Source organism: Pseudoalteromonas sp. P1-13-1a (genome assembly GCF_001401875.1).
Classification (GTDB): domain Bacteria; phylum Pseudomonadota; class Gammaproteobacteria; order Enterobacterales; family Alteromonadaceae; genus Pseudoalteromonas.
This window is the reverse complement of record NZ_LKDV01000012.1, coordinates 1-113505: the sequence shown is the minus strand read 5'-3', so window position 1 is coordinate 113505 and position 113505 is coordinate 1. Positions and strand designations below refer to the sequence as shown.

94 protein-coding genes, 1 pseudogene and 2 riboswitches are annotated in these 113505 nt (G+C 40.2%); of the genes and pseudogenes, 54 read left to right on the top strand and 41 right to left on the bottom strand.

Translation table 11 applies throughout. The features are described from left to right. Positions 1–239 precede the first annotated feature (239 nt). From AN391_RS09800 to adk, 10 genes are all read left to right on the top strand, one after another. Positions 240–1067 carry a DUF692 domain-containing protein gene (locus AN391_RS09800; protein WP_146258078.1) on the top strand — a complete coding sequence of 276 codons (828 nt, stop codon included), beginning with the start codon at positions 240–242 and terminating at the stop codon, positions 1065–1067. 10 nt (positions 1068–1077) lie between these two features. Then, positions 1078–1830: a DUF2063 domain-containing protein gene (locus AN391_RS09795; RefSeq protein WP_055015245.1), complete on the top strand. Its 753-nt coding sequence runs from the start codon at positions 1078–1080 to the stop codon at positions 1828–1830. A 71-nt stretch (positions 1831–1901) separates the two neighbouring features. Continuing rightward, positions 1902–2024: a hypothetical protein gene (locus AN391_RS20885; protein ID WP_004588125.1), complete on the top strand. Its 123-nt coding sequence runs from the start codon at positions 1902–1904 to the stop codon at positions 2022–2024. A 172-nt stretch (positions 2025–2196) separates the two neighbouring features. Next, positions 2197–2742, top strand: coding sequence for an adenine phosphoribosyltransferase (gene apt, locus AN391_RS09790; protein ID WP_055015244.1), 546 nt, complete (start codon positions 2197–2199; stop codon positions 2740–2742). Positions 2743–2745: 3 nt separating this feature from the next. Beyond that, positions 2746–5208 carry a DNA polymerase III subunit gamma/tau gene (gene dnaX, locus AN391_RS09785; protein WP_055015243.1) on the top strand — a complete coding sequence of 821 codons (2463 nt, stop codon included), beginning with the start codon at positions 2746–2748 and terminating at the stop codon, positions 5206–5208. A gap of 59 nt (positions 5209–5267) precedes the next feature. After that, the gene (locus AN391_RS09780; RefSeq protein ID WP_055015242.1) at positions 5268–5594 is read left to right on the top strand and encodes a YbaB/EbfC family nucleoid-associated protein; all 327 of its coding nucleotides are present in this window, start codon (positions 5268–5270) and stop codon (positions 5592–5594) included. 5 nt (positions 5595–5599) lie between these two features. Next, complete coding sequence (recR, locus tag AN391_RS09775) at positions 5600–6208, top strand: recombination mediator RecR (protein WP_055015241.1); 609 nt, start codon at positions 5600–5602, stop codon at positions 6206–6208. Positions 6209–6482: 274 nt separating this feature from the next. Next, positions 6483–8387: an MFS transporter gene (locus AN391_RS09770; RefSeq protein ID WP_055015240.1), complete on the top strand. Its 1905-nt coding sequence runs from the start codon at positions 6483–6485 to the stop codon at positions 8385–8387. A gap of 145 nt (positions 8388–8532) precedes the next feature. Then, positions 8533–10446, top strand: a complete 1914-nt coding sequence (gene htpG, locus AN391_RS09765) for a molecular chaperone HtpG (RefSeq protein WP_055015239.1) — start codon at positions 8533–8535, stop codon at positions 10444–10446. 183 nt (positions 10447–10629) lie between these two features. Then, the gene (gene adk / locus AN391_RS09760; protein ID WP_055015238.1) at positions 10630–11274 is read left to right on the top strand and encodes an adenylate kinase; all 645 of its coding nucleotides are present in this window, start codon (positions 10630–10632) and stop codon (positions 11272–11274) included. Between the two features lie 107 nt (positions 11275–11381). Here the strand turns inward: adk and tpx are convergent, their stop codons facing one another. Beyond that, positions 11382–11969, bottom strand: coding sequence for a thiol peroxidase (gene tpx / locus AN391_RS09755; RefSeq protein ID WP_055015237.1), 588 nt, complete (start codon positions 11967–11969; stop codon positions 11382–11384). Between the two features lie 216 nt (positions 11970–12185). Here tpx and AN391_RS09750 point away from each other — a divergent pair, with 216 nt between their 5' ends. Beyond that, positions 12186–13190 (top strand): response regulator, encoded by a 1005-nt coding sequence (locus AN391_RS09750; RefSeq protein WP_055015236.1) that lies wholly within the window; start codon positions 12186–12188, stop codon positions 13188–13190. 3 nt (positions 13191–13193) lie between these two features. Continuing rightward, the gene (locus AN391_RS09745) at positions 13194–14165 is read left to right on the top strand and encodes a diguanylate cyclase (RefSeq protein ID WP_055015235.1); all 972 of its coding nucleotides are present in this window, start codon (positions 13194–13196) and stop codon (positions 14163–14165) included. Positions 14166–14280: 115 nt separating this feature from the next. Here AN391_RS09745 and AN391_RS09740 read toward each other — a convergent pair whose 3' ends face one another. From AN391_RS09740 to AN391_RS09725, 4 genes are all read right to left on the bottom strand, one after another. Continuing rightward, positions 14281–15795 carry a SpoVR family protein gene (locus tag AN391_RS09740; protein WP_055015234.1) on the bottom strand — a complete coding sequence of 505 codons (1515 nt, stop codon included), beginning with the start codon at positions 15793–15795 and terminating at the stop codon, positions 14281–14283. 17 nt (positions 15796–15812) lie between these two features. Continuing rightward, entirely contained in the window at positions 15813–17096 is a 1284-nt protein-coding gene (locus AN391_RS09735; protein WP_055015233.1) for a YeaH/YhbH family protein, read from the bottom strand. Positions 17097–17122: 26 nt separating this feature from the next. Then, positions 17123–19045, bottom strand: coding sequence for a PrkA family serine protein kinase (locus AN391_RS09730; protein ID WP_055015232.1), 1923 nt, complete (start codon positions 19043–19045; stop codon positions 17123–17125). Positions 19046–19254: 209 nt separating this feature from the next. Next, a complete protein-coding gene (locus AN391_RS09725) occupies positions 19255–19836 on the bottom strand; it encodes a Fe-Mn family superoxide dismutase (protein ID WP_055015231.1) in 582 nt (193 codons plus the stop codon). A gap of 266 nt (positions 19837–20102) precedes the next feature. Between AN391_RS09725 and AN391_RS09720 the strand changes: the two genes are divergently transcribed. The 4 genes from AN391_RS09720 (at position 20103) to AN391_RS09700 (ending at position 28826) form a co-directional block, all read left to right on the top strand. After that, positions 20103–20441 (top strand): Grx4 family monothiol glutaredoxin, encoded by a 339-nt coding sequence (locus AN391_RS09720; RefSeq protein WP_016709200.1) that lies wholly within the window; start codon positions 20103–20105, stop codon positions 20439–20441. 843 nt (positions 20442–21284) lie between these two features. Then, positions 21285–25742 (top strand): glutamate synthase large subunit, encoded by a 4458-nt coding sequence (gene gltB, locus AN391_RS09710; RefSeq protein WP_055015229.1) that lies wholly within the window; start codon positions 21285–21287, stop codon positions 25740–25742. 9 nt (positions 25743–25751) lie between these two features. Then, the gene (locus tag AN391_RS09705) at positions 25752–27167 is read left to right on the top strand and encodes an FAD-dependent oxidoreductase (protein ID WP_055015228.1); all 1416 of its coding nucleotides are present in this window, start codon (positions 25752–25754) and stop codon (positions 27165–27167) included. A gap of 639 nt (positions 27168–27806) precedes the next feature. Beyond that, positions 27807–28826 carry a GGDEF domain-containing protein gene (locus AN391_RS09700; protein WP_235576482.1) on the top strand — a complete coding sequence of 340 codons (1020 nt, stop codon included), beginning with the start codon at positions 27807–27809 and terminating at the stop codon, positions 28824–28826. Positions 28827–29190: 364 nt separating this feature from the next. On the opposite strand, the gene recN is transcribed toward AN391_RS09700, so the two are convergent. The 3 genes from recN to nadK form a co-directional block, all read right to left on the bottom strand. Then, positions 29191–30864, bottom strand: coding sequence for a DNA repair protein RecN (recN, locus tag AN391_RS09690; RefSeq protein ID WP_055015225.1), 1674 nt, complete (start codon positions 30862–30864; stop codon positions 29191–29193). Positions 30865–30939: 75 nt separating this feature from the next. Beyond that, the gene (locus AN391_RS09685) at positions 30940–31506 is read right to left on the bottom strand and encodes a hypothetical protein (protein WP_055015224.1); all 567 of its coding nucleotides are present in this window, start codon (positions 31504–31506) and stop codon (positions 30940–30942) included. 75 nt (positions 31507–31581) lie between these two features. Beyond that, entirely contained in the window at positions 31582–32466 is an 885-nt protein-coding gene (gene nadK, locus AN391_RS09680; RefSeq protein WP_055015249.1) for an NAD(+) kinase, read from the bottom strand. A gap of 280 nt (positions 32467–32746) precedes the next feature. Between nadK and AN391_RS09675 the strand changes: the two genes are divergently transcribed. Both AN391_RS09675 and grpE read left to right on the top strand, forming a co-directional pair. Next, entirely contained in the window at positions 32747–33712 is a 966-nt protein-coding gene (locus tag AN391_RS09675; RefSeq protein ID WP_055015223.1) for an HrcA family transcriptional regulator, read from the top strand. Between the two features lie 58 nt (positions 33713–33770). Further along, positions 33771–34385: a nucleotide exchange factor GrpE gene (gene grpE / locus AN391_RS09670; RefSeq protein WP_055015222.1), complete on the top strand. Its 615-nt coding sequence runs from the start codon at positions 33771–33773 to the stop codon at positions 34383–34385. 28 nt (positions 34386–34413) lie between these two features. Here the strand turns inward: grpE and AN391_RS09665 are convergent, their stop codons facing one another. Then, the gene (locus AN391_RS09665; protein ID WP_055015221.1) at positions 34414–35616 is read right to left on the bottom strand and encodes a Bcr/CflA family multidrug efflux MFS transporter; all 1203 of its coding nucleotides are present in this window, start codon (positions 35614–35616) and stop codon (positions 34414–34416) included. Positions 35617–35811: 195 nt separating this feature from the next. Between AN391_RS09665 and AN391_RS09660 the strand changes: the two genes are divergently transcribed. Further along, a complete protein-coding gene (locus AN391_RS09660) occupies positions 35812–36609 on the top strand; it encodes a M48 family metallopeptidase (protein ID WP_055015220.1) in 798 nt (265 codons plus the stop codon). Positions 36610–36832: 223 nt separating this feature from the next. On the opposite strand, the gene AN391_RS09655 is transcribed toward AN391_RS09660, so the two are convergent. From AN391_RS09655 to AN391_RS09645, 3 genes are all read right to left on the bottom strand, one after another. Next, entirely contained in the window at positions 36833–37858 is a 1026-nt protein-coding gene (locus AN391_RS09655; RefSeq protein WP_055015219.1) for an alpha/beta fold hydrolase, read from the bottom strand. Between the two features lie 153 nt (positions 37859–38011). After that, positions 38012–38800, bottom strand: coding sequence for a hypothetical protein (locus AN391_RS09650; RefSeq protein ID WP_055015218.1), 789 nt, complete (start codon positions 38798–38800; stop codon positions 38012–38014). 134 nt (positions 38801–38934) lie between these two features. Next, complete coding sequence (locus AN391_RS09645) at positions 38935–40248, bottom strand: Na+/H+ antiporter NhaC family protein (RefSeq protein ID WP_055015217.1); 1314 nt, start codon at positions 40246–40248, stop codon at positions 38935–38937. Positions 40249–40587: 339 nt separating this feature from the next. Here AN391_RS09645 and dapB point away from each other — a divergent pair, with 339 nt between their 5' ends. The 4 genes from dapB to greA all read left to right on the top strand — a co-directional run bounded on the left by dapB (position 40588) and on the right by greA (position 46644). Continuing rightward, positions 40588–41385, top strand: a complete 798-nt coding sequence (gene dapB, locus AN391_RS09640; protein ID WP_055015216.1) for a 4-hydroxy-tetrahydrodipicolinate reductase — start codon at positions 40588–40590, stop codon at positions 41383–41385. A 364-nt stretch (positions 41386–41749) separates the two neighbouring features. Further along, positions 41750–42886, top strand: a complete 1137-nt coding sequence (gene carA, locus AN391_RS09635) for a glutamine-hydrolyzing carbamoyl-phosphate synthase small subunit (RefSeq protein WP_055015215.1) — start codon at positions 41750–41752, stop codon at positions 42884–42886. A 16-nt stretch (positions 42887–42902) separates the two neighbouring features. Beyond that, positions 42903–46121 carry a carbamoyl-phosphate synthase large subunit gene (gene carB / locus AN391_RS09630; RefSeq protein ID WP_055015214.1) on the top strand — a complete coding sequence of 1073 codons (3219 nt, stop codon included), beginning with the start codon at positions 42903–42905 and terminating at the stop codon, positions 46119–46121. 46 nt (positions 46122–46167) lie between these two features. Then, the gene (greA, locus tag AN391_RS09625; protein ID WP_055015248.1) at positions 46168–46644 is read left to right on the top strand and encodes a transcription elongation factor GreA; all 477 of its coding nucleotides are present in this window, start codon (positions 46168–46170) and stop codon (positions 46642–46644) included. A 183-nt stretch (positions 46645–46827) separates the two neighbouring features. Here greA and AN391_RS09620 read toward each other — a convergent pair whose 3' ends face one another. From AN391_RS09620 to AN391_RS09610, 3 genes are all read right to left on the bottom strand, one after another. Further along, on the bottom strand, positions 46828–47703 hold the full coding sequence (locus AN391_RS09620) for a DUF4198 domain-containing protein (RefSeq protein WP_055015213.1): 876 nt from the start codon (positions 47701–47703) through the stop codon (positions 46828–46830). Between the two features lie 4 nt (positions 47704–47707). Continuing rightward, complete coding sequence (locus AN391_RS09615; protein WP_055015212.1) at positions 47708–48199, bottom strand: DUF2271 domain-containing protein; 492 nt, start codon at positions 48197–48199, stop codon at positions 47708–47710. Between the two features lie 236 nt (positions 48200–48435). Beyond that, positions 48436–50550 (bottom strand): TonB-dependent receptor domain-containing protein, encoded by a 2115-nt coding sequence (locus AN391_RS09610; protein WP_055015211.1) that lies wholly within the window; start codon positions 50548–50550, stop codon positions 48436–48438. Between the two features lie 157 nt (positions 50551–50707). On the opposite strand from AN391_RS09610, the gene AN391_RS09605 reads away from it, so the two are divergent. The 7 genes from AN391_RS09605 (at position 50708) to AN391_RS09575 (ending at position 57555) form a co-directional block, all read left to right on the top strand. Further along, entirely contained in the window at positions 50708–51700 is a 993-nt protein-coding gene (locus AN391_RS09605; RefSeq protein WP_055015210.1) for an AraC family transcriptional regulator, read from the top strand. A 160-nt stretch (positions 51701–51860) separates the two neighbouring features. Then, positions 51861–52919, top strand: a complete 1059-nt coding sequence (locus AN391_RS09600; RefSeq protein WP_055015209.1) for a S66 peptidase family protein — start codon at positions 51861–51863, stop codon at positions 52917–52919. 67 nt (positions 52920–52986) lie between these two features. After that, a riboswitch (FMN riboswitch) is annotated at positions 52987–53167 on the top strand. A gap of 241 nt (positions 53168–53408) precedes the next feature. After that, positions 53409–54062, top strand: a complete 654-nt coding sequence (gene ribB, locus AN391_RS09595) for a 3,4-dihydroxy-2-butanone-4-phosphate synthase (protein ID WP_055015208.1) — start codon at positions 53409–53411, stop codon at positions 54060–54062. 189 nt (positions 54063–54251) lie between these two features. After that, positions 54252–54743, top strand: coding sequence for a cupin domain-containing protein (locus AN391_RS09590; RefSeq protein ID WP_055015207.1), 492 nt, complete (start codon positions 54252–54254; stop codon positions 54741–54743). A gap of 8 nt (positions 54744–54751) precedes the next feature. Beyond that, positions 54752–55885: an L-dopachrome tautomerase-related protein gene (locus tag AN391_RS09585; RefSeq protein ID WP_055015206.1), complete on the top strand. Its 1134-nt coding sequence runs from the start codon at positions 54752–54754 to the stop codon at positions 55883–55885. A 188-nt stretch (positions 55886–56073) separates the two neighbouring features. After that, positions 56074–56706: a glutaredoxin 2 gene (grxB, locus tag AN391_RS09580; RefSeq protein ID WP_055015205.1), complete on the top strand. Its 633-nt coding sequence runs from the start codon at positions 56074–56076 to the stop codon at positions 56704–56706. Positions 56707–56970: 264 nt separating this feature from the next. After that, on the top strand, positions 56971–57555 hold the full coding sequence (locus tag AN391_RS09575) for a class I SAM-dependent methyltransferase (protein WP_055015204.1): 585 nt from the start codon (positions 56971–56973) through the stop codon (positions 57553–57555). Positions 57556–57606: 51 nt separating this feature from the next. Here the strand turns inward: AN391_RS09575 and AN391_RS09570 are convergent, their stop codons facing one another. From AN391_RS09570 to AN391_RS09560, 3 genes are all read right to left on the bottom strand, one after another. Beyond that, positions 57607–58260 (bottom strand): nitroreductase family protein, encoded by a 654-nt coding sequence (locus tag AN391_RS09570; RefSeq protein ID WP_055015203.1) that lies wholly within the window; start codon positions 58258–58260, stop codon positions 57607–57609. Positions 58261–58338: 78 nt separating this feature from the next. Then, a complete protein-coding gene (locus tag AN391_RS09565; RefSeq protein ID WP_055015202.1) occupies positions 58339–59127 on the bottom strand; it encodes a glycine betaine ABC transporter substrate-binding protein in 789 nt (262 codons plus the stop codon). A gap of 118 nt (positions 59128–59245) precedes the next feature. Continuing rightward, positions 59246–60349: an L-dopachrome tautomerase-related protein gene (locus AN391_RS09560; protein WP_055015201.1), complete on the bottom strand. Its 1104-nt coding sequence runs from the start codon at positions 60347–60349 to the stop codon at positions 59246–59248. A gap of 503 nt (positions 60350–60852) precedes the next feature. On the opposite strand from AN391_RS09560, the gene AN391_RS09555 reads away from it, so the two are divergent. The 3 genes from AN391_RS09555 (at position 60853) to AN391_RS09545 (ending at position 62307) form a co-directional block, all read left to right on the top strand. Next, positions 60853–61788, top strand: coding sequence for a LysR family transcriptional regulator (locus AN391_RS09555; protein WP_055015200.1), 936 nt, complete (start codon positions 60853–60855; stop codon positions 61786–61788). A 13-nt stretch (positions 61789–61801) separates the two neighbouring features. After that, positions 61802–61987 carry a hypothetical protein gene (locus tag AN391_RS09550; protein ID WP_235575964.1) on the top strand — a complete coding sequence of 62 codons (186 nt, stop codon included), beginning with the start codon at positions 61802–61804 and terminating at the stop codon, positions 61985–61987. Between the two features lie 155 nt (positions 61988–62142). After that, on the top strand, positions 62143–62307 hold the full coding sequence (locus tag AN391_RS09545) for a hypothetical protein (RefSeq protein WP_235576481.1): 165 nt from the start codon (positions 62143–62145) through the stop codon (positions 62305–62307). Between the two features lie 80 nt (positions 62308–62387). Here AN391_RS09545 and AN391_RS09540 read toward each other — a convergent pair whose 3' ends face one another. The 5 genes from AN391_RS09540 to AN391_RS09520 form a co-directional block, all read right to left on the bottom strand. Further along, positions 62388–63278, bottom strand: coding sequence for a dienelactone hydrolase family protein (locus tag AN391_RS09540; RefSeq protein WP_055015199.1), 891 nt, complete (start codon positions 63276–63278; stop codon positions 62388–62390). A 108-nt stretch (positions 63279–63386) separates the two neighbouring features. Then, positions 63387–64343, bottom strand: a complete 957-nt coding sequence (locus tag AN391_RS09535; protein WP_235576480.1) for an alpha/beta hydrolase — start codon at positions 64341–64343, stop codon at positions 63387–63389. A 333-nt stretch (positions 64344–64676) separates the two neighbouring features. Continuing rightward, positions 64677–66473, bottom strand: coding sequence for a SulP family inorganic anion transporter (locus tag AN391_RS09530; RefSeq protein WP_055015197.1), 1797 nt, complete (start codon positions 66471–66473; stop codon positions 64677–64679). A 702-nt stretch (positions 66474–67175) separates the two neighbouring features. Continuing rightward, complete coding sequence (locus AN391_RS09525; RefSeq protein WP_055015196.1) at positions 67176–70325, bottom strand: efflux RND transporter permease subunit; 3150 nt, start codon at positions 70323–70325, stop codon at positions 67176–67178. Continuing rightward, positions 70322–71503 (bottom strand): efflux RND transporter periplasmic adaptor subunit, encoded by a 1182-nt coding sequence (locus tag AN391_RS09520; protein WP_055015195.1) that lies wholly within the window; start codon positions 71501–71503, stop codon positions 70322–70324. Before AN391_RS09520 ends, AN391_RS09525 begins: the two co-directional genes overlap by 4 nt. A 169-nt stretch (positions 71504–71672) precedes the next feature. Here AN391_RS09520 and AN391_RS09515 point away from each other — a divergent pair, with 169 nt between their 5' ends. Next, a complete protein-coding gene (locus AN391_RS09515) occupies positions 71673–71936 on the top strand; it encodes a YkgJ family cysteine cluster protein (RefSeq protein ID WP_055015194.1) in 264 nt (87 codons plus the stop codon). Between the two features lie 378 nt (positions 71937–72314). On the opposite strand, the gene AN391_RS09510 is transcribed toward AN391_RS09515, so the two are convergent. Beyond that, complete coding sequence (locus AN391_RS09510) at positions 72315–74165, bottom strand: TonB-dependent siderophore receptor (RefSeq protein ID WP_055015193.1); 1851 nt, start codon at positions 74163–74165, stop codon at positions 72315–72317. A gap of 176 nt (positions 74166–74341) precedes the next feature. On the opposite strand from AN391_RS09510, the gene AN391_RS09505 reads away from it, so the two are divergent. Continuing rightward, positions 74342–74830 (top strand): peptide-methionine (S)-S-oxide reductase, encoded by a 489-nt coding sequence (locus AN391_RS09505; protein WP_055015192.1) that lies wholly within the window; start codon positions 74342–74344, stop codon positions 74828–74830. A 148-nt stretch (positions 74831–74978) separates the two neighbouring features. Here the strand turns inward: AN391_RS09505 and AN391_RS09500 are convergent, their stop codons facing one another. The 4 genes from AN391_RS09500 to AN391_RS09485 form a co-directional block, all read right to left on the bottom strand. Continuing rightward, complete coding sequence (locus AN391_RS09500) at positions 74979–75530, bottom strand: DUF4136 domain-containing protein (protein ID WP_055015191.1); 552 nt, start codon at positions 75528–75530, stop codon at positions 74979–74981. Positions 75531–75638: 108 nt separating this feature from the next. Next, positions 75639–78416, bottom strand: coding sequence for a hypothetical protein (locus tag AN391_RS09495; RefSeq protein ID WP_055015190.1), 2778 nt, complete (start codon positions 78414–78416; stop codon positions 75639–75641). Next, the gene (locus AN391_RS09490) at positions 78413–78961 is read right to left on the bottom strand and encodes a condensin complex protein MksE (protein ID WP_055015189.1); all 549 of its coding nucleotides are present in this window, start codon (positions 78959–78961) and stop codon (positions 78413–78415) included. Before AN391_RS09490 ends, AN391_RS09495 begins: the two co-directional genes overlap by 4 nt. A gap of 3 nt (positions 78962–78964) precedes the next feature. Continuing rightward, positions 78965–80236, bottom strand: a complete 1272-nt coding sequence (locus tag AN391_RS09485) for a hypothetical protein (RefSeq protein WP_055015188.1) — start codon at positions 80234–80236, stop codon at positions 78965–78967. A 211-nt stretch (positions 80237–80447) separates the two neighbouring features. Between AN391_RS09485 and nhaD the strand changes: the two genes are divergently transcribed. Beyond that, positions 80448–81695 (top strand): sodium:proton antiporter NhaD, encoded by a 1248-nt coding sequence (gene nhaD / locus AN391_RS09480; RefSeq protein ID WP_055015187.1) that lies wholly within the window; start codon positions 80448–80450, stop codon positions 81693–81695. Between the two features lie 98 nt (positions 81696–81793). After that, a riboswitch (Lysine riboswitch) is annotated at positions 81794–81966 on the top strand. 74 nt (positions 81967–82040) lie between these two features. Further along, positions 82041–83426 (top strand): lysine-sensitive aspartokinase 3, encoded by a 1386-nt coding sequence (lysC, locus tag AN391_RS09475; protein WP_055015186.1) that lies wholly within the window; start codon positions 82041–82043, stop codon positions 83424–83426. Positions 83427–83444: 18 nt separating this feature from the next. Here the strand turns inward: lysC and AN391_RS09470 are convergent, their stop codons facing one another. Then, positions 83445–84188 (bottom strand): 4'-phosphopantetheinyl transferase superfamily protein, encoded by a 744-nt coding sequence (locus tag AN391_RS09470; RefSeq protein WP_055015185.1) that lies wholly within the window; start codon positions 84186–84188, stop codon positions 83445–83447. 138 nt (positions 84189–84326) lie between these two features. Here AN391_RS09470 and AN391_RS09465 point away from each other — a divergent pair, with 138 nt between their 5' ends. Next, complete coding sequence (locus AN391_RS09465) at positions 84327–85649, top strand: sodium-dependent transporter (protein WP_055015184.1); 1323 nt, start codon at positions 84327–84329, stop codon at positions 85647–85649. 101 nt (positions 85650–85750) lie between these two features. On the opposite strand, the gene AN391_RS09460 is transcribed toward AN391_RS09465, so the two are convergent. Both AN391_RS09460 and AN391_RS09455 read right to left on the bottom strand, forming a co-directional pair. Continuing rightward, positions 85751–86731, bottom strand: coding sequence for a 2-hydroxyacid dehydrogenase (locus AN391_RS09460; RefSeq protein WP_055015183.1), 981 nt, complete (start codon positions 86729–86731; stop codon positions 85751–85753). A 301-nt stretch (positions 86732–87032) separates the two neighbouring features. Next, positions 87033–87584 (bottom strand): glutathione peroxidase, encoded by a 552-nt coding sequence (locus AN391_RS09455; RefSeq protein ID WP_055015182.1) that lies wholly within the window; start codon positions 87582–87584, stop codon positions 87033–87035. Between the two features lie 121 nt (positions 87585–87705). On the opposite strand from AN391_RS09455, the gene AN391_RS09450 reads away from it, so the two are divergent. Then, entirely contained in the window at positions 87706–88587 is an 882-nt protein-coding gene (locus AN391_RS09450) for an NAD(P)-dependent oxidoreductase (RefSeq protein ID WP_055015181.1), read from the top strand. Between the two features lie 575 nt (positions 88588–89162). Here AN391_RS09450 and sbcB read toward each other — a convergent pair. From sbcB to AN391_RS09435, 3 genes are all read right to left on the bottom strand, one after another. Continuing rightward, positions 89163–90608, bottom strand: coding sequence for an exodeoxyribonuclease I (gene sbcB / locus AN391_RS09445; protein ID WP_055015180.1), 1446 nt, complete (start codon positions 90606–90608; stop codon positions 89163–89165). 163 nt (positions 90609–90771) lie between these two features. After that, positions 90772–91815, bottom strand: a complete 1044-nt coding sequence (locus AN391_RS09440) for a putative phage abortive infection protein (protein WP_055015179.1) — start codon at positions 91813–91815, stop codon at positions 90772–90774. A 4-nt stretch (positions 91816–91819) separates the two neighbouring features. Further along, on the bottom strand, positions 91820–93001 hold the full coding sequence (locus tag AN391_RS09435; RefSeq protein ID WP_055015178.1) for a hypothetical protein: 1182 nt from the start codon (positions 92999–93001) through the stop codon (positions 91820–91822). A 363-nt stretch (positions 93002–93364) separates the two neighbouring features. Here AN391_RS09435 and AN391_RS09430 point away from each other — a divergent pair, with 363 nt between their 5' ends. The 14 genes and pseudogenes from AN391_RS09430 to AN391_RS09365 all read left to right on the top strand — a co-directional run bounded on the left by AN391_RS09430 (position 93365) and on the right by AN391_RS09365 (position 106745). Next, positions 93365–94177, top strand: a complete 813-nt coding sequence (locus tag AN391_RS09430) for an alpha/beta fold hydrolase (protein WP_055015247.1) — start codon at positions 93365–93367, stop codon at positions 94175–94177. A gap of 188 nt (positions 94178–94365) precedes the next feature. Then, a complete protein-coding gene (locus tag AN391_RS09425) occupies positions 94366–94773 on the top strand; it encodes a hypothetical protein (protein WP_055015177.1) in 408 nt (135 codons plus the stop codon). 148 nt (positions 94774–94921) lie between these two features. After that, positions 94922–96178: a sodium:proton antiporter gene (locus tag AN391_RS09420; protein WP_055015176.1), complete on the top strand. Its 1257-nt coding sequence runs from the start codon at positions 94922–94924 to the stop codon at positions 96176–96178. A gap of 269 nt (positions 96179–96447) precedes the next feature. After that, the gene (locus AN391_RS09415; RefSeq protein ID WP_055015175.1) at positions 96448–96855 is read left to right on the top strand and encodes a hypothetical protein; all 408 of its coding nucleotides are present in this window, start codon (positions 96448–96450) and stop codon (positions 96853–96855) included. 335 nt (positions 96856–97190) lie between these two features. Beyond that, positions 97191–97460 (top strand): YrhK family protein, encoded by a 270-nt coding sequence (locus AN391_RS09410; RefSeq protein WP_055015174.1) that lies wholly within the window; start codon positions 97191–97193, stop codon positions 97458–97460. A 55-nt stretch (positions 97461–97515) separates the two neighbouring features. Continuing rightward, positions 97516–98032 (top strand): annotated as a pseudogene (locus AN391_RS09405) (M23 family metallopeptidase). 237 nt (positions 98033–98269) lie between these two features. Next, positions 98270–98680 (top strand): hypothetical protein, encoded by a 411-nt coding sequence (locus AN391_RS09400; protein WP_055015172.1) that lies wholly within the window; start codon positions 98270–98272, stop codon positions 98678–98680. Positions 98681–99204: 524 nt separating this feature from the next. Next, complete coding sequence (locus tag AN391_RS09395) at positions 99205–102369, top strand: PilC/PilY family type IV pilus protein (protein WP_055015171.1); 3165 nt, start codon at positions 99205–99207, stop codon at positions 102367–102369. Between the two features lie 473 nt (positions 102370–102842). After that, positions 102843–103499 (top strand): hypothetical protein, encoded by a 657-nt coding sequence (locus AN391_RS09390; RefSeq protein ID WP_055015170.1) that lies wholly within the window; start codon positions 102843–102845, stop codon positions 103497–103499. Continuing rightward, positions 103496–104182: a Crp/Fnr family transcriptional regulator gene (locus AN391_RS09385; RefSeq protein ID WP_055015169.1), complete on the top strand. Its 687-nt coding sequence runs from the start codon at positions 103496–103498 to the stop codon at positions 104180–104182. Before AN391_RS09390 ends, AN391_RS09385 begins: the two co-directional genes overlap by 4 nt. A gap of 73 nt (positions 104183–104255) precedes the next feature. After that, positions 104256–104759 carry a DUF962 domain-containing protein gene (locus AN391_RS09380; protein ID WP_055015168.1) on the top strand — a complete coding sequence of 168 codons (504 nt, stop codon included), beginning with the start codon at positions 104256–104258 and terminating at the stop codon, positions 104757–104759. A 58-nt stretch (positions 104760–104817) separates the two neighbouring features. Further along, positions 104818–105609, top strand: coding sequence for an SDR family oxidoreductase (locus AN391_RS09375; RefSeq protein ID WP_055015167.1), 792 nt, complete (start codon positions 104818–104820; stop codon positions 105607–105609). A 61-nt stretch (positions 105610–105670) separates the two neighbouring features. After that, the gene (locus AN391_RS09370) at positions 105671–106261 is read left to right on the top strand and encodes a DUF2238 domain-containing protein (RefSeq protein WP_055015166.1); all 591 of its coding nucleotides are present in this window, start codon (positions 105671–105673) and stop codon (positions 106259–106261) included. Between the two features lie 31 nt (positions 106262–106292). Beyond that, positions 106293–106745 carry a GNAT family N-acetyltransferase gene (locus AN391_RS09365; protein WP_055015165.1) on the top strand — a complete coding sequence of 151 codons (453 nt, stop codon included), beginning with the start codon at positions 106293–106295 and terminating at the stop codon, positions 106743–106745. A gap of 38 nt (positions 106746–106783) precedes the next feature. Here the strand turns inward: AN391_RS09365 and AN391_RS09360 are convergent, their stop codons facing one another. From AN391_RS09360 to AN391_RS09350, 3 genes are all read right to left on the bottom strand, one after another. Then, complete coding sequence (locus AN391_RS09360; protein ID WP_055015164.1) at positions 106784–107539, bottom strand: restriction endonuclease; 756 nt, start codon at positions 107537–107539, stop codon at positions 106784–106786. Positions 107540–107659: 120 nt separating this feature from the next. Further along, entirely contained in the window at positions 107660–108112 is a 453-nt protein-coding gene (locus tag AN391_RS09355) for a PH domain-containing protein (protein ID WP_055015163.1), read from the bottom strand. A 43-nt stretch (positions 108113–108155) separates the two neighbouring features. Further along, entirely contained in the window at positions 108156–108596 is a 441-nt protein-coding gene (locus AN391_RS09350; RefSeq protein WP_055015162.1) for a hypothetical protein, read from the bottom strand. A gap of 184 nt (positions 108597–108780) precedes the next feature. On the opposite strand from AN391_RS09350, the gene AN391_RS09345 reads away from it, so the two are divergent. Then, the gene (locus AN391_RS09345; RefSeq protein WP_055015161.1) at positions 108781–109824 is read left to right on the top strand and encodes an IS110 family transposase; all 1044 of its coding nucleotides are present in this window, start codon (positions 108781–108783) and stop codon (positions 109822–109824) included. Positions 109825–110337: 513 nt separating this feature from the next. On the opposite strand, the gene AN391_RS09340 is transcribed toward AN391_RS09345, so the two are convergent. The 4 genes from AN391_RS09340 to AN391_RS09325 form a co-directional block, all read right to left on the bottom strand. Further along, positions 110338–111240 carry a restriction endonuclease gene (locus AN391_RS09340; protein WP_055015160.1) on the bottom strand — a complete coding sequence of 301 codons (903 nt, stop codon included), beginning with the start codon at positions 111238–111240 and terminating at the stop codon, positions 110338–110340. A gap of 129 nt (positions 111241–111369) precedes the next feature. Further along, on the bottom strand, positions 111370–111912 hold the full coding sequence (locus AN391_RS09335; protein WP_055015159.1) for a hypothetical protein: 543 nt from the start codon (positions 111910–111912) through the stop codon (positions 111370–111372). A 124-nt stretch (positions 111913–112036) separates the two neighbouring features. Beyond that, on the bottom strand, positions 112037–112564 hold the full coding sequence (locus AN391_RS09330) for an adenylate kinase (protein ID WP_082429320.1): 528 nt from the start codon (positions 112562–112564) through the stop codon (positions 112037–112039). Between the two features lie 588 nt (positions 112565–113152). Beyond that, the gene (locus tag AN391_RS09325; protein WP_024033426.1) at positions 113153–113350 is read right to left on the bottom strand and encodes a DUF6435 family protein; all 198 of its coding nucleotides are present in this window, start codon (positions 113348–113350) and stop codon (positions 113153–113155) included. Between the last annotated feature and the right edge of the window lie 155 nt (positions 113351–113505).

Sequence of the window (113505 nt, the reverse complement as noted above, 5' to 3'; positions counted from 1 at the left end):
AAGTGCGGCGAAGGCAAATGTGGCGGCGACGCAAAAGGTAAAAAAGAAGGTAAGTGCGGCGAAGGCAAATGTGGTGGCGACGCAAAAGGCAAAAAAGAAGGTAAGTGCGGTGAAGGTAAGTGTGGTGGCCAATAACAGGCTGATTTAAGTACCTTACTTACGTTTATGCTAAAAGGGCCAAAAGGCCCTTTTGGTTTTAGGAGATAATGATGAGAGCAACACAAAACTCAGCATTTGGGATGGTGGGCTTAGGTCTTCGTCGAGAGATGCTCGATGAACTACTTGCGCATACACCAAAGCAAATTGATTTTATGGAAGTCGCGCCTGAAAACTGGCTTAAGCTGGGAGGGCGCTTTAAAAAGCAATTTAAAACCTTAACAGACGCCAATAATTTTGTTTGCCATGGTTTATCGCTTTCTATCGGGTCGCCTGAACCTCTTGATATTGAATTTGTTAAATCGCTAAAAACGTTTTTTGATCAGTACAACATTAAACTTTTCAGTGAACACCTAAGCTACTGCTCTGGAAAAGGGCATATGTACGATTTAATGCCAATCCCTTTTACTGAAGAGGCTATTGCGCACGTTGTACCTCGCATCAAACAAGTGCAAGATATTTTAGAGCGACAAATAGCCATTGAAAATGTCTCTTATTACGCGGCACCTGGCCAGCAGTTATCTGAGCTTGAATTTACCAATACGATTTTAGAGCAAGCAGATTGTAAACTACTGCTAGATGTGAACAATATTTATGTTAATTCAATTAATCATGGTTACAATGCTGAGACGTTTTTATTAGGGTTGCCTTCAAAACGTATTGCCTATGGCCACGTAGCTGGGCACTACAATGAAGCCGATGATTTAATTGTTGATACCCACGGCGCTGATGTTATTGACCCCGTATGGGATCTGCTTGATAAAGCGTACCAAGCGCATGGGGTGTTTCCTACCTTATTGGAGCGTGATTTTAATATCCCAAGTATAAATACACTTACAAAAGAGCTTGATATTATTCACGATTTACAAAATAAGCAGTTATGCGCATCGTCTTCTCAGCAATTAGCATAAAGGAAAAAACATGAGCTTTATTGACAGTCAAAATGAGTTTATGGCGCACATACGAGAGCCTGAGCATAACCCAAAGCCTAAAGGTATTGAAGATAGACGTATGGCGATTTACCGCGACCTATTCTTTAATAATATTGCAGGGTTTATCTCATCTGGGTTTCCGGTGCTTAAAACGTTATACACACAACAGCAATGGCAAAAATTAGTAAGAGCATTTTTTAGTGAGCATGACTGCAAGTCACCTTATTTTTTAGACATAGCAGGAGAGTTTATTAATTACTTATCGAGCAGTTATACCCTGCAAGAATACGATTATGCATTTATGCTGGAGTTGGCACATTACGAGTGGATAGAGCTTGATGTTTCCGTGGCTAATGAAGATACCAGCGAGCAACGCTTAAAAAGTACTGAACTGACCAGTTCTGCACTTTACTTATCGAGTGTTGCACGTAATTTAAGCTACCAGTATGCGGTTCAACATATCAGCACAGAGTATATACCCAGCACGCCATCTGAGCAGCCTAATTACTTTGTTGTATACCGCGATGATAACGATGACGTGCAGTTTTTAGCTACGAATGCAATGACCGCTTTGCTACTTTCAATAATAGAATCAAATGCGGGCATTGAGTTTGAGAGTGTATGCCAGCAGGTTTTAGTTCATGCGCCTAATTTTAGTGAACAACAAATTGCGCAAGGTGCGTTAAGTACGCTTAATGCAATGTCCGAGCGCGGTATTATCGTGACAAAAAATCAACATTAAGGTCTTTATAGATTATTTTACTTCGTCTATCATGGCAGCCTTATTTGTCGTGCTTAAAAAAGGTTATACCAATGTCAGATGATAAAGACTTTAAAGATCCGTTTAACGCTACTTACTTTATTGCTTTTTTAGCAGTTTTTGTGGGTATTGGCTGTTTAAATGCGATTTTAGGCTGGATCACAAGCCTAACTTAAAGCTCCTAGCTCTATTAAGGCTGTTGTTTTTATCAGCCTTACGCTTCTTTTCTTCCTCCACTCGTATAATTTTCAAACCACCTCGGTATTAATAACAGCAAACTCGCATTTTAACGTCAGTTAAGGTTATAATCAGCTGCTTTGAAATATAAACTATTGAGCAATTAAACTTATGACTCAAGTAACACCCGCTATTATTAAAAACAGTATCGCAACCATTGCCGACTATCCTAAACCAGGCATTATGTTTCGTGATGTAACAACACTAATGGCAAATCCAGAAGCCTTTAAAGCAACAATCGATGCTTTTATAAACGAATATAAAAACCAAGGCTTTACAAAAATTATTGGAACAGAATCTCGCGGCTTTATTTTTGGTGCGCCGCTATCATACGCGTTAGGGATCCCTTTTATTCCTGTTCGTAAGCCAGGCAAGCTACCACGCGAAGTGATTCGCCAAGATTACCTACTTGAATACGGCGAAGACACATTAGAGCTTCATGTTGATGCGATTGTCCCAGGCGACAAAGTATTATTAGTGGATGATTTATTAGCTACCGGTGGCACAATTGAAGCCACAGCAAAGCTAGTTGCAAAATTAGGTGGCAAGGCCACTGATGCTGCGTTTGTTGTTTCATTACCAGAGCTTGGTGGTGAGCAGCGTGTAGAAAAAATGGGTATTAAAATCTTAAAACTTGTTGAGTTTGAAGGCGAGTAATTGATGAGTTATCAGGTTCTAGCTAGAAAATGGCGTCCGCAAACCTTTCATGAATTGGTTGGCCAGTCTCATGTAAAGCAAGCGCTTGTTAATGCGCTTACGCAAAATAGACTGCATCACGCTTATTTATTCACTGGAACCCGTGGAGTGGGTAAAACAACCATTGCACGCATTTTTGCTAAAAGCTTAAATTGTGACGAAGGTATATCGGCATCTCCATGTGGGCAATGTAGTAGTTGTACTGATATAGAAGCAGGGCGCTACATTGACTTACTTGAAATTGATGCCGCTTCTCGCACCAAAGTAGAAGATATTCGTGAAATTCTTGATAATGTTCAATATGCCCCCACGCGTGGACGTTATAAAGTATACCTAATAGATGAAGTACACATGCTCTCAAAGCATAGCTTTAACGCGTTATTAAAAACGTTAGAAGAGCCGCCAGAGCATGTGAAATTTTTACTGGCAACCACCGATCCGCAAAAGTTACCTGTTACCATTTTATCGCGCTGTTTACAGTTTAACTTAAATGCACTTTCGCAAAGCGAAATTAAAACTCAGCTTGAGCATGTACTTACTCAAGAGCAACTAAACTTTGATAAAGATGCGCTAAGTATTATTGCAAAAGCCGCCGATGGCAGTATGCGAGACGCCTTAAGCTTAACAGATCAAGCTATTGCGCAAACCAACGGCGACATAAACAACCAAGCCGTGCAAGCCATGCTTGGTTTAATGGACACACATTACAGCCAAAGTTTACTGGCTGCTTTGTTAGCACAAGACGGTGGCGCACTAATGGATGAAATAGCCCAAGTAGCGAGCCGAAACCCTAACTATATTGCACTACTTGATGATTTAATTGCATTAACTCACCTTATTCAGTTAACTCAACTGGTCCCGCAAGCAGCGCAACTTGATGATAAAAACGCCGATTATATTAGCCATGTTGCACAGCACACTCAGGCTCAACAAATACAGGTGTATTATCAGTTACTATTAAATGGTAAAAAAGACTTACAATGGGCACCAGAGCCTCGTTTAGGCTTTGAAATGATAATGCTACGTTTATTAGCATTTGAGTCCGCAGGTACAACACCTGCTCAATCGCTTCCTGGGGCAAGCAACACACAAAATGCAGCAACGCCTGCGCCTACCAATAGTAAAGGCCGTGCCGATGCGCTGCGTGATATATTAAATAAAAATAAAACGCCATCGCAAAACGAAACCCCAGCTGCGCAACCAATGGTTGAGCACAGCCAAAGCACAGCACAAAGTCAAACAACTGATGAACCAGTAGCGCACCCGCCCACAGAGCAGCTAACACGCTCGCCAAGTGAGCAACACAGCAACAGCGTAACACCTGCGGCTCAAAGTCCCCAAAACGATATGCCGAGCCCTGTGCAGCAAAATGAACACATTGCTAAGAATGACGAGGCCGCTGAGCGTCAAAGTGAAGACGATGCATATTTGCAACACAGTAATATGGAGCAAAGCTTAGCTGCACAATTTGATGATGTTATGAGCAGTGCTGTAGATCAAGGTTATAACCCGGCACCTGTAGCGCCACATACACAATCCGCCGCTGAAAACGCCAATACTAAAGATAGCAGTGTGCGTGAACAAGAAGCTCAAGCACAATCAGCTATTGCGCGAATTTTACGTGATAGAAATATATCGGGGGCAGGCAGGCTTTCAGGGGAAAGTGTAAATACCACTGAGCATGCGCAAACACCAAAAGCGTCTGATCAAGCAGCGCCATTCATTGAAGAAACGCCACACAATACACGCTCGCAAGCGAGTGAGTCACAAAATGATTCACCGCCATGGCATGACCACGCGCAAGGTGACAGCGAAAAAAAGCCAGCGCTCCCAGTAACAGGGAGCCTAACGCCGGCTGAGCCAGTAACGCAAAGCCAGCCAGTGCGTAAGGTTGATTTTAAAGAAAAGCATCAAACAATTACTGAAAACTTAGCCCCTGAGCTGCTTGAGCAAATTAATCCACAAAAAAAGCCAGAGGTAATAGAGCAAGAGCCTGCTATACCGGTTCCAGATGATTTTCAAAGTCCAATTAGCGAGATTAAATTTGCGCATCAGCAAGATGAGTGGGCTTATTTAATTAAGCGTATGGGGCTAGGTGGGCGAATGCGTCAATTTGCATTACACTCGATTTTTACCAAGCAAGGCGACAGTTTGCATATTGACGTGGATGAATCTCAAAAACACTTAGATACGCCCATGCTTAGGCAAAAGCTCGATGCAGCGTTATCAAGCATTTACGGACATAACGTATCGCTAAGTATTAACTTTGCCAAAGGGGTGATTGACTCGCCTTATTTAATTCAGCAAAAAATTGATGCTGGGCGGCATCAGCAAGCTATTGATGTGATCACATCAGATGAAAACATAGTACAATTTCAGCAGCTATTTAGCGCCGAAATTGACGAAAACAGTATTCAGGCATTGTAATTAAATACAATCGCCCTTATCTTCATGACAACTAGAGTTTAAAAGAAAGAGAGAAAATTATGTTTAAAGGTGGAATGGGTAACATGATGAAGCAAGCGCAGCAAATGCAAGAGCGCATGCAAAAAGCCCAAGACGAAATCGCAACAATGGAAGTTGTTGGCGAAGCCGGCGCAGGCCTTGTAAAAGTAACCATGCTTGGTAATCATAACGTGCGTCGTGTTGAGCTTGATGATAGCCTGATGGAAGATGACAAAGACATGATTGAAGATTTACTTGCAGCAGCATGTAATGATGCTGTTCGTCGCGTTGCTGACGAAACGCAAGAGCGTATGAGTAAAGTTACTGGCGGTATGCAATTACCACCAGGTATGAAAATGCCGTTCTAATAAATATGCAACTTTCAGATAGTTTAACACAGCTTATAGAAGCGCTACGTTGCCAACCGGGTATAGGCCCTAAGTCTGCTCAGCGCATTGCATTTCATTTACTGGAACGCGACCGTAAAGGCGGGACCCAGCTTGGTAACGCATTAACCAAAGCCATGTCTGCGGTTGGGCATTGTCAGTCGTGTCGCACCTTTACTGAGCAAGCTCAGTGTGATATTTGCTTAAGCACAAAACGCCAAGACAGTGGCGTGCTCTGCGTTGTTGAGTCGCCTACCGATGTGTTGGCTATAGAGCAAACAGGCCAATATCTTGGTTTGTACTTTGTATTGATGGGGCATTTATCGCCGATTGACGGGATTGGCCCCAAAGAAATTGGCTTAGATATACTTGAACAAAAGCTCTCGCATGGTGCAATTAACGAAGTGATTTTAGCTACCAACCCCACCGTTGAGGGCGAAACCACTGCACATTATATTGCCCAACTTTGCCATAAATATAAAGTTGGCGCTTCGCGTATAGCGCATGGTATCCCTGTGGGTGGCGAACTTGATTTAGTGGATGGCACAACGTTAATGCACGCATTTAGCGGCCGACGAGCGGTTGTGCAGGACTAGCATCACTATCTGAAATTGTTTTAAAAGCCTACATAGTAAAATATGTAGGCTTTTTTGTGTTTGCTCTTTTAATACCGTATAACGTGTGTGAGCTTAGCAGTAATCATATTTATTAATAAATGAGTTAAACTTGGCGTTGTTATGTTATAAATTATTGACTAACAACAACTAAATAGCGTGATTGTTGCACGGCACTTGCGCCCTAAAAGGCCACTCAAGTGGGCGAGTTGATATAAGCAAACATCAGGAATTTATCTGATTAGTAAGGAGTACTATGCAAAATAATAAACACGGGAATAAAGACGGTTTGCTCAGCAGTAAGCGTTTTTTACCGCTATTTGTAACGCAGTTTTTATCGGCTATGAATGATAATGTGTATAAGCAATCTGTGCTTATATTATTGGTGTTTCAAGCTACAACCCTAGGCGATGGTGCGCTATATTCAAACCTTGCAGCGGGCTTATTTATATTACCGTTCTTTTTATTTTCTGGGATGGCGGGGCAACTGGCCGAAAAAACAGAAAAATCAAAGCTCATACGGCTTGTTAAATTTTGCGAAATACCAATTATGGTTATTGGCGCGGCTTCTATTTTTACGCAATATGTGTGGCTAATGCTTACAACCGTGTTTTTTATGGGGCTGCAAAGTACCTTTTTTGGCCCACTCAAGTATTCTATTTTACCGCAGCACGTTGCACCCAACGAACTAACAAAAGCCAATGGCTTAGTTGAGTCTGCCACGTTTGTAGCCATTTTATTGGGCACTATTTTTGGCACCTATTTTATTACCCAAACAACAGGCCCAACGGTAATCAGCATCGCGGTATTAGTATTAGCTGTACTTGGCTTTTTAAGTAGCCGGTTTATTCCTATTAGTGAAGCGAACGATGCAAACTTGCGCTTTACCTATAATATTTTTACTTCCACTAAAGATGTATTTAAAGCGCTTAATGCTCAAACAGAATCGGTTGGTAAATCGGTGTTGGGTATAAGCTGGTTTTGGCTAATAGGTGCGGTTATTTTAACGGCATTACCTAATTACGTTAAGCATGTAATGGGTGGCGATGAGCTCGTTGTAACCAGTGCGCTGGTGGTGTTTTCGCTAAGCATTGCCGTGGGGTCTTTGTTGTGTGAAAAGCTCTCACGCTCACGTATTGAGCTGGGAATTGTACCTTTTGGCGCTATTTTAATAACGTTATTTTTGTATTTTTTAAGCCAAGAGCCGGCTATTAGTGAATATATCGCGCCCTCTGAAAATTTATTAACACTAAAGCAAGTGCTCAATACGGGCGATATGATATGGCATTTTGTTTGGATGGCAGGTATTGGTATTGCATCTGGTTTTTATACTGTGCCGCTGTATGCGCTTATTCAGCAGCGTACCGAGGAGGCAAGTCGTTCGCGAGTGATTGCTGCTAATAATGTGCTTAATGCGCTCTTTATGGTTGGCAGTGCCATATTAAGTATTGTAACGCTCTCTGTTTTACAGTGGCATATTTCGTCGTTACTATTACTTTTAGCGGGGCTTAATTTACTTATTTCTATTTATATTTACACTAAGGTGCCGGAATTTTTCTTGCGCTTTGTGATCTATATTTTAGCCATATGCATGTATCGTGTGCGCACAAAAGGACATGAAAATATTCCAAACGAAGGCGCAGCCGTTATTGTCGCTAACCATGTTAGCTTTGTAGATTGGATGTTTATTTTAGCCACTTCGCCTAGGCCTATACGCTTTATGGTGTTTGCGCCCATTTATCATTCAAAAGCATTGCATTGGTTATTTAAAATGGCAAAAGCTATTCCAATTGATAGCGAAAAAGCTAACCCAAAGGCGTTTACCAAAGCATTTGATGAGGTTGCCGCAGCGCTTGAACGCGGTGAGTTAGTTGGTATTTTCCCTGAGGGAAAACTAACAAGTAATGGTGAAATGGACATGTTTAGACGTGGCATTGAGCGCATTATAGCGCGCACACCAGTGCCTGTTGTGCCCGTCCACTTAGGTGGTTTATGGGGCAGCATGTTTAGCCGTAAAGCAAAATGGCAACTACCTCGCCTAAAATGGTCATTAGTATCGGTGAGTGTAGGAGAGCCAATTGACGCAGAGCAGGTAAGCGCTAATTATTTACACGAACAAGTCAGCGCTTTAAAAGCCCGGTACGCTAAAAACACACCGTAATTTAACCCCAGCAGCCACATTTATATGTGGCTTTTTATTTATATAAGTGCAAATGCTGCTTTTTTAAATTTTTCCCTTGAAGTTACTCCACCTCACCCCATATTAAGTGCATAACGCAGACACTTTGCTAATTGGAGATACATAAATGACTGCAGCACAAAAAGAAACATTAGGCTTTCAAACAGAAGTAAAACAACTATTAAACTTAATGATTCATTCGTTATATTCGAATAAAGAAATATTTTTACGTGAACTTGTATCAAATGCATCAGACGCTGCCGATAAGCTACGCTTTTTAGCGCTTTCTAATGGTGACCTTTACCAAGGTGATGCCGATTTACATGTACGTATTAGCGCAGATAAAGAAGCGAACACAATTACCATTTCTGATAATGGTATTGGTATGACGCGTGAAGAAGTGATTAGCTCTTTAGGCACTATTGCTAAGTCGGGTACTGCTGAGTTTTTCAAAAACTTAACCGGTGACCAAAGCAAAGACTCTCAATTAATTGGTCAATTTGGTGTTGGTTTTTATTCAGCCTTTATTGTGGCTGATGAAGTGACAGTACGCACGCGTAAAGCAGGTGAAACACAAGCGTACGAGTGGCAGTCACAAGGTGAAGGTGAGTACACGTTACAAGAAATTGAAAAAGAAGGGCGTGGTACGGATATTATTTTACACCTGCGTGAAGAAGAAAAAGAATACGCGGATGAATACCGACTGCGTAGCATCGTTACTAAATACTCAGATCACATCTCTACACCTGTACAAATGTATAAAGCAGAAGTGCCTGAGTCTGAAGGCGAAGATGGCGAAAAAATCCCAGCCGTTCCAGGTGAGTGGGAAAGCATTAACCGTGCAACCGCTTTATGGACACGTGATAAGTCAGAGGTTTCTGATGAAGAATACAAAGAGTTTTACAAGCATGTAAGCCATGATTGGGAAGAGCCGTTAAACTGGGCGCACAATAAAGTTGAAGGTAAAACTGAGTACACAAGCTTATTGTACATCCCTAAAAAAGCGCCGTTCGATTTATGGAACCGTGAGCGCCAAAGTGGCTTAAAACTGTATGTTCAACGTGTTTTCATTATGGATGACGCTGAGCAGTTTATGCCAAGTTACCTGCGCTTTGTAAAAGGCTTACTTGATTCAAACGATTTACCGCTAAATGTATCGCGCGAAATTTTACAAGATAACAAAGTAACGCAAGCTATACGCAAAGGGTGTACGTCTCGTATTTTAAAAATGCTAGAGCGCATGGCTAAAAACAAAGCCGAAGACTATCAAACATTTTGGAACGAGTTTGGCCAAGTAATCAAAGAAGGCCCAGCAGAAGATACAGCAAATAAAGAAGCCATTGCTAAATTACTACGCTTCTCATCTACGCATACCGACTCAGAAACACAAGATGTATCGCTTGAGCAATACATTGAGCGCATGAACGATGAGCAAGATAAAATTTACTACGTAGTTGCTGATTCGTTTACTGCGGCTAAAAACTCTCCGCACTTAGAAATCTTCCGCAAAAAAGGCATCGAAGTATTATTACTAAGTGACCGTGTTGATGAGTGGATGATGAGCCACTTAACTGAATTTAACGAAAAATCGTTCCAGTCAATCACCCGTGGCGACCTTGATTTGGGTAAGCTTGACGACGAAGAAACGAAGAAAGCGCAAGAAGAGTCTGAAAAAGAAGTAGAAGGCTTAATTGAGCGCATTAAAACAGCGCTAGGCGAAGAAGTTAAGGAAGTACGCTTTACGCATCGTTTAACAGATTCTCCTGCCTGTGTTGTGAGCGATGAGAACGACATGAGCTCGCAAATGCAAAAGCTTATGGAGTCAGTAGGCCAACCTGTACCAGAGGCCAAGCCAGTGTTTGAGCTTAACCCTGAGCACCAGTTAGTTAAGCACTTAAACGATGAGCAAGACGAAGATAAGTTTGCACAGTGGTCTCATGTATTACTAGACCAAGCTTTACTTGCTGAACGTGGCACATTAAAAGACCCTACCGGTTTTGTAACACGTTTAAACAAATTAATGCTTGATTTGAATAAGTAAGGCTAACAGGCTCTTTTAAATGCTAAAATAGCTTAAAAGATAACCATAATTATAAAGGAAGCGTATGCTTCCTTTTTTTATGCGATCTAAAGTAGGCAATTAGTATAAGTTGCTTGAGTATCTGCAGCGCTTGTGGAAGAATTCAGGCTTTAAAAATAACTATCCATACTAGGGGACAATGATATGCGCATTATTCTTTTGGGCGCGCCAGGTGCTGGTAAAGGTACGCAAGCTCAGTTTTTAATGGACAAATACGGTATTCCACAAATTTCTACCGGTGACATGCTTCGTGCAGCCATTAAAGAAGGTACACCACTTGGTTTAGAAGCTAAAAAAGTAATGGATGCAGGTCAGTTAATTTCTGACGATATCATCATTGGTTTAGTTAAAGAGCGTATTGCTAAACCAGATTGTGAACAAGGCTTTTTACTTGATGGCTTCCCACGTACCATTCCACAAGCAGATGCAATGAAAGAAAATGGCGTTGTGGTTGATCACGTTATTGAGTTTGACGTTGCTGATGAAGTAATTGTTGAGCGTATGGGTGGCCGCCGTGTGCATCCTGGTTCTGGCCGTGTTTATCACGTTGTTTACAACCCACCAAAAGTGGAAGGTAAAGATGATGAAACAGGCGAAGAACTAATTATCCGTGCAGATGACACGGAAGAAACAGTTCGCAAACGTTTAGGTATTTACCATGAGCAAACTATGCCATTGGTTGATTATTACCAAGCTGAAGCAAAAGCGGGCAACACGCAGTACCATAAACTTGATGGTACGCAAGCTGTTGAAACAGTAAGCCAGCAACTAGCAGAGCTTTTAGGTTAATATAATCTAAACACAGCTTAGGTATTAAAAAACCGCCCTCAGGCGGTTTTTTTGTATTTATTAGCTTTTAACAATTTTAAATTAAACCATTTGGTAAAACTTAGTACCTACAACGCTTTTAACTTTTCTATTACTGGGTCGTAGCTTGGCTCGGTTGATAAATTAGGCACGAGTTGTTTGTATATCACTGTGTGGCTCTTATCTAAAATAAATACGGCGCGGGTAAGCAGGCCCATATCTTTTATAATTAAGCCATATTTTTGGCCAAAGTCTCGCCATACAGAGTCAGAAAGGGTTGTTACTTTGTCGATGTTTTCAGCATTACAAAAGCGTTTTTGAGCAAAAGGTAAATCGGCGCTAATTGTCAGCATCGCAACAGCAGGAAATTGCGTTGCCACTTTTTCGTTGAAATGCTTTGTTTGTAAGCTACAAATACCTGTATCTAAACTTGGTACCACGCTAATCAATACTGCTTGCCCTTTATAATCATCAAGATTTACAGGAGCAAAACCACCATCAACTACTTTAAAATTTGGCGCATTATCACCTACACTTACACCTTTACCTAACAAGGTGACAGGTTTACCCTGAGCAGAGACCTTACCTGCATCAAGCGTGTTTTCGGGGTACTGTGATGCGTGCCCAACTGAGCTTAAAGCAAGCGTGCTTAGTGCAAAAATAAGAGAGCGTACCATAGGTTATTTCCTTTTAAATTAACGCAATAGGTTTGAGTGTATTATACTGAATATCACTAACCAAGCGATTAAATATCACGGTAAAAGTAATAATAAGTTCTGTGATATATAAATTGTAAACTCGAAGAACTTTTATTAACATGTAGTTACAAAATGTATCTTTAATAAAGTCATAAGGCCTATTGACAACATTGGGTTAAATAATAGAGAGATAGTATGTCAACATCCGTATTAATATGTGACGACTCAAAATTAGCGAGGCGCCAGCTAGCTCGCTCTTTACCAGATGACTGGGATATTAAAGTAGAGTTTGCTCAAGATGGTGTTGATTGCATCACAAAACTAAAAATAATCGAGCCCGAAATACTTTTTCTTGATTTAAATATGCCTGAAATGGACGGGTACGAAGTCCTTATGGCCATGAAAGAGCAAGGTCTTAATATCCTAACCGTAGTGGTATCTGGCGATATTCAGCCAAATGCGCACCAACGTGTTTTAGAGTTAGGGGCTATTGATTTTATCCAAAAGCCTTGCTCAGCTGAAAAGCTCGCAGATATTATTGAGCACCACGGTATTAAAGATAAAGCCATGCGCGAACGACTCGCCCACTCTTTGGGTGAGCAAGTAGACCCAGATGTGCGCGATATATACCAAGAGCTTACAAATGTTGCTATGGGTCAAGCGGGGGATTTGCTTGCACGGCTTTTAAACGTGTTTGTAGAGCTGCCGATTCCGAATGTGAATGTGCTTGAAGTTAATGAGCTAGACATGGCGTTGCAGTCTATTGACAACAACGCAGCTACCTCGGGCGTTTGCCAAGGCTTTATTGGCGGTGGCGTATCTGGCGAGGCGTTGCTTTTACTAAATGACTCAAGCTTTAAAGAAATTGCGTCATTAATGAATTACGATGGTGAGCTTAACGACAAGGTTGAACTTGAGCTGCTTATGGATATTAGTAATATTCTAATAGGCTCAATTTTAACGGGGCTCTCTAAACAGCTTGATATGTCTTTTAGTCAAGGCCACCCCATTGTACTTGGCCAGCATCGCGATGTATCAGAGTTGGTTAAATCGAATAAATCTCGTTGGCAAAGAACTTTAGCAATAGAGATAAGCTACGGCATCGAAAACCACGATATTAACTGTGACCTTATGCTGTTATTTACCGAAGATTCACTGAAGACTTTGAAATACAAAGTTGCTTACCTATTAGAAGACTAAGTTATGGCCGCTGATTTAGAAATGAATGAAATCCATTGGTTAATGGATATGTTTAACACAGTCGATGTGGGCCTGGTTGTACTGGATAGAGACTATAAAGTGTGCGTATGGAATGGCTTTATGGAAAACCATTCGGGGCTATTGCCCAGCGCTGTAAAGGACAAAGATTTATTTGATTTATTCCCCTCAATTGACGAAAAATGGTTTAGAAGTAAATCAGAGTCTGTATTTGTACTTAAAAACCGCTCGTTTACTATTTGGGAGCAGCAACCTTACATTTTCCGTTTTAAAAATTATCGGCCAATTACTGGTAAAGCGGATTACATGTACCAAAACGCGACTTTTATTCCACTTACCAACACATTGGGCGAAGTAAGCCATATTTGTATTATTATTTACGATGTTACCGATGTGGCAGTAAATAAAAAAGAATTGGAAGATTTAAACAAGCGTTTAGAACAAGTCAGCCAAACTGATAGCCTAACGCAACTGTATAATCGCGGGCATTGGGAAAGCACGCTGCACCAAGAGTTTTTGCGCGTTAAGCGCAGTGGTGGTAGCAGCACACTGTTAATGTTCGATATCGACCATTTTAAAAAAATTAATGATGAGCATGGTCATAGCTGTGGTGATGAGGCGCTTCGCCACCTTTCAGATTTGCTTCGAACGACGCTTCGCGAAACCGACATAGCAGGACGATATGGTGGGGAGGAGTTTGTTGTTACTTTACTTGATACCGACAAACAAGGCGCAGCAACATTTGCTGAGCGCTTAAGAGCACTGATAGAGGCCAACCCTTTTGTTTATAAGCATACAAAAATAGAGATGACAGTGAGTGTTGGCTTTGCAGGCAATAGCCCAGAGTTTGCAAAGCATGAACGTTGGATTGAAGCTGCGGATAAAGCGTTGTATTACTCAAAAGAGCATGGTCGTAATAGAGTAACTGATTTTGAGGATATAAAAAATGACGCATAAGCGTCATTTTTATTATGTGCTATTAAAATAATGCTACGTGAGTAATACTTAGCTCTGCGAGCTTACGCTGTTTTTATGCCCACAAATGCTAATGACTTTTGCTTTTCCACCTTACTTACTCTGAAATATGGCGTGTGTCATCAGCAGGGCATTGGCCAAGCGTAGAGACATCGCCGCTACTTGTCTCTTGCTGTAGTTGCACCTTAAATCCCCATAACCTGTAAAGGTGTTTTAGCACCTCTTTGTGGGAGTTCGCGAGGGGGATATTATTGTGGGGGACATAGCGCAACGTTAAAGAGCGATCGCCTCTAATATCAACATTATACACTTGAATGTTAGGTTCGTGATTACTCAAATTATACTGCGCTGAAAGCGCTTCGCGTACAGCCCGATAGCCGCTATCGTCATGAATTGCGCCTATTTCAAGATGTGGGTTACGGCTATGATCGACAATAGTAAATAACTTAAAGTCACGTATTAGCTTAGGTGATAAAAATTGGCTTATGAAGCTTTCATCTTTAAAATTTTCCATCGCAAAATGCAGAGTGTCAAGCCAATCAGTCCCTGCATACTCAGGAAACCAGCGTCTGTCCTCATCTGTTGGGTTTTCGCAAATACGGCGAATATCCACCATCATATTAAAGCCTAGGGCATAGGGGTTTATACCTGAATAGTAATTGCTGTTATAAGGTGGCTGATAAACCACGTTGGTATGACTTTGCAAAAACTCCATCATGAATGAGTCGGTTAACTTACCCTCATCATATAAGTGATTTAAAATAGTGTAATGCCAAAAGGTTGCCCACCCTTCGTTCATTACTTGGGTTTGTTTTTGTGGATAAAAATATTGCGATATTTTTCGAACAATACGTATTACTTCTCGCTGCCAAGACTCTAATAGTGGCGCATTTTTCTCGATGAAATATAAGATATTTTCTTGCGGCTCTTGGGGAAAGTGTCTTTCTTGCTTTTTAGCTTCCTGTTGTTGCTTAGGGATAGTACGCCATAGCTCGTTTACTTGTGATTGCATGTAATCTTCACGCTCTTTTTGACGCTTTTGCTCTTCAAAAAGGGATATTTGCTGCGGGCGTTTGTATCTATCTACACCATAATTCATCAATGCGTGACACGAATCAATCAAGTTTTCTACTTGAGTAATGCCATATTTTTCCTCACAACGGCTAATGTAATTTTTAGCAAACACTAAGTAATCTATGATGGAATCGGCGTCAGTCCATGTTTTAAATAAGTAGTTCCCTTTAAAAAATGAATTATGGCCATAACAGGCATGCGCCATAACCAAAGCCTGCATGGGAAGTGTGTTTTCTTCCATTAAATAAGCAATACAGGGATTTGAATTAATAACAATTTCGTAAGCCAGCCCCATTTGCCCACGTTTATAATTTTGTTCTGTTTGAATAAATTTTTTACCATATGACCAATGGCTGTATCCTATTGGCATGCCAACGCTTGAATACGCATCCATCATTTGTTCTGCTGTAATGACTTCGATTTGATTAGGGTAAGTGTCTAATCGGTAATGGGTGGCAACGCGGGCTATTTCAGTTTGGTATTGCTCAAGCAATTCAAAGGTCCAGTCTGGACCATCACTAATTCGTTCATTACTCATCGTAAACCTCGTTTAGGCTAAGCAGCGCCTTGTTGTTGACGATTTTTTTTAAAGAGCTCCCTAAATATAGGGTAAATATCTTCAACACTTTGTATATGTTGTATAGCAAAGTTGCTATGAGTGTGGGTTATGTTTTGGTATTCGCGCCATAAGCTTTGATGCGCACGCGTGGTAATTTCTATATAAGCAAAGTAACGAACGGCGCTAAGTAGCTTATTGCGTAATATTTCTGCGCAGTGGGGGGTATCGTCTGCCCAGTTATCGCCATCGGATGCTTGCGCCGCGTATATGTTCCACTGCTCTGAATCATAACGCTCTTTTATTATATCGTTCATTAGTTTAAGGGCACTGGAGACAATAGTGCCACCTGTTTCCTGAGAATAAAAGAACTCTTGTTCGTCGACCTCTTTAGCTTGTGTATGGTGACGTATATACACGACCTCAATGTCTTTATAACTACGGGTCAAAAATTGATACAGCAAAATGTAAAAACGCTTTGCCATGTCTTTTGTGGCCTGATCCATCGAGCCTGATACATCCATAATACAAAACATAACGGCTTTGCTGGTGGGGTGGGGGCGTTTTTCATAATTACGAAAACGTAAGTCGTAGTTATCGATAAAAGGTACGTATTTTATTTGCTGTTTGAGTTGATCAATTTCCTCTTGCAATAATGCTACGATAGCTTGGTCGCTGGCGGCTTGCTCAAGTTCCATCGCGAGTTGACCTTCAAGCTCAGCTAAGCGCCTTTTTTTACCCGCACTCATGGCGACTCTCCTGGCGAGTGAGCCCTGTAATGAGCGTACTATATCAATATTACTGGGCATACCATCGCTACAAAAACCAGCCCGATGAGTTTTCATTTGTACAAGCTTATCTAGCTGGTTTTCTTGTAAGTTGGGCAGCGCTAAGTCTTCAAAGAGCAAATCAAGGTATTCATCTTTAGAAATAGAAAACACAAAGTCATCTTGGCCTTCGCCTGAATCACTCGCATCGCCATCGCCTGCACCACCACCTTGGCCGCCTTTGGGGCGCTCAATTTTGTCACCTGTAGAGAATTGATCGTTGCCAGGGTGAATTTGTTCTCTGTCGCCCCCTTTACCTTGGTGAAAAATGGGCTCGCTAATATCTCGTTGCGGGATAGATATACTCTCCCCTGAACTAGAGTCGGTAACGCTACGTTTATTAACCGCATCAGATACGGCTTCTTTTATTTGCTTTTTATAGCGCCTAATAAAGCGCTGGCGGTTAAGCGTGCTTTTATTTTTACCATTTAAACGTCTATCTATAAAATGCGCCATACTGTTCCCCCTAAACTACATGAAGGTTACTGCGATTTTCTAACCCGTAAATACCACTCAGAAAGTAAACGCACTTGTTTTTGCGTGTAGCCTTTTTCAACCATGCGGTTAACAAAGTCCTCGTGCTTTTGCTGATCCTCTGCTGAGGTTTTAGTATTAAAGGAGATAACAGGGAGAAGATCCTCAGTGTTTGAGAACATTTTTTTCTCAATAACCGTGCGCAGTTTTTCGTAGCTTGTCCATAGTGGGTTTTTACCATTATTGTGAGCGCGTGCACGTAATACAAAGTTAACTATCTCATTCCTAAAATCTTTGGGGTTAGAAATGCCGGCGGGTTTTTCTATTTTTTCAAGTTCTGCATTTAACGATGCGCGGTCAAATAGTTGTCCTGTATCAGGGTCTCTATATTCTTGATCTTGTATCCAAAAATCTGCATAAATTACATAGCGGTCAAAAATATTTTGCCCATACTCAGAGTAAGACTCTAAATAAGCGGTTTGGAGTTCTTTGCCAATAAACTCAACATATTGTGGAATTAAATAGCCTTTTAAAAAGCTTAAATAACGCTCTTCCACTTCAGCGCTAAATTGTTCACGCTCTATTTGTTGTTCCAATACATAAAATAAATGCACTGGATTGGCGGCCACTTCAGTGGTATCAAAATTAAATACGCGTGACAAAATTTTAAAAGCAAAACGGGTCGAAAGACCAGTCATACCTTCGTCAACTCCTGCGTAATCACGGTACTCTTGATAAGATTTCGCTTTAGGGTCAGTATCTTTTAGGGTTTCTCCATCGTATACGCGCATTTTTGAATAAATGCTTGAGTTCTCAGGCTCTTTTAAACGAGAAAGCGTAGTAAATTGTGCCAGTGTTTTTAACGTACCTGGTGCACAGGGGGCGCTTGCCAGTTCACTGTGCTGAATGAGTTTGTCGTATATTTTAATTTCCTCGGTAACACGCAAGCAGTAAGGAACTTTTACAATATATACCCTATCCAAAAACGCTTCGTTGTTTTTGTTATTTTTAAACGTTTGCCATTCTGACTCATTTGAGTGAGCTAAAATCATGCCGTTAAAGGGCAGGGCGCTTATGCCCTCTGTACCGTTGTAATTCCCCTCTTGCGTTGCAGTAAGGAGTGGATGCAGCACTTTAATAGGTGCTTTAAACATTTCTACAAACTCCATTAAGCCTTGGTTTGCTAAACATAATGAGCCTGAATAAGCGTAAGCGTCTGGGTCGTTTTGAGCAAAGTGCTCAAGCTGACGAATATCTACTTTGCCTACCAATGCTGAAATATCTTGGTTGTTTTCATCACCAGGCTCGGTTTTGGCTATACCAATTTGATTTAAAATAGAAGGGTAGCGCTTTACAACTCTGAATTGGCTGATGTCACCATTAAATTCTTTTAGTCGTTTTGCAGCCCATGGCGACATAATGGTTTTTAAATAACGGGGCTTAATACCGTATTCTTTTTCAAGCACATTTGCATCTTCGACGGGGTCAAACAAACAAAGCGGGTGGTCGTTTACCGGCGAGCCTTTAATTGAGTATATAGGCACTTGTTGCATTAAGTATTTTAGTTTTTCAGCGATTGAAGATTTACCTCCCCCTACGGGGCCGAGTAAATAAAGGACTTGTTTGCATTCTTCTAGTCCTTGAGCCGCATGTTTTAAATAAGAGACAATTTGCTCTATGGCATCTTCCATGCCGTAAAAGTCTTCAAATGCAGGGTAGCGTGCAACAACTCGATTAGAAAACAACCGGCTTAAACGTGCGTCGGTTGCAGTATCAACCATTTGTGGTTCACCTATTGCCATAAGTAAGCGCTCGGGTGCGCTGGCATAAGCTGATTTATCGTTTTTACAAATTTCTAAAAATTCGCTGATGCTGTATTCTTCTTCTTGTGCTGCTTCGTATCGTGCTTGGTAGTGCTCAAAAATAGTCATAATAACCTCCGAAACCCACTTTAAAAAGGTGCTTACTTTTTAAAGTCTAGTCTCAGTTTGAAATTTTTGTGCAATAAAATTAAAAATTTAAGTGAAAAAAGATCATGTGGCTAATTTATCAATTTAGCACGTATAACGGCGGCTTAAATTTTATAAAGGCATAAAAAAAGACGCCGAAGCGCCTTTTTTAATCAGCCTATAGTGGCTAATTAAGCGAAGTTAGCGTTCGCGAATTCCCAGTTAACAAGCGCCCAAAAACCTTTAAGGTAATCTGGACGCACGTTACGGTAATCAATGTAGTATGCGTGTTCCCATAAATCCACAGTTAGGATTGGTGTAACACCTTCGTCTGTAAGTGGCGTTGCTGCGTTAGATGTGTTTACGATATCTAATGAACCGTCAGCTAGTTTAACTAACCATGTCCAGCTAGAGCCAAAGTTGTTAACAGCTTTGTCGTTTAGTGCATCTTTAAACGCGTCAAATGAGCCCCATTTCGCGTTGATAGCATCAGCAATTGCGCCTGTTGGTTCACCGCCGCCATTTGGAGATAGGCAGTTCCAGTAAAAAGTGTGGTTCCAAATTTGTGCAGCATTGTTAAATACGCCACCTTCAGATGAGCAAACAATCTCTTCTAAAGATTTGTTCTCAAATTCAGTACCTGGAATTAAACCGTTTAATTTAACAACATACGTGTTGTGATGCTTACCGTGGTGATACTCAAGAGTTTCTTTTGAAATGTGAGGCTCAAGTGCATCAATTGCATATGGTAGTGACGGTAGTTCAAATGCCATTTTTTATCTCCATCTTCTTTTGGTTGATAACGCGCTTGGTAGTACGTAATGCCTGATAGAACAGACCACTTACCTATACCAAACGAGAATATAGTGTTACTATAATTGTTGAGTATTTTACTCAAGTTTAAGCAAACAGCAATGCTATTGCTAAAGACTATTTCAATTGCGGCTTTATTTGCCCATTTTAAGTTATATATTTGTGGCCACAATGATTTATTTTCAAGCCCCGGATATATCAAGCTATCGTCATTTTGAGGTTGTAGATGGAAACCATTGATAAAATTAAACAGCAGATTTCTGAAAACCCAATTATCCTTTACATGAAAGGGTCACCTAAATTACCAAATTGTGGTTTTTCTTCACAAGCGTCACAAGCTCTAATGTCATGTGGCGAACCATTTGCCTATGTTGATATTTTACTAAATCCAGATATTCGTGCTGAGCTACCAGCATACGCTAATTGGCCTACCTTCCCACAGCTTTGGGTTGAGGGCGAATTGATAGGTGGTTGCGACATTATTATTGAAATGTTTCAGCGTGGTGAATTACAGCCGTTGATCACTGAAACAGCAGCTAAATATAAAGAAGCTGACGCAGAGTAATAGTTACTTTGCTAAACATAATAAAAGCCACGTTTACGTGGCTTTTTTGTGTCTATCTATAACTTTCTTGCGTTTTAATTTATTGATCAACCCATGATTATAGCCAATAATTTGTACTCAATAGTTAGCAAACTCAGGCCTCACTCCTCGTTTAGATACACCTTAGTAAGGATAAGTAAGCAACAATGCTACTTATATAAGCGCAAATTTTAATTAAAAAATTGAGTTTTATACCAAGGCGTAATAATACGTAACCAGCTATGCTGAGCTATACGTGTCGCTATCTGCGCTAAAAGGTTCTTTTTTAGCACAACCCAATATCGAGATTTTTGCCTGGCTATCAATACGTTTTTCCAGCCTCAAAATAGAACACTTAATTAAGCGAATTGGTATTAAATAAAAATTCACACCATTTGCACTAAAAACGACACAGCAATTCATAACTATACCAATGAACGCTAAAAAAGCGTGATCCTAAACCTTTAATTTATTTAAATTGCATTAAACTATCTAAATGTTAACTGAACCAATAAAGTTTTAATGAATATTTATTCATTGGGTGGAGCTTTACGTTTACGTAAAGGGTATTGGTGTGCTCCCTTTGTTTTTACAAAATGTTAAAATTGACACCAGTGTCATGAAAAAATAACGCACAAAAAAGCACTAAATGTTAAAACTTATGAGTTAAAAAGAAACCTTGCCTTGAAGTGAGAAATATTCAAGAATGTGAATATGTATTCAAAATAATATTGACTCTATTTACTATAGAGGCTAGTTTTGTGCGTCTGTTAGCAAATCGTCGAGCAGTTCATTCACGTTAACAGTGCAGCAAGGGAGGGGTCTATGTTATACGACTCAACATTAGAAAAAGATAATTGTGGCTTTGGCTTAATAGCCCAAGTAAATGGTCAAGCTAGTCATCGGCTTATTCGTACAGCTATTACTGGACTTGATCGCATGCAACACCGCGGTGGTATATCTGCCGATGGTAAAACAGGCGACGGCTGTGGTTTATTACTCCAAAAACCTGACAGTTTTTTTCGTGCCATTGCTAACGAGCATAACTGGCACTTAGGTAAAAATTACGCCGTAGGCATGGTTTTCTTAAATTCAGATCCCGTTTTAGCACAAGCTGCAAAACAGGTTTTATGTGAAGAATTAGAACAAGAAACACTTAAAATACTTGGTTGGCGTGAAGTGCCTACTGACCCTTCAATGCTAGGGCCAATTGCTACACAGCAATTACCTGGTTTTGAACAAATTTTTGTTAGTGCGCCGGAAGGTTGGCGTTCTAAAGATTTAGAGCGACGTTTATATGTAGCACGTCGCCGCGCAGAAAAGCGTTTAGCAGAGGATGAGTCGTTTTATATTGCGAGTTTATCGGGGTTAGTGACTATCTATAAAGGCCTTATGATGCCTGCAGATTTGCCTAACTTTTATTTAGACTTAGCTGATATTCGTATGACCAGCGCTATTTGTGTATTCCATCAGCGTTTTTCTACTAATACTCAGCCGCGTTGGCCTTTAGCACAACCATTTAGGTATTTAGCGCATAATGGTGAAATTAATACCATTGAAGGTAACCGCCAATGGGCTCGTGCACGTTCGTATAAGTTTTCTTCGCCACTTATTCCTGATTTACAAAGCGCAGCGCCGTTTGTAAACGAAACTGGCTCTGACTCATCAAGCCTAGACAACATGCTGGAGCTGTTTTTAGCGGGTGGCATGGATTTATTCCGTGCTATGCGTATGCTAGTGCCACCTGCATGGCAAAAAAATCGTGCTATGGATGATGACTTACGTGCATTTTACGACTTTAACTCTATGCATATGGAGCCGTGGGATGGCCCTGCGGGCATTGTTATGTCTGATGGGCGTTTTGCAGCGTGTAACCTTGATAGAAATGGCCTGCGCCCGGCGCGCTATGTTATTACTCAAGATGGCTTTATTACACTGGCCTCTGAGGTAGGGATTTGGGATTACACTGCAGATGAAGTGGTCGAAAAAGGCCGTGTAGGGCCAGGCGAGCTTTTAGTAATTGATACTAAATTAGGCAAAATCTGGCACTCAGATGAAATCGACCAAGATTTAAAATCGCGTCACCCTTATAAGTCATGGCTTGAAGAAAATGTTAAACGCCTAACTCCGTTTGAAGAGCTTACCGAACAGGATGCAGGTAATCGCTCATTTGATGACGAAACGCTTGTTAAATACCAAAAAATGTTTGGTTACACTAACGAAGAGCTCGATAGTGTAATTCGTGTAATGGGTGAAAATGGCCAAGAAGCAACAGGTTCTATGGGTGATGACACGCCATTTGCTGTGTTAAGCGAAGGGCATCGTTCACTGTATGATTACTTCCGCCAAAAGTTTGCGCAAGTAACTAACCCGCCAATCGATCCGCTGCGTGAAAACCACGTAATGTCATTAGCAACGTGTATCGGTAGTGAGCAAAACGTATTTAATGAAACCACAGGCCATGCTAAGCGTCTACAGTTTGATACGCCAATTTTAATGTATGCTGATATGCAGCAGCTACTAAATGCTGATGACGAGCATTACAGCTACTGTAAAATTGATATTACATACACAGCAGAGGAAGGTTTAGAAAAAGCGGTTGCACGTATTTGCGACGCTGCACAAGAAAAAGCAGCTGCAGGCTGTGTAATGCTTATTTTATCTGACCGTAACTTTAGCGAAACCCAATTACCAATTCCTGCTGCAATGGCGGTAGGTGCTGTACAAAAACGTTTAGTAGATAATAACTTACGTTGTGAGTCTAATATTATTATTGAAACGGGCAGCGTACGCGATGCACACCAATTTGCTGTATTACTTGGTTTTGGTGCAACCGCAATATACCCATACCTTGCATACGAGTCACTGGTTGCGATGAGCGACAGTAAAGTGATTGAAAAATCGTACTGCGAAGTGACGCTTTCGTACCGAAAAGCTATAAATAAAGGCCTTTACAAAATTATGTCTAAAATGGGCATAAGTACGATTGCATCGTACCGTTGTTCAATGCTTTTTGAAGCCGTTGGTTTATCAGATGCCATGATAGAGATGTGTTTTAAAGGCGTAGCAAGTCGTATTAAAGGCGCCTGTTTTAGCGATTTTGATAGTGATCAGCAAAAGCTACATAAACTTGCTTTTAGTAAGCGTAAGTTACTCAGCCACGGCGGTTTATTAAAATATGTTCACGGTGGTGAATACCACGCTTACAATCCTGATGTTATTCAAACGCTACAAAAGGCCGTACGTTCAGGCGATTATAAAGACTACTCAGCCTATGCTGATTTAGTTAATAACCGTCCTATTGCAACGCTACGCGATATGTTAGCGCTTAAATTACCTGAAAAAGGTATTAGCATTGATGATGTTGAGCCGGCTGAATTTTTATACCAGCGCTTTGATTCTGCAGCAATGAGTATTGGTGCACTTTCGCCAGAGGCGCATGAAGCGCTAGCCATTGCAATGAACCGCCTTGGGGGCTGTTCAAATTCTGGTGAAGGTGGAGAAGACAAACTCCGTTACAACACCGAGAAAAACTCACGAATCAAACAAGTTGCCTCGGGTCGATTTGGTGTAACGCCGCACTACCTTCGTAATGCTGATGTAATACAAATCAAAGTGGCACAGGGTGCTAAACCGGGTGAAGGCGGACAATTACCAGGCGAAAAAGTAACGCCGTATATTGCAAAGCTTCGTTATTCGGTACCCGGTGTAACATTAATTTCACCACCACCGCATCACGATATTTACTCGATTGAAGATTTAGCCCAGCTAATATTTGACTTAAAACAAGTAAATCCTGAAGCGATGATCTCGGTTAAGTTGGTATCTGAGCCAGGGGTAGGCACAATTGCTACCGGTGTAGCTAAAGCATACGCTGATTTAATTACAATTTCGGGTTACGACGGTGGCACAGGCGCAAGCCCGCTTACGTCTGTAAAGTATGCAGGTAGCCCTTGGGAGCTTGGCCTAGCAGAAACCCAGCAAGCACTTGTTGAAAATGGCCTTCGTCACCGGATTCGCCTGCAAACAGATGGTGGCTTAAAAACAGGTTTAGATATCATTAAAGCCGCTATTTTAGGTGCTGAGAGCTTTGGCTTTGGTACGGGTCCAATGGTGGCGCTAGGTTGTAAATACCTACGTATTTGTCATTTAAACAACTGTGCGACCGGTGTTGCAACGCAGGATGAAACACTTCGTCAAAAGCATTATCACGGCTTACCAGAAATGGCGATGAACTACTTTAAGTTTATCGCACAAGAAGCGCGCGAAATTATGGCAAGCTTAGGTGTTGCTAATCTAACTGACTTAATTGGCCGTTTAGATTTACTTGAAGCAATTGAAGGTAAAACAGCGAAGCAAAAGAAAATAGATTTATCGTCTGTGATTGCTCAGCCAAATAACCCAACGGGCGAAACCTTATTTTGTAGTGCGCCAAATAGCTCTCATTATTTAGGTGAACTTAACGAAACGTTACTAGGCAAAGCACAACAAGCAATTGATACTTCTTCGGGTATTTCGCTAGTAAGCCGCATATGTAATACAGACCGTTCAGTTGGCGCAATGCTGTCGGGTTACATAGCCTCAAAGCATGGCAACCAAGGTATGGCTGCAGATCCAGTATCGATTGAGCTACATGGTACTGCAGGGCAATCATTTGGTGTTTGGAATGCTGGTGGCCTTGAAATGACCCTTATTGGCGATGCAAACGACTACGTGGGTAAAGGCATGGCTGGTGGTAAGCTTGTTATACGTCCACCACTGGGTTCATCGTTTGAAAGTCATAAAGCGACCATTGTAGGTAACACATGTTTGTACGGTGCTACGGGTGGTAAGTTATTTGCCGCAGGCTGTGCTGGTGAGCGTTTTGCAGTGCGTAACTCTGGCGTGCAAGCCGTTGTTGAAGGCGTAGGTGATAACGGCTGTGAATACATGACTGGCGGCGTTGTATGTGTGCTAGGTAATGTAGGCGTTAACTTTGGTGCGGGTATGACAGGTGGTTTTGCTTATATTTTAGATGAGCGAAGTGACTTTGAAAAACGCATTAATCCAGAGCTTGTAGAAGTAGTAACACTTGATGATTTAAGCTCGCACCAAGAGCATTTGCGCGGCCTAATTGCTGAGCATTTAGAGCTTACAGGTTCATGTCGAGCAGAAACCATTTTAGCTAATTTTGAACTGTATTTACCTATGTTCAAACTAGTTAAACCAAAATCAAGTGATGTAAAAAGTTTACTCGGGCACCGCGCTCGTAGTAGCGCAGAACTTCGTGTTCAAGCGCAATAAGGGGGCAGTATGAGCGAAAATGTATATCAATTTATAGACGTGCAGCGTGTTGATCCACGCAAAAAACCAATCTCGTCGCGTAAAAAATCTTTCGTGGAAATTTACGAACCCTTTTCTGAGAATCAGGTAAATTCACAAGCTGACCGTTGTTTAGATTGTGGTAACCCTTACTGTGAATGGAAATGCCCAGTGCATAACTACATTCCTCAGTGGTTAAAATTAATTAGAACTGGCCGTATTTTAGAAGCGGCTGAGCTTTCTCATCGTACAAATAGCTTGCCTGAAGTGTGTGGACGCGTATGTCCACAAGATAGGCTGTGTGAAGGTTCATGTACGCTTGATGAAGAGTTTGGCGCAGTAACAATAGGTAATATTGAAAAATACATTACCGATACCGCATTTAAAATGGGCTGGAAGCCAGACATGTCATACGTGACATGGACGGATAAAAAAGTGGCGATTATTGGTGCGGGTCCGGCTGGGTTAGGGTGCGCAGATATTTTAGTGCGTAACGGTGTAAAACCAGTGGTTTTTGACCGTCACCCAGAAATTGGTGGATTACTGACTTTTGGTATCCCTTCTTTTAAACTTGAAAAAGAAGTAATGCAAAAGCGCCGTGAAATTTTCACCGAAATGGGTGTTGAATTTAAGCTAAACGTTGAAGTGGGTGTAGATATCACTATGGACGAAATTTTAGCTGACTACGACGCGGTATTTTTAGGTGTAGGTACATATCAGAGTATGCGCGCTGGTCTTGAAAACGAAGACGCGCCAGGCGTACACGATGCACTCCCATTTTTAATTGGTAACACAAATCGCGTTATGGGTTACGATGAGAAAAATCAAGCGTGCATTGATATGGCCAATCAAAAGGTTGTGGTACTTGGCGGTGGTGATACCGCGATGGACTGTGTGCGAACTTCTATTCGCCAAAATGCAGCTAAAGTAACGTGTGCTTATCGTCGTGATGAAGAAAATATGCCAGGCTCTAAACGTGAAGTTAAAAACGCTAAAGAAGAAGGTGTAAACTTTACTTTTAATGTACAGCCAACGGGCATTGTACTTGATGATAATGGCCATGTTGCCGGCGTTAAAATGGTTAAAACTCAACTTGGTGAGCCTGATGAAAACGGCCGTAGCCGAGCAGAAGTAGTACCAGGCTCAGAGCACGTACTTGAGGCAGACCAAGTTATTATGGCGTTTGGCTTTAAACCACACAAACTGGACTGGTTAGAAAAGTATGATGTAGAAATTAACCACTGGGGCGGCATTAACGCACCAGAGCAAGGTGAATTTACTCATCAAACAACTAATCCAAAAATATTTGCAGGTGGCGATATAGTGAGAGGCTCTGATTTAGTTGTAACAGCTATTTTTGAAGGCCGTAACGCTGCTGAAGGTATTATGGATTATTTAGAGGTTTAATTAGCGCGTTACGTTTTTAAATGTAATAAAGGCAAGTGAACGGGCTTAATGCCGATAAACTAAGGCATATTTAATGATCCATTGACCGAGAGGCTACTGGTTAATATATAAAGGCTTCTGAATTGATTCAGGAGCCTTTTCTTTTGCAACTCACTACCGCAATTGCCCTGCCAATGGACATGCATTAAACACAGAATGACTAGGGCAACCCAGTGATTTCCTTTGTCCTGTGTTTACTAAGCAATGTTCAGGACCTGTAGGTGCAGCAACGATAAGACATAAAAGATTACCTGCCGAGATGGCATTGTGAACCGTCATTTGTATGTCACTTTATCGCGAAGACCCACGCAGGAGTATTGTCAGTAAATTAAGTTTAGCATTGCCCAGTAAAACAAGAGCAAGCTTATCCAAGGTGTGTGCTACCTAAACCCAGTAAGTACCCCAATAAAAACGCCAGTCAGCTCTTAACTGATAGGCTCGCTTCTTTAAGTGAAAAAGTATTAAAAAATTGCCATTAACCAATAATTAACGAGTAAATCTTGCTTAAAGTGCTATTTCAGTACAAACTTGCAGCTAACTTCTTTTTTGAATCCTCGGATAATGAGTTTTTAAAGCTCACTTGCAATTAAAAATAATAATATGAATGCATACTCAGACAACAGAGAAAGAAAGCTAATTGTACGCTTTTTTTCGACTATCGGATTTATAGCTACCTTCGCTATGGCGTGTAATGCATTGTCTAATACAGATGTAATACTTGGTACTATGCTGTTAGTTTCTGCGGGGGTTTATGCGTGGGCTTTTAGCCTTTACCGTGCAGTCGAAAAATCAGCGACGACCATTTTATATAATCTTTACTGTTTAATGCTCTATTTAGTGATCACGGGCGGAGCTGAAGGAACCGGCCCCATTTGGATATTTATTGTATCACCGGTGACTTATTCAATCAGAGGCCTTAAAAAGGGAACTGTTGATATCATAGCTTTTTTATTTGCAGTGATTGCTGGGTTTATCATCACAGATAGTTTTAATATTTACGATTACCAACCTGAAGCACTGCCGCTGAGGGTAGTTATCTCCTTTATTATAGTGGCCTTATTAAGCGGTTTTTACGAGCGCTCACGCGAAAAATACAATGAAAAAATAGTTGCGCTGAGTATTAAAAATGAACGCCTCGCCACAATAGATCATTTAACTGATTTACCAAATAGACGTTTTATGATGAAAGAGCTGGCGCAGCTTAAACATCTTCATAAAAAAACTAAACAGCCTTATGTAATTTTGTTAGCTGATGTTGATAATTTCAAAAAAATTAATGACAACTACGGCCACGACTTTGGTGATGAAGCGTTAACTCAACTTGCCAATATTTTAAAAAAGAGTTTGCCAAAGCAAGCTATAGCTTCGCGTTGGGGCGGTGAAGAGTTTTTAATTGCATTACCAAACAGCGACAAAGAGCAGGGGCAGAGTATTGCAGAAAAAATTCATGCAGAATTACAAAAAAAACCAGTGCGTATGAATGGAAACTCGGTAGTATTAACTATAAGTATAGGGCTTGCGCAAAGCCAGTTAACTACAACTATAGCCCAAGACATAAAACTGGCCGACGAGCGTTTATACAAAGCAAAAGAGCAAGGTAAAAATAGAACGTGCTCTTAGCAGCAGCTATGTTAGTCAGTCCATAGAAAAGCTATCGAGGCTTGGGCGGCTTTTACTTTTTCGCCGCTGCACACTTAAATAACATATTGCACTGCACAGTATTTGTGATAGTAAAAGTAACCATTGATGATTAGTCACAATGTTGCCAATAATAAACCACTGCCATACACTCACAGTTACTTGATAAACCAATATAATTTTTAAAAAGCTAAAAAGTTTTAGTTTAAATTCTGCGTGCTTAAATTTACTAAACCCTATAAGCAAAAAGCTCAAAACTACAAGTAGCCACCCAGTAACATGGCAAAAATTTATCAGCATGTTTTGCATTTAAAACGTCTCTCCACTGTTGTAGCAAAAGTATAACTTAGGCGTGTGCCATAATAAGCTCTTTAGCATTTGCCTTAGCGGTTTTACTTATATTGTCGCCACCAAGCAAGCGCGCAATTTCGTTAATGCGTCCGTCTTTATTTAGGCTGAGCATTTGGGTAAAAGTCTCACCTTGTGCAATTTCTTTTGCTACAAAAAACTGCTGGTGCGCACTGCTTGCAACCTGCGGTAGATGAGTTACACAAATAACCTGTGTTGATTTTCCTAGTTGGCGTAGTAATTTCCCTACAGAGGAAGCGGTAGGGCCTGATATTCCAACGTCAACTTCGTCAAAAATAAGCGTTGGCGTTGTCACTTTTTGCGCAATAATCACCTGTATAGCTAAGCTTATACGCGACAACTCACCACCCGAAGCTACTTTAGCTAAAGGCTGCAATGGCTGCCCAGGATTAGTAGAAACCAAAAACGAAACACTATCAAAACCTAGCGCGTTGGGTTGGCGTTCAACTTCTTGGTTAAGCTGAATTTCAAAGACCCCATTTTCCATCGACAGGTTAGCCATGCTGTCACTAATTAGTTGGTTTAAGGTATTAGCATATTTTTGACGGCTTTCGCTTAATTGTTCGCCGGCTTTTTGGTATGCACTGAGCGCATTACTTATTTCATCGTCTAATTGTGCCAAACGTGAGCTATTGTTGCTAATTGACTCCAGCTCTTGTGTTAAACCTTGATGAAACTCAACCAGCTCTTGTGGCTTTATGTGATGCTTGCGGGCTAAGTCCATTGCGCCACTTAAGCGGGTTTCCACCTCTGTTAATCGGGTGGGGTCTAGGTCGGCTTGCTCTGCATAGTTTCTTACTTCTCTGCTTGCTTCTTCTACTTGAACTGCGGCTTCATCTAATAATGCAGCCACACCAGCTAAACTTTCATCATAATTTGCAAGCTCGGCAAATTGCTGTGCGCTGTGTTGAAGCATAGAGCAGGCATTTTGTTCATCACTTTCGTATAGGTGCTGCAGTTCGCGCTGACACGCTTCTAAAATAGTTTGGCTATTACTTAGTTTGTAGTGTTCGGCTTCTATTTTTTCAAACTCGCCGTCTTGTAAGGCAAATTCGTCTAATTCGGCAACTTGGTATTCGAGTAATTGTTTTTGCGCAGCTTGCTGTAGCTGCTGTTGCTCAAGCTGTTTAAATTCTTTTTGTAGGTTTGCATAGAGCTTATAGCTTTGACTAACCGCTTTTACAAGCTGGTTATGGCCTGCATAGGCGTCAAGCAGCTGCAGCTGGTGTTCAGCTTTTAAAAGGTGCTGATGAGCATGTTGCCCGTGAATAGAAATTAAGTATTGTCCCAGCTCTTTAAGTTGAGCGGCTGTAACAGCGCTGCCATTGATATAACTTTTACTTCGACCATTTTTACATACAACACGTCTAAGTAGGCACTCGTTGTCGTTACTGGTGAGCATGTGTTGTTCTAAAAATGCTTTGGCAAGAGGGAGAGCAGTTAAATCAAATTGTGCACACACTTCGGCTTTATCTGTACCTGGGCGAACAGCCGACGCTTCAGCGCGTTCGCCAAGGCACAGTGAAAGAGCATCAATGGCAATAGATTTACCCGCGCCGGTTTCACCCGTGATCGCCGTCATGCCGTTATGCCACTCAGTGCTTAAATTACTTACAATTGCAAAATTTTTAATTTCTAAACCAATTAACATACTGTTCATCCATCCAGTGAATTAACTGTTAATTTATACAGTGTTTAGGTTTTTTGCAAATTAATTTTTTACTTTTTAAGCAACACTGGCATTTTGAGAAAGCTGTTCATCAGTATTCGCACTTTCATCAGAAGGGCCTTCTTCAGTATTTTCAAGGGTTTCGCTTTGATTTACAGGTGTATCAGTTTTAATTTGTAGAATTAATGAAGGTAAAATTTCTTGATAAAACGCTTTATTAAAAAGTATACCTTGCTGCGGTAACTCACTCACAAAGTACTGTATATTGTCTTGCAGAGCTTGTGTATTTTCACTTTGCACTGCTTTTTGAAACTCAATCGAAAGCGTACTTACTAAACTGTCGCTAATATCTTCTAAATGCTGTAGGTTTTCCTCTGTATGAGGTTGAACCACAAAAAAGTTACTCACAATTGCCTGAATTTGCGCTACATATTTAGGTCTTATTATTTTGGCTTCTAATAAATTGTTAAGCTTAGTTTTAAGACGAGTGTTTACGTGGGCAACACGTTCGCTAAATTGTTTTTTTTTGATTTCTAGGGCTTTTTTTCTATTGTTTTCAACCCTAATGTAAGCGCCAAGCAAAGTGATAAGTAATAACAAAGCAAAGATAACAACATAAGTCATTGCTAGATATTCCTAGTTTGATTAATTTTTATTTGTTTTGTATTTTGCGCTAAAGCACTACACATGGCAATAAAATTAGTATAAACGGCTGCCCCAATTAAGTTTAGTACGTAAAACGTTGTAGTAAGAGTAGTTTTTTGGGTGAATTAAGCGCAGTTTTCTATCTGCTTTTTTAATTACGACTTCATCGCCAGGTAAAACGGCAAGCACGACATGGCTGTCGCAACTGACTTGTAAACTGTCGGTGTTATCAAGGCTTAACTTTAAACGTACCTCATTATCTGCATCAACAACTAATGGCCTGCTCGATAATGTATGCGGAAACATAGGTACGAGTGAAATAGCATTAAGCTCAGGCGTTAAAATAGGGCCTCCACCCGATAAAGAATAAGCTGTAGAGCCTGTTGGGGTTGATACAATTAAACCATCAGAGCGTTGAGAAAACACAAAGTCATTATTGATAAAAGCCTCAAACTCAATCATGTGGGCTACTTTATCGGCATGCAGCACCGCTTCGTTGACGGCTGAATTGGCGCTTTTAAGTTCATTATGACGGTATACTTCTACTTCGAGTAAAAAACGTTTCTCTTCTAAATAGTCGCCACTTAATACTTGCTCAAGGCTGCCTTCAAAGCCTTCGGGGTTTAAATCGGTTAAAAAGCCCAAATTACCCCTGTTAACCCCAATTACAGCGACATCAAAGCGTGCCAACACACGTGCAGCACCAAGCATATTGCCATCACCCCCTACAACAATAGCAAGGTCAGCTTGTTCGCCTAAGCTAACAAGGTCAACTTGATGCGTATCAGGCACATCAGATAATTGCCCGCCGGTGCGCTTTTCTACAATCACTGTAAAGCCAAGAGCCGATAAAAAAGTATGTAAACGTTGTAACGTAGCCGCAGCTTTAGGGTGGTTTGGCTTACCTATAAGGCCAATAATTTTAAACGGTGAGTGCATAATGGCAGCAATAATAGTAATAATATTTTTGTAGAGTAACTCAAAACACAAATGTTTGAAAACATAGATTTAGCTATATGATAATGATTCAATTAAGGCTTTATATTACAAAGCTGCTAAGTAATAGTTATTAGCTTAATATATTACATTCCACTTTAACTTTGGTATTTACTGTTTAAAAATAGTGCTTGCAGCGTTTTATTGGAATACCTGCAATAGCATATTCACTTAAAGCGTGCTTTAGGCTTGAATTTGTTTTAACTGCCCCGATATATCTTTCATGCAACAAGATGTAGATAACATGAATATAAACCCACGAGATCAACAAATTTTTTCAGCAGTGATGAGCCTTTACTGTAATGGTGAAGGATTGCCCGTTCCATCAACAAAAATAGCGAAGCAAAAAGGTATGGCGGTATGCTCTGCCACTGTACGAAATGCTATGGCGCGACTTGAAAAAGTAGGCTTGTTATATTCCCCTCATACATCAGCAGGGCGTGTGCCAACAAACCAAGGGTTTGATTATTGGTTTGATGAGTTTTTTCCGTTAGCTGATATTGCAAATTATTGGCAGCCAGAGCAAACACAGTTAGTTGAGCTTGCGCATGGGCTGAGCCAAAAGTATCAAGTATGTTGCTGCGTTGGCCTACCTCAGGCAAGTTCACAACAAGTATTTAGAGTAGAAGTGCTTGAGTTTGATTCTAACAATTGGTTGGTATTACTCATAGACAGGGCAGGGCAAAGCCACAATATTTGCATCAACAAACCTGATGACTCATCAGATGCAGTGCGCTACCAATTTGCTACTTGGTTAAACACGGTTTTCAGCCAACAAACTTTAATGGAGGGTTTGTACCGCATGCAAGCTATGGCAAACACCGCACCGCGTAACTGCCATGACTCACTCACACAGTGGACACGCCAACTTAGTCAAAAGTTAGGGTCTGATAACAGCATTGTCGTCGGCGAAAACTATTTATATAAAAAAATCGACTGCGAACAAAGCTTAAATATTGGCGTTTCATTTTTAAATTTTGTCGAAGATAAACTCGCATTTAAAAATGGTGTATCAGTATTAAACACTGAAAACTTACCGTTTACTGACTGCAATGAGCTGATTGTAATTAGTGTTCCGTATTTTCAGGAACAAGAATATCAAAGCCGTTTTTGCGTAATTTGTCCTAAATCGGCGCAAATTGAACAATTAATCCAAGAATTTAAATTATTAGAGCCATCTAACTCTTGAATCTTTTTATTCAATCCCCATAATTACCGCAGTTGTAAAGAATTGGAGCACGTATTTTATGTCTGAGCAGACACAAAAACCAGAGCAAGAAGTAGAACTAAACGAAGAAGTAGCTCAAATGGAAGCTGATGTTGAAGCTGCAGTGGAAGCCGCAGAGCAGCATGAGGCAGACCAAGAGCAAAGCCCTGAAGCTGAAATTGCAATGTTATATGCAGAGCTTGAAGCTGCAAAACAAACAATTGCAGATCAAAAAGACAGTGTTGTACGCGCCGCCGCAGATGTAGATAATATTCGTCGTCGTGCCGCGCAAGACGTAGAAAAAGCACATAAATTTGCACTGGAAAAGTTTGCTAACGAATTACTACCGGTAATCGATAACCTAGAGCGCGCTATTGAGTTTTCTGATAAAGAAAACGAAACCTTAAAGCCAGTGCTTGAAGGTATTGATATGACAGTTAAAAGCTTCAACGATGCGGTTGCAAAGTTTGGCGTTGAAATTGTTAATCCACAAGGTGAGCAGTTTAATCCAGAATTCCATCAGGCTATGTCTATCCAGCCGAGTAACGATGTATCACCAAATACAGTACTTGCAGTAATGCAAAAAGGCTATACTTTAAATGGCCGTTTATTGCGCCCAGCAATGGTTATGGTATCTAAAGAAGCTGACGCTTAATTAGTTACTGCTTGTTATAAAAAATGCCTCATGATGAGGCATTTTTTTTGTCTATTTTATAGTGGATTAATTGCACAAGTATAGTCAGTAGCACAGCGCTAAACATTAAGCTCGAAAACGGCACAGCACTTTTAGCATGCATAACTGCCAGAAGAGGACCTACAAGTGCGCCACTGCCAAAGCGCAGCGTACCGATGACAGCTGTAGCGGTGCCGGTGTTTTTTTCAAATTTCATTAATATCAACGAATCAGCATTACTCGCTGTTACCCCTAAGCTCATCATTAATGGCGCAATAGCCGCTACAATATAATATAAAGAAAGGTGTAATAAACTAAACGTAAGCAGTGCCAGTCCTGAGCAAAAACCACATACAAGTCCAATGTAGAGCATTTTACGAGAGCCGATTTTTGGCACTATTCTGGTATTTAAAAAGTTACCAAACATTAGAGCCATGACATTAAAGGCAAATAAAATCCCGAATAATTGCTCGGAGACATCATATAAATCAAGGTATACAAAAGGCACTGAGGTTAAAAAACAAAAAAAGCCAAACGAGACAAACATCGAGCTTAAAATATCTGCACGGGCATCTTTGTTACTCAGCACAGTTTTATAACTATCAAAAAACAAGGCTAGGCCTTTTTTTTCATTTTTATGAATGGGGATATCTATTAAATATATTTGAACAAGCGCTAATATTAAAAAGCTATATCCAGCAAGCACTAAGAATATAGTTGACCATACCGAAAACCCTAAAATAAATGACCCAACAGAGGGGGCAACTAAGGGGGCTACCATCATAATCATAGAAACATACGACATGCCTTTAGCGGTGTTTTTTTGATAAATATGCCTAATTACGCCAGGCACAACCACCGTGGCGGCCGCCCCGGTGAATGCTTGCACGGCTCTAAGTACCCAAAAGGTCTGTATTTCGCTGGTAAAGGCCAGCGCAAATGAGCTTGCACCAAATAAGGTTAAGCCAATACGGGCTAGTTTTCGTCGTCCGAGTTGATCGGCAACAGGGCCAAAAAATAGCATACCTAACGAGTAGCCAGCCAAATAAATACTTAGCGAAATTTGTACATTTGGCATACTGGTTTGTAAATCGTTCGCTATAACCAACATGGCCGGTAAATACATATCAATAGCTAATGGCGTTATAGCCACAATACTGGCTAACAAAGGTAACAATATTCGGGTATTAAAAGACGAGGCCGAGGCGTCCATGTAATCACTCAACATTCACTAAAAACAGGGCCTACAGTGTAACAGGGCAAAGCAAGGGTATAAACTGAGTTTGACTAGTAAGTTAATTTATTTACATACAATAAAAAGCGAAGCAATAAAGGAGCAAAGATTCTAAACTGGCACTGTGTTTGCTATTCTACAGCTAATAAAAAATAAAGACTTGAAGGAAACACTATGAAAAAACTAGCCCTTGCCTTACTCGCAACTGCAGTTTTAGCAGGCTGTAAAACATCGCCTACGGGGCGTACGCAAATAGCACTGTATTCAGAGCAACAAATGAGTGAAATGGGCTCGGCCAGTTTTGCTCAAATGAAAGAATCACAGCCAATTAATAAAGATGCTAAAACCAATGCGTATGTAAATTGTATTGCTGATAAGGTCGTGGCTGTTTTACCACAAGAATATGCTTCTCAAAACTGGGAAGTTGTTGTATTTGAAGATGAGTCGGCCAATGCTTTTGCACTACCAGGGGGCTATATTGGAGTACATACGGGCTTATTAAAAATAGCCACCAATCAAGATCAGCTTGCAACAGTACTCGGGCACGAAGTAGGCCACGTTATAGCAGAGCATTCAAATGAACGTGTATCACAAAGCTCAATATTAGATACAGGTATGCAGTTAGGCAGCGCTGCACTTGAAATGGGTAACGTGCAATACCGTAACGAAATTATGCAAGGTCTTGGACTCGGCGCACAGTATGGCGTAGTTTTACCGTTTAGCCGCTCGCACGAATCAGAGGCCGATACCATTGGCTTAGATTTAATGGCGCAGGCGGGCTTTAACCCACAAGAGTCGGTAACGCTTTGGCAAAATATGAGCGCAGCAGGCAGTGGTAGCACACCAGAGTTTTTATCTACTCACCCTGCACCGAGTAATCGTATTAAAAACTTACAATCACAAATGAGCGAAGCGCTTAGCGAGCAAAATAAGGCTAAATCGCAGGGTAAAAACCCGCAATGTACGCTGTAAATTAGTTTTTATATAAAAAGCCCCTGTAAGCAGTTTACTTACAGGGGCTTTATTTTATTAAGTATCAAGTTATTACTCATACCAATTCGCATAAATAAGTGATCTATTTTGGGGATGGATAAACATGTTGATAGCAAGGCAAAAAATTCGCTATTTAGTTGTTCTAAATGAGAATTTTTTAACGCAGATAGCGACACGTTTAGCCCCGCAAAATGATTAGATATTATTGCGGATTGGTATTACTTAGTGCTTGTTTAAACACTGCTTTAAAGCGCTCAAAATCTTCTACTTGTGGTAAGTGCCCTAAATTATCAAGTTCAAACAATTGTGCATTAGGAATAAGCGCAGCAGCGTGCTTTCCTAATTTGTCGTAACGCCCCAGCTCGTAATCAATTCCGTCTTTTTTCCAGTTTCGGCCAGGCCCCGTTCTGTCGCGTGTGCCAATAATTAATTTAACTGGCACGGATAGGTCTTTAAATTCAGTGATCACAGGTTGGGTAAAAATCATATCGTAGGTTTTAGCGTTAACCCAAGCAATTTGCTCTTTATCTGGGCCTTGTATCTGTCCTGTTATAAAGTCAGTAAGGGCAGAGTAGGTGGCATTCCACTTTCCATCGTAATAGTTTTTTTGTTGGTACTTTTTAACGCCCTCGGGGGTTTTGTTAAGCTCATTTTTATAAAAGAAGTTGGTGTCTTTGTATTTTACATAGTGTAGATAGTTTTCAAGCCCTATGGGGTTAAGTAAAATCAGTTTAGAGGTTGTATCTGGGTACATTAATGCAAAGCGGCTCGCTAGCATCCCGCCCATAGAGTGACCAACAACAATCGACTTCTGTAAATTTAGCGAGTCCATTAATGCGCGTGTATGATGAGCTAGCGCCGCAAACGAATATTGATAGTTAGTCGGCTTAGAGGATTTACCAAAGCCAATTTGATCAGGGATCAACACGCCAAAGCCAAGCGATTGTAAGTAACGTGCTGTGGGGCTCCAGTAGTCGGCATTAAAGTTTTTACCGTGCATTAGCGTAACGGTAGGCATATTTTTTTTAGTTGGCTTTAAATGAATATATGCCATTTTTAGGGAATGTTTTTGTGACTCAATATTATAGTAATTTACTTTAAAGTCGTACTGGTAATTAGTTAAAAGGGCATCATAAGCGAGGGAGTGAGCGTGTTCTGTACTACTGGCAAACGTATTATTCGTTAATGCTAACAATGTAGAAAAACATATAACTTTAAATGGCGACATTTTGTTACTCCTTTAAAAGAAGAGCCATAAGCTCAAAAGAAGTAAGACAATAACCAAGTATTACAGGCTGTTCAATTAAATAGTGTTCAAGGCATAAAAAAACGGAGCGCTTTAAAGGACTCCGTTAATGTATTTTAAACCTAAAGAGACTACTTAAAATGTCCACTCAACATGTATTTGTGGAACTGACTCAGTGACCTCGGTCCCTAGCTTGTTGTGCCAATATTGTAATTCCATACCCAGTAACAGCGTGTTTTCTTTCATTTCTAGGGCGTGGCCCATATCCCACACTAAAATAGGCTGTGCAAGTATCCATGCTTCTACGTCGTTACCAAATTCATCTTCGCGCTCTGCGATGTATTCAGCGTGTCCTTTAAAGCTAAATTTTTGCGAGCCTAGGGTAAACGGGTATTCAAAGGCAACATCAAACATCCAGCTATTAGTTTCAATAGGAGCGCCGCCTTTTGCTACGCCTTCACTGTCGTCAATATAGGCAGTCACAAGTGTTTGAAAAAAGTTGAACCCGGGCACATCCCAGCTTAATTTAACACCCGGCAAGTACTTCATCATTTTAGCATCGCCAGCTACGTTAATACCGCCAGTAAGGCCTACATCTAGTAGTGCACCTGCGCCAATTTTTTCACCGCTGATAGCCGATAAGCTTAGCGTTGAATACCATTCGCCGTAAAAGTCACTATCTTGGTAGCCGTCGGTTGTATCGTCTTTGCTGTAATCAATAAAGAAAAAGTTATCACCGTAATCATAGCCCGATGCATGCTGCAGCGAGTAAACAGTCGTATCTGATTCTTGCTTGGTAAATGGGTTTTTTTGATCGCCATTATTAACATGTAATGCGGTACTGCTCCAGTTAGCAGCAAGGGCAGAAGATGATAAAGCGATTGACGTAAGGGTAACGAGGGGGAGTAATTTTTTAAATTTCATAATCTGTATTTAACTATAATTTTAGTGACACGCGAAAGCGCGCATTATAGCACAAGGTCTTGATTTGTAGATTATTATTTTAACATATGTTGCAGCTTACTTATTAAGCTGCAACATCGGGTTTTGCACAAAGTTTAGGCTTTATTACGACGTAAACAAATAACGGCAATGGCAGTAAAAGCTAAAATAAAGCAGTAGTAAGATGAGGTTGATACTTCCCACGGGCTAATTTTAAACGTAGCACCTAACAGTAATGCTTGCGCACCATAGGGCAGTGAGCCTTGCGTAACACATGCAAAAATATCGAGCAAGCTTGCAGAGCGTTTACCAGTTATTTCACCATCATCAGCAAGCTTTTTAGCAATAGGACCTGCAACTATAATTGACACCGTGTTATTGGCTATACACACGTTACTGGTTAATACCAAGGCTGCTATACCAAGCTGATCAGCTACTTTGCGGTGCCACTTGGCAATCACTTTTGTAATGGCTTGAATTTTTTGTGCCAGAAAATCAAGGCCGCCGTTAATACGAATAAATTCAGATAAGCCACCAATGAACATAGAAAGTAAAAATATTTCCTGCATATCGGTAAAGCCTTTGTAAATATCTTTTACAAAGCTTGCACCTTCATAGCTGCCGGTAAAGCCCATTAGCGCAGCAAATACAATACCGCTAAATAGCACCACAAAGACGTTCATACCGGCTACAGCCAATACTAAAATAAAGGCATAGGGCAGCACTAATAATAAATCAAAATCTTTTGTTTCTACTGCTTGTGGCGCAGGGGTTAAATAAAGCAGCAAAGCAATGGTTAATACTGCCGCAGGAACCGCTATTTTTAAGTTTTCTTTAAACTTGTCTTTCATTTCACAGCTCTGCGTACGTGTTGCAGCAATGGTTGTGTCTGAAATAATAGAAAGGTTATCACCAAACATTGCGCCCGATACTATCGTACCGGCCATTAGCGCAGGGTCGATACCAGTTTTAACCGATACCGCATAAGCAATTGGCCCGATAGCGCCAATGGTACCCATAGATGTACCCATTGCGGTAGAGACAACCGCTGCAATTAAAAATAGACCAGGCAATAACAGCGACGGGGGTATAAGTGACAAGCCGGCATTTACCACTGCATCTACACCACCGGTTGCACTTGCAACGGCCGAAAATGCACCGGCAAGTAAATAAATTAAACACATGGTAATAATGTTGTTGTGTCCTGCACCTTTAATAAAGGTTTCAACACATTGGTTTACAGTGCCTTTATTTAAAATAAAGGCAAGCATAATAGCGGGTAAAATTGCAACCGGGGCAGGGAGCTGATAAAAAGCGTAATCGACCCCTTGAGATTGTAAATATAAACCTGAGCCTAAAAAAAGGGCTACAAAAGTAAGAAGGGGAAGCAAAGACAATATTGCTTTGTTTTTATTAAATGTTGGCTGCATTAGTATTCCTCATAACCAGTTAGTATAACCACAGCCAAAACTCCTCTTTTAGCTGAATTTAGTAGATCACGCTTTAGTAAAAAGGTGATGACCACAGCGCCCGCAAGCCAAAGACCAAATCGACGCGAAAGAGAAGTTTAAATGTATAGATGGCTAAAGTAAACTGGTATTGTTATTATTATTTAATTAAAGGCTTACCTGACTATTGCACGACTTTTAGATAATATCTACCGGTGTGCGATTATATGCGACTAATAATTGTTCAATGCAAGTGTAGGTCGGCAAATTAGTCAAGGTACGCAACGACAGATCCAACTAAATCAGATTAAGGCAATAACAATGAATCGAATCGGTGTTTTTGGTGCTAACGGCAGAATGGGCTTAGCCTTATTAGAAGCCGCGACAATTAAAGAGCAAACACAACTTGGTGGTGCGTATGTTCGCAGCAGCTCATCGTTATTGGGTATTAATGTAAATCAAGTAAACAGTGCAGCCGACAAAACCATTTGTTTTAGCGACGAGAATAAGGTTGTTGATGTTGATGTACTTATCGACTTTACGTTACCAGCAGGTATGCGCAATCACTTAAAAACAGCGCTCGATAAAAAACTGCCTATGGTTATAGGCACCACAGGTTTAACGAGCGAAGACATGGCATTATTAGAAAATGCTGCTAAACATATTCCTATTGTGTTTGCGCGTAACTACAGCGTTGGCGTTAATGTGCTACTCAACCTAGTGCAAACGGCGGCCACTAAATTTGGTGATGACTTAGATATAGAAGTTTTTGAAGCGCATCATCGTCATAAAATAGATGCACCATCGGGCACGGCATTGGCCATTGGTGAATCTATTGCACAGGCTAAAGGGTGGGATCACGATGAAGTAGCAGTATACGACCGCAGCCAAGTAGAAACCGCAAAATCGCAAAATGAAATTGGCTATTCGGTCTTAAGAGGCGGTGACATAGTAGGTGAACACACCGCCTATTTCGCAACTATGGGCGAAAGGCTTGAATTAACCCACAAAGCAAGCTCGCGAATGACCTTTGCGTTAGGTGCTATAAGGGCTGCGCAGTGGTTACAAAACAAACCAGCAGGACTTTATGATATGCAAGATGTGCTAGATCTGAAGTAGTTTAGTTACTTTTTTAGCTGTTTGGGTCTATTTTTGTCTAAAGCGACTTATTTTTAGTGTTTATCTAAATAACGTTAGACCTAAATAGCATCTTCATGTAGAATGCAGCCAATTTGCCAAAAATTACTAAATGCGTGTTTCCAATTATACCCAAGTGGCTAGTAAAACCAGGGGTTTCAGTGGGAATGAAAAGAGTTTTAGGCAAGAAAAATGATTGAAGGTTTAGCGTTTTATATCGGCATCATTTAAGACTGCGTAAAACAATTTAAGCTCACAAAAAAATCTGGTTTTGACGATCCCTCTGGGTATTGGCGGGGTGTTAAGCATTTGCTTACTCCCGTTTTTTACTGTTAGGAGGTTTAACTTGACTAAATCCGCTCTGTTAGTCCTAGAAGACGGCACAGTGTTTCGCGGTACTGCAATCGGCGCTGACGGCATGTCAGTCGGTGAAGTAGTATTCAATACGTCTATGACTGGTTATCAAGAAATTTTGACTGATCCATCATACGCGGAACAAATCGTAACTTTGACGTACCCACATATCGGCAATACGGGTACCAACAGCGAAGACGAAGAAGCGAATCAAATTTGGGCTAAAGGCCTAGTGATCCGTGATTTGCCACTGCTAGCAAGTAACTTTCGTAACGAGCAATCGTTAGATGATTACTTAAAACAACGTAATATTTTAGGTATTGCGGACATCGACACCAGAAAGCTTACCCGTATTTTGCGCGACAAAGGCGCACAAAACGGCTGTATTATTGCCGGTGACGAGTTAGACGAAAGCAAAGCGTTACAAGCCGCGCAAACCTTCCCAGGTTTAAAAGGTATGGATTTAGCAAAAGTTGTCTCAACCAAGGAAAATTTTGAGTGGCGCGAATCAAGCTGGACATTATGCCAAGGATTTAAAACCCTTAGCAGCGATGATGAAAAGTTTCATGTAGTAGCCTACGACTTCGGTGTTAAACGTAATATTTTACGTATGCTAGTTGATCGCGGTTGTAAATTAACCGTTGTACCAGCGCAAACCTCAGCCGCCGAGGTACTTGCTTTAAACCCAGATGGTATCTTCTTATCTAATGGCCCTGGCGATCCAGAACCCTGTACTTACGCTATTGATGCAATTAAAACCTTTTTAGAAACCGACACACCAATCTTTGGTATTTGTTTAGGGCATCAATTATTAGCACTGGCCTCAGGTGCTAAAACAGTAAAAATGAAATTTGGCCACCACGGTGGTAACCACCCAGTAAAAGACTTAGACCGCGATGTAGTAATGATCACCGCACAAAACCACGGTTTTGCTGCCGATGAAGACACACTACCAAGTAACTTACGTGCCACGCACAAATCGTTATTTGATGGAACACTACAAGGTATTCATCGTACTGATAAGCCAGCGTTTAGCTTCCAAGGTCACCCAGAAGCAAGCCCAGGCCCGCACGATGCAGCCCCATTATTTGACCACTTCATCGACCTGATGCAAGCGCGTAATAACTAATTTAACTGGAGTAATAATGCCAAAACGTACCGATTTAAAAAGCATTCTTATCTTAGGCGCAGGCCCAATTGTAATTGGTCAAGCTTGTGAATTTGATTACTCTGGTGCTCAAGCGTGTAAAGCACTTAGAGAAGAAGGCTTTAGAGTTATATTAGTTAACTCAAACCCAGCGACTATCATGACCGACCCGGAAATGGCCGATGCAACGTACATCGAACCTATTCATTGGGAAGTCGTAGAAAAAATTATTGAAAAAGAAAAGCCAGATGCAGTCTTACCAACGATGGGTGGTCAAACGGCACTAAACTGTGCACTTGATTTAGATAAGCACGGCGTACTGGCTAAACACGGCGTTGAGCTAATAGGCGCAACTGCTGATGCAATCGACAAAGCAGAGAACCGTGAACGCTTTGACGTAGCTATGAGAAATATTGGCCTTGAATGCCCGCGTGCAGAAATTGCTCACTCTATGGATGAAGCACACGACACGCTAACACGAATTGGTTTTCCGTGTATTATTCGTCCTTCTTTCACTATGGGTGGCACCGGGGGCGGTGTGGCTTACAACATGGAAGAATTTAACGAAATCTGTGAGCGCGGCTTAGATTTATCACCAACAAGTGAGTTGCTGATTGATGAATCACTGATTGGCTGGAAAGAATATGAAATGGAAGTTGTTCGTGACAAAAAAGACAACTGTATCATTGTATGTTCTATCGAAAACTTTGACCCGATGGGTGTACACACAGGTGACTCAATCACCGTGGCACCAGCACAAACCTTAACCGACAAAGAATACCAATTAATGCGTAATGCCTCTATGGCAGTACTGCGTGAAATTGGTGTAGAAACCGGTGGTTCAAACGTACAGTTTGGTGTAAACCCTGTTGACGGGCGTATGGTTATCATTGAGATGAATCCACGTGTATCTCGCTCATCTGCTCTTGCATCAAAAGCAACGGGTTTTCCTATTGCAAAAATCGCTGCTAAATTAGCGATTGGCTACACGTTAGATGAACTTCAAAACGACATTACAGGTGGCAAAACACCCGCGTCATTTGAGCCTTCAATCGACTACGTAGTAACAAAAATTCCTCGCTTTAACTTTGAAAAATTTGCCGGCGCGAACGACCGCTTAACAACGCAAATGAAATCAGTGGGCGAAGTAATGGCGATTGGTCGTAACCAGCAAGAATCGTTACACAAAGCATTACGCGGTCTTGAAGTTGGCGCAACGGGCTTTAACCCAATAGTGGCACTTGATGATCCGAAAGCCCGCGAAAAAATCATCCGTGAACTACGCGAGCCAGGCGCTGAGCGTATTTGGTACATTGCCGATGCAATGCGCCACGGTATGAGCGTAGAAGAAGTTTTTGAACTAACCAAAGTTGACCCTTGGTACTTAGTACAAATAGAAGACATTTTAAAAGACGAAGCAAAGATTGCTGAAGGTGGCATGGCCGGCTTAAATGCAGAGTTTTTACGTAAACTTAAACGTAAAGGTTTCGCCGACCCACGTATAGCTGAAATTGCGGGTGTATCTGAAGCCGAAATTCGTAAAAAGCGTCATCAATTAAACATTGTACCTGTGTACAAGCGTGTTGATACGTGTGCTGCCGAATTTAGCTCAGATACCGCTTACATGTACTCATCGTACGATGAAGAGTGTGAAGCTAACCCGTCAGATAAAGACAAAATCATGGTAATTGGTGGCGGTCCTAACCGTATCGGCCAAGGTATTGAGTTTGACTATTGTTGTGTACACGCGGCCCTTGCGCTACGTGAAGACGGCTATGAAACCATCATGGTTAACTGTAACCCTGAAACGGTTTCTACCGATTACGATACCTCTGACCGTTTATTCTTTGAGCCAATTACACTTGAAGACGTGTTAGAGATTGTACGTGTTGAAAAACCAAAAGGTGTGATTGTTCAGTACGGTGGCCAAACACCACTTAAACTAGCACGTGAACTGGAAGCCAATGGTGTGCCAGTAATTGGTACTTCACCCGATGCGATTGACCGCGCAGAAGACCGTGAGCGTTTCCAACAGTTAGTAGAGCGTCTTGATTTACTTCAGCCAGAAAACGCAACGGTTACATCAACGGAAGAAGCATTACTTAAATCAGTTGAAATTGGCTTCCCATTGGTTGTACGTCCATCGTACGTACTGGGTGGCCGTGCAATGGAAATTGTATACGATGAGCAAGACTTACGTCGATACATGACCGAAGCAGTACAAGCGTCAAATGAAGCGCCAGTACTACTTGATCACTTTTTAGATAACGCGATTGAAGTGGACGTGGATGCAATTTGTGACGGCGAGCAAGTCATTATCGGCGGTATAATGGAGCACATTGAGCAAGCGGGTGTTCACTCTGGTGACTCAGCATGTTCATTACCTGCACACTCTTTATCACAAGAAGTGCAGGATGTTATGCGCAAACAAGTAACCGATATGGCACTTGAGCTTGGCGTAGTGGGCTTAATGAATACACAATTTGCTGTAAAAGATGGCAAAGTGTACTTAATTGAAGTGAATCCACGTGCGGCGCGTACTGTACCGTTTGTATCAAAAGCGACCGGTATTGCACTTGCAAAAGTAGCAGCGCGTTGTATGGCGGGTCAGTCGTTAGCCAGCCAAGGTATTACAAAAGAGGTGATTCCACCTTACTACAGCGTTAAAGAAGTGGTTTTACCATTTGCTAAGTTCCAAGGTGTGGATCCTATCCGCGGCCCAGAGATGCGCTCTACAGGTGAAGTAATGGGTGTTGGCGATACTTTCGCCGAAGCGTTCGCAAAAGCACAATTAGGTGCAAGCAACACTTTACCACGCGGTGGTCGCGCGTTACTATCTGTACGTAACAGCGATAAGTCTCGTGTTGTAGAACTTGCTAAAACCATGATAGACCTAGGTTTTGAAATTGATGCAACAGGTGGCACAGCAGAGGCTTTAAAAGAGGCTGGTATTGAAGTACGCCGTGTAAACAAAGTATATGAAGGCCGCCCGCATATTCTTGATAACATCAAGAATAAAGAGTACAGCTATATCGTAAATACCACCGAAGGTCGCCAAGCGATCGAAGATTCGAAGGTGTTGCGTCGTGGTGCATTGCAAAACAAAACCAACTACACGACAACCTTGAACGCGGCATTTGCTAACTGTACTGCTAACCAAGCGGACGACCGTAGTAAAGTGACGTCAGTTCAAGAGCTACACCAGCGATTGAACTAAGGAAATGTACCAAGGCCATTAGGCCTTGGTGTTAAGTGAGAAAAGTATGCAATCAATTCCGATGACAGTTCGTGGCGCAGAGTTACTGCGCGAAGAGCTTAACGAATTAAAAACAGTTACCCGTCCTAAAATCGTAAATGACATTGCGGTGGCGCGTGAACATGGTGACTTAAAAGAAAACGCTGAATATCACGCTGCGCGTGAGCAACAGGGTTTTTGTGAAGGCCGTATTCAAGAAATTGAAGCTAAGCTTTCAAATGTGCAAATTATTGACGTAACTAAAATGCCTAATACCGGTAAAGTTATTTTTGGTACGACTGTCACTATCGTAAATGTAGAGACAGATGCTGAAGTAACCTACCGTATTGTGGGTGATGACGAAGCGGATATTAAAAATAATTTAATCTCTGTGAATTCACCAATTGCGCGCGGATTAATTGGTAAACAAACAGATGATGCTGTTACCATTAAAACGCCTAAAGGCGACGTTGAGTACGAAATCATTGACGTTGAGTACATTTAATACTTAGTTTTAACAAAAACCACACCTTAGCAATAGGGTGTGGTTTTTTTATATTTGAATTTCAGGTTAAGCAGTTCGCTTATATCAATCGTGTTACGTTATCTTAAATCAGTAGCTTATAAAGTCGCACATTTCAGGCTTTATTCTCTTAAAGTGATCACAATTCTCGCCTCGCGATAAACATTATTGCGGGAATACCTCTAACGTGACATAGAGGCTGTCATGTTTTACATCTACATTGGTTGGTTGCTCTATATCAAGTGCGGTTTCGGCGGTTAAAAAGTAAAACCCAGCTTGTTGTGGGGTAAAGGTAAACTCACCGCTTTCGTTTACTTTAATGATTTGTTCATTACGGGTGTTTCTGTGGCGAGTACCTGCTTTTATAACTTTTAACTGCGTATTTTTTGGCACCGTTTTACCGTTATACACCAGTTTAAAGTGAGCAGGCTCTTGAGCAAATAAATCATTGGGATGTGTTTTACCTGTTAACTCTAAACCTTTTCCAATAGGCTGAAAAGTGCTAAAAGAAGGCTCGTTCATGGTAATAAAAGTCTCGACGCGCGCCGCGGTTGTTCTTCGTACTATATTAGTGGCGCCTTCAGGGATAACCGGTTTGGGACCAAATACTCGCCCAGGCGCGCCATTAGCCTTTTTAAATGTGGTCATGGCCACTTCTTTTTGCACTAAGCTCACGCGATAAGTGCCTGATTGGCTAAAAGGCACATCAGCCACAGACAAGCGCTGAAATGCTTGCCATTGTATTGAGCTGTCGTTTTCACCATTAGGTAACAATACATTTGACTCCAATAAAGAGAACAAAGGCTTTAAATCACCCGCATCAATACCTTTATTATTATTGCCCAGCGGGCGGTCTGGGTGAAAAATATCGTTAGAAATACTCGAAATAATGGTTGCATATTGAACATCATCGCCTGAAAACACAGTATGAGAAGGCACCATGAAGCGCTCGTGGGCAATACTTATGTTACTCAATGTTAGTGCCAATAAGCTACAGCTTGCAACAAGCCCTTTGATCGAATGTGAAATTATTTTTTTCATTGTTTTACTCTATTGTGATGGTGATAGCGCCAAGTTCGGTTTGACCTTGCAGTTGATAATGCTGTGGTTGATTGTTATCCCAGCGTATTTTTTGTTTTAAATACTCTCGGCTGCCTTCTTCACGTACCGCTTCAAAATTAAGTGTGTATTCGCCTTGCGGCAACATCTCAGTGTCACTTAATTGGCCTTGCCAGCTGACTTGATAGCTATTTGGTTTTCTTGTAGCGCCTGACACGCCATCGTAATTTGCGCTTGCTTTGCGGCCAATTTTTCGCCACCACTGGCGTAAGTCTTTAAACCACTCTTGTTGCTCGTGCCAAAAAACTAAAGTATGTATACCTTCGCGATCGGGCGTTTCCAGCCAAATAGCCACATAAGGACGGTGGTAGGGTTCGGTATTAATTTTTGGTAAGGTAAAGTCGATGCTTAAATTGATCGGCTCTGCTTTTTTAGCGTAACTCACTGGGGCTAAAAACAAGCTTACCAATAGTGACATGGAGAATATTCTAATAGCTTTAAAGCGCATCATAGTCCTCATTAAATAATATAAACCAGTTAACAACTTAACTGGTTTATAAGGTTATGCTTAATACTTAATCATTTTGCGGGGCTAAGCGTATTGCTATTTGCGTTAAAAAATTCTCATTTATAACAACTAAATAGCGAATTTTTCCTTGCTATCAACACATTTATCCATCCTCAAAATAGATCACTTAATTATGCGGATTGGTATTAAAACTGATAGGCAAACGTTGCTTTGATATTTCTGCCTGGTTCATAATCGAGTAGATAGAGTTCGCCAAAGCGAGGGTGGAATGAAGTTCCTGTTCTTGATGATTGCGAGGCGTAATATTCATCAAACAGGTTATCCACACCAAACACGATATTTATTTGTGGTTGGCTTTGTGGTTGCCAATTTAGAGAGATATTATGTACCGTAAATCCGTCTTTCTCGTTATTAAGTGTCGCGCCGTCAAGGTCTACGCCGGCATCAACATCATCTACATTCATTAACTCCCAGTGTAGAGTTAAATCGACAGCAGAGAATACATAATCGGCACTGACTGTTAAGGTATCACCTTGTTGGCGGTCTAGTCTTGCACCGTTTAAGGCATCGTATTGATCAAAAGCATCAAGTTCACTCTCGGCTGATGAGTAAGTTATTTGACTATTGAAACCGTTTAATTTGTAGCCTAGATATGCTTCAAAGCCATCAATTTCCATGTCGCCAATATTATCTTTGAGTGAGCCACTGGCATAATCATAAATATAATCGTTGATTGACGTTTTAAATAATGTTGCCCCTAAAGAGAGCTGATCATCATCTTTAATACGTGTTTGATACGCGAATGAGAACTCGCTATTGGTACCGGTTTCGGCTTTAATATCAGGGTTAGCTTCGTCATATAAGCCTGCACCAATAAATACCTCAGCAATTTCTGGTGCCTTAAAAATTTGTGTAGAACTTAATTTAAAGATCAATTGCTCTGTAGGCGAGTATTCGGCAGCTAAGGCAAATGATGTTTCGTTAAATGTATTATCCACTAAGGTTGAGTCAATGTCGTAATGCTCATAACGGGCGCCTGGAATGATGGCAAAACTTGGACTAATTGCTATTTTATCTTGAATAAATAATGCTGTTGTTGTTGCTTCTTCTGCAGATACCGCATCATCGATTGTTGTGTAATCAGCATAATAGTGTGTTTCATGCTTAACTATATCTAGGCCGTAAGTAATATCATGCTCAACGCTGTTAGAAATTAACGTGTTGGCTAAAATATTAACCCCTGTGTTTTTGGCTTCACCGGTGATTATACCGGCTGAACTTGCAAAGCTTTCGTTTTCGGCCCAGCCTAACTCATCACGCCATAATTCACTGGTATTGGAAAATACTGAGGCTTTAAGCATTGAATAATCTGACCAATGAAGTGTGTAGTTTAGCGTTAATGTGTCGCGTGTAAACTCTGTAGGCCACAACAGCGGAATCGCCAAAGAGTTAGTTATAGCTAAATCGGTGGCTAAGCCCATATCAGGTCGGTAGCTGTAATCACCTTCATCTTTATAGCTTTCATAACTGAAAGCGAGGCGTTGATTGTTGTTTATATCCCAGCCTAGCTTAATTAACGCATCGGTAGTTGTCCCTTCTAAGCCTTTTACTTCACCATCAGTGCCCTCAATTTCAGCACCACTGGCATCTTTGATCTGATTGCCACCAACATCATAGTTTTTGCGATCTACATAATTATAGTAAGCTAAAAAATCAACGTTATCGGCCAGTAAACCATAACCTGTTAATGAGTAGTTGGTGCCCGAGTTATCACCGGCGCTCACATGGATACGTCCACCAATTTGTTCATTTGCATTAAGCAGCTCTTGAGCCTGTTTAGTTTCAAATTTGACCGCACCCCCTAAGCCGCCATTGACGACCGAGTTAGTACCAATTTCAATATCTACTGATTTTAAAATGTCGGCATGAATTTGTAAGTTACCCATATGGTGATACATATACGTATTTTGTGCTGCGCCATCGATGCTTATTTTTAAATCTTTATCATCCATACTCCGAATGGTGATTCGTTGATTTAGAGAGTGAGCTCCGCCTACATCTACCCCAGGAATGGTTCGTAATAGGTCAGAAATATGATCCGCTTGCTTATTACTAATATCACCTTCATTAAGGTACAGTGATGAAGTATTAACGGCTGTACTCCACACAGAAACACGTTCTATTTCATTATCAGCAGTATTGTTTTGCGCTTCATTTGCGTTTGCAGATATAACTGTTGCACCTAGCGCAGAGGCAACAGCGCCAGAAATAATGCGTTTAGAAATACTAAAAGGGGCCATGCTTATCCTTAATTATTTTTAAATAGTAGAATTATTGCAAATAAGAATTGTTCGCACTATTTTACATATGTGGTAGTATTTTATGCGGAAAATAATTAAGTAAAATCGCCAATTAATTTTGATTAATCGCCATTAATAACGTGAAAGTGAAAGAGCTATGAAATTAGCATTAAACTTAAACAAAGATAACCTTCATTCGGCACTTGTTTTGCAGGGCTACGATAATCATGTTTTACAACATAATGCGGATCACAAGCCATTATTTGTAGGTGATTTAACATTTGAAAGTGTAGCGCAGGGTATCACTATGCACTGTTGTGATGGCGAAGAAAAACAAGCGGCCAGCAGTACGGTTGCCATTGATGCCGGTATAAGTATTAATATTTTATACAGGGGAACGTTGTGCTTTAGTTTAGGTAAAAGTACTTACCAGCTTAGGGCAGACCCACACAGGCCGTTATTGTTTATTAATACAATTTCAGGCAAAGAGATGTTTACCCGCCATTTAAATAAAAATCAAAAAGTAAAAAAAATTAATGTATCAATTAACAAACAATGGCTTTATTCACGATGTAAAACCGGCGACGATAGAATAAAAATAGACAGAATTTTTGCTCACCCAAGTCGTGTTTTTACATTTGACTGCGCTGATGAATTAACAGACATTGCAAATCAGTTGTTTACATTAAAGTCTAGCCTTATGTTTGAAGATCAACTCAAGGCAGAGCAACTATCAATCCAACTAATATATAAGAGTTTAATTTTACTCTTCACTGAGCCTAGCCAAGCAAAGTCAGCACCAATAATCAATCTTCACAGACAATCTTTGAAAGCACATCACAAATGTAAAATAGACAAAGCATTTGAGGATTTAGCTTTATCGCATGGTTGTTTAAGCCAAATTGCAGATTATTTGGGGGTTAGTGTCAGCACGTTACAACGGCAAGTTAAAAACAAGTACCAAGTCACGGCAATAGAGTACTTAAGAAATAAACGCTTGGATAAAGCGAAAAGCTGGCTTGTTTTGGATGGTAAATCGATAGGTGAAGTCTCTTTCTTACTGGGTTACAGCCATGTTTCTTCATTCACTACCGCATTTAAAAAGCGTTTCGGTGTCACGCCTAATAATTTTAGAAAAACCCATATTTAAGCAAGTAAAATCACTTAAACAACCCGTAGACTACACCAAATTTACTTCTTGCATTCATATTGTATAAAGAGTAAACGTGTTGATATGGGTACACATCTACAATACGTGTAGAAGGGGAAACTTTTCACGCACTGGAATTACTTTATCAAAAGGAACACTCATGGCTAATATACTTTATCCAGCGCCTTTAAAAGTAGGCTCTAAAATTGCTATTTGCTCGCTTTCGTCGGGCTTAAAAGAAAAATACCATGCACGACTAGATAGAGTGATAGACGGTTTGAAGAACCGTGGTTACGAGGTAGTAGAAGGGGAGTTTTTACGCCAAAATAAACCCCGCGATGAATTAGATGCAAAAGCCCATGCCAAGCAATTGATGGGCTTTTTGCTAGACGATGACGTTGCCGCCATTATGCCACCAATGGGTGGAGAGCTTGCAATGGAAATTTTACCACTACTTGATTTTAATGCCATTAAAGAAGCTAAGCCTAAATGGCTGGTGGGTTTTTCTGATGTGAGTACAATTGCCTGTGCACTTACAGCTAAGTGCCAATGGGCGACACTTCATAGTGCCAACTTAATGCAGCTTCATCCCGATGAAACAAATCCCTTTAGCTTACAAATTTTTGAAACCATTACCTACGAATCGGGCAGTAAATTTGAGCAAGGACCCTCTGCATATTATCAAAAAAATAAACCCAATTACGCACAAAACCCCGATGAGCTGTTAGCACCAAGCGAGCCTACTCAGTGGCAGTGCTTAAATTACACCGATGAGCGCACAATAGAGATGTCTGGGCGCTTATTTGGCGGCTGCCTTGATACGGTAGGGTTATTATTAGATTCACCTTTTTTAGCATTGCACGACTTTAAAAAACACAGTGCGAACGAAGGCCTTATTTTATACCTTGAAAACTCAGAGCTTACCCCTACCACCGTGGCACGCTTTTTACTGTCGCTCAAACTTGCCGGTGTATTTGATGATATTAACGGCCTTATTTTAGGGCGCAGTGAAATAACACAAAGTCATCACGATGCCTTTGATTACCGCCATGCGCTAGATGTGGCATTGGGTGGGTGCTTGTTTCCGGTAATAATAGATGCTGATATTGGCCATGTGCAGCCAAATTTAAACTTAGTTAATGGCGCAAAATGCTCACTCACGGCCGATATAAATCAAGGTAAAGTGCTCAATGCCTCACTGAACACTGAGCTTATTTAACGTTTATTTTTGAATAACATGGTCATACACGCGTATAATGCGCAGGCCGTGAACAGATAAGTTCACGGTACATTCTCAGGGCGGGGTGAAATTCCCCACCGGCGGTATGTTTTACTCATGACTTTATGAATAAAATGAGCCCGCGAGCGCTTTATTTAATAATCGTTTTTAATGTATTAAATAAAGGTCAAGCAGATCTGGTGAGAGGCCAGAGCCGACGGTTATAGTCCGGATGAAAGAGAATATAGCTTGTAGCGTATGCAAACACGTGGCCTGTGGCTGCGTGTTTAATACCAATTTGCAAAAATACTTAATCATTTTGAGGGGCTAAAAGTGTCGTTATCAACACGTTTTCCCGCCTCAAAATTGATCACTGAATTAAGCGGATTGGTATAAGCTGTTTAGTGGTAAAAGTGCGCAATTTAGTTTGTGTGTTTTGCCATGTCTTTCAGTGTCCTGAATCTATTTATTTTTATGTGGAATATAATAATGATTCAGTCTTTACTTAGCCAATTTGGCGAAAGCCACACCCGCGTAGAAAACGCCATTGCTGCTTTGCAGCAAGGCCAAGGGGTACTTGTTGTTGATGATGAGGACCGCGAAAACGAAGGTGATTTTGTTTTTTCTGCCGAGCATTTAACGACCCAACAAATGGCCGAAATGATCCGCGAAGGCAGCGGTATTGTGTGCCTGTGTATGGGTGATGAGCGCATTAAGCAGCTCGATCTACCGCAAATGGTAACTAACAACACCAGCCAAAATAACACAGCCTACACAGTAACCATTGAAGCTAAACACGGTGTTACAACCGGCGTATCGGCAGCCGACAGAGTCGCAACTATTAAAGCCGCCACAGCCGATAACGCAAAACCGAGTGATTTATCGCGCCCAGGGCATGTATTTGGCTTAAAAGCACAAACAGGTGGGGTTTTAGTTCGCCGTGGTCACACCGAGGCGTCTGTAGATTTAATGCAGCTGGCTGGTTTAAAACCGTTTGGGGTTATTTGTGAACTCACAAATCCAGATGGCACCATGGCACGCTTACCACAGATAAGCGAGTATGCTAATAAACACAGCATGACCGTGGTATCGATTGAAGACCTAGTACAGTACATACAAATGCAAGAACTCAAGGTCAGTTAAGGTTTATTAAGCATGACCTAAGTAAAACCCAGCTTTATTGCTGGGTTTTTGTTTTTCAATAAGTGATTTATTGCTCGTTTTTATTTGAAAATGTTTCTCGGCTAAGCGGCTTTTTCAAAAATTCTCAGCCTGTAAACTTTGCCTAAATAGTCAGTGCAGCCGCACACAGTTTATTATTTAGGTGAAACTATGAAAATTAACACGCTTTTATTAGCAGCTGCTTTAACAAGCTCTGGCGTATGGGCAGCGCAAAGTAAACTTGCACAGCAAATAACGCCTGCACCCCAAATGGGCATAATGGATAGTTATAGCCAGCACATTACCAACGCCCCTTTTTTACTTAATCTCGACAGCCAGCCCAAAGAGCAAATGGGCCCATATTTAACACGCCAATATTTTCATGGTACGCAATCTACGTTTGTAAAATGGGTGGCCAAAAAAGGGGGCAAAGTGACGCTTCATAAACACCCGAATGAACAAGTAACGTGGATTATGTCAAGCGAGGCTAAAGTGTTTTCTGGCGGTAAACAATACCTTATGAAAGCGGGTGACATGATGGTGATACCGGCCAATGTACCGCACGAATTTCACTTTACCCAAGATACGGTGGATATTGATTTTTTTGCCCCAGCTCGACAAGACTGGATAGACGGCACAGCTAATTACATTAAGCAAAAATAGGGCAAATTATGTTCTTAAATAAATCTAAATTAGGGCTAAGCGCTATAGCCTTACTAATAAGTGCCTCGGCTATTGCAAACGACACGGTACCCGCTGAGGTTTACGCACAAACCGACGGTGCTGTAGGCGGTATTACGTATACACAAAACAAGCGCTTTATTTTTAGTTATCATCCCTTTTATAACCCAAAAGTAAAAGTGGGAGAGCTCTTAAAAAGTGGTGATGTGGTGCCATTTCCTAATGCCCAAATGCAAACTCCTTATAAAAGTGATGGCAGCTTAAAAAATCCCGCTAACTATTTAAATTGGGTATTAGGGGTAAGGGCTGATGACAGAGGTAACGTTTGGATACTCGACTCAGGCCAGGCGCAGCCGCGTATTACGCCAAAGCTGGTAGCATGGGATGCGATAAACAATAAGGTTAACAAAATTATTTATTTACCTAGCCCTATATCGGTTGCTCAATCTCAACTTAATGATTTAGCTATATCGAGTAAATACAATACATTAGTGATTGCCGATGAAGGTATTGCAGATGGCGGAAATGGCAAGCAAGCGGCCCTTATTATCGTTAATACTAAAACAGGCAAGAGCTGGCGAGTATTGCAAGGTCACGAAAGCACTTTGCCCGATTACACCATGCCAATAATGATTGATGAAGGGACTGATAACCAAAAGCAACTTAATGCCTTTATTGGTGCCGATGGCATTGTGCTTGATAACGCGCAGCAATGGCTTTACTTTGCTCCGCTTAATAAAAAGTATGTTTACCGTATTAAAATGGCCGACATTGCTAACGAGCAATTAACCGATAAACAACTAGGTGAACGAGTAGAGCAATACGCACAAAAACCAGTAAACGGTGGTTTAAGTATTGATGCTGATGATAATTTATATTTAACCATAGTGGGTGAGCGTACGGTGGGCGTTATTGATGCCAAAACACGTACGTACCGTGATTATGCGTACGATAAAAACATGATTTGGCCAGATGGCGTAAGCATTGGACCAGAGGGTTACATGTACACCGGCGCTGCGCAATTGCCGCTTTCGGCACAACTTAATAACGGTCATGCTGAAAACAAAGCACCTTATTACATATTTAGATTTAAACCTTTAGCTGAAGGCGTAATAGGGCGCTAACTATAATGTGTAAATTGAGTACATTTTTAAACACGCCTTTATGGCGTGTTTTTTATGATATTTGCTTTTAAGCGCGTGATTATCAATTTTTACAAGATAAAGTTTCAACCTAAATGCGGTTTTTCTGTGCTGAGTATTTGGGTATCTTACGGGCATAGGTATTTAACCGCTTTCGGCTTTAATTAATTATGAAACTATACAGTTACTCTCATTGTCCTTTTTGTGCGCGTGTTAAATATGTAGCAGGTAAATTAGGTATTAAGCTTGATGATGTTGTACTTGATTACGACGACACTGAAACACCAACAAAACTAATTGGTAAAAAAATGGTACCTATTCTTGAAAAAGATGACGGCACTATTATGAGTGAAAGTAACGAAATTATTAGCCTGTTTATTGAACTTGCTGGTTCTAGCGAATCAAACACGCCAACGCAAGGGGCTATTGAGTGGCAAGGTGGCTCGTTTGCGCCTTTATTGCAAATTGGTTTGCCACGTTGGCCATTACTGGATTTAAAAGAGTTTAAAACAGAATCTAGCCGTATAGCGTGGGAAGATAACAAGCAATCGACAGAGCTTAACTTTGTAAACCTAATAACAACAACTCCTGAGATCGTTTTACAAGTAAATGAATTTTTAATTGGCACCGAAAAACAGCTCAATATTAATGAGGGTAAAACGTCATTAAGTTTGCTCGATAGCGCAATTTATTTTTCTATATTACGTGGTTTATATTGCGAGCCAACCATTACCTGGCCAGAGCAACTAAACCAATGGATGAGCTATCAGGCATTAGAATCTCATGTGCCATTGTTAAGATAGCGAATACTGAAAAAGTTTTAACAGCCAGTACGACTCCCTTCGTATTGCCTTCTTTTGGCCGGTGACCTCGTCACTGGCTTTTTTTATTTAGCTCTGAAAATCAACCCTTTTAATCCTGCACTTAGCAGAGTGCGTGAGCATGGCTGGATAGTATATTAACAACACTAAAAAATTAGTTACCTATTTACACTACATATGATTAGTGGAATTATTAAGCAGGCTTATTCAACGCTATGAATACGCAAAATTATACCAGGAGCTATTATGTGGGATGAAAGGTATAACACTCAGCAATACGCTTATGGCAAAGAGCCAAACGATTTTTTAGCCCAGCAATATAAGCAATTACCTAAAGGTAATATAGTGAGCTTAGCCGAAGGTGAGGGGCGAAATGCGGTATTTTTGGCAAAAATGGGTTATCGCGTTACCGCTGTTGATGGCTCTAAAGTAGGGCTTGAAAAAGCGGCAAAACTTGCCAAAGAGCACAACGTAACCATTGAGCTAGTACACGCCGATTTAGCTAAGTTTGATTTTGGAAAAGAAAAATGGGATGCGGTAGTGTCTATTTATTGCCCTTTACCGAGCGCGGTACGCTCAGCAGTATATAAGCGCGCTGTTAAAGGTTTAAAGCCTGGTGGGGTGTTTTTACTTGAGGCCTATACGCCTGAGCAAGTAAATTATAATACCGGAGGCGGCCCAAGTGTCGATACTAAAACCTCAAAAAGCGATTTACAAGATGACTTAATCGAGCTTAGCTTTTTGCATTTAGAAGAATTAAAGCGAGAAGTGCTGGAGGGTACATATCACACGGGTTTAGCATCGGTAGTGCAGGCTATTGCTAAAAAATAACGTGTGTATAAAAGCTTAGCACTCTTTAGCGCTAAGCTTTTTTAATGGGTTTTATAAAACCTGAATAACTTGCTCTTTTGCTAAGCGAGATTTAGGTAACTTAGCGTTATAATCTTCAGTATCATCATGGTAGCCAAGTACTAACGCTACATCACAAATATAGCCATCCAGCTCGTGTTCAAACACTTCACCAATAAGCTGTGCATCTACACCTTCCATAGGCGTTGAATCAATACCTAAGCGTGCTGCGGCGTGCATTGTGTTGCCCAGGGCAATGTAAGTTTGCGCTTTGGTCCACATCGCATTGTTGCCTTGCTCATCGGTATTCATATCAACAAAGGCAAACGCACCAAATGCTTGTTCGCGGTTTTCACTTTGGGTACGGCCATTTTTAATATCTGCATCAATGACTTGTGCGTAATCATCACGTTTATATTTAGGGTTGTAAGCAAATAAAATAACGTGCGATGCAGTTTTAATATGCGGCTGATTAAATTGAAATTTATTTTCAAACGTAGAGTGCATACGCTCTTTAGCTTCGTCTGATTCAATAACAATAAATTTCCACGGCTGCGAGTTAATAGATGAAGGAGAAAGACGCATAGCTTCGTAAATTACATCTAAGTCATCTTGAGGAATACGCTGGGTTGTATAGCGTTTAGTTGTATAACGTTTTTCTAAATCATTAATAATTGGATGGGTCATGGTTATCTCCGTTAAGTGGCAATTTTAGCCAAGTAGTGTCTATATTGAGCCTTTTTTAAAAAAACAAAGCACAAACTACTATTTAAATGGATTGTGATTAAGCCAATTACGCGTTACGTCATCGAGGGGCTGTAAGTTCTTGCATACTTTATAGTCGAGCTCGGCAATGATCTCATTGGAAAAGCGTAATTTATCAAGAGTGTTTATCTGTGCTTGATTAAACAGCACTTGTTTATCTTCTCGTAGGAGTAAAACAGCTCTATCAACAACGCCTAGTAAGCCTTTTGGTTCTATAAGCGCTCGTATTGTGTGCTTGTAATGCAAAAATTGTGGCTTCCATAATGGCACTACGCACCAAGTTTGGGTGGCTACTGCGTTTTCAAACGCGCTAAAACAATCATGCTCTGTGCCGGTTATAAACTCATATCCTGCGCTCGTCAGCCCATATTCTTTCATCATATTAATAGAAAAACGGGTAATACCAGCACCGGCATTAATGCCCTGAATTGTTTTTTCCATTTTTATAAGCACATTTGGTTTAAGCAAATCACTAACTTCATTCACTGCACTTTGCGGTACGTAATCTGGTACGCCCCAATGCGCATAAGGCTCATAATGCAAGCCAAGTTCAATGAGTGGTGTAGCTTGCTCAACATCGGACTTATAAATACCGTGGCTTGAAGGAAGCCACGCTGAGGCGAGTAAATCTACTTCACCCGATTTGAGGTTTTTAAAGTTATTTTCATGCGGCGCATAAATACGCTCAACATTAAAGCCCATATCAGCTAAAACATGGCTCACTAAAGAAGCCGTAACATGGTGAAACGATAAATCGGTTACGCCCAATTTTAAAATTGGTTTACGCATAGGGTCAGCCTTATTTCAATACCAGTAATTAAGTTGAACTAGAGCAAATATGTTTAAAAATTATCGTTGATAAAACCTTTTAACGGGCCAGTACAAAAACTGGCTCCTAGGCACTTTTTTACTGATTAAAACGAAAGCGTGTTAATACGTAGGGTGGTTTTGCATTACCAAAGCCTTGGCTAAATGCAGGGTGTTGATGGAGCTGATCTTGTGTTACATAAACCCAACCATTGCTTAGCGCTAGGCTATCTGGCCATGATAATCGTTTATCTTGAACAATTATTTCGTAGTGGCCTTTAGTGGTTAAGCCAATGGCATTGTTTTCAAGGTCGGTTACTAAAATACCGCCACCTGGCGCGTAGGTCATGCCATCGCTTGGGTTTTTAGGGCCAAACAGTTCAATGCTTTTTGCTTTTTTAGCATCTGAATACGTGCTATTAGCGAGCGTTTTTGCCGGAATACGGTAGACGCGTGTGCCTGTAAATGCGCCAAAGTAGACCCACTCATTTTTATCATCAATGGTAATTGGGTTTAAACCAAAGCGAAGGTTTGTCGTTTCACCTTCTGCTGATTTAGAGGCAACGGGAGAGGCTTCGATGACAATATCGCGCTCCTCTGGCATTAGCTTAGCATTGCCTTCAAGTACGCGAGTGGATTCACCCGTTTTTAAATCAACCACTATAAAAGCAGGTTTGGTTGCACCCATAAAGTTACCGAATGACATATCGGCAATGTAAATTTTGTCGTTACGCTCATCAATGACAAAGTCTTGTAAAAATGAGTTAGCAAGCACGGCGTCTTTATTTAATTCAATGGTATTAACTAAGGTATTGGCAACGCTGTCCCAGGCTATAAGTTTTGGGGCTATTCGCTCGCTGCCCATATCTAAAATCCACACCACACCTTTACTATCGCTATGTACACCAATTACAGCTGCAAGGCCTACTTTGCCAAGCTCAGCGCCGTCTGCCCAATCGACGGTAGGGAAAGGTTGTTGAGCACCATTTGCCATAATTTCAATTACTCGCGTTTTTGGTGCGTCAAGCGGATGCATGCTTACAATCATTCGCCCTGCAGGTGTTATAGCTATACCTGCACCGCGATATTTATTAAACGTGGTCACCGTTTCAAGGGCGCCAACCTCTGCTGCATAGGCGCCTGAAGCAGCAGTTACTGCCAGTGAAAGTGATGCTATTGCTAGGGTGGTTTTTAATCGTTTCATACATTGATACCCGTTATGCTAAAAAATAGAATAAAGCGATTTAAATAGCCTAAATGGCTTCGCTTGCGTTGAGGTGAATAATAGGTGAGTGTTTTTAATCAATAAACAGGGTAATAATTGAATCTTTATCAAAAAATATTGTTTAATAGCTGGCTGAGCTTTTTATGAATGTATTTTAAAGCGTGCGGTTAATACCTAGTGTCGTTATACACATACTTAAAAGCGTTTAATAAATGTATTTTTTCTGAACAGTATTGAGAGTTATTAAACTAACATAGGGTTACTAAAGATTGTCCTAATTTAATAAATAGTGGTTAGTGACTAGGTAGTGGGTACAGTGTAATATTAGCCTTTATATTGATAAATCACGCAATACCTAAGCATTGTCAAATATAAATAGACAATAAATCACTTTTTGATTGCTCAACACGCATGTAAGCAAACCTAAAGCGCTTAATTTTGCCAAAAATAATAATTAAAAGTTGATAACGGATTAATACACAATGCTTTTAGAAGACTTACAGGTAATTTTAAAAGTAGCAGAGTTTAAAAGTATTACTGCTGCCGCATCCAATTTAGATATGCGCACCGCTACAGCAAGTGCTGCTGTTAAAAGGGTAGAGCAGGCTTTAGGCTTTGAACTATTCATACGTACTACTCGTCATTTAAGGCTTTCTGCTGCCGGTGAGCGTTATATTCCGCAGTGCCAACAAGCAGTGACGATGCTTGAACAAGCTAAAAATACACTAAAAAGCGATGATGATATAATTGATGGCGAGCTGCGTATTGCACTTTCTTCTGATTTAGGGCGCAATATTGTGATCCCATGGCTTGACGAGTTCATGCAAACTCACACTCAGTTAAGCCTTCGCGCCAATATTAGCGACAGTAATATCGACTTTTATCGTGACTCGGTCGACATTGCGCTGCGTTATGGTAAACCTAACGATGCCAGCATGTACGGTTTTAAAATTTGCGACGTACCGCGTATTTTATGCGCAGCGCAAAGCTACCTTGATACACACGGTACGCCTGCTCATCCACATGATTTAACATCACATAAAGGGCTGTTTTATCAACTTCAAGATATAATTAAAGATGTGTGGCTGTTTAGTAATGGCAGCGAAGAGTTTAAAGTAAAGCTCAACGGTGGCCACGCAACTAACGATGGCGATTTAGTAAGGCGTTGGTGTGTGTCGGGCAAGGGGCTGGCGGTTAAATCCTGCTTAGATATGTCTAATGAATTATTGGCTGGTAATGTTGTAAGTGTTATGCCAAGTTTTAAACCCACGCCTACAGAGCTTTGGTTGGTGTGCCCAAGTAGGCAGTCAATCACTCCGGCAGTGCGCTTACTTCGCGATGCATTTAGAGAAAAAAGCGCCGGTATTTTAAAAGCCCTTATTGCAAAAGGAATTATTGATAAAAGCGTGCTTGGCTAATGAAGGACTGAGAATGCAAGTTCATGACATTAGAATGTTTGTGCCGTGTAAAAATTATCAGCAATCGTGCGACTTTTATCAGGCGCTTGGCTTTAATGTTGAGCAAGCATCAGCTGATTTAAGTATTGCAACATCAGGTGAATGTAGTTTTTTTTATACCAATCGTGTTAAGTTATTAGGCATTTATAGCGGCAGTTAAATAGCGTGATAACAAGGCATAAATATCGCCATGTAGTTGTTCTACATAAGAAATTTATAACGCTGTTAGCGCTCTATTTAGCACGCTAGAATGATTAAATATTTAAGTCGATTGGTATTAAACGTTACTACAACAAAGAATTTGCTGAAAATTTAATGCTGCAAGTGTGCGTATTAAACATAAACGAAGCCTTTAACACTATTAGTAAGTTAACTCACTTTGATATTCGCTTTGAAGGAATAAAACAAGAACCGTGGGGGAAAGTGATTTATTTATGGGGACCTTCGGGTAAGCTTTTACATGTTACAGAGCTTAATTAGCCAAAGCTTAGTTAATCAGGGCTTTGGCTAATTAACTAAAATAACGCCACCCATTTTAAGCTGGTGGCATTACCTTATTATTAACTTAGTTTTTCATTAAAAAACGCTAAGGTACGCTGCCAAGCGAGTTCTGCTTTTTGCTCATCATAACGCCCCGTAGAGTCGTTATGAAAACCATGATTAGCGCCTTCGTACATGTGCATAATGTACTCAACATTGTTAGCTTTTAAGCTTTTTTCATAATCAGGCCATGTAGCGTTAACGCGTTTATCAAGCTCACCTAATTGAATCATTAAAGGTGCTTTTATATTTTTGTGCAGTGACTCACTTGCAGGAGTGCCATAAAAGGGCACGCCCGCGCTGAGTAAATCACTCTCAACCGCCGCTAAGTAATTAACAATATAACCCCCAAAACAAAAGCCCACAGCCCCTAATTTGCCGTTACTATTTGAATGATTTTTTAAAAAGTGCGCAGCGGCTACAAAGTCATTTTGGATTTTAGCTCTGTCCATGGTTTTTTGCATGGCACGGCCTTCATCGTCATTACCCGGGTAGCCACCAAGCGCAAAGAGTGCATCGGGTGCAAAGGCAATAAAACCTTTTTTGGCTAAGCGCCTTGCTACATCTTTAATATATGGGTTTAACCCACGGTTTTCGTGAATAACTAATACAACCGGCAGTTTACCTTCAATTTTGCTCGGCACAGCTAAGTAGCCTTTGCCTTTACCATGCCCGTTTGGCGAATCAAATTCTTCGTAGGTGGCTTTAATATCGTCATCGTTAAACGACACTTGCTCTGCAAACGCATAATTAGGTAACAGGGCACTGGTTAGTACGCTCATTGAAAAGCCAAGTGCAGCTAACCCACCTAGTTTTTTCATAAATGTACGTCGGTCCATTAAACCGTGGGCGTATTCGTCATACCAATCGAAGGCTTCTTGCGGGATATGATTTGATTGCGGGGTATTCATGGCTGCTCCTTCCATTATTATTAGTTATGTATTGCTATTTATTACCATAACGTATTAGGGATAAAAAACGAGCAATATTTTTCTCAATTATTAGGAATGTTGGCAAAGTTATCCGTCAAGCAAGCAAAGGAGCACATTCCTTTGCTGTGTGGAAATTAAAGAAACCATTTCAATGTGGTTTAAATCTTTTACCTCATAAATGCTCACTTTTGGGTTGTTAAGAGTAAGCATCCTATTATATGGACTCACTTTATCTGTATTACTTGAAAAGATGTAAGTGTGCCTAGCATGCGGGGTCTTATTTAGATTATTTAATAAGTTGAGTTTGTTAAGAGGTACTTCACTTTTTTCTATTATTTTAGCCGCGACTTCGTTTAAATAATCATCGCCTAATAGTTTGCTATAAATAGGGTGTGATAAGTTAGCAATTGTGCTTAGTGCGGCCTCAAAATTAATCATTGGGGCATAAAGTATATGCTTACTAATGTTCAGCTTAGATGCCAACTCAACTCCCGCAATTGCGCCCATTGAGTAGCTAATTAAGGAAATATCAGTGTAGTTTTCTTTATTTACATAATTGACTAGCACATCAAGCGAGTTTAAACCAAATCTAAATTTCTCGTATTGATTACTTGCAGGCATCACTATCACATTTTTTCCAGTGACATGGCTAAGCCACCTTGCTTGCATGGTGTAAATCAAGCTGTCTACGCCATACCCCGGAAAGATGATTAAAAGCCCACTATTATGGTTGTTTGGTAAATTATCTGAAGTAAGTTGGTATTCAAAAACCTCATCCTCAGTGCTTCCTTCAACAATCAAACTTAACGAAAGTGTATTACCATCGAGTAGGTAGCTTTCGATATCCTTAGGTGAGATAAACCTAAAATCAAGACAATCTACTTCGCTGCTACAGTAATGGGTTTGTACTCCAGATAAAGCGATAGAGCTCTCAAATTCTTTAGGGAGAACTTTCTGCGGAGGCTTAGTTATTTGATAAGCAATATAGCTCTGACACCCACTTAAAAAAATAACTAAAGAAATAATCAGTATGTATATGCGCATTAAAGTCCCTTTAATTTTCAAGCTAAAATTTTTTGATTAATTAATGCCAGATAACCCTTCACCTACGCCTGTTAAAAATCAAGTACCACAAATGCGAACGATATAGCAATAGCGCCTAATATCATTAGTTTACGGCTGTTTTTTTTGTAACTAGGTTAAGACGGAAAAAGTAATAAATAGAATAAGTTGTACACGTGGCATTGTTACACCCTTTTATGTGCGTGAGTCCATATAAGTGTCTAACTTATCAGCTGAAAATAATTTAAACAATTGATTTAAAATAAAAAGCTCGGAAAACGCCGAGCTTTTTGAGTAAGTTACCTAATTGGCTTGTTACGCCATAGCGTCGTTGGCTACAGGGTATTTAGGGTCTTCAACAATGTTAACCTCAACTAAATCACCAGCTTTTTGTAATAACTGGGCAGACTCAGGGCTCAAATGGCGCAAATACAACGTTTTACCTAATGCTTTATAACGCTCACTTAAACCATGTATGGCCTCAATACTTGATTGGTCGCATACTTTAGCATTGGCAAAATCAATACACACTTTTAGTGGGTCGTGATGTGGGTTAAACCCTTCTTTAAACGAGGTTATAGAGCCAAAGAATAAGTTGCCTGCCACTTGGTAGGTTTTTTCGCTTTGCGACTTATCGCTGCATTGAATACGAATTTCTTTTGCAGAATTCCACGCATAAACTAAGGCTGAAATAACAATACCTATGCCTACTGCAACGGCTAAATCAAGCAATACGGTAACGGTTGATACCACAATAATGATAAATATTTCAGACTTTGGAACGCGGCCAAATAAGCGTAAAGAGGACCATTCAAAGGTTGCAATAACCACCATAAACATAACGCCAATTAAAGATGCAACCGGTATGATTTCAATTAAGCTTGGGAAAAACAAAATAAATACCAACATAAATAAAGCGGTAGCAATACCTGCAGCACGGCCTCGGCCGCCTGAATTTAAACAGACCATGCTTTGGCCAATCATTGCGCAGCCGCACATGCCACCAAATAAACCGCTTAAAATATTGCCCGAACCTTGTGCTACAGACTCGCGATTACCTTGCCCGCGGGTTTGTGTTATTTCATCAATAAGCGAAAGCGTCATAAGGGTTTCTATTAACCCCACTGATGACAAAATAAGCGCAAGCATGAGCACGGTAATAAGTGCATCGAGCGAGTCGCTATTGGTTAAATCCCAACTAATTTGCGGAAAGTGAAAACTCGGTAATGCACCTTTTAAACTGCCATCAAGTGGGTCTATGGTGTCTTTTAAGCCCGCAGCTACTTTTTGCGCTTCGTTTTCTTGCCATTTAGCCGTAATTTGCGCATCGGTTGGGCGCTCAAGTGCAATATTTTGTGCCACTTCGCTGTATTGCCCATGAGGTACTTGATTTTTTATAGCTGCAAAGTTTTCAGTAATGATCTCTTTTTCAATCATTGAGGTACGCTGCGTGTGCACAACGTCACTAACAAGTTTAGACTCAAGCGGCGTAAATGTAACTAGGGCTGTACATACGGCAATAGCAACAAGGGGCGCAGGAATTGCTTTGGTATAGCGTGGTAAAAAATACACAATGGCCATGGTTAACGCTATTAGCCCCATCATGGTAAGCATGGCTGGGCTGGTTAATTGCATCCAATCGCCTGCGTAGGTAAACATATCGTGTTGCTTATCGTAGACTACACGTACGTTTTCTTTAAATTGGCCAAATTGCGCCATACCAATCACAATAGCTAAGCCATTTACAAAGCCAAGCATTACAGGGTGAGGTAACAGCCTAATAAATTTACCCATTTTAAACGCGCCAAACGCAACTTGCAGTACACCGGTTAATACCACGGCGGCCAACAAGTACTCCAGCCCAAACATAATAATAAAGGCGGTAGTGACTACAGCCATAGAGCCCGCCGCACCCGAGATCATACCAGGGCGGCCGCCAAACACAGCGGTAATAAAACCAACAAAAAACGAGCCATAAAGACCCATCATTGGGTCAATTCCCGCTACAAATGTAAACGCAACGGCTTCGGGAATGAGCGTAAGCACAGCGGTTAAGCCGGCTAGTACGTCATTTTTTAAATTAGCGCTGCGTTTGCTTATTAAATCAAACATAGGGTTCCTTAGGGTACATAAATAAACTACATGCCATAGCGCTTTTTCGCGAATAGCAGTATGTTTAGGTGTTTTAAATTTACGTGTATAGGGCGTGTTGATCTTTGCGGATTGAAATTTGTTCAATCTAGGGGCGATCAAATCACGGCGCGAGGTTTGTAACCTAGTGGGCTCGATAACTGCTCCTGCGTTATTCTAATGACTTACATCCATGTAAGAATAAGTAATAACCGAGCAAAGCTTCCGCGTCCTGCTCACGGCCCTTACCAACATCCATGTAGGCAACAAAGAGTTTATCGCCCCTAGGCAGAACCCAAAGGGCAGCGTATGTTTGGCATTTATGCTACGTTATCGCCTATTTATGGGGAGTAACCGCACTTCATAGGCTCTGCCTTGCCTAAAAACCAAACATACTGCTGTAAATTCAAACGCCAAAGGTCAACACGCCCTCGTTATTAGAGCTAAGTGGAGGGCACTTAACTGACAAGCTGCTCAAAGCCATTGCGGTGTGAGCGTAATGCTAAGCAATAACATTTTAATGCGTTAGCTGTGCTTTAAATGAGGGCGCATAATACGCTGATATTATTAAAATAATTACCTATAATTTATTTGAAACACTTTATAAAAACTATTAATAATGCAGGGCTAATAAAAAGCTCGGCGTATTAGGCCGAGCTTTAATGGTTGGGAGAGAAACTTTAATTATTTGGTAGTGGGTGTTGGTTGAATACTTATAGGTTGCGATTTACCAAATAGTTTACGGGTAAGGCGCTTGGCGTCTTCTAGTGCTACGTACTGGCAAGGTATAAGTATCAAGGTAATTACCGTGGCAAAAAGCACACCAAAGGCCAGCGATACCGCCATAGGAATAACTATTTTAGCTTGTAAGCTTGTTTCCATAATAATTGGCATTACCCCAATAAATGTAGTGATTGAGGTAAGCAATATAGCTCTAAAGCGCTTTGCACCGGCTTGCATAACAGCTTGTTTAATAGCCATACCTTCCGCGCGTGCTTTATTTACAAAATCAACCATAACGAGGGAGTCGTTTACTACAATACCCGCTACCGCGATAATGCCAAACATAGACAGTCCGCTCATGGTCATACCTAATATTACGTGACCAAACATTGCACCTACCACACCAAATGGAATAACCGACATGATAATAAGCGGCTGCGAGTAAGAGCGAAGCGGTATAGCTAATAACGCAAATATAATCATCAGCGATATAGCAAAGTCGCGTAACTGCTCATCGGCGCTGTCCATCTCTTCTTGTACGCGTCCAGCCACATTACTTTTAACGCCTGGGTAGCTTTTAAGCAGCGAAGGTAAATAGGCATCGCGAATTTCTTGTGCAATGGCAAACGGCTCAACTTGATCAGTATTGACCGCTGCCCACACATTAACGGTACGGTTTGAGTTTTCACGGCGAATCCGGTTTACGCCATCAACAAGCTTAACTTCGGCTACTTCGCTTAACGGCACTTCTGCACCAGTTGGCGTAATAATGCGCGCATTTTGAATGTTGCTAATTGAGTTACGCTCGCTTTCTGGGTAGCGGATCATTACTTTAATTTCTTCGCCTTCGCGTAAAATACGCTGTGCTTCTAATCCGTAGTAACTAAAGCTTACTTGCGATGCAACATCGGCAAGTGTAAGTCCCATGCTGTAGGCCAGTGGTTTTAAATCAAGCTGTACTTCGTCTGTGGCACTTTGCAATGAGTCGTTTACATCGCCTACACCTTCCATGCTTTGTAATTTAGCTTTTAATTTACCGGCTACTTCTTTTAACTCATCGGCATTTTTGCCTTGTAGTCTAAAACTTACGTCGCCGTCATCACGCCCGCCACTAAAAATATTATCTTGAATATTAAGCGTTTTAACACCTGGTAGCGGTGGCATTTGTTCGCGCCAAAGGGTGCTTAATTCAAAGGTATCGATAGGGCGCAAGTGTGGCTCTACTAAAATAGCCATAATGTTTGCCTCTGTACGCCCGCGTAGGCTTACCGATAAATCGCGGATCATGCTTTGTCCGTATTGCTCTTCAAGTTCTTTATCTACTTTGAGTAATACATCTTCAATTTTACGGGCAGTTTCAAGGGTTGCCTGCTCCGAAGAGGCTAGGTTCATTTCTAACGTAATACGCGGAAAGTCATGCGGTATTTTAGGATTAGGCACAAACTTAACCAACCCGCCTGCAAACATACCTGCACTGACTATTAAAATACATAAAAAGCCAATAATTACGGTATAACGATAATGTATACAATGGCCTATAAAAGGCGTGTAGTAGTTTTGTACAAAGTGTTTTAAACCGTTATCAACTACATTACGCAGTTTGTGTAATGGATTTTTAGGGTTAGGTTTACGTGGGTTCATGGCTGCAATATGCGCAGGTAATATTAGCTTTGATTCAATTAACGAGAAAATCAAACACAGTATAATAACCACACCAATGGCCTTAGAAAACGCAGCACCTGGGCCTGATGCCATAGCTTGGGGTAAAAACGCTGCAATAGTGGTTAGCACGCCAAATGTAGCGGGCATAGCAACGCGCTTAACACCGCGAATAACATTATCAAGGCTATGACCATGTTTTTCTATTTCGGCACTGGCAGATTCGCCCACAACTATGGCGTCGTCGACCACAATCCCGAGTACTATAATGAAGGCAAATAACGACACCATGTTTATGGTGATGTCTAAAAAGCCCACAGGCATAAATAAAAAGGCACCTAAAAAAGACACTGGTAAGCCCATCATTACCCAAAACGCTAAACGCAGCGGTAAAAATAGTGCCAATACAATCATTACTAAAATACCGCCCCATACCATGTTGTCGATCATCATATCGAGTCGACCTTCAAGGTAGTAGGTTAAATCAACAATAGGTGAGAGCTTTACACCTTGTGGAAGTTTTGACTGTTTTTCTGCCATGTAGCCTTTAAGAACTTTAGCTACATCGGTTATGTCTTGATCTTTTGAGGCATCTACTTCAAACGAAAGTGAGTTTTTACCGTTATATTTAGAGTAAAGCAGGCCTTCTTCAAAGCCATCATTAATTGTTGCTACATCGCCTAAATTAATTTGTGCACCATCGGCAAGCGTTATAAGCGGAAGCTTTGCAAATTCTCCGCCACGGTAGGCCTGCTTTTCAACACGCATAGAGATATAGCCTGTGTCGGAGCGAATTTGTCCTGCCGACATATTAGTAGAAAAGCTTTGCACCGCGCTTGAAACATCTCTAAATGTAAGGCCATATTCACGTAGTTTATCGGGGCTTATTTCTATGCCTATTTCGTAATCTAGGCCACTGTAAAAATCGACTAAGTTAACGCCAGGCAGGGCAAGCAGTTCATCTTTTATGTCGTTACCTAACTCTTTAAGCTGGTAGTAACTCATGTCGCCGTAAAGCGCGAGGATCATGACCTCTTGCTGAAATTTTTCACGTTGAATAACGGGGCGTTCCATCCCCGCAGGAAAGGTATTGATAGAGTCTACTTGCGCTTTTATTTCGTCTAGGGCTTCTTGTAGGTCGTATTTTTCTTCTATTTCTACCCACGCTTGCGCATAACCTCGGTTAGAGTAGGTTATTAAACGTTTTATACCCTCGGTACCTTCAAGGTTTTCTTCAATTTTTATGGTTATGCCTTCTTCAACCTCTTGCGGGGCGGCGCCTGGGTATATCGCTTGAATACTCACCCAGTTACTTTCAAACTGCGGAAATGCCTGTTTGCGAATGGTCAGCGCTGTTAAAAGCCCACCAATGAGAATAAAAATCATGATGAGGTTTGCCGCCACTGGGTTACGTGCAAACCATGCAATTAAGCCTTTTTCTGAGGTACTCATGGTGTATCCTCTTTAAGTGCTAATTGAGTAACATCGCTTTTAGGTTCAATGCCCTCAAGCTTAACCGCCATGCCTTCTGTTGGGTATTCCAGGGCAGAGGTAATAAGTTGTTCGCCACTGCTTAACCCTTGGTCGGCTATGACCATGCCGTTTTGTTCACGTACAATATTAAGCGTTTTAAAGCTCAGGGTGTGATTGTCGTTTAAGATAGCAATTTTGTTATTTTTAACTAAATGGTGCGGCACTATAATGGCGTTATCAAGCGCTCGCCCTTCAATAGTAGCGTTAATGTAAGAGCCAAAACGCAGTGGCTTAGTGTTATCAGCGTACGGGGTAGGTAACTGCGCAACTAAGTAGCTCATACGGCTGGTTTGATCAACAACACCTTCGCTACGTACAACCTTGGCTTGCCAGGTAGTTTGCTTACCGGCAAATTCGGCATTAAGTGTAACCTGTGCGCCAATACCGCCGTTATTTAAGTATTGCAGCTCTTTATCTGCAACCGGTAAACGTACCTCTGCAACCGAGGTCGCGCTTAGCTCACCAAATTTACTGCCAGCACTCACTACAGAGCCTAAGCTAATTGTGCGCTCGTTAATAATGGCATCATAGGGGGCTCTAATGTAGGTGCGTTCTAAGTTACGTTTAGTGCGTTTTACACGCGCTTGAGCAGATTTAAAATTTGCCATTTTTTCGGCAAGTTGTGGTTTACGTAAATAAAGTTCAGATGCAATTGCATCGCTTGAGTCTGATTTAATACGTTCCCATTCGGCTTTAGCAACATGGGCTTGTGCGCGTTCAATTTCAAGTGCTGAACTTGCTTGTGCAAGGCCTGCTTGGGCTTCAATTAAGTCGGCTTCGTAATCATTTGGATCAATTCGTGCTAAAATATCGCCTTGCTTAACAAACGCGCCTTCAACAAATTGTTCGGCTACTGAAATAACTTGCCCGCTTACTTGCGCAACAAGTTCAGTACGGTCTTTAGGTTTTACAACGCCGTACGATTTAACATCAAGCGTTATCGCATCAATGTTTACGTTTTGCGCAGCAACAAGTGGGCGAGTGTCTTGCTCTGGTTTTTCTTCTGGTGGCGCTTTCATTGCTGAAAGGCCAATTGCCAGTGCAATTCCGGCAGCTAAAACTGCGACAGGTAATAAAATTTGTTTTTTAGTAGCCACAAGGCATTCCTTCATATATTTGGTGACAAGGCAATAATACGCAATAAAGTGTTTACAAGGCGTTTGAAGATGTAACAAAGCATTACATATGTGTATTACAGATAAATAATGAGCTAGGTAGGGTGTTAATTTAAATACAAAGGCCTGGCTTTTACTAACAGAGGTGTTTATGAAAACAGAGCCTATGGCATGTCGTTTAGGCTGCGGTGCTTGCTGCATTGCCCCCAGTATTAGCTCGCCAATCCCGGGAATGCCAAACGGTAAAAAAGCCGGAGAGCGTTGTATTCAGCTAGATGAACGTAATTTATGTAAATTATTTGGCGATGAAAGCCGTCCTAAAGTATGTAGCGATTTTAGCGCCACATTTGATGTGTGTGGGTCTACTAATGCAGAGGCTCTAGCACTTATAACCGAGCTTGAGCAATTAACCTAGCTCACGAGGTTAATACACATATATTTACATTTATCTATTACCGAGTGATTTTTTTAAGTAATTAAAAGCTGCGCTTTTAACGCGAGCAAGCTCAGCGTCTACCGCAAATGTGTAGATATACGCTTACTTTGTAGACGTAAAGCTTGCTTAGGTGACAGGCAAAGCCTGTAAAAGTGATTTATTCACAAAGAGGGGAAGAGGCGCTGCGCTTTTAGAGGAAGAGATTAACTTTAAGTAATAGTTGGTTTGTGTTTTCTCATTTACTTCTCATTCGCTTCTTTTTGTACAATATTTTCTGTCTAAAATAACGCTTTTATAAAAAACACAGCGTTTACAAATCAAAGTATAAATTGAGTTTGTAAACGCCGGCTTTATTTTCTACCAACTATACGTTGCGCTTAACGTATATTGCTCACCGCGTCCTGGTGTACCTGGTATTTCTTCAAACGACTCATCCCATAAGTTGTCAGCCGCTAAAGTAATAAATAAATTGCTTAACTGAGGCGGGGTTATTTTAAGCGTTAGCTGGGTAAATAACGCGTTGTCGTGGCCGTTTCTAAGCGCGTTTTTGTGTTGTGTACGCCATTCGTTATCTATTCTAAATTCTAAAATATCAGTTGGGTTGTACACAGCGCCGAGTGTTAAACGGTGATCAGGAAAGTTTAACGCGTAAAAACTAGCATCAATATCGGCTGCGCCGTAGTTTTCTGATTTATGCAAATAGGTGTAGCTAGCAATAAGTTTCGCAGAATCAAAGTGTTTAGTCGCTAAAAATTCAACCCCTGCAGTATCAATATCAACGGGGTTTGCAAAGCGCGCAGAGGTGGAGTCAAAATTAAAGGTCCAGTCGGTTAAGTTATTATCTTTTCGATAAAAAATAGCCGAGTTTAACTGCCAGCTTTGCTCTTCAAGTAATAAGCCAAGCTCTAAGTTTGACGTTGTTTCGCGCTCAAGGTTGTAGTTACTTCTAAATAACCCGCCAGAATCGCTGCCGCCAATGGCTGTGTAGCCTGCAACTTGGCTTGCCTGCGCGTACGATAAATAAAGAGTGTGTGCTGTGCCGTCACTATTTTGCGTATTTAGGGTTATATCACCAATAGCTGATACTTCAGCATCATCACGATTGGTATCATCATACGCAGCCCCTAAGCGAAAGGTAAGTTGTTCGTTTTTTAGCGCTATTGTGTATTCAGGCAATACGCTCAGCTTATAATATTTTCGTGAGGTAAAGTTGTTTTCAAGTGTGGTTGATTCAATCGAGTCATCAATAAATTGTGCCGAGTAATTGATTGCCAGTGCATCGCTTTGTGTATGGCGACCCGAAAGAGCAAGCGATTTAACTTCACTTTTATGAAAAGCTTCAAATGCACTTGGGTTTTCGCGCGAGTAAATATAGTGATCGTCATGGGTACGGTAATACGCCGATACTTCAAAATTGCTGTTTTCAGCGTAATTTTGTTTGTGATTAAGCATCCAAAGGCGGGTTTCTAAATCTTCAGTTTCGTTAACGCCAAAAGGGGTATATAAGTTAGGCCAGCCAAAAAACTTATCTTGCGAGCCATAAAATAAATCGGTTTGGCTATGCTCACTTGCCAATTGCACGCGAACTGAGGCGCGCGAAAAGTCATGATCGCCATTATCAATAGTGCCATCACTTTGCGAGTGAGAGTACTCACCTTCAAAGCCCAGTTTATAGTTAGCTAAGCTATCAAGTTGTGTGTTTTTAGCAGCGTGAATACTTTGCAGGTTAAAGTCGTTCGTACCAGTGCCAAGCGATACACTACCGCCAGTAATAATTGGTTTCCAACCAAACGAAACTGTACCTACAGAGCTGTTCATACCGTACAGTGCGTTATCGGCACCGGTTAAAACTGCGGGGCCGCTTAGCATTTGCGGTGCAATAGGTATTTCAGCAAAATAATGACCAGATTGCGGGTCAAGTAGGGTAGCACTGCCGACTCTAAAACCGGTATTTTCAAAAATTCCACCACGAATAGTTACATCAGCTTGCGCCTCAGCCATATTACGCGACTGTAAATCAACACGCGGGTCATACTCTAAATTAGAAATAGGCGAGTCAAATGTACCGACAGGCAGTTTATTCGCAGTAGGCGAAGCTTCAACCGTTATTTGCTCTATTGAAGACTCATCAGGTAGCGTATTAGCATCAACAAATGGGGTAACGCTGCATAATAGTGCAGGTAATATAATGTGTGGTGTGCGGCTCATGTGTTTCTCGTCGTTTTTTATTTGTAGCGGCGGTTACAATTAATTTCAAAGCATATATTTGAGCATGATAAAATAACTAAATGTAACAGCAGACATTTTGTGCGCGATTGTACATTAATTTGTTAATAACTGCATTTGATAACCATTCACACTTTTCTCATTAGGTAACATTTATAATGGATACTAAAGAACATAATACTATTTACTTTGCTGGTGGCTGCCTGTGGGGCGTACAAGAGTTTATGAAACACTTACCAGGCGTAATAAGTACTGAAGCAGGACGCGCTAATGGTACAAATAAAACGACAGGTGGCGACTACGATGGTTATGCAGAATGCGTAAAGGTAATTTTTGACCCAAACGCCGTTAGCCTAAATAAGCTGTTTGACTACTTTTTTGAAATTATTGACCCATACAGTATTAATAAACAAGGAGATGACGTAGGCCCTAAATACCGCACTGCTATTTACAGTAAACACCAAACCCATTTAGACGCAGCAAGCAATTATATAAATAAGCGCAGTGATGCAGAAAAAGTTGTAGTAAGCGTTGAGAAGCTTACCAATTACGTACCAAGCGATCCTGAGCATCAAGACCGTTTAACCAACCACCCAGATGACTATTGCCATATACCCTTTGAGTTATTGTATAAGTATAAATCGTAAATTTAACGCAGTGTCTATGTAGACGTGCAGCTTGCTGACGTGACGAGCGAAGCTCGTAATTACTTCAATCTAAAGTCCCAAAACAAACAGCCATAAAAAAGCTCACATACTGTGAGCTTTTTAAAACTTACTTAACGCTAATTTTAACTTACTGCTGCTTTTGCGGCGGGAAGTTGCTTAAAATATTAGCGACTGTTTCTTTAATTGACGCTTCGCGTTGCTCAGGCGATTGCTTTTTCTTTAAACGGCCTTCTTTAGCACCGCGCCAAACTAGTTGGTTTGATTCACGGTCAATAATATCAATCACTAACGTACCCACTTCGTATTCGCGGGCGCTAATATCGCGTTGAAAGCCCGTACCCCAGTACCCCCAACGTGCGCCGTAGCCTACGTTAAAGCTGTCTACTTCGAGCTCTTTATCTACCGATGCATGGTAGTTAACTAATACGTCAGCTTGTGCGGCGTCAACTAGGGTCATACCTAATGTTTGGCTAAGTTCTTTATTAACAGCGGTACGTACGCGTTTTTCCATTAAACCGTTAATTTGGTAGTTTGTGGTGTCTTTGGTTAGGCTCGCGTTTTCTACCCAAGCAAATGTTTTAAAATTACTAAAGTTGGCTGATTTGTCGTAATCCCAGTCTGGGGTTTGCGTACAGGCTGTAAGTAATGCCAGCGCTGCAACAATAAGTATATTTTTCATTACCTTTGCTCCAATAAAATGCGTTAATTTAAAATAACACACATCGTTTAAATGTGTATTAGTTTAACGTCCTATATTTTAGTTTAGTTGGTTTGCCTTAACGGCCAATTAACTGTGTTCAACTTCTATCCAGTCTTTTTCGTCTACCCAGTTTTGGGCGCCATCCTTTACTGAACGAATAGGTACAATGTAATCACAGCTTACCTGTGGCTTAACTGAGGCAAATATAGGCACAAAGCCAAAGCTCAATGCCGTTTCTATGATTGCTTTTTGGTTTTGCGGGTCGATATCGGCCGCTTCATCTATATAAATAGGTATACGGTAAAGGTTTTGTTCCTGATCGCTTAATAAGTAACGAATAAACAACATGCCACATAATAACTTAATGGTGATACGTGTCCCGTTTGAACCGGCTGAATCGATTTTTTCAAAGTGTTCGGTTTCACCTGCGCGGTTTACCACTTCAAAACGAATGTCGAACAAATCAGTTAATGTAAGGCCAGCTTTGTCTGAGGCAAGTTTTATTAGGTGATCTTTTGCTTCGTTTACTGCGCTTTCGCTGTAAGGTTCTTGGCTTAATAAATCAAGGGTGTCGCCTTGCTCAAACTGATGCGACGTGCTGATAATGGTATCAATACTATCAACCAGCATCTTGCGCGGTATTACGTTAATTTTAAACGCTTGCAGGTTAGAAATACGGTGCTGGCTTATCCCTTTATTAAAGCTGTTCATTTCGCGACGAAGGCGATCTAAATCTTCACGCAAGCCTTTAATGGTTGCGGCTACTTCGGTTAGGGCTACGCGACCTTGGCGCTCAACGGCATCGCGTTCGTTATCAAGGTTATGAAATGCACTAATCAACTTTTGGTATTTAGTAAATTCGTCGTTTTCGTTATCGAACTTAGTAATACCCGCGTTATATACATGCAAATAGGTATTACGTACGTTTATGTCAAAGTTGCGCAGCTCTTGGCAGTCTTTATTAAAGTGATGTACTAGGTCGCTTAAGTTATCAAAATCGACTGTTATATCAATCATATATGGGGTCACTTTCCCGCTGTATAAATCAAGCGTGTGGTCAATTCGCTCGCTTTTAACTTGGCGAAGGCGCTCGGTTTGGCGATTAATTTGCTCTTGCTTAGATTTAATTAACGAACGTCTGTCTGCAATTGAGCCACTATTTTTTTGAATATCTTGCAGGTAGTCGTCAACTTGTTCGCGCTCTGCTAATAATTGCTCTTTTAGCATGGCTTGCGCTTCTACCGACTGCTGCATTACCTCAAATTGCTCTAAGCGTTTAAGTGCGCTCTCTGCGCTCAATAGCTCATCATAAAGTGCATCTTTTTCTTTTTGTTTCTCTGCCACGTTAGCGGCTACTTCGCGCTGTTGTTTAAACTCTTTTAAGGAGCGTTCAAGCGCGTCTAATTGAGCGCTAAGCTGGGCTTTGTTTTCTCCGCTTTGCATTTGTACAGGCGAGAGTTTTTTAAGCTTAATGCTTGCCCCTGGAAGGGTTAGCACACCGCCTTTAACGTTTTCACTTAATAGCGATAAAAATTCCCCAAAGGCGTCTTCGTCATCAATGGTTATATCGCCCTGGCTGGTGGTTGCGAACGAGAGTAGGTCGGGATTTAAAATGCGCGATATTTCTTCTACTTCTTTGAGTGATAAGTCTTCGCGCATACGAGTAAACAAATTAAACTCAAGGTTTTTAAGCTGTAGTTTTAAACTTTTTATTTGTTTTTGGGTTTCGCTAATGCGGTAATCAAGCGTATGTAGGCTTTGCCCTTGTGCGCTGGTAATAGAGTGCGAAAGCGACTCGTAATCTTGCTTTAGTTGCGCAAGGTTTGCTTTAAGGGTGGCTTTATTTACCAGTTCAAACTCGCTTTTAAGGGCGCTGTAATCTAAAAACCATTGCTCAATTTGGGTTTGTTTGCGCTCTATATCACGAGATTGCTGCACGTATAAGCTTTGCTTTTGTTCAAACTCGTGTTTTTCGTGCTCTATGTCTTCAAGGGCAATGGCGAGTTCGCTTAGTTGCTCTTCTTGGTAGGTGTCAAAGTCTATTAGTGCTTGGTCAATTTTAGGTGCGTAGGCTGCTAACTTACCTTTAAGCACGGTTTGGTTTTCAAGCATTGATTCAAGCGCACTTATTGGCTCTTGCATTGATTCAAGCGCTTTTAATTCGCGTTTAGCGCGGTTTACTTTATCAAACGAGCGACGCCATACTTCATAAAAGTCCACTTTAGAGTTTGACATATGGCGCTCAAACACACGTAACATAAAGCGTTTAACATCGCTTGCGCCTAATTTGTGTAAGTTAAGAATACGCCTAAATATTTCTTTATAAATGGCGGAGTCTTGCACGTTATTAAGCGGGATCATTTTTAAATTAATGTCGCCGTCAAAGGGCGTTGCGCCACCGGTAAGTAGGGCGTTTAGCTCTTGTGCTTTTAGCTCTATTGGGTTGTAACCTTGCGTTTTTAAATGATTAAACAGCTTGGTAAACTTAATTATGGTATTACCTTGCGTGTACTGCGCTAAATCAAGTGTGCCTTGATAACAAAAGTACTGATGCGCATAACCAGCTATTTTACCAAGGCCTGCGACCCCAATTACGACCGAGCCATGAGGGAGGTTGGCTTCGAGTAAAATGTACGATTGATCCGATGAAAAATAAAATTTACGGGTTTCATCTAAATCATGGCCGTCCCATTCGGTTAGGCGCAAATCGTTTATTAGCGGAAATTGCAGGGCGTTAATAACCGAGCTTTTACCGGTATTGTTTGGCGCACAAATAGAGCTGCTTTTATCAAGTGGGATCACACACTTTGCATAACCTGCGGTATTAAGTAGGGCGAGTTTACTTAGTCCGTATAAGTTTTTCATTGCTCGTCCTCCGTAATGTAGGTTTCTTCGTTTACTTCCATCAGTGCATCAATGTAACGGTAAATAGGCGCTTGTAGCATAAAGCCGCCTTCTACTTCGCGGGCAAGGCCTAAACGTACCATGCGCAGGTAAACGTCTTTTCGTAAATCTGAGCCCGAAAAGATCTCAAGCTGATCAAACAAATGTTTGTTAATTTGCACTAAGGTTTGCATCAGTTCTAAATCGTTTACTTCATCAAATAGGGCGCGCATTGGGTCTTTACCTGTATTGGCAAAGTGCTCAATTAAAATGTAAATAGTTAGCGCAATAGCACGGGAGATTTTACCCATATTCGGTGTACTTTCGTCGCTGGCAAAATAGTAAAAGCCACGGCTGTCGTGTTTTAAATCGTGGCCCAGGGCGCTAAATAAGGCACTGTAAGATTCTATGTGTTGGTCAAGCTCTTGCCACATTACGTTGTCTTGTTCGCAAATATGATAACCCGCGCCTAATTTTTTATTAATGGCTTGCAGGTGTGTTAGCTCGTCTAGGTTTATATGTGTCATGTGTTACTCGTCTGCCTGTGTATCTGGCTGAGGCGCTGAATTAAATGGGTATAACGAAAAATGCTGGCCGGCAATTTTTATGCGCGCTTTTTCATCGCTTTGGCTAATGTGAATTTCACTGTCGCTGACTAATTTTTGATATAAAAATAGCATTTCGTCGGCCTCTAACTCGGGGTAGCTTTCGTCTAAAAATTGCAGCAATGGCTGAGGCTTTTTGCGTTTTTTATTAAAGCGTTTTGCAAAGGTTTTTTTAACATCGTGGTAATCAGGAATGTTAGGCGTTACAAATGCCGGTACGTCTTGTTGCTCTGGAAGCTGGTATTCTTCGTGTTCAAATTCTACCAAGCTTGCCATGTAGGCTACTATATGGCGCTGTTGCCCAAGCGAGTAACGTTGGGCATCACTGACAAAGTTTGGTTGCACCGCGCTTAGCATGTTGTCTACGCCATTTTTACGTACCAGGCCAAGCACTTTTGCCGCTTGACGGGTAATTAAGTTATTACGGCGCAGCTCTTCGCGCAGTGGCATAAGCATATCGGCACTTTTACGTAAGCTTTCTCGGCCAATCAAATGCATTTCGAGTATACGGGTGCGTAATTGCTCAAGCATGCGTTTGTCACTGTACGCTTTACCTGAGCGTTCAATGTGCTCTATTTGCTTACTTATTTGCTGCTCAATACGGGTAAAGCAAGCATGAAAGTCGCCTCTAATATCGACCATTTCAAGCATGGGCTCTATGTATTCGTCAAAGGCCTCTATTACGGCTTTGTATCGCTTTTGCAAAGATTGCACAGCATGATCAGATTTAGCCTGCTCAACTATATTTAATATGGCGTTTTCGTTGTGTGCGTAAAGCTTCATTATTTTACGCACCCGATCATCCATAATGCGGCTAAAACGGCGTAAATCGTCAAAGTCTTCCATTTCGCCTGCGTTATCTAGTCGGTTTCCTAGGCGGGCTAAATCATCAACCAAAACGCTAATTTCTTGTGCTAAACCTAGGTGTTCTTCTTGTAATAAAAAGGTCGCAAAATCGGCAATGGCACGGTTAATTTCAAGCTGAGAAGATTTAGCCAATGGAATGAGTATATCTTGATTGAGCAAACGATTTGTTTCTTTGTATATGCGCTCGTTTGTCCACGTAGGCTGTTTTTGTTTAATAGCGTTTTGTACGTCTTTTAGGCTAAAGTCGGCCATTTTAAAACGTTTAAATAATAGCTCTAAAACACCCCAATGTTCGCTAAGGGTATTTAGCAGCTTTTTAGCTGGGATCATAAGAGGTTACAACATCCTAGTATTTTATTATTGAGTTCTTAAAGTTGACTCATTATTACGTATTCTACCAGTAAATAGTATTCGTTTTTAAGACCATTTAATAATAGTTTTTGCATGAGGGCGGTGCTAAAATTCGCACCGAAATTGGGCACGCACAAAGGAGTGATTTTTGTGTGTTCTTTAAAACTATATCAAAGGTTATTTAACTACCATGGTCCCCTCGATAATTTTAACCCTAATAGCGATTGCCTTCTTACTGATCGTTATAGAAGATATAATTCACGTAAATAAAGCTAAAACAACGCTATTTTTTGGCACGCTTTGTTGGATTATACTTTTTGTTAACCCTCTTCATGGGCAAAGTCCCACCGAAATTCAGCACCTTTTAAACGAAAACATACTAGAAATAGCCTCACTTTGGTTGTTTTTAATGGCCGCCATGACCTTTGTTGCGTATTTAAATTCTAAAGGGTTTATAGAAAACATAGTGCATCGGGTAATGCCTAAAAGCATTAGCGAGCGACAACTTATGTTTTTAGTGGGCGGGTTTGCTTTTTTGTTTTCGTCTATTTCTGACAACGTAACCGCTACCCTTATATCACTTGCTGTGGTTATGTCGTTACAGCTTGAAGCTAAAAAGCTGATTAAATACGCCACACTTATTGTGTTTGGGGTTAACTCTGGCGGTGTATCGTTAATAACCGGTGATGTAACCACCTTAATGATATTTTTAGATGGCAAAGTGTCTATTGCCAACTTATTACTGCTTATAGCGCCTGCGTTTATAAGTGTGATGCTACTCGCGCTTTTGCTCTCTATTGGTATGAAAGGGAAAATAGAGTTCCAAGGCTCGCAAAAAAAACGCATAGAAAAAACTGACATTACTATTGCCATTATATTTTTATCAACCGTGGTAAGTACGTTAACACTTAGCGTAATTTACAGCGTACCGCCGCTACTTACATTTTTATTTGGTTTGTCGGTTATGTTTTTAGTGGCGCAATTTTTAATGCGCAAAAAAGATATAAACAAAGACATAATAGACTTTGTGCGCGACATAGAATACGACACGCTACTGTTTTTCGTTGGGGTTTTATTATTGGTAGGGGCATTAAAAGAGATTGGCATTTTAAGTAAATTTACCGATTTATACGCAATAATGTCACCTGAGTACGCTAACTACTTAATGGGCATATTATCAGCTGGGGTTGATAATGTACCGCTTACCGCTGCGCTATTAAAAGCAGATATAGTAATGAGCCAACAGCATTGGTTGTCGTTTACCTATGCAACAGGGGTAGGTGGGTCAATGCTAATAATTGGTTCAGCAGCGGGTATAATTGCAATGAGCAAACTTAAAGCACTTACTTTTACTAGTTATTTTAAATTATCACTGCAATTATTAATTTGTTATACCGTAGGTTATACAGGCGCTTATTTTATGGGTAGCTTTGTTTAATTTTACTATAAATGCTTGACACCTAGACGTCTAAACGATAACTTTCAAAGCCCCGCTAATTAGCGGGGCTTTGTTTTATTTAGCCAATGGTTAATAAAGCATTCAGAAGAGGTGCGATACTTAGGTATTTAATGGTAGGTGACGAACGCCCATAACCATTAAAGAGGGAAGTACTCGCCGAGGAAAACAAAGTTACGTCGACAATGTTTTTCGGTTTATGGGGCTGAATCCCCAAAACTGTCACCAACTTAGGTGGAGAGCTTCTGGCAGCGGACACATCAAATATATTCCTTTGCCAAGTTCTTCTTGTTTTTCAGCGGTCTGGATACCGCGAAAGGAGACGAAATGACTACCCAATCAGTGCCACAAACAGTATCAGGCGCAAAATCAGATTACATCGTTGCCAAATTTGGCGGAACCAGTGTTGCAAACTTTGAAGCGATGAGTCGTTGCAGCGAAATTATTGTTGAAGATAAAAGCGTACGTATTGTTGTTGTGAGCGCCAGTGCTGGCGTAACTAACCACTTAGTTGCATTGTGCAAACCCGACCTTAGTAAAGAACAACGCCAAGAGCACATTGATGGCGTATTGGCTATTCAGCAGGCTATTTTAGATGAGTTGTCGCTTGATGCCGATTTAGCCGTAGGCTTTAACGAAACATTAAAAGCATTCCAAACACTAGCCCTTGAAACACTTACTACAGATCAACAACACGATGAATTACTTAGCTTTGGTGAGCGCTTGTCGTCTTACTTATTTGCGCAAGTGCTGCGTTTAAAAGGCTTAAATGCTGACCGTTTTGATGTACGAAAAGTACTGAAAACCGACAGCCAGTTTGGTAAAGCAACACCTAATGTTAAAGCCACAGCGCAAGCGGCTAAAGAAGTATTAATTCCGCTACTAGATGAGCAAGTAATTGTGACTCAAGGTTTTGTGGGCAGCGATGAGTTTGGCCAAACAACCACGCTTGGCCGTGGTGGCTCAGATTACAGCGCAGCATTACTTGCAGAGGCAATTAACGCTAAAAGCGTACATATTTGGACCGACGTAGTGGGTATATTTAGCACCGACCCTCGTTTGTGTGCAAAAGCAACACCAATTGCCCGTTTAAGCTTTGACGAAGCCGCAGAAATGGCTACATTTGGCGCAAAAGTGTTGCACCCAGCTACTATTTTACCAGCCAGCCGCAGCCACATTAATGTATTTGTCGGCTCAAGCCGTGAGCCAGAGCGCGGTGGCACGTGGATTGAGCGCGAAAAATCTCAGCAGCCGGGTATACGCGCTGTAACGCAACGTAAAAATCAAATATTGCTTACTCTTAAAAGCCCTGAAATGCTATTAGCAAGTGGCTTTTTAGCCCGTGTATTTACCATTTTAAGTGAGTTTAATATATCGGTAGATTTAGTGACAACTTCAGAAATAAGCGTAGCCATTACCCTCGATAACGCGCCCAATGCCTCGCGCCCCGAGCTTGAGCAAGCGTGTTTAGATAAGCTTGCTGAATTTTGCCATGTATCGGTTGAAAATAACTTAACGTTAGTGGCGCTTATAGGCTCTGAAATACAGCTACGCCAGCACGAAATGAATTTAATGAATGTTCTAAAAGAGTTTAATATTCGTTTAATTTGCCACGGTGCAAGTAAGCACAACCTTTGCTTTTTAGTAGAGCAGGGCGAATCTGATACTGTAGTACAAGCAATACATAGCCGCTTATTAGAAAGCGCTGCCTAAGCTTATAAAGCCAAGTCATTAAGTATCTAAGTTATTAAGCACATAGCACCGCCAGTCGGTGCTTTTTTTATATGCCACGCTTACATCAAATAGCGCATTGCCACACGCTATATTGTTGCTCGCTGCTACAAGGTTTTGCTGTGAGAACTCACTAAATACATTTGGGCTAAGCAATTGCGCTATAGGGCGGTTAGTTGCTTTAGCGAGCGCCTCTTTTAAAGTCCAAATTCTAAAGAATGTGTACGCTTGATCCACAATAGCAGTAGGTGCGGTAATTAAGTCAATTTCAGCTTTATTGTAAAAATGTTTAGCGAGCTTTTCGAATGGGCGTTTTAAGCTTATTTTTTCAATATCAAACCCAAACTCTGTATTAGTAACATTAAGAGCTACACCCACTAAGCCATGTGAGTGCGAAATACACGTATTAATAACGCTGCGGTTTACATGGAGCTGCAGTTTTGAGCACTCTTCATTAAAGTGGGTGCTCATTTTATTAAGCGGTACGTGCGCGTATTGGGGCTGAGTATGCTTTGCGAGTTGCTTTAGTAATAAGCGCGATGCAAGGTACTCTTGCTTTGCTTGCATACGTTTACGGCGATTTATAACGCTTAGTTCAAATGGGCTTAGGTACTGGCTTAAATCAAGGTGTTCTACATTAAGTGTGTTGGCATTAAACACTAAAATAGTATTGTTGCTACGGGGTAAATCGCTATAAAAAGAGGGAGCAATACTTAGGGTGTTTTTAAAAAAATGGTTAGTCATACACGCTTAAATTAAGAGAGTGCTGTAATAATGAGCGGTTAACAGCACTTATTTATGCCAACAGCAATTTTATTACTCAGTTGGCATTAAATATGGTTTAATTCACAATAATCAAAGAATAACAGAATTTGTAGATGTATGGCACAAGTGCGTGATGGATTTCAAAGCCGTTTTGGTTTTGTTTTAGCCGCTGCAGGCGCAGCAGTGGGTTTAGGTAATATATGGGGTTTTCCTACGCAAGCGGCCAACCATGGTGGCGGTGCATTTTTATTGGTTTACTTTGTTGTTATATTTTTACTTGCGCTACCTGCGCTTTATACCGAGCTTTATTTAGGGCACCAAGCACAAGCAAACCCAGTAAAAGCATTAGGGAATGCGTGGCAAAATACCAACAAAAAAGTTGGGGCTGCGGCGGGGTATATAGGCCTTGCAGGCGCTGTGGTTATGCTTAGCTTTTATTCTATTGTAGCCGGGTGGATGCTTTCATACGCTATTGAACCCATAACGTCATTTTTAGGCTTTGATGGCGTAAGCGAGTTTTTACATAGCGACTCGGTACTGCGCAATTTTATATTTACCCCGCTTATGCTTATTTTAACCGCCAGCATTATTTTAAAAGGGGTTAAATCGGGTATTGAAACCTGGTCGCGCCGCTTAATGCCGTTACTATTAGTTTTATTGGTTGGTTTAATTGTTTATATAGCCAGCCTTGAGGGGGCAAGCGAAGGCTTTGCCGCGTATTTAATACCTGATTTTAGCCAAGTGCTCGACCCTAATTTAATTATTGCAGCTATGGGGCAGGCGTTTTTCTCGCTCTCATTAGGTGTAGGTTGTATGATGATTTACGGCTCGTACTTACAGCCCAATGCTAACCTGCCAAAACTAACCGCAAGCGTTGCACTGCTTGATACCAGCGTGGCATTTTTAGCAGGCTTACTTATTGTGCCAGCAATTTACGTTGCACAACACAATGGGGTTGAGGTGTTTAGTGGCGGTAAACTAATTGGCGAAGGGCAGCTTATATTTGCTATTTTGCCAGAGCTATTTAGCACGATGGGTGAAATAGGTTTACTAATAGGCTTGTTGTTTTTTGTACTAATGTCGATTGCCTCGGTTACATCAACTATTTCAACCACCGAAATACCCGTTGCCTTTTTAGTCGAAAACCACAGCGTAGATCGTACTAAAGCCACGTGGGCTGTCAGTTTAATTGTGCTTGTATGCGCAAGTGCCATTATATTAAATTTTGAGTGGTTATTTGGTTTAGTTATTATGTTGTTTACCCAATACCAATTACCGCTTATGGGCTTGTTTTACTTTGTTACCGCAGGATGGATGTGGCAGCGTGGTAATAAATTGCGCCAAGCAACCACAGGGGCGCATTATTGGTTTGCACAGTATATTCGCTTTGTGTGCCCAATATTAATGACCCTTGTTTTTGCAAACGTTGCGTTTGGTTAATTATCATCAGGCCATAAAGTAACTGATAAGTAAAATAAAAAAGCGAAGTAAGTTTAAAGCTTACTTCGCTTTTTTGTGCCTACTAATTAAAGGTAAATAATTTATAAAACCTCATTAGTGAGCTGCTTACCTTGGTTTATTTCCTGCGCATTTTGTAAGGTGGTATTAGCAATTTCGGTAAGTGCTTCTTGGGTAAAAAAGCCTTGATGGCCAGTAACTAATACATTTTTAAAGCTCACTAAGCGCGAGAATATATCGTCTTGGTTTATTTCATCGCTATGGTTTTTAAAAAACAGCTCAGACTCCTGCTCGTATACGTCAAGCCCTAAATACCCAAGCTTTTTAGTTTTAAGCGCGTTTATACAGGCTTTGCTATTAAGTAGCGCGCCACGCGAGGTATTAATAAGCATAACGCCGGGTTTCATTTTATTAAACGCGTCATCGTTTATTAAGTGGTGTGTGTGCTCGTTCAATGGGCAGTGCAGTGAAATTATATCGCTTTGCGTAAGCAGCGAATCTAAATCGGTAATAGTGTAATCGTCAGGTGTTGCATAAGGGTCGCACACTAAAATATGCGCGCCAAAGCCATTTAATATTTTACAAAGTGCAAGGCCAATTTTACCACAGCCTATAATTCCAACTGTTTTGCCATGTAAGTTAAAACCTAATAAACCGTTTAAATCAAAGTTGTCTTCGCGTACGCGGTTATAGGCTTTATGTGTTTTACGACTAAGGGTAAGCATAAGTGCCACACAGTGCTCAGCTACGGCTTCTGGGCTGTACGCGGGTACTCGTAATACCTTAATGTTGTGTGCTTTAGCGGCAACTAAATCAACATTATTAAACCCCGCACAGCGAAGTAAAATAGTGCCCACACCAAGCTCTGCCAATTGCTCTATTACGACTGCATTAACCGTGTCGTTTACAAATACACACACCGCATCAAACCCTTTAGCAAGCAGTGCTGTTTGCTCGTTAAGCGCTTGCTCAAAGTAACAAACCTCTATTTGAGGGTGTTTACTAAAACTGCGCTCAAAAAATGGCTGCTCGTATTTTTGCGTACTAAAAAAAGCAATGTTCATGTTATTTACTCCAAAGCCGAGCTGTTATAGCAATCCGCATAATCAAGTGATCTATTTTGAGGATGGAAGAACGTGTTGATAGCAAGGCAAAAAATTCGCTATTTAGTTGTTCTCGGCAATTGCTCCTGCATTGCTCTACCTTCTGCATTCAAGCAGTCGTAAATGAGAGTTTTATAACGCAGATAGCAACACGTTTAGCCCCAAAAATAATTAAGTATTATTGTGGTTGGTACTATACATAACCTTAAACTAGTTTAATAAAGCATGCTTGAGTAACCACCGGTTTATTGATTTAGAATAATTAAGCACCTTTTAATGCATTAAAGTTGGGTATTATTTTAGCGTTATTTAAATTATTAGCGCTCACCGCGCTAGGTAAGTTTGCCTCAATGACCTGTTTTAGTGTTTCGGGCTTGGTACGTGGAGCGTAACGTGCAACCAGCTGCCCATCACAATTAATTAAAAATTTAGTAAAGTTCCACTTTACGGCGCGGTTTTGTGAAATACCACGTGTGTGCGACTTTAAATAATTAAAAAGCGGGTGCGCTTCAGGGCCGTTGACCATCACTTTTCCAAATACCTCAAACGAGACGTTAAATTGCGCTTGGTAAAAGTCTTTAATGGCTAAATTATCAAGCGGTTCATTTTGACCAAATTGATTGCACGGAAACGCCAATATTGTAAATCCGCTTTTTTTGTATTCTTGATAAAGTTTTTCAAGAGCACTTAACTGCATAGAAAAGTTACACTTACTGGCTGTATTTACAATAAGTATGGTTTTACCTTTTAATTGGCTAAGGGGGAAACTTTCACTGTTATAAAGTGGTGCGTTAAATTGATAAATGCTATCCATAGGTTACCTACTTAATTTCCAGTTTATGGAAATTTTATAAAGACTTTCATTCGCTTTTTCACCATCCGATTGACATAATCGGAGCCTAGTTTCTAAGTTATCAGGAAAATAAGGCACTTTTATGTCAATCAATGTTGCATTTATAGGTTTAGGGGTAATGGGTTACCCAATGGCAGGGCATTTAGCAAAATCTGGTTTTAATGTGTGTGTATATAACCGTACTACAGCTAAGGCTCAAACGTGGACAGAACAATACACAGGTTGCTTTGCGCCCACTCCACGTGAAGCGGTAAGTGAAGCCGATATAGTGTTTATGTGTGTTGGGAACGATAACGATTTACGCTCTGTAGTATATGGCGACGACGGTGTTTTAGCCGGCATGTTACCACACACGGTATTAGTTGATCATACAACAACCTCAGCTGAAGTAGCGCGTGAAGTAGCAGCAAAAGCAGCTTTGCAAAATATCGATTTTATAGACGCACCCGTATCAGGCGGGCAAGCTGGTGCTGAAAACGGCGTGCTTACAGTTATGGCAGGCGGAAACGAAGCTGTTTTTACTAAAGTGCAACCCGTAATGGCAGCCTATAGCCGTTTTAGCCAGTTATTAGGCGATGTGGGCGCAGGGCAGTTATGTAAAATGGTTAATCAAATTTGTATTGCCGGCGTAGTGCAAGGCCTATCAGAAGGCCTACATTTTGCCAAGCAAGCAGGCCTTGATGGTGAAAAAGTAATTGAAACCATTTCAAAAGGGGCTGCGGGGTCGTGGCAAATGGAAAACCGCTACAAAACAATGTGGGCAGGAGAGTACGAGTTTGGTTTTGCGGTAGATTGGATGCGTAAAGATTTAGGCATCGCGCTTGATGAAGCTAAAAACAACGGTGCGACGTTACCGATGACTGCAACGGTTGATCAGTACTACGCTGATGTACAAGCACTTGGTGGCGGCCGATACGATACATCAAGCTTACTTGCACGAATAGAAGCGCTGCATAAAAAATAACGTTTCACATTTTAAAGATTAAAAGCTGCGCTTTTCACGTGAGCAAGCTCTACGCCTACCACCAAGGTGTAGGTATGGGTTTTACTTGTAGACGCCAAGCTTGCTTGCGTGACGGGCAAAGCCCGTAAAGTGATTAATTCACAAAGAGGGTAAGAGGCGCTGCGCTTTGAGAGGAAGAGATTTATTAAAAACGATTAGTGGCTTATGTCTTCTCATTTGCTCCTCATTTGTTTCTCTTTGTGGATTATTTCTTAATTTAAAAAGCTGCGCTTTTCACGTGAGCAAGCTCTACGCCTACCACCAAGGTGTAGGTATGGGTTTTACTTTTAGACGCCAAGCTTGCTTGCGTGACGGGCAAAGCCCGTAAAGTGATTTATTCACAAAGAGGGTAAGAGACGCTGCGCTTTCAGAGGAATTGTTAAAGCTAAAAAGATTATTGCTTTTATGTCTTCTCATTCGCCTCTCTTTGTGCAGAATTTTTGGCTTTTCTATAGTAATGAAGTTATATAAAACAAAAAACGCGATACTTTATTGCTAAAGCATCGCGTTTTAAAAGTGCTCTACACAAATTTAAATTACATGCTTTGTGCGTAATTATATAAAGCCTTTAAAATGGTCAGGTTCTTTTCGCTGTCGTCGTGCTCATGCGCCAAGTTTTCAAGAGTGATCATAAAATCTTGTGCACTTATTGAGGGTTGATCTTCCCCGTGCATTAGCTTGTTTTGGCAATACTGACGCCATTGGTCAAGTTCTTGTTGGTTTAGTGTTTCTGGCCAGTTTCGTGCGCGGTATCTAAACAGTAATGTATTGAACTTTTTATCTTCAAAATCTAAATTTAAACTAGCCAGCTCCTCTGGTTTAGCATCACGTATAATCGCAAATTTAGCTTTGTCGGCATGGCTGGTAAAGCCATCGTAAAGTAAGTAATCAACGTTAGTGGTCGCGCTGTAATCGCCTTGCTCGTTAAACACTTCAGTGACTTTATCGCGAAGCTCGGTATTGGCTTTTAAAATAGCTAAATTAGCGAGGCATTGCTCGCGGTCAATGCCTAAACGGGCGGCGTTTTCAGGCAATAATGTTTTTGCAGGCGCTAAAATAGGGCACTTGTTTAAATGCACTAACTTTAAACCAACAGGTAAATCACCCTCGGCTAAATCAACGCGTTTGGTGTATAAACGTTTACGTAATTCTTCTACGTTTAAATCAAGTAAGACTTGCGGGCTTTGGGTTAAATCAAAACAAATAACCGCGTTTTTATTTACCGGGTGAAAGCTCATAGGCGCAACCCACGTAGTACAACCCTGCGTTGCAGGAATACGCGATGATGTATGTACCAGCGGCGTCATGTTAAATACATCAACTAAATCGCCAAGCGCTTTTTTATTACGTAGCCCAAAAAAGAAGTTATAAAGCTTTGGCTGTTTTTCTTTTATTAGTTTAGCCAGTGCAATAGTGGCGGTTACATCGCTTAGCGCATCGTGCGCAGCAGCGTGTTCAATACCGTTGGCTACTGTTAAATGCTCAAGCTTAAAGCTTGGGCTACCGTCTTCTTTTAGTGGCCATTCAATACCCTCAGGGCGAAGCGCATAGCAAGCACGTACTAAATCAATAATATCCCAGCGGCTATTATTGTTTTTATATTCACGCTCGTATGGGTCGTAAAAGTTACGATAAAAGCTATAACGGCTTACTTCGTCATCAAAGCGAATACTGTTATAACCAGCCACACAGGTATTGGGCACACTAAATTCGGCATGAATTTTTGCAATAAACTCAGCCTCAACTAAGCCTTTTTTCATCGCCACTTGTGGCGTAATGCCCGTAATTAAACACGCCTCAGGGTGGGGCAAGTAATCCGCTTGCGGCTTACAATATTCAATAAGCGGCTCGCCAATTATATTTAAATCAAGATCGGTACGAACACCCGCAAATTGGCTCGGCTTATCCTTTTGAGGGCTCGCCCCCCATGTCTCATAATCGTGCCAGTAGATTGTTGCTTGATTTTGTTCTTGATATGCCATACTGAAAACCCTGAGTAGTTAACTTAAATGCGCCTAAATACGCGCCAAGTTACTAAAATAATGAATTATTTAGATTATGGCATATGGGCGAGGGAGTTTATAGGTTTGGGTGAGAAAACGAGCTTTATTATAAGAAAGCCTACTGTTAGTAGGCTTTTTAGTACTACTGGTCTACCAGGTTTTTGAACTTACAATAATCCATAATTTGAGAGTTTCGCCCAAAAGCAGTCTTAATGAGCTTGCCACTAGTATCTGTTGAAAAATACTGATCGATTTCATTACTAGTCAAATTCAGTGTTGGGTTATTTATTGTGAAAGTAGCGATGTAATTATCCCCTAACTTGTAGGTGATATCTAAATGTTCGAGTAGCTCGAAGTGAATTACTAACTTTCTAAACTCGCCATTATCCACATGCGGACATAAGCAGTTTAAAATTAATAATGATAATTCTTGATTTGATAATTGGGCTCTGAGAATATTACTATACTTTTTTTGAATACCTATATCGGGGAAACTGTTTTTTATTAATTTCAAAATTTGATATAGATTTCTAAAGTACCTACCAAACTCTTTATTTTCATATATATAGAACATTGAAAACGTTAAAATAATTGATTTGTTACTAACAATTTTATTATTTGCGTTTTCTATAGCCATTAATAATCGATTGATGCTTTTTATCCCGGGCTCTACCTTCATAACTGTTCCGGCAGAGTAAGAATCTATATTAAGTTTTCTTGAGATCCTCTCATGGGAGTTTTCGTGAATATAAATGAACTGATTGATAAGTTTATTATGCAATTCCAACATATTAAAAAAGGTAGTTTCAAAACTTTGTACTGCAAGTAACTTTGCTTGTTCCTCTAATGCTGTTGCTGAATTAGCAAGTTCATTTCGAGTAAGAGCCAACTCATCATTACTTACTTGTAATGCTCTTTCATTTTGCTCGATTGCTTCAGTGCCTTGTTGTATTGCTTTTTCACTTTGCTCTAGCGCTTTTTTATTTTGCATTAGTGTATAAGCAATTAAAATTAAGCTGAGTAAAGCGAACGTGGGGTTAAGCACACCACCAAAAAAGTCACCAACTGCGCCCCAGTTACTGATTGTAGAGGCTGGGCCAAACCCAAATTTCGATACAAAAAATATAATTGCGATAATGGCGGCTAGCCCTGCAATTCCACAAATTATAAAAACAATCCGTTTCATACTCTTAAGTCCTCTTTAAAGATGATAGTAATTTTGTAATTTGATCCATTCCATCGAATGTACTAGGAAGATTTTCAGCATCACTGATAATCCCACTAAAAATAAGGTTTTCGAATTTTTCTAAAACAGCGGGATCATCTTTTTTAATTTCTTTTGAGTAATCTGCGTAGTTTTGGATAAATTGACAAAGAGTTTGTCTAAGCTCTACCTGAAGAACTTGAGCCTTAATTGATTTATAGTTATGTAGCACAACTCTGAAAAAATAGAGCAAAATTATCTCTAACGAAATAAGAGGTAATAAATTTAGTAGATGTGTCGAAATAGTAGAGCTCTGACTAATATCGTTAGGGTTGTATATGGAGATCATAGCGGACAAAGGAAATGCAATTAATGAAAATGCTAATACGATAAGAAAACAAAAAGTATTAGTAGCTTCTTTTTGTTTCCGCTTTGCTAGCTCATTAAAGCCTTTGTATAATCCAACAAAGTTAAAAGCAGTCTCTTGCTTATCTAATGTGGCTTGTAAATTTTCAACTGTTTGTTCTTTTTGTTCTAATTCAGTTTGAAAATCAGATATTTTCTTTGTAATTTCCTCTTTTGAGCTAGCAATATTATTTAATGTTTCTTCAGCAGTTAATCTCTTTTCGTCAAATGTAGAAAAAAGTTTAATTTGTTCAGAGTGAAATAAATTTTTTGTAATTAAAAGTGGAGTTGAGTTAATGATGTAAAGTAACTCTAATTTAAATTCGTTATCAAAAAGTTCATTTATAGTATTGCTAACAGCTTCTTTTTTTATGTTCATTCCAGAAATAGATTTTTTAAATCCTTCATGCTCGTCTTCACCTTCTTTCAGCATAAAATCAATTTCAAAGAAAAACCTTAATGAGTTTAAGTAAAGATTTTGGATATGAGGGCATATATGATCATTGTTAACAGAAGTATTCGTAACCTTTTTAATGCAATCAAGAAACTGTTCGCCATAAAGGCCGATATTTAGTTTTGTATAATTGTCCCAAGCGACTGGGTAATTGAATGTATTTTTGATGATATTTGCTGAAGTTTTAAGCAAATCAAAATTGGCATCAGCCATGTCACTTTCAAAGAATTTATTTTCATCCTCTTTTAATAGCTGTAAATCTAGAAAGCTTCTGATAATAGCTTTGTTATCTTCTTTTTGAAAAAACATAATTATTCCCTTAATTTATTATTATTAATCTTTTTATAACCACTTACTTACAATGGTAGCTTAGTTGTTCAGGTCAGTTGGGTTAGCGGCTTTTAGGAAATAGTGTCCACTTTGGTAATAAGCTGTTTAAAGATGGCTTGGTTTACAAACCGTAAATGCACTCTACATCAGGCACTACAAAAATAAAATTACCCTTATTAAACCCTAGCTTCAGGCTCACACCTTTAATAAAAGGCCAGAGTACAAAAACTAACACGTCAAGTAATATATGATTAAATTCAATTGTACATAATCTTACTAGAAACTACGCATAAAAGTATTTAGCATTGAAGATAATTTTAATAATGAAACACATTTATAATGATGAAAAAATTAATAAAAGTTACTATTTTCAGCTTACTTATAATTTCCCATTGTGCCATGGCTGAGCTGGCTAAAGTTCAAGTAAATGGCTTTGACGTTGAATACGAGCTAGCTGGTAAAGGTAAACATACTATTTTACTTGAAGCGGGTGGTTCTGCTGGTTTAAGTGATTGGGACCCGGTTTTTGAATCACTTACCAATCACGGTAAAGTTATACGGTATTCTCGTATTGGTAATGGTGGTTCTTCGCAAATAAAGAAAAACTATAGCTCAGAAGAATATGCAGCTGAGGCTGCGTTATTACTCAAAACACTGAAAATAGAAGAGCCTGTTGTGTATGTTGCGCACTCTTATGGTGCTTATATTGCACGTGTATTTGCTGCAACATACCCTAATCAGATTAAAGCGTTGATGTTAATTGAGCCTGCATCAGAGCACGATGTAGATATTATGCGCGCGATAGATTTGCCACGCGCTGAAAAAGAAATTGCAGCAATAAAGCTCGACGATATAAAAAATGGAATGTCGAATCAGTATTTAGATTTTTGGGCAAAACGTCCACTGCCCGATTATCCACAAATTGCTGATATACCCGTGACAGTAATTGCCTCAGTTAAAAAGTATAAAAGGCCATCTGTATTATTTTTTACCGACAAAGCGCGTGAAATGTGGGGCGACTTCCATTCAAAGTGGGCTAATACATTTTCTCAAGGTGAAGTAGTTATAACAAATAAAAGCTATCACTACCCGCAAAAAGATGAGCCAGAAATGGTTGTAGCCCAAGTAGTTAAGTTACTAGAACGCACTCAATAAGTTTAAGTTTCGTTGGTTGTTTTTATAAATACCAATTGTCGTAAATTAGTAATTTGGCATTAGACTAAAGTCTATAGATTAGATTTATTCACTTATTAAGTTTGTTTTAATCGTTTGTCGTTTTTATGGTAATTCTCTAAAGTTCAGTTGTCGGCAACAAGCACGACTAACTCAACAGGAATATAATCATGAAAAGCTCACTTATCAAAACCATCGCTCTTGGCTCTTTATTAACTTGCTCAGCTGCTGTAATGGCTGATACAAGTGACTACAAATTAATGGTTATCGAACAAGCCACTGCACCACAGCCACTTGAGCAGTCATTTAACAGCTGTGCTCTTAATGTTAAATCTAAGAATTATGCTGAGGCTGAAGCAATTTGTACAAAAGCAATTGCACTATTAAAAGATGCAGATGGCCCTAAATTTAAAGTACGCCAACTTACGTCATTCGCGTTAAGTAACCGAGGGGTTGCGCGCTTAAAATCAAATAATGACACAGCAGCTATTGCTGATTTGTACGAGGCAGCGCAAATGTCTAACAGTACAATGGTATCTCATAATTTAACACTTGCTAAAGAAGAGCTTGCACTATAAAAAAGTGCTAAACATGCTTTAATTAAGCCAGTGTATAAAAAGCCCATGTTAAGTTTGTACTTAACATGGGCTTTTTACGTTACGGGGCTTAAAAGGGCAATGTAAAAAGTGAACACTAGTTGGTTTATACATATAAGAGAGTAAGACTATGGATGTCACGAGTACGTTGAGTATATTTGAAATCAGCGCGATTTTTTTAACAATAACCGCATTACTTGCTTATATTAATAACCGGTTTATTGGCTTGCCAACCACCATTGGAGTGATGGTTATCTCGCTTTTGGTATCTATTGCTGCGATATTTTTGGGCTTTTTAGGGTTTGATAAACTTATTGATTACGAAGTAAGCCTACTTGATCAACTCAATTTTACTCACGTTTTGCTCGATGGCATGCTCTCCATGCTGCTTTTTGCAGGGGCGCTGCACGTAAATGTAAGTGACTTAAGACGTTATAAATTACCCATAGGTATTTTAGCGTGTGCCGGTACGCTAATTTCGACAGTTATTATTGCTGCTGCGTTATACATTGTGGTGCCTTTATTAGGGTTTAACCTATCGTTTATATGGTGTTTATTATTTGGTGCGTTGATTTCGCCAACTGATCCCATCGCAGTAATGGGAATTTTACGCTCTGCGGGCGCCCCTAAAAGTATTGAAACTGTTATAGCGGGGGAGTCGTTATTTAATGATGGTATAGGCGTGGTCGTGTTTGCGCTTTTATTAGGCATTTTAACCAGTGGTGAAATACCTACTACTTATTCTGTTGCTCATACGCTCGCTGTTGAGGCAGGCGGCGGTATTGCATTTGGTTTAGTATTAGGGGGCGCTTTAAATTATTTATTAAAGGCGATAGATAGCTACCAAGAAGAAGTATTACTTACGCTCGCGGGTGTTATAGGCGGTTATGCATTGGCGAGCCACTGGCACTTATCGGGGCCACTTGCAATGGTTATGGTGGGGTTAATGGTGGGTAATCACGGCCGTAATTTAGCAATGAGTGATAAAACCCGTCACTATGTTGATTTGTTTTGGGAACTTATTGATGAAATTTTAAATGCCATTTTATTTGTGCTAATTGGCCTTGAGGTGGTGATGATTATGTACTCCGCTAATCTGCTGGTGGCGGGCGTTTTAACTATTTTTATTGCGCTAGGCGCACGCTTAATTGTGGTTGGCTTAACAACAAGTGTTTTTAATAAACAGCTTGAACTGCCCTGCGGTGCATGGAAAGTGTTAACCTGGGGAGGTTTACGTGGCGGGATTTCAGTGGCGCTAGTATTGCAGTTACCTGATGGAGCGCAGCGTAATATATTACTTGCTTTAACATATGCAGTAGTGGTTTTTTCAATTTTAGTGCAAGGCTTAAGCGTAGGAAAAGTCGCAACAAGCATAAAAGCTAAATAATTTTAACGCTTTATTTTTGTACAGTTTAGTGGCGTGTGTGCATAGCCACTGCATACCACTTGTTTTAAAACTTTTTTCAAAACAAGCAGTAACTACACTAGTTTACATGCTGTTAAACATTTAAGTTTGTACGTATATTAGACTAAAGTCTATAGGTTAAATTTCTTCACTTATTGAGTTTGTTTTTCTCGTTTGTCGGCGCTGAGCTATTACTCTAAAGTTCAGTTGTCGGCAACAAGCGCGACTAACTTAATTAGGAAAGATAAACCATGAAACGTACACTTTTAAAAACCATCGCTCTTGGCTCATTACTAACTTGCTCAGCAGCTGTAATGGCTGATTCAAGTGACTACAAACTAATGGTTATTAAAACCGAAACTGCTCCGCAGCCTCTTGAACAGTCATTCAATAGCTGTGCACTTAATGTTAAATCAAAAAACTACGCTCAAGCTGAAGAAATTTGTACTAAAGCCATTGCACTGTTAAAAGATGCACAAGGCCCTAAATTTAAGGTACGCCAGCTTACATCGTATGCGTTAAGTAATCGTGGTGTTGCACGCTTAAAAGCACATAACGATACCGCAGCATTAGCTGATTTATATGAAGCAGTACAAATTTCTGAAAACACATTGGTGTCTCATAACTTAACTCGTGCTAAAGAAGAGCTTGCCTTATAAAGCAATTTAATTAGCGAGAGTCACAAAAAAGCCCCTACCTATTTATATTAGGTAGGGGCTTTTTTGTGTGTGTTATTACGCCCTTAAATGGCCTTATAAATTTGGGGCTTATTATGAGTAAGAAAGATTCTACGCGGTTCAATTAAACACAACGAGATTATTAGATAGGCTTTGTTTAAATGATTAGCTCTAAGTGCGGAAATAAATTTATAAAAATGCTGACTGATATAAATCAACGTTTTGATTAAGTGTATTTTGCTATTGTATTATTCTGATAAGCTTAGCTTGTAAAAGCAGGTTAGTTTAATTTCAAAATTAAAGAGTGAGTAGTATTTATGGGCTCTAGCAAAAATCAGCTTAACTTAGACTTAGGACAAGAGCATATTACTATCCAACGCCGTTATGAAGCATTGGGCGCAGTTAACGATTTTTTAATTGCGGTGTGGTTTTTAATTGGTAGTTTTTTCTTTTTAAATGAGTCATTAATTGAAAGCGGTACCTGGCTTTTTATAGCGGGCAGTGCGCAATTAATAATAAAGCCTGTATTAAAATTAATGAGTTTAGTGCACGTTAAAAAAGTGTTTCATTCTAATAATACTCACTAGGCGTTAAGGTATTGTCATTAATAATTTAATGACTATTTGCAACAAAGGGAATGCAATGAGAGTCTTAAAGTGGACTTTGGGCGCAAGTTTTAATTTTATTAATAGCGGGTTTACTCATTCCTGAGAAGCTAGTAATTCCTGTGCAAGGCGCTACAAGTAAGGATTGGAATCACAATACATTTTGGTATGCGCCATGGGGGCGCTCAGGTGTGCATAAAGGCATTGATATTTTTGGCGCTAAAAACACGCCTGTGGTTGCTGCAACAAGCGGCATTGTTATTTTTTCAGGCGAACTAAACCAAGGTGGCAAAGTGGTTGCGGTATTAGGTGCAAAATGGCGCGTGCACTATTTTGCACATTTAAATGACTACCATGTAAGTGCAGGGGATGTAGTTAACATAAACAGTCAAATTGGCTTACTGGGTGATACCGGTAATGCTGCAGGAAAGCAACCTCATGTGCATTATTCTATACTATCGCTTGTGCCTATACCGTGGCTTTATACAACACAAAGCCAAGGGTGGAGACAAATGTTTTTTTTAAACCCGCATAAAAAATTGACTGCTCACTAACCCAGTTTTATGCATAGATGGCTTTTACTAATTAACTGCCATAGTAGCTAAATCGTTTGTTTTTACAGTATTTTTTAAAAGTGAAAGAAACGCTATTTACAGTAGGCATTAGACTAAAGTCTATAAGTTAGATTTTCTCACTTATTAGGTTTGTTTTTATCGTTTGTCGCTGTAACCAAAATTATCTAAAGTTAAGTTGTCGGCAACAAGTACGACTAACCAAACAGGAAGATAATCATGAAACGTACACTTTTAAAAACCATCGCTCTTGGCTCATTCTTAACTTGCTCAGCTGCTGCAATGGCTGATCAAAGTGACTACAAATTAATGGTTATTGAAGATTCTGTAACCGCAGCGCCGGAGTTTGAACAGCCATTTAATAGCTGTGCACTTAATGTAGAGTCTAAAAACTACACAGAAGCGGAAGCCATTTGTACACAAGCAATAGCCTTATTAAAAGAAAGCCGCGGCCCACGTTTAAAAGTACGCGAACTAACATCGTTTGCATTAAGTAACCGTGGAGTAGCTCGCATGATGGCCAAAAAAGATACCGCAGGCCTTTCAGATTTATACGAAGCGTACCAAATCTCTAAAAACTCACTGGTATCTCATAATTTAACGCGTGCTAAAGAAGATTTATCTTTATAAGCGGAAATTATTAAAGCCCCAGTTTGGTAGCTACTTAACTGGGTTTTTGCATTATAAGTGAAAATATTGAACATGCTTTTTAAATTGTTTATTTGGCAGTAATCTTCACTTTATATGTTAATTAGTTGTGTTCCTTTATCTGCCTGTACTTACGCTATTTTTGTAACCCTTTGAATAACAATATTCTAGGTCACCCATTAATATTGTTAGCTCCCCACCATTTAAAAAAAGATCCAATCGCACTTTTGAATCGTCTATTATATCTAAAAACGGGACTATTCCGTTTGTAAGCTCTTATAAAGTAAACCTTATTATCATCATAAAGCTTTATGTTTTGGCCTTTTTTATTTAAAGTTGTAAGGATTTTACTGATTCAGTTAGTATTAATGTTTATTTAATCTACTCATAATTAATTTGAGTAGGTTGTTTTTGCGTGTTAGTTGCTATTTCTAATTAAAAAATTATATAAGTAACTGCGCTCTTAGGAAGCTACGTAATTTTTGCGTAGGTAAAAGGATTTAAAAATGAAATTCAAATTCAATAGCGTAGTTGCGTCTTTTATTGTTGCAACTATTAGCCTTTCTGTTACCGCCGAAGATATAGAGCTTTACGTAAACCACAATGTAGAAACCGATGAAAAGCCTCGAGTTTTAATTGTATTTGATACATCTGGGAGTATGTGGGATAAACTTCCTGATAATGGGCCAAGAAAAATTGATGCTGCTAAAGATGCAATGACCGACTTGATTAATAATAATGAGTCGATTGATTTTGGTCTTATGCGCTTTCAAAATAACTACGGCGGGTATGTTATGGCTGAAATTGGCTCTTCAAGAACTACGGTTAAAAATCAGATAAAGAGCCTACCTGCTAGTGGTAGTACACCAGTTACTGAAACATTATGGGAAGCTTATTTATACTTAACTGGGCAACAAGTTTTATACGGGTATGAAGAATATTCAGGAGATGAAGGTTTTTTAAGGAAAACGATTACTTATGAAAAAAATTATTATAAAAAAAATAAAAAAGTAACCACTCTTACATATATTTCGCCATTCGAAACTGATTTAGATAGCGATGAGCGCTGTGATAATTCTATTAACCTTATTTTAATGACGGATGGCGATCCGCAAAGTGACACTGAAAGTAATAATGATATAAAAGATTTATACAAACAAAAATTTGGTTACAACCCCAGTAAAACAAGTAGTAGTTATTTGGCTGCACTAGCACAAATAATTCATGGAACAAGTGATGTAGAAGTTGATTTGTACGATAGCACGCCTGAAATAGCCGATAGTGGACGAGTATTTACCATAGGTTTTGGCAGTGGAATGAGTACTAAAGGTAAAAAGCTACTAGAACAAACAGCTCAAGTAGGTGGTGGAGAATATTTACATGCAAATACTTCTGCGGAGCTTTCAGAGAAATTAAATAGCACCATTTCTAAAATAAGAGAAGTAAACGATACTTTTTCCTCCCCAACTGTTGCCAGTAATAATGTTGACCAAACTCGTAGCCGTGAGGCTATTTATTTTACAATGTTCTACCCAGAAACCGGTGCTCGTTGGGGCGGGAATTTAAAAAAACTAGCTATGTCGGGCTCTACCATTGTTGACTCAACAGGTAATGAGGCAATAGGTGACGATGGCTTAATTAAAGAAGACGCTCGCACGTTTTGGCTACCCTCAAATAAACCGGCCGATGGTAATTTAGTCGCACAAGGGGGCGTAAACTACTTACTTTCAAGTTTAGATTCACAAAGCCGTAAGCTGTATATAGATTCAGGCGGCAAAATTGTTGATTTTACCTTTGATAGAGTAGAAGAAATTTTAAATATAGTGTCAGATGCCATCGGGGGCATCATACCAGGTACTGATATTGCTATATCGAGCACTGATATTAGCTGGGCAAGAGGCATGGATGTAGATAACGAAGATGGTGATGCCTCATCAGTAGATCAGCGTGCTAATATTTTTGGTGATCCGTTGCACTCTAAGCCGGTATCTATTGATTATGGTGATGGCAACATACGTATTTTAGTGGGTACTAATGCTGGCTTTTTACACATGTTTAACGATAAAGGTGACAGCATTGAAGAAGAGTGGGCATTTATACCTGCTGAGCTTTTAAAAAATATACCTGCACTTCGTACCAATCAAGCCAATACCAAAGTGTATGGTATGGATGGGCCCATTAGTGTGTTTTTTAACAATAAAAGTTTAAACAGTGACGGCTTAAATGACGGCGTAATAGATGCCACTAAAGGTGATGAAGTATGGGCGTTTGCTGGCATGCGCCGCGGGGGGGAAAACTATTACGCACTTGATATTAGCTCACCAGATAAACCAAAACAGTTATGGAATAAACCTATTGTTGGTGGCTCGCAAGGGTTTGAATACTTAGCTCAAACCTGGTCTAAACCGCAAATAGCCTATATTAAGGCGTTTGGCGATGAGCCTTTACTGGTATTTGGTGGCGGATACGATACAAACAAAGACAACGCAATTCGAAGTGAGGATAACTCTGGTACAGCCATTTACATTGTTAAAGCTAAAACCGGTGAAAGAGTATGGGCACTAACACCCGATGATAACAATTTTCAAGGTAAGCACAGTATAGCTGCCGATATAGCAACGCTTGACTCCGATTACGATGGCTATATTGACCGTTTATATGCTACTGATACTGGGGGGAACATTTGGCGTGTTGATATGCCAGGTGCTGACAAAAATAGTTTTTCTCATTACAAATTAGCAGAGCTTGGCAGTTCATTAGCAACGCAAGACCGACGCTTTTTTTACAAGCCATTAGTCGCACGAACTATGTTTAGTAAAGTAAGTAAAACGAGCTATGGTGGTGAGGAAATAACCACACGGTTAGACACACCTTACGATGCAATTGTGATAGGCAGTGGTAATCGATCAAACCCGCTTGCAACCAATGAGCAAGATCACCTTTACATGATTCGTGATGAGCATACCGTGACTCAAACCTTCGATTCACAAAATACACCAGAGCCCATACTGCCAGGTGATTTAATGCTTATGAATGACGACCCATTTGGTAATGCACTAGATAATGTTGATGAGTTTGTAGAACTTGAAGCCGATTTAGCTGGCTTTAAAGGGTGGCGATATGAGCTAAGTAATGGTGAAAAATCATTGGCTGCAGCCACCGTGGTAGGAGGTGTAGCTTATTATACATCGTTTACACCTGCTCTGGAGTCTGATAAAAATCAGTGCTCTTTAACGGGGGGCGGAGGTGCAATGTACGCTTTTCATTTACACTATGGCACAAAAGTGTACGACCAACTTAAATTTACTACCAGCTACGATGTACCCGATACCGCTCAGTTGTATTTTGGTGAAGGCGACTCATGTATAGATGCTAACAATAATGGATTATGTGATGTGCCAACACCTGATGATGGTATCCCAGGTGATGGCTACGAGTACGAAGAAACAGTACCTGTTAGCCAAGTGAGCCAGTTTTATTTAATTGGCCCAAGCCTAACTGGTGAAGGCGCCGTAAACCCAATCAAACCGCCTGAAATTAACGGCCCAGGGCTAACTGTTGTTGATGGTAAAGTGAAACTTGTAAATGACAGCGATACATTAGGTTTTGGCTTCAAAACACAGCAAACTTATATCTACAAGCGTGAAGAAAACGACTCGTCGTCTGATTAGGTTGTCTTAAGCTTTAAGATTACGTGTTGTTATTATTTACTGCGCATGCCTTTAAAAGGCATGCGCTAACTTACTCGCTAATACGACTAGAGCCCAAAATAAACCTTGCTACGTTAAAGTGTTCTGATTAAGAAAGATCACCGCAGCGCCTTCTATCTCAAATAAATTACCTACCACAGCCTGTGGCTATAAATAAAAGCTCAGCTCTTAGCCGCTACTAAATTGCGTTAGCGCATAAAAAAAGCGCATTATCCTAATATTAAAAATAGATATACGTATATCGGCTTGTTTATGAATTGAACGTAAATAAACCAGTTTATGTGTAAATGAATATTAAATAAGTCACTAAATAGTAAAGCAATATTTGCATAACATGACTAAAAAAATGTTTTATAAAACTTACCAATTTTAATGGTTGCTAGTGCTTAATTTTGCCGCTATTTTAAGGTTAAGTTGTATTAGATGGAATTAGTATGAGTTTCAAATTGATCTCTTTTTGCTATTGTATTCCCGTACTCTTTTTAAATGGTTGCGATGAGGAAGTGGGTTTATTTAGTAGCAGTAAAACACCGTTAGTGGCTAAAAAAGAAAACGCTAATTTACCGGTGGCTGCTGTAGAAAAACAGCGACTTGCTGTAGAAGGCCTAATAGAGGGAGTTGTACCAAGTCATTGTAAACGCGGGGAAACAGCCTATATAAATGCTAAAATGCAAAAGGTGATACGAAACCCAACCGCAAATGTGACTTATACACTAAAACCCACTGACAATATTTTGTCTGTGTGTGTGGCTAATGATAACTCGGCTATTACTTATCGTTATGGCACGGAGCAAAAAATTGGCCTAGAGTACAAAGCCACAGCAGCGCAGCCATTTGGTAGCTACTATCGCCAAATAGGAAAAATAGGCGAAAGCATTTTGTTTTTTAACAAAGGCAATTACTATTACTACATTATTAATGCAGGTGGAATGGGTAGTGGTGTTACAGTGAATGTATATAAAAATAAAACGCTTATAGGGGAGTTTTTCTCCGGTAATGAAGCCTATAACGATTTTGTTATTGCCAGCAATTTAGACCTACCAAAGTCGTTAGCTAAAGAGCTAAAACCACATATAAACACAATGCAATGAAAGAACTTAGCAAAGCACAGTGTCACATTATTGAACAAGGGCAGTGGTTTTCTGGCCGAGATACACACTTAAAGCAGTTTTTACTAAGCCACGCAAAATGTTTAAGCCTAAGCGCGCACCAATCGCTTTTTTTACGAGGTGACGAACACGACGGTATTTATGCTGTATTAAGTGGTGTGGTGCGTATTAGTGGGGTAAGTAACAATGGTAAAGAAGCTGTTTTAAGCTTTGTTGACGCCTCGCTGTGGTTTGGCGAAGTCACTTTATTTGACCGCGGAATGCGCACCCACGATGTTTATGCGCAAACCGATGTGACACTGTGTTTTGTTCCTCATCGTGCACTTGAGCAACTGTTAAAACAATATCCGCATTATTGGCAAGACTTTGGGTTACTCCTTGCCCAAAAATTGCGTGTTATGTTTACTAGCATGGAAGATCACGCACTATTAAGCGCCGAGCAACGTGTAGCAAAACGCTTACTCATATTGTGTGCACACTTAGCGCAAAGTAATGGCCATACGTTTACTCTGTCGCAGCAACAATTGGCTGATATGACATACCTTACACGGCAAACCGCCAATCAAATCCTCAAAAAATTAGCAAAGCAGCAACTCATCGAACTTGGCTATAACAAAGTAACCATTTTAAACCAATCAGCTTTAGAGCAACTTTGTAGCCAGTAAATGTCGGCAACCCGACAGAGTCATATTTTAAAAGCCTGATATAGTGTAAAAAAACACAATAAAAGGCACACACATGAAAACCCTACAGCAACAACTTGGTACATACGGTTTGTACCATCGCTCTAAACGTAACGTCTTAACTCATTTTTTTGGCATTCCGCTTATTGTATTTGCCGTGCTGTGCTTGTTAGCACGTATTCAAATACCCATTGGCAGCTTAATTATTGATGGTGCGCAGCTTTTTGTTTTTGCAAGTGTGGTGTATTACTTAATGCTGAGCGTGTCGCTTGGCTTAATAATGGGTGTTTTGTTTACCTTATTACTTTTAGCGGCGCAGCCAATCGCGGCACTGGCTTTTTGGCCTTGGTTAAGTATTGGCGCTGGCGTATTTGTATTTGGTTGGGTATTACAGTTTATTGGCCATTATTATGAAGGTAAAAAGCCCGCGTTTGTGGATGATTTAATCGGTTTAATTATTGGCCCTTTATATGTAACCGTTGAACTTTTATTCTTAATGGGTTTTTATAAAACCTTAGAAGATGAAGTTAACGCCATAGCAGGCCCAACTAAAGCATAATAATAAGCGACCTAATACGATAAGTATTAGCACCAGAGAACATAAAGGTAAATAACGCATGGATTATATAAATAAAACCGTATGGATCACAGGTGCATCATCAGGTATTGGTAAAGAGCTCGCAACTCAGTTTGCCCAGCTTGGGGCTAATGTTATTTTATCCGCCAGAAGCGTTGATAAACTTAACAAACTAAAGCAAAGCTTACACGGCGATGGCCACATTGTACTGCCACTTGATTTGTCAGCACCGGAGGCTGTTTTGGATCAGGTTACTAATTTACTCGAGACATTACCTGCAATCGATATTTTAATTAATAACGGCGGGGTGTCACAGCGCAGCCTATTTTTAGAAAACGACTTTAATGTTTACCGCCAATTAATGGAGGTTAACTACTTTGGCCTAATAGCACTTACCAAAGCGGTAGCGCCTAGTATGGTAGCAAGGCGCAGCGGCTCTATTGTTTCTATTAGTAGCGTTGCGGGTAAAGTAGGCTCTAAATTTAGAACGGGCTATTCAGGCTCTAAATACGCGGTAGTAGGCTTTATGGATTGCCTGCGTGCAGAGCTTGCAGAGCATAACATTCATTGCTTAACTATTTGCCCTGGCTCTATTAAAACCGCCATTGCACATAATTCGTTAAACGAGCAAGGCATAGCGCAAAACAAGCCAGAGCACTCAATAGAAAATGGCATGGATGTAAGCGTAGCCGCTAAAAAAATGATCCTCGCAATTGGTAATAAAAAAGACGAAGTAATTGTTGGTAAAGGCTTAAGTGGCTGGGCCCCGACCATTAAACGGTTTTTCCCTCGCTTATTTAATCGATTAACCGCTAAAACAAACTATAGGTAGCATCGGGCGATTTAGATATATAAAATGCTGTAAATTCAATCAATTTAGACAAGGATTCTAAATGAAGTATTTATGGCTTGGCCTGTTTTTTATTGTATTAATTTGGTCCGGAATTAACCCAAAAGATCAGTTTACTTGGCTGCTTGAAGTTATCCCCGCAATCATTGGTTTAGTACTTATGGCAAGCAGCTATAAGCATTTTAAACTCACCCCCATTTTATATGGCTTTATATTAGCGCATTGCATTGTGCTAATGGTTGGCGGGCATTACACCTACGCCGAAGTCCCTTGGTTTGATAACTTATTTGGCAGTGAGCGTAACAACTACGACAAAGTAGGGCACTTTTTTCAAGGGTTTGTGCCTGCATTATTAGCGCGTGAAATATTACTACGCAAAAACGTAGTAAATGGTAAAGGCTGGCTAAATGTGTTCGTTGTATCGATATGTTTAGCGTTTAGTGCTTTTTACGAACTAATAGAGTGGTGGGTTGCAGTATTAAGCGGTGAAAACGCAGAAGCATTTTTAGGTACGCAAGGGTACGTATGGGATACTCAATCTGATATGGGAATTGCGTTACTTGGGGCTATTTGCTCGCTGTTAGTGCTTTCAAAAGTACACGATAAACAGTTAAAAAATGTTAAAGATTACTGATTCAAATTTTATGATAAAAAGACAATAAGCTATGACTGTAAATACCCGCAATTTCACAATAAGCACAGATAAAAGCAAGCTTAACATGAGCGTTATTTATAACTTTATTGCTAATAGCTATTGGGCTAAAGGAATACCCAAAAGCGTGATGCAAAAAGCGATTGATAACTCAATGTGTTTTGGTGTTTATAGTGCCCAAAACGAGCAAATAGGTTTTGCCCGTGTAGTAACCGACAACGCCACTTTTGCCTATTTGGCTGATGTATTTATTATTCCAGATTTGCAAGGTAATGGTCTGAGCAAGTTACTTGTTAAAACGATAGTAGAGCACCCTGAGCTGCAAGGGCTTAGGCGTTTTTTATTAGCCACTTCTGATGCCCATGGCCTGTATGCGCAATATGGGTTTAAACCGATAGATAATCCAGCACTGCTAATGCAAATAAATCCTACAAATGTGTATGAGGGAAATACTAGAGAGACCTAATAAACGGGGCGAAGAACAAGTTCCGTCTAATGTTCTTGTTAGTTTTTGTTGTAATCAGCCAACCATTCTAAAATTGTATTTTTATCCGCTAAAGATAAATCTAAGCTCGTTTGAGCTTCATTATCAAGGAATTTACGCGCATCAGAAGTAAACGTAGATGTTGTAACTATAATCCCAAGATTCCCGCCATTCCTAGAGTTTTTAACACCATATAAACTACGAACAACATCTACACCTACTTTGTTATTTTCCGCATAATGTTTACATTCAATAAGGTATTTAGTTTTAAAACCAAGATTATCTTTATTTAAAGCAATTATATCTTTGCCACCATCACGGGTTCTTTTGGTTAATTCAACTTCGAAGCCCTTGTCTCTAAATATTTCAGCCGTCACTTCTTCAAATTGTCGAGGAACCAATTCACCTAATAATTCAGGCTGATGTTGTAAAGAGGTTACTAATTCAGAAATACTTTCATAAAGGTCAAATAAGTCCCTAGCAGAGTAAATCTCACGTACATCTTCCGTATCAGGTTTATTTAAAGCATTTGCACCTTCACATTTATCGATAGTAAAATTTATTATCCCTATAGGATATTCTGAAACTTCAAATTTCAATTCAATATCATTACTACATTCATAACAACTACATTGATATGTTAAAACATGTATTTCTTCATAACCCATTGAACGCTCAGATCCCATAAAATCGTGATCAAAATTGTCAATGGGAATAGAGTCAGTCTCTGAACATTGATCGCAAGCGTATTCAATATCACCTGTAAACTGCCACATGCAGTAATCTCCGAGAAAAAGTTAACGCCCAACTAACAGGCTTAAAGTTGTTTGTTAAAATTTTGAGGAACGAAAAACAACAAACTGTTTTTAGTCCTAGTTTATTTGCTTTTTATGTTGCTATTCAACACTAATATTAATTGTTTTGCTAACTTCTTCTGCATCTATGACATACGGCATATCAAGAGAGCCACCACGCCCACATAACCTGATAGATGCGTAATTGAAGCAATAACCTAATGGTGTTTTAACAATTTCAATGTTGTCCACGCTAGCTATGTTAAGCGTATCGATTACTCTGGGAGTTATACCGCTCTTTACTGTAACTTGTAGTTCAGATTTTTTAACAACAGCAAAGAAAGGCTCAAAAATTATGAGTAAGTCACGTAAAACATAGATGGCTGGTAATAGCAGCAGGCTTAATAAAGTATCTTGCCTAAAGTCAGAACCGAAGAGATCTTTACCTAGCCAGTTAATGGCAAAGTACACAATATAAATACCTAAAAGTTTAAAGCAAAGTTCAAGGAAAGCTTCAAGGCTTCTGATCCATTTTGATGTAGGGATTTTATCCATAACTTTTAATATACACCTATCCTAGGTCTGCTTTATGTGATTGTTATATGGCATTGACCATTTCCTTGTTAATAATAACTTCTTTTGGTATTGGACCATTATTATTAGCTCTTATCGATACTTCGTATTCACCCGTATTTTCTGAACCGGGAAGAATATGGCTTATAACTCCATATTCAGAGAATAAAGTAGAATCAAGAGTGTAGATATATCCGTCAACTAAATTACCACTGGTGGCAAATCTCCTAGCAACATTTTTACAGTTGCTAGTTGATATATAACAGCCGTTATTCATACCTGTTTCAACTTGGTGCGCCCTAACCGCATTTCCCTCTGAACTACCAAAAGTGTAACCACCACCAAAGCAAGCAGCCTTTTGCCCAAAATAAACAGGTACAGATGAATCTTTTCCTTTAGGTAGGAGCTTTCCATCATTTTCTTTATCATCAATTTCAGAAACACCTCGGTATAAATAATGCTCCATCTTATGCCTCTGCCATATAACGCCCTAATAATGAGCTAAAATTGTTGGCTAAAATGTTGAGGGACGAAAACAGCCAACTGTTTTTAGTCCTTATTAATTAGCTTGATACTCATTGAGCCTCCTCCCTAGCATCGCGATTATTCGCTACGCTGAAAAGGCAACCAACCTTACAGGAGAAAGCTCAATGAACTTTTACAATAACATGCATCCATATTATTGTGGAATCGATTTACACGCCCGATTACTTTACGTCTGTATCATTGATAATACAGGACTTATCCTTGTTCACAAGAAAATTAAAGATGACCCAGAAGCCCTATTAAAACTACTAAAACCGTATATCGGTGACATTGTGGTTGGCGTAGAATGCATGCACTGTTGGTATTGGGTCGCTGACTTTTGTAAAGAACACACTATCGACTTTATTCTCGGTCATGCGTTATATATGAAGGCGATTCATGGCGGTAAAGCCAAAAACGATAAAATAGATTCATATAAAATTGCCAAACTCATCCGTGGAGGAAACTTCCCACTTGCTTATGTCTATGACAAAGATATGCGTGCTACGCGCGATTTATTACGCCGAAGAACTAAAATTGTTCGCCACGGGGCTGATTTAAAAGCCCATGTCGCCAATACCGCCAGCCAGTACAATTTACCTGCCCACAACGTGAATTTAAAGAACGTCTGCGATAGAGAAAAGATGCGGTATTACTTCCCTGATCCCGTTGTGCAACGATCCATTAATTTAAATATGGCCATACTCGATTGCTACCACAATGAGCTTAAGCCTTTAGAGCATTATATTGAACAAATGGCCAAGCAACACAATCCTGTCCACCTTAATATCTTACAAACAATTAATGGTATAGGCCGCATTCTCGCACTTACCATTATTTATGAAATTGGTGACATCAATCGCTTTTCAAGCGTACAAAAGTTCGCTTCATATAGTCGGTTAGTCAAATGTAAAGCAGAGTCTGCCGGTAAAACCTATGGCACCCAAGGCAACAAAATTGGCAATGCACATCTAAAATGGGCGTTCTGTGAAGCCGCAGTATTGCTGCTGCGTCACAATCATAACGTCAACAAATACCTCGAAAAACTACAAAAACGAATGAGCAAAGCCAAAGCACTGTCAGCGCTTGCGCATAAGCTTGGTCGCTGTGTTTATTATATGCTTAAAAAAGAGACGGTATTCGATGAAGCAAAATTCTTAAAGAGTTAGTCACGGTACTGAGTGAGCTGAACATCTAACTGGATATAAGGCTGAGCATCAATCAATTGGATGAGTTAATAACCAACAAGGTTTAACCTGATTATATGCCTACAGACCTAAGCCACTTGTCTTGATTAGACGCTCAGTACGCGTGCATTAATACAATAAACAAAGTCGCTTACACCTGACTTGATAACTGCGTTACGCACCTTAATCTAACTGGATCATAATGATGAAACCAGCCGCCTTGAATAGTGCCATGATGAGGTTAACCGATGAATGTCTAGTGCCCCAGCAACCCCAAAAGGATATGGGAAAAACCTGGCTGCGATGAGATCGCAATAAGAGATTACTGCGTAACGCACCCTATATGTGTTTGCCGTAAGCTACTTGCTTAACAGCCGTATCGACAGACGAAGTAAACGAATTTGTTTATTGATTTAGAATTGACCGTCAATTTATAAAAACGGTCAAAAAGAACACTAATGCCTATTGACAGAGTTAAGGCTCATATGTGTTAGCTTACAGTTCCCCTTGCTTAGTAGGGAAAAAATTAGGGCTTACCTCAAGGTTACCGATAAACTTCCCATCAGCTTCTTTGAGCGCAAAACTAGCTAAATGATTATCATCTTCATCTTGTGCCCCTCCAATGACGAATTCTTTTCCATCATATTTAACCTGTCGTGAATCTAAATCACTGTAATTAGATTCATAATTCATGACAATGATAATTTGCAGAGGACTATCTTCAAGCCCATTTTTATCCTTAAAAATATAGTGTTTATTTAGATCAAAACCAACTTCTATCCAAGGATCTTCGCCGCCTTCTTCATTATCTTTTAATTCTTTAGAAGCCAGCTTGCTGATGTTTGCAGATACAAAGGTATCTAAGGCAAACTTGTGCACGGAAATAAATTCATCTTTAAATAGGACTGTTACTGAATTGTCAAAAATAAAATTTTTGTCGACTCCTTCTGAAAAAACAACACTTAAGTTTCGTAAAGAGTAATTTCTAGCATATATTGATAGACCTTTTAACTTTTCATATTTTTTTGACCAATTTTCAGATTTCGCATCGTTAAATGTAAGTAACCTGATATTATTCTTCTTTGCGTATTTTTTTGAGGTGCTTGTAAAACCATTTTTTGAAACAACAACGGTCTGATTAATTCCAACTTTTCTATGTTTCTCTTTGAAGCTTTCAATTGAACGGACATCAAGAGGTCTTGATGTTGCTGTACACTCAACACCTATTTTTATATTGCAATTTAAAAGCTCGCTTTCAATCAATATGTCGATTTCTCTATCTGTTTCGGACTCATGATCATATAACATTGCTGATTCTGTAACTTTTGCATCAGATGGAGCTAAAGAACGATTAATTATTTTCACTAACTTTTGAAATTCATTCGTGCGAGCTGGCAATATGATGACTCCAATGCTTGGTTTTGTAAGCTAACGCTTTGCTAAGCGGCTAAAAATCGCTGGCTATAATAGCGAGGGACGAGCACAGCCAGCTGTTTGTGTCCGTTTAAGCAACTTGTTAGAGCTACATTACTTCTTGAGTTTTATAAGCTCTTTTAATGGTTTTAATTGCCCTATATCAGGATAAAGCAATTTTAATTTACTTGTATCTCTCTCATATTCATCACCTATGTTTACTGCTATATCGAGGCAACCATCCACTCGTATTTCACCGAGATATTTAACCTCACCTTTTTCGATTTTAAATGGAGATAAAACCTCTTCATAATCTACATCTAACATTGGATGCCTTTGCTCGAACCAAAAATCATATGAACCAGCAGGCAATGATACTATTTGAAATAAGCCTCTTGATTCTGGGTAATCTTTTTCTACATATCGATTAGTTACAAAAAACTGTGATTTAGCTAAATTTAATATTTGCTCATCCGATTCTTTTTTTAGAGCCAAATAAACACTGTGCACTGTACACTCTTCAATTGACGCAGTTGAAAAATAAGCAATGCCGCTATTAGTTAACTCGGTAGCTGATAATTTAGGCTTAACATGAGGATTAACACACCCCGTAAGTCCTAAAGTTAAAAGAATAAAAAATAGTTTAGATATACTCATAATTTCCTTGTAGCTCTAACGCTAAGCTAAGGGGCAAAACTGCTGTGCAATAATATGCGAAGCATAGCACAGTGGTTTTGTCCCAGTGAACGGAGTGAACGACTTAAGCGCCTTGTTAGATGCCTTACGCATTGGCTAAAAACAACTCGGCTTGTTTAGGGGATTTTATGCGAATAACCTTTACACTGTCTGCGAGTTCGCTAACAAAGAGCTTTGTATATTTTTGCTTGGTTTTCCAATAGTTTTGAAGCATCCAAAGGATGACTGATTTGGATGACAGAAAATTACGTCTGAATGATTCTCTATTTCCTGTGCCTTCCCATATTTCTTGTTTTGACCATGAGCGTTTAAGTGAACGAAAAAGGATTTGTTTAAACGTATGGAAAAAGCTGTAATCCAACCAAACGATAGTGTCTACGTAGCGCCACTTGAGAGTGTTAGTTTTTGATTGATTCCCATCCAATACCCACTTTTTTTGTTCCATAAGACTTTGTAACTCAAGAAGAAAGTCTTTTGTTTCCAAGTGCTCCCAATTTGGAAGCCAGAAAATGGCATCCATTTCTATGTACGGTACATCCAATTTTTCAGCCAGACGACGGCTAAAATGAGATTTACCGCTTCCACTTGTTCCGATTACATTAATTCTATTCATTATTGAAAATCTGACTGGCATCTAACAGCTTTATCAGAGGACACTTTCCTCTTTTTATGAGCAATGTATGTCCTCTTAATTATTTTTAATATTAATAACAAATCCTGTAACACATTGCGAGTATTAAACTTTAAGGCGGGGTGTTCTTTTTATGGCAGGTGGAAAAGAGGAAAGCGTCCTCATTTTATGACTTAGGAGGAAAACCGTCATTGCTTTAGTAAAAGCAGCAACTAACGTTTTAAAAATGAAAACCAAAACACTTTTTAAATCATTTAATATTCACTAAAAACACGGTGGCAATAACGTGAGTAACCACCTTAAGCACACTTGTTTATGTAAGCCTATTATAAAAGGTGGTTTTTGGCTGGTGGAGGCTATAAAACGAGGTGATGAATTATTTACTAAACGCGTCTTTCTACTTTTAAAACAGTACAGACACGATATTTATACCAATCGACTTAAATATTTAGCCTCTCTCGCGTGCTAAATAAAGCGTTAACTGCGTTATAAATTTCTCATGTAGAACAACTACATGTCGAAATTTATGCCTTGTTATCACTCTATTTATCCGTCGCTATAAATGTCTAATTACTTAACACGATTGGTATTATCTGGCTTTTTTGCTTCAAGCGCTTCTATTTCACTCCAGATTTTTTCGGCTTCTGCGCTTAACATGGCGTAGCTTTTAATGTCGCCTTTACGCTGTGCTTGCATGCCTTGCTCAAGTTTTGCGTCGTACTCTTTGCGTAGTTTTTTTGTCGGGTCTGATTTAAATAGTGAAAACATGTGGCTCGCTTAGTTTTATAAAAGTATTAGGGCGTGTTGATCTTTGCGGATTGAAATTTGTTCAATCTAGGGGCGATTAAATCGCGGCGCGAGGTTTGTAACCTAGTGGGCTCGATAACTGCTCCTGCGTTATTCTAATGACTTACATCCATGTA

Coding starts and splice junctions, on each gene's coding strand:
- AN391_RS09800 (WP_146258078.1), top strand. CDS start 240: ATGGTGGGCTTAGGTCTTCGTCGAGAGATGCTCGATGAACTACTTGCG.
- AN391_RS09795 (WP_055015245.1), top strand. CDS start 1,078: ATGAGCTTTATTGACAGTCAAAATGAGTTTATGGCGCACATACGAGAG.
- AN391_RS20885 (WP_004588125.1), top strand. CDS start 1,902: ATGTCAGATGATAAAGACTTTAAAGATCCGTTTAACGCTACTTACTTT.
- apt (WP_055015244.1), top strand. CDS start 2,197: ATGACTCAAGTAACACCCGCTATTATTAAAAACAGTATCGCAACCATT.
- dnaX (WP_055015243.1), top strand. CDS start 2,746: ATGAGTTATCAGGTTCTAGCTAGAAAATGGCGTCCGCAAACCTTTCAT.
- AN391_RS09780 (WP_055015242.1), top strand. CDS start 5,268: ATGTTTAAAGGTGGAATGGGTAACATGATGAAGCAAGCGCAGCAAATG.
- recR (WP_055015241.1), top strand. CDS start 5,600: ATGCAACTTTCAGATAGTTTAACACAGCTTATAGAAGCGCTACGTTGC.
- AN391_RS09770 (WP_055015240.1), top strand. CDS start 6,483: ATGCAAAATAATAAACACGGGAATAAAGACGGTTTGCTCAGCAGTAAG.
- htpG (WP_055015239.1), top strand. CDS start 8,533: ATGACTGCAGCACAAAAAGAAACATTAGGCTTTCAAACAGAAGTAAAA.
- adk (WP_055015238.1), top strand. CDS start 10,630: ATGCGCATTATTCTTTTGGGCGCGCCAGGTGCTGGTAAAGGTACGCAA.
- tpx (WP_055015237.1), bottom strand. CDS start 11,969: ATGGTACGCTCTCTTATTTTTGCACTAAGCACGCTTGCTTTAAGCTCA.
- AN391_RS09750 (WP_055015236.1), top strand. CDS start 12,186: ATGTCAACATCCGTATTAATATGTGACGACTCAAAATTAGCGAGGCGC.
- AN391_RS09745 (WP_055015235.1), top strand. CDS start 13,194: ATGGCCGCTGATTTAGAAATGAATGAAATCCATTGGTTAATGGATATG.
- AN391_RS09740 (WP_055015234.1), bottom strand. CDS start 15,795: ATGAGTAATGAACGAATTAGTGATGGTCCAGACTGGACCTTTGAATTG.
- AN391_RS09735 (WP_055015233.1), bottom strand. CDS start 17,096: ATGGCGCATTTTATAGATAGACGTTTAAATGGTAAAAATAAAAGCACG.
- AN391_RS09730 (WP_055015232.1), bottom strand. CDS start 19,045: ATGACTATTTTTGAGCACTACCAAGCACGATACGAAGCAGCACAAGAA.
- AN391_RS09725 (WP_055015231.1), bottom strand. CDS start 19,836: ATGGCATTTGAACTACCGTCACTACCATATGCAATTGATGCACTTGAG.
- AN391_RS09720 (WP_016709200.1), top strand. CDS start 20,103: ATGGAAACCATTGATAAAATTAAACAGCAGATTTCTGAAAACCCAATT.
- gltB (WP_055015229.1), top strand. CDS start 21,285: ATGTTATACGACTCAACATTAGAAAAAGATAATTGTGGCTTTGGCTTA.
- AN391_RS09705 (WP_055015228.1), top strand. CDS start 25,752: ATGAGCGAAAATGTATATCAATTTATAGACGTGCAGCGTGTTGATCCA.
- AN391_RS09700 (WP_235576482.1), top strand. CDS start 27,807: ATGAATGCATACTCAGACAACAGAGAAAGAAAGCTAATTGTACGCTTT.
- recN (WP_055015225.1), bottom strand. CDS start 30,864: ATGTTAATTGGTTTAGAAATTAAAAATTTTGCAATTGTAAGTAATTTA.
- AN391_RS09685 (WP_055015224.1), bottom strand. CDS start 31,506: ATGACTTATGTTGTTATCTTTGCTTTGTTATTACTTATCACTTTGCTT.
- nadK (WP_055015249.1), bottom strand. CDS start 32,466: ATGCACTCACCGTTTAAAATTATTGGCCTTATAGGTAAGCCAAACCAC.
- AN391_RS09675 (WP_055015223.1), top strand. CDS start 32,747: ATGCAACAAGATGTAGATAACATGAATATAAACCCACGAGATCAACAA.
- grpE (WP_055015222.1), top strand. CDS start 33,771: ATGTCTGAGCAGACACAAAAACCAGAGCAAGAAGTAGAACTAAACGAA.
- AN391_RS09665 (WP_055015221.1), bottom strand. CDS start 35,616: ATGGACGCCTCGGCCTCGTCTTTTAATACCCGAATATTGTTACCTTTG.
- AN391_RS09660 (WP_055015220.1), top strand. CDS start 35,812: ATGAAAAAACTAGCCCTTGCCTTACTCGCAACTGCAGTTTTAGCAGGC.
- AN391_RS09655 (WP_055015219.1), bottom strand. CDS start 37,858: ATGTCGCCATTTAAAGTTATATGTTTTTCTACATTGTTAGCATTAACG.
- AN391_RS09650 (WP_055015218.1), bottom strand. CDS start 38,800: ATGAAATTTAAAAAATTACTCCCCCTCGTTACCCTTACGTCAATCGCT.
- AN391_RS09645 (WP_055015217.1), bottom strand. CDS start 40,248: ATGCAGCCAACATTTAATAAAAACAAAGCAATATTGTCTTTGCTTCCC.
- dapB (WP_055015216.1), top strand. CDS start 40,588: ATGAATCGAATCGGTGTTTTTGGTGCTAACGGCAGAATGGGCTTAGCC.
- carB (WP_055015214.1), top strand. CDS start 42,903: ATGCCAAAACGTACCGATTTAAAAAGCATTCTTATCTTAGGCGCAGGC.
- greA (WP_055015248.1), top strand. CDS start 46,168: ATGCAATCAATTCCGATGACAGTTCGTGGCGCAGAGTTACTGCGCGAA.
- AN391_RS09620 (WP_055015213.1), bottom strand. CDS start 47,703: ATGAAAAAAATAATTTCACATTCGATCAAAGGGCTTGTTGCAAGCTGT.
- AN391_RS09615 (WP_055015212.1), bottom strand. CDS start 48,199: ATGTCACTATTGGTAAGCTTGTTTTTAGCCCCAGTGAGTTACGCTAAA.
- AN391_RS09610 (WP_055015211.1), bottom strand. CDS start 50,550: ATGGCCCCTTTTAGTATTTCTAAACGCATTATTTCTGGCGCTGTTGCC.
- AN391_RS09605 (WP_055015210.1), top strand. CDS start 50,708: ATGAAATTAGCATTAAACTTAAACAAAGATAACCTTCATTCGGCACTT.
- AN391_RS09600 (WP_055015209.1), top strand. CDS start 51,861: ATGGCTAATATACTTTATCCAGCGCCTTTAAAAGTAGGCTCTAAAATT.
- ribB (WP_055015208.1), top strand. CDS start 53,409: ATGATTCAGTCTTTACTTAGCCAATTTGGCGAAAGCCACACCCGCGTA.
- AN391_RS09590 (WP_055015207.1), top strand. CDS start 54,252: ATGAAAATTAACACGCTTTTATTAGCAGCTGCTTTAACAAGCTCTGGC.
- AN391_RS09585 (WP_055015206.1), top strand. CDS start 54,752: ATGTTCTTAAATAAATCTAAATTAGGGCTAAGCGCTATAGCCTTACTA.
- grxB (WP_055015205.1), top strand. CDS start 56,074: ATGAAACTATACAGTTACTCTCATTGTCCTTTTTGTGCGCGTGTTAAA.
- AN391_RS09575 (WP_055015204.1), top strand. CDS start 56,971: ATGTGGGATGAAAGGTATAACACTCAGCAATACGCTTATGGCAAAGAG.
- AN391_RS09570 (WP_055015203.1), bottom strand. CDS start 58,260: ATGACCCATCCAATTATTAATGATTTAGAAAAACGTTATACAACTAAA.
- AN391_RS09565 (WP_055015202.1), bottom strand. CDS start 59,127: ATGCGTAAACCAATTTTAAAATTGGGCGTAACCGATTTATCGTTTCAC.
- AN391_RS09560 (WP_055015201.1), bottom strand. CDS start 60,349: ATGAAACGATTAAAAACCACCCTAGCAATAGCATCACTTTCACTGGCA.
- AN391_RS09555 (WP_055015200.1), top strand. CDS start 60,853: ATGCTTTTAGAAGACTTACAGGTAATTTTAAAAGTAGCAGAGTTTAAA.
- AN391_RS09550 (WP_235575964.1), top strand. CDS start 61,802: ATGCAAGTTCATGACATTAGAATGTTTGTGCCGTGTAAAAATTATCAG.
- AN391_RS09545 (WP_235576481.1), top strand. CDS start 62,143: ATGCTGCAAGTGTGCGTATTAAACATAAACGAAGCCTTTAACACTATT.
- AN391_RS09540 (WP_055015199.1), bottom strand. CDS start 63,278: ATGAATACCCCGCAATCAAATCATATCCCGCAAGAAGCCTTCGATTGG.
- AN391_RS09535 (WP_235576480.1), bottom strand. CDS start 64,343: ATGCGCATATACATACTGATTATTTCTTTAGTTATTTTTTTAAGTGGG.
- AN391_RS09530 (WP_055015197.1), bottom strand. CDS start 66,473: ATGTTTGATTTAATAAGCAAACGCAGCGCTAATTTAAAAAATGACGTA.
- AN391_RS09525 (WP_055015196.1), bottom strand. CDS start 70,325: ATGAGTACCTCAGAAAAAGGCTTAATTGCATGGTTTGCACGTAACCCA.
- AN391_RS09515 (WP_055015194.1), top strand. CDS start 71,673: ATGAAAACAGAGCCTATGGCATGTCGTTTAGGCTGCGGTGCTTGCTGC.
- AN391_RS09510 (WP_055015193.1), bottom strand. CDS start 74,165: ATGAGCCGCACACCACACATTATATTACCTGCACTATTATGCAGCGTT.
- AN391_RS09505 (WP_055015192.1), top strand. CDS start 74,342: ATGGATACTAAAGAACATAATACTATTTACTTTGCTGGTGGCTGCCTG.
- AN391_RS09500 (WP_055015191.1), bottom strand. CDS start 75,530: ATGAAAAATATACTTATTGTTGCAGCGCTGGCATTACTTACAGCCTGT.
- AN391_RS09495 (WP_055015190.1), bottom strand. CDS start 78,416: ATGAAAAACTTATACGGACTAAGTAAACTCGCCCTACTTAATACCGCA.
- AN391_RS09490 (WP_055015189.1), bottom strand. CDS start 78,961: ATGACACATATAAACCTAGACGAGCTAACACACCTGCAAGCCATTAAT.
- AN391_RS09485 (WP_055015188.1), bottom strand. CDS start 80,236: ATGATCCCAGCTAAAAAGCTGCTAAATACCCTTAGCGAACATTGGGGT.
- nhaD (WP_055015187.1), top strand. CDS start 80,448: ATGGTCCCCTCGATAATTTTAACCCTAATAGCGATTGCCTTCTTACTG.
- lysC (WP_055015186.1), top strand. CDS start 82,041: ATGACTACCCAATCAGTGCCACAAACAGTATCAGGCGCAAAATCAGAT.
- AN391_RS09470 (WP_055015185.1), bottom strand. CDS start 84,188: ATGACTAACCATTTTTTTAAAAACACCCTAAGTATTGCTCCCTCTTTT.
- AN391_RS09465 (WP_055015184.1), top strand. CDS start 84,327: ATGGCACAAGTGCGTGATGGATTTCAAAGCCGTTTTGGTTTTGTTTTA.
- AN391_RS09460 (WP_055015183.1), bottom strand. CDS start 86,731: ATGAACATTGCTTTTTTTAGTACGCAAAAATACGAGCAGCCATTTTTT.
- AN391_RS09455 (WP_055015182.1), bottom strand. CDS start 87,584: ATGGATAGCATTTATCAATTTAACGCACCACTTTATAACAGTGAAAGT.
- AN391_RS09450 (WP_055015181.1), top strand. CDS start 87,706: ATGTCAATCAATGTTGCATTTATAGGTTTAGGGGTAATGGGTTACCCA.
- sbcB (WP_055015180.1), bottom strand. CDS start 90,608: ATGGCATATCAAGAACAAAATCAAGCAACAATCTACTGGCACGATTAT.
- AN391_RS09440 (WP_055015179.1), bottom strand. CDS start 91,815: ATGAAACGGATTGTTTTTATAATTTGTGGAATTGCAGGGCTAGCCGCC.
- AN391_RS09435 (WP_055015178.1), bottom strand. CDS start 93,001: ATGTTTTTTCAAAAAGAAGATAACAAAGCTATTATCAGAAGCTTTCTA.
- AN391_RS09430 (WP_055015247.1), top strand. CDS start 93,365: ATGAAAAAATTAATAAAAGTTACTATTTTCAGCTTACTTATAATTTCC.
- AN391_RS09425 (WP_055015177.1), top strand. CDS start 94,366: ATGAAAAGCTCACTTATCAAAACCATCGCTCTTGGCTCTTTATTAACT.
- AN391_RS09420 (WP_055015176.1), top strand. CDS start 94,922: ATGGATGTCACGAGTACGTTGAGTATATTTGAAATCAGCGCGATTTTT.
- AN391_RS09415 (WP_055015175.1), top strand. CDS start 96,448: ATGAAACGTACACTTTTAAAAACCATCGCTCTTGGCTCATTACTAACT.
- AN391_RS09410 (WP_055015174.1), top strand. CDS start 97,191: ATGGGCTCTAGCAAAAATCAGCTTAACTTAGACTTAGGACAAGAGCAT.
- AN391_RS09400 (WP_055015172.1), top strand. CDS start 98,270: ATGAAACGTACACTTTTAAAAACCATCGCTCTTGGCTCATTCTTAACT.
- AN391_RS09395 (WP_055015171.1), top strand. CDS start 99,205: ATGAAATTCAAATTCAATAGCGTAGTTGCGTCTTTTATTGTTGCAACT.
- AN391_RS09390 (WP_055015170.1), top strand. CDS start 102,843: ATGAGTTTCAAATTGATCTCTTTTTGCTATTGTATTCCCGTACTCTTT.
- AN391_RS09385 (WP_055015169.1), top strand. CDS start 103,496: ATGAAAGAACTTAGCAAAGCACAGTGTCACATTATTGAACAAGGGCAG.
- AN391_RS09380 (WP_055015168.1), top strand. CDS start 104,256: ATGAAAACCCTACAGCAACAACTTGGTACATACGGTTTGTACCATCGC.
- AN391_RS09375 (WP_055015167.1), top strand. CDS start 104,818: ATGGATTATATAAATAAAACCGTATGGATCACAGGTGCATCATCAGGT.
- AN391_RS09370 (WP_055015166.1), top strand. CDS start 105,671: ATGAAGTATTTATGGCTTGGCCTGTTTTTTATTGTATTAATTTGGTCC.
- AN391_RS09365 (WP_055015165.1), top strand. CDS start 106,293: ATGACTGTAAATACCCGCAATTTCACAATAAGCACAGATAAAAGCAAG.
- AN391_RS09360 (WP_055015164.1), bottom strand. CDS start 107,539: ATGTGGCAGTTTACAGGTGATATTGAATACGCTTGCGATCAATGTTCA.
- AN391_RS09355 (WP_055015163.1), bottom strand. CDS start 108,112: ATGGATAAAATCCCTACATCAAAATGGATCAGAAGCCTTGAAGCTTTC.
- AN391_RS09350 (WP_055015162.1), bottom strand. CDS start 108,596: ATGGAGCATTATTTATACCGAGGTGTTTCTGAAATTGATGATAAAGAA.
- AN391_RS09345 (WP_055015161.1), top strand. CDS start 108,781: ATGAACTTTTACAATAACATGCATCCATATTATTGTGGAATCGATTTA.
- AN391_RS09335 (WP_055015159.1), bottom strand. CDS start 111,912: ATGAGTATATCTAAACTATTTTTTATTCTTTTAACTTTAGGACTTACG.
- AN391_RS09330 (WP_082429320.1), bottom strand. CDS start 112,564: ATGAATAGAATTAATGTAATCGGAACAAGTGGAAGCGGTAAATCTCAT.
- AN391_RS09325 (WP_024033426.1), bottom strand. CDS start 113,350: ATGTTTTCACTATTTAAATCAGACCCGACAAAAAAACTACGCAAAGAG.